The sequence below is a fragment of the Bacillus paramycoides genome, from assembly GCF_001884235.1.
Lineage (GTDB): Bacteria > Bacillota > Bacilli > Bacillales > Bacillaceae_G > Bacillus_A > Bacillus_A paramycoides.
In genome coordinates this window covers 57,672-173,014 of the sequence record NZ_MAOI01000101.1, presented here as the reverse complement: position 1 = coordinate 173,014, position 115,343 = coordinate 57,672, and the positions used below count along the sequence as shown (strand labels likewise).

The following is a 115,343-nucleotide window of genomic DNA, read 5'->3' as shown; positions in this document are numbered from 1 at the left end:
ATGGACCTATTGAAATGAATCATTATTCGGATGGTTACTATACGATCGATTTTTACGACCCGAATGGATTTATTGTAGAAGTTGCGTATACATCGAATGCAAGAATGTAATGAGAAACTTGACGTCTATTTTATAATAAAATAAGGGGGTGGACTATTGAAAGTCAGGCAAGGAAAATATGAAGAAATAAAATTACGTGATAGAATTCCAGGAATGGTTGAATATATAGAGGATACAATGTTTCCAACTGATTTTCACTATTATATTCCACCGCACTGGCATAGAAGTATTGAAATTAGCCTTGTAGTATTTGGAGAAATTATTTTGTGTGTGAATGGGCAAAAAAAGAAAGTATCCGCTGGCGAATTTATTTTTGTAAATAGTGGTGATGTTCACGAATTTGAAAAAGTTGAAAATACAAGTTGTGCAGTAATGATGTTAATTATTTCTTATGAATTTCTTAAAGAGGTAAATGAAGATTTTGATAAATATAGATTCAATATAAAAGAATCAGTCGTTCAGAAAACAAAACTCCAACAAATATTTTATGAATTAAAGGAGTTAGTCACAAAATCTGATGATTTAAGTTATATAAAAATTAACAGTTTGATGTATGAAATTGTTTATATTTTATTGCGTTACTGCAAAGATGTGGAGAATGTAGAAAATGATTTTCAACTTGGAAATAGACAAAAAGAGATGATTACATATATTTATGAACATTACGATGAAGAACTTAAACTGAAAGATGTAGCAAAACACTTTTTTGTAAGTGAAGAACATTTTTCCCGTATGTTCAAAAAAACCTTTGGATCAAATTTCACCTCTTTTTTAACAAGATACAGACTTTATAAAGCTTATAAGGATATTATTAGTAGTACAAATTCTATACAAGATATAGCAGTAAAACACGGATTTCCAAATGTAAAATCGTTTATTTCACAGTTTAAAGACAAATATGGATACACACCATTACAGTATAGGAAGAAAATTATATCAAAAAATGACAATAATCGAATCAAATATGAACAACAATAAAGAAGCGTTCCATGTTACATTTTGTACATGGAACGTTTTTAATTTTGTGATAGTAGATGAAGTGAGATTCAAAGGGATATATTTAACCCGAAAAATGAAAGCGCTTAAAACAAGAGAGGATGAATACTGGATGACTAGAAAATATGATTTAGACCTTTTAGAAAAAATTCAAGAAAAACAAGAAACTATCAACGTACAGGGGGCAAAAGTCCTAGTGAAAAATATACCAGATTGCGATGAAAAAGGGGCTATGGATCCACGTCTTTATAAGGACACAAAGGTTCAAATGAATGTAATGAGGTTTATGCCTAAAAATATGATGAAAATGGATGCTTCTGAAAAATCAGTAAAGAATATGCGAAAACAATTTAATGGTATTAAAAGTGTTCCCATTGTCACTAAAGACATTAATATTGTGCATAAAACTGTTAAAGCTGAAGATGGATTTGATATTCCGATAAGAATTTATAACAGTAGTTCTAAACGAGAGAATGCACCAATTTTATACTTCATTCATGGTGGCGGATTTATGGCAGGATCACCAGATGTGGTAGAAGAGCTTGTGAAATTGATAGTAGAGAAAACAGATATACTAGCCGTTTCTGTGGATTATCGATTAGCTCCGGAAAATCCTTTTCCAACGGGGCATACAGATTGTTACACTACTTTAAAGTGGATTTATGAGAATGCTGATACATTAGGCGGTGATAAGAATAATATCTTTGTTGCTGGTGATAGTGCAGGAGGTAACTTAACACAGTATTGTACTACTAGAGACATGGAAGATGGTAGAAATCTCGTTAAGGGGCAACTACTTCTATATCCTACAATTAATATGTGTGATTATGAAGATGAATTTTATTCTTGGAGTATAGACAAATATGAAATTGCTCCTAAGTATAAAAAAGGATTAGAAAAAATGCTTAATATTATGCATTCAATGGTTGGAGGTATGTCAGAAGTACTTGGTACGAAAGAAATTAATTCTAAGTATTTAAGTCCATATGTTGATGTATCCCCAGACTATCCAAGTACATTTATTACGGTAGGAGAGCATGATTTTTTAATGATTGAATGTTTAGCGTATGCAGCTAAATTAACTAAAAAAGGAGTAGATACTGAAACAGTTCTTTATCGAGGGTTGGGGCACGCTTATGGAGATAACGTAGGAGTCTATCCTCAGAGCGAAGATTTAGCAATTGAGATGGGGAATTTTATATTAAAGCATAGTAGAAAGTAGGGGAAATGGTGAAAAATAAAAAAGTGATATTAATTTCCAGCTTCGCTATTTTACTATGTATCTTTACATTTACAGACTTACAAATATCCAATAGTCTATATGAACCAACTAATAAGATTGCTCTTTTTTTACAGGCTATAGGAGAAATTCCAGCGATGCTTATTGCCTTATTTTCTAGTATGTATTTATTTAAAACTAGAAAGAATAAAGGTTCAAGAGGGTATTATCTATCTGGAGCTGGCTATGGAGTAATCATTCTTTTATTTGCTTTTATAGCGTCATTTATGCTAGTACACTATTTAACCATTTCAAAATTTTCAATTCCAATTTTTATGATTTGCTTTATTGTAGTTTGTTATATGATTTCTAAATCATGGAGCAAATACGATGATGAAAGATTGCGAGACATTGCATTAATTGGATTACTAAGTGTAGTTATTGTATTAATTACATTTAATCTAATAAAATTAGGATGGGGTAGAGAACGTTATCGTCATATGATTTCTATTGGATCGTTTGAAGGGTTTTCAAAATGGTTTGTACCTCAAGGAATCACCAAAAGTGATGAGTTTATGTCGTTCCCTTCAGGCCATAGTGCCAATGCAGCGTTAATCATTTGGTTTAGCTTGTTACCAGAATATTTCGCTTCATTAAAAAGAAAAAAAATAGGTGTTTGGATTCTCATTCTTTTGTGGATGATAATAGTGCCAATTAGTCGTATTATGGTAGGGGCTCATTTTGCTTCAGATGTTACAGTTGGAGTCGCTATTTCAGTAACTGTGTTTATGTGTTTGAAAAAATTTATTTGGAAGGATAAGAAAATTAAAAGCACAAATAATCGTGAGATTCTTCCACATTCAGTAAAGCGCTAATAAGAAAGCAATGTCACATGAAACGTTATTTTTATTATTTATTTAATCGAATAAGGAAATGAATAGTTCTAGATGGAATTTCTAATTGAGAAAAAATAGAGGGAAGCGAAAGCTTCTCTCTATTAAATTTACTATTCAATTTTAGTGAATGTAAGGGGCTGAGTACTTAAAGTTGCAGGAATATGTAATTGAAGTGTCGGAAAATCACCATTTACATTCATATCATAAGCGAATAAAAGACCCATCTTCATTTGGAACAAACTAATTGATGCAGAGAAGATGTCGTAATGATGGTGTTTTAGCTGAAATTCCATATCCATAAATTGTACATGTAAGGAATCATCTTGTTTGAATATTTTTAGACTTCCATAAGCAGGGTGTTCAAAAGTTCCAGTATAAGCATCTAATGAATGGGAAGGGCTAGTTCCTTTTGTTGCTTCAGGAAGTGATTCAGTTGCCTCTTTCATCATTTCTTTCATTTTTTCACTATCTTCTACAGAACGATTATGCCAGTCGATAAATTCTAGTCCGAGAAGTTCGTCGTAAATATGCTTTGTAATATAAGTAGGAAGTAAAGTTTGTCCGGAGTTTGTAAGTACGACTATACCGATGTTTTCATTTGGTATGAATGATGCAAGTGCAGAGAATCCATCAATATTACCGCCGTGATGAATCAGTTTATAACCGCGATAAGCGCTAATAAACCAACCGAGTCCGTAGCTATTTAATGGTGATTCACTTGTTGATAACATTGGCTGATCCGGGATTGGCGTATGCGGTGTATACATTTCTTGGAGTAGTTCAGTAGAAATCAAATCATGATTTTCTGTTTTTCCTTTGTTTAAGTGAAGCAGAACCCATTTTGCCATATCTTCAATGGAAGAGTTAATACATCCAGCTGCTCCAACTGTATCGATATTTCGGAATGGAATTTCTTTCATTTCACCATTATCTTCAGCGTAAGGTAATGCGTAATCATCTGTATTTTGTGAGTCTGTAACAGAGAAGTTTGTATGCCTCATATTTAAAGGTTCTAATATATGTTCTGTAACGTATTGCTCCCATGTTTGATTCGTAATGTTTCCCACAATATAACTAATTGTTGCATACATTAAGTTGTTATATAAAAATGCAGTGCGGAACGGAGCATCAAGTGATAAATGTTTTATTTTTTCTACTATATCTTTTCGAGTTAAAGAAGAGCTGTACCAAAGAGCATCATGACGACTTACCCCAGTGCGATGAGAAGCTAAGTCTCGTCCTGTAACTTGTGAGCTAGCAAGTAGTTCAGATAAAGAGAAGTTAGGTATATAAGTCTGGACAGGAGTATCCCAATTAAACTTTTTTTGCTGTGCTAATAAGCTTAATGAAAGTGTACCGAATGCTTTCGTTGCAGAACCAATTGCGAATCGTGTCTGCGGAGTAACAGCTTCTTTTTTCTCTATATTTCGATAGCCAAAGCCTTCGGAAATAATTACTTCACCACCTTTTATAACAGCTACAGCGGTACCTGGAACGTGTAAATCTTTCATCATTTTCTCAATCGTATGTTGCAACGTACTTAAAACAGGGGCTTTGATTTTAGACATGCTTCTAACCTCCAAATATAAATTTTATGTTCCGCACTATACTTTCTGTAATAGAAAAGTGAAAACCTTTTTAAATATTGAAAGTTAATAATTTTGTAAGAATTATTGAAAGTATTTTTATTAATTTAGATTATTAAATCTGATGTTTTTCATGTTATGATAAATCTCATATAAGATTGAAAGAAGGTTTTCCTACATATGAAACATGCTGAATATGAATACTTAAATTTATGCCGTCATGTAATGGAGCACGGCACTAAGAAAGAAGATCGTACGGGGACAGGTACTGTATCTGTATTTGGATATCAAATGCGTTTCGATCTAAGTGAAGGATTTACTTTATTAACGACAAAGAGAGTCCCATTTCGCCTTGTAGCAAGTGAACTGCTTTGGTTTATGAAAGGTGATACAAACATTCGTTATTTATTACAACATAATAATAATATTTGGAATGAATGGGCGTTTAAGAGCTGGGTAGAAAGTGATGAGTATAATGGTCCAGATATGACAGATTTCGGTCTTCGCTCTCAACAAGATGAGGAATTTAAGAAGCAATACGATGAACAAATGGAATTGTTTAAAAAGAACGTTCTAGAAGATGATGATTTTTCGAAGAAATATGGTTATTTAGGAGACGTATACGGAAAGCAGTGGCGTACTTGGAAAACGACAGCTGGTGAGACACTTGATCAACTAAAAGATGTAATTGAAATGATTAAGAAAACACCAGATTCACGTCGTTTGATTGTATCTGCTTGGAATCCCGAAGATGTACCAAGCATGGCATTGCCACCTTGTCATACGCTATTTCAATTTTATGTAGCAGACGGAAAGCTTTCTTGTCAGCTATATCAAAGAAGCGGTGATATTTTCCTTGGAATTCCATTTAACATTGCAAGTTACTCACTTCTAACGCATTTAATTGCACATGAATGTGGTCTTGAAGTAGGAGAGTTTGTTCATACTATTGGTGATGCACATATTTATACAAATCATTTTGAACAAGTAGAAAAGCAATTGGCACGTGAACCACGTCCGTTCCCTAAACTTACATTAAATCCAGATGTGAAATCTGTATTTGATTTTGAAATGGACGATTTAACATTAGAAGGATATGATCCACACCCAGCAATTAAAGCACCGGTTGCAGTGTAATTGTAGAGGAGATGAAAAGATGATTGTTTCATTTATGGTCGCAATGGACGAAAATAGAGTAATTGGTAAAGATAATAACTTACCTTGGCATTTACCGAGTGAATTACAGTACGTGAAGAAAACAACGATGGGTCACCCGCTTATTATGGGACGAAAGAACTATGAAGCAATCGGTAGACCGCTCCCAGGAAGACGTAATATTATCGTAACGCGTAACGGTGATTACCATGTAGAAGGTTGTGAAGTTGCTCATACTGTGGAAGAAGTGTTTGAGATATGTAAAAACGAAGAAGAGATTTTTATTTTTGGCGGGGCGCAAATTTATGATCTCTTTTTACCATATGTAGACAAGTTATATATAACAAAAATCCATCACGCATTTGAAGGAGATACATTCTTCCCAGAAATAGACATGACAAATTGGAAAGAGATTTTTGTAGAGAAAGGCTTAACGGATGAAAAAAATCCGTATACGTATTATTACCATGTATACGAGAAACAACAATAATAAAAAAGATTGATGTGAATATTCGCATCAATCTTTTTTATTTGTATTTATAAATGTAAGTTTATAGATGATATTCGATAGTGCTATAATGAAAGGTAGCACGTGAAAAATGCTAAAATTTTCAAAAGTATTAATATAGAAAGAGGAGGAGAATCGGTTGAGAAAAATATGGGGGACTCTTTTTCTTTGCTTAGCATTAATGCTAGTCGGATGCGGCAAAGAAGAAAAACCACAAGAAGCGTTTGATACATATGTAAAAGCATGGAATAAACAAAAATTTGCAGATATGTATGATCAATTATCAGAAAATGCAAAAAAAGATATTTCAAAGAAAGAGTTTACTGAGAAATATGAAAAGATTTATTCTGGTATCGAAGTAAAAGAATTAAAGGTAGAAACAGGGGAAGTAAAAGAAGATAAAAAAGATGAAGGCCCTGTTCCTTTTAAGGTAAGCATGGATACAGTTGGTGGTAAAATCACTTTTGGCCATGAAGCAAAAATGGTGAAAGAAAAAGATGGAGATAAAGAATCTTGGAAAATAGATTGGACTCCTGATTTTATATTCCCAGGCATGACAAAAGATAGTAAAGTGCGTATGCAGACAACACAGCCAAAACGTGGTGAAGTTTACGATCGTAATGGAAAAGGTCTTGCGACGAATGGTAAAGCTTCTGAAATCGGAATGATTCCAGAAAAATTAGGAGATGCTGCTCCACAAACGAAAGAAACAATAGCGAAGTTGTTAAATATGTCTGTAGAAGAAATTGATCAAAAACTAGCTGCTAAATGGGTAAAACCAAATTATCTTGTACCAATTGGGATATTGCCTGAAGGGGCAACGCAAAATACGTACATCGATTTACCAGGCGTTTCAACAAGACCGGTAAATGTTCGTACATATCCGTTAGGAGAAGCGGCAGCGCATTTAACTGGTTATATCGGAAAGGTAAATGCTGAAGATTTAAAAACGCTTCAAAAGAAAGGGTATCAAGCAGATGATCCAGTTGGTAAAGCTGGATTAGAACAAGTATTAGAAGAAAAGTTACGTGGTAAAAAAGGTGGCCGCGTCTTCATGGAAGATGCACAAGGTAAGGAAATTAAAAATTTAGCGAAAACAGATGCTGTTGATGGAGAAAATGTAACTTTAACTATTGATAGTGCTGTTCAAGAAAAAATTTATAATGAAATGAAAGGAGAGGCTGGTTCAAGTGCAGCAATTAATCCGAAAAGCGGAGAAACGATTGCACTTGTAAGTAGTCCAGCATATGATCCTAATTTAATTGCGCGAGGGACATCGAAAGCACAACGCGAAGCTTGGAATAATGATCCGAAAAAACCAATGACGAATCGATTTACACAATTATCGGTACCAGGTTCTGTATTTAAGCCAATTACAGGTGCAATTGGTCTTGAAACAAAAACGATTGATCCAAAAGAAGAATTGAAAATTGAAGGATTGCAATGGACAAAGGATTCTTCTTGGGGTAATTATTATGTAACACGTGTGAAAGATGCAAATCCGATTGATTTTGATAAGGCAATGAAATACTCGGATAATATTTACTTCGCACAAGAAGCTTTGAAAATCGGAAAAGATAAATTTATGAGTGAAGCGAAAAAATTTGGATTCGATGAGAAATTACCAATCGAATACGGATTCCCTGCTTCTAAAATCGCAAATGATGGCATTAAAAATGATATTCAAATGGCAGATACAGGATATGGACAAGGACAAGTCTTAATGACTCCTCTTCATTTAGCTTTAACGTATGCGCCAATTGTAAATGATGGAACGATTCCGTCACCGTATATTATTAAAACAGATAAACAACCAAAAGCTTGGAAAGAGAACGTGATTTCTAAAGGAAATCAAGATATATTAAAAACGGCTTTAACGAAAGTAATTAATGATCCAGATGGTACAGGGAAAATCGCGAAAATTGATGGTATGACTCTTGCTGGTAAAACAGGAACAGCAGAATTAAAGGTTTCAAAAGAGGCAGAAGGAAAAGAACTAGGTTGGTTCGCTGCGTTCGATTTAAATTCACCTGATATGGTCATTACAATGATGATTGAAGATGTAAAAGGTAGAGGTGGAAGTAATATTCCAGCTGAAAAAGTGAAACATGTTTTTCAAAAGTAAAATTTGATAAAAACTACCTCCATGAAATATGGAGGTAGTTTTTTTATTTGGTCAGAATCTTGATATTTATATACAAAAACAATATGAAGCAATATAACTTATTAACTTACGAAAAAAAAGTTGCTATTTTTAATTGACATTAGTTAAAACTTTTTGTATTATACTTACATAAGGTAAGTTATTTACTTTCGAATTATAAATCTCAAATTAAAGATAAAATAGAAAAAGGGAGAGAATACAATGACAAAAGTACTATTTATTACAGCAAATCCAAATTCAGCAGAAGGTTCTTTCGGTATGGCAGTAGGGGAAGCTTTCATCGAAGCATATAAAAACGAACATCCACAAGACGAAGTTGTAACAATTGATTTATTCAATACAACAGTACCAGCAATTGATGCAGACGTATTCGCTGCTTGGGGTAAATTTGCAGCAGGTGAAGGATTCGAAACTTTAAGCGAAGCTCAACAACAAAAGGTTGCAGCAATGAACAATAACTTAGAAACATTTATGCATGCAGATCGTTATGTATTCGTGACTCCAATGTGGAACTTCAGCTACCCACCAGTAGTGAAAGCATACTTAGATAACTTATCAATCGCAGGTAAAACATTTAAATATACTGAAAACGGTCCAATTGGCTTACTAGAAGGTAAAAAAGCACTTCACATTCAAGCTACAGGCGGCGTTTACTCTGAAGGAGCATACGCAGCAATGGACTTCGGTCGCAATCACTTAAATGCAGTATTAGGATTCATGGGTGTAGCTGACACTGAATATATTGCAGTTGAAGGAATGAATGCAAATCCTGAAAAAGCACAAGACATTAAAGAAGCAGCGATTGCAAATGCACGCGAATTAGCAAAACGTTTCTAATATAGAAAACTTCGATAATGTCCAAACACTTGCTGTTTGGACATTTTTTCTTCTTTTTCCTTCGTTTGTCTAGTATAATGAAGGTCGGAATGATAATAGGTGGGGGTTCTGTATGATTCAAACGTTTTTTAAAATCTTTTATTTAATTTTAATCGTAATTGCGATTACACCAAGATTGTGGCGTATTAAAAGAAAAGCAAATACGATGTCACCGCAAGAAAAAGATAGTGTTGTGTATAAAACAACAAACTGGTTTGGTAAGAAAATGGTACGTGTTGCTGGGGCGACTGTAGAAGTAAAGGGACTTGAAAATGTTCCGAAAGACAAGCCGGTACTTGTTGTAAGTAATCATCAAAGTAATATGGATATTCCTGTTTTACTAGGTTACTTAAATAAACCAATTGGATTCGTTTCTAAAGCGGAAATTAAAAAGTTTCCGGTTGTACCAACTTGGATGGAACTAATGAATTGTGTATTCATGGACCGTAGCGATCGTCGTCAATCTCTTAAAGCAATTAAAGATGGAATTGAGCTATTAAAGAACGGGCATTCTATCGTAATTTTTCCAGAGGGAACGAGAAGTAAGGGCGGCGAAATCGGTGAGTTTAAAGCAGGGAGTTTTCACCTTGCTGTAAAATCTGGCGTAGCTATCTTACCAGTAACTTTAGATGGTACATATAAGATGTTTGAGGCAAATGGAAACCGTATGAAACCAGCTCATGCGACATTAACAATTTCTAAGCCGATTACACCTGAAGAATATGCAAGTATGGATGTTAAAGAGTTAACAGAGCATACAAAAGATATAATTGCATCTCAATTACATAAGTAATAAAAAAAGTTTCAGCTTAAACAAGCTGAAACTTTTTTTTATGCTGCGGGTAAGACATAAAAGAGTACGCAGAAAAACATCATTGTACTACCACCTAATACGAAGAGATGCCAAATGGCATGATTGAACGGAAGCTTTTCCCAAAGGAAGAATATAGCTCCGACAGAATATAAAATACCGCCTATTAAAAGTAGTGAGAAGCCGTGACCAGTTAAATTTTCATAAAGGGGTTTAATGGCAACGATCATGAGCCAACCCATAATGATATAACATAATGTTGATGTTTTAATAAAGCGACGAACAAAGAAAATTTTGAAGATAATGCCACCAATCGCAAGGGTCCAAATAATTGCGAGTAACGTCCAACCGAGCGGGCCACGCAGTGTAATGAGTAGAAATGGTGTATACGTGCCGGCGATTAATAAATATATGGCGGAGTGATCTAAAATGGTAAATAACTTTTCTACTTTTGGATGATGAATACTATGTAACAGTGTAGAAAATAAGTACAGCAGGAACATGCTTACGCCATAAACGGTAAAGCCAACAACAGCAGATGCTGTACCATGTTTGGAAGCGTGAATAATTAATATGATTAAGGCAGGGATGCTTAAAATGGCACCGATACCATGGGTAACTGCATTAGCAATCTCTTCTTTTACAAATTGGGTCATTCTTGTGATTTTTTGTGTCATAATGTAAATCCCTTTCCTTGTAATGAGATAAGATATATTTTTCTTAACCATATCATATACAAAAGGATTAGAAAATGATATTTGTATAATTGATTATATTTTTGAATTTTTTTGACAAAAGATAGCGGATACATTGACGTTTACAAAATTTTTTGACAAAATGAACTTATGGAATAGTAGGACAAGGAATCTACTTATGAAGGGGATGGGGAAATGTTTTCAAATATTGGCTTTCCAGGGTTAATTTTAATTTTAGTAGCAGTGTTAATTTTATTCGGCCCTAAAAAGTTACCGGAAATTGGGAAAGCTTTAGGGGAAACGTTAAAAGAATTTAAAAAATCAACAAAAGAATTGACTGATGAGGCATTTCAAGAGAAGGAAAAGAAGTAAATAAAAGAATATGATGAAATTTTCTTGGAATGGACAAATAAAGTGTGGTGAACGAGATGGAAGATCGGGAAATGAGCGTAGTAGAACATATTGTTGAGCTTCGCAAACGAGTAATATATACAGTAATATCATTCGTATTATTTTTAATTATCGGATTTACTTTTACGAAGGATATTTATTTTTGGCTTGTAAAAGATTTACCAATGAAATTAACTGTTCTCGGTCCAAGTGATGTGTTATGGATTTTTTTCTCGATTGCTACAGTAGTTGCTATCGTTTGTACAATTCCTTTTGCAGCGATACAAATTTGGTTATTTGTAAAACCAGGTTTACATCCAAATGAACAAAAAATGACATTAATGTATATACCGGTATTGTCTATATTATTTATAGCAGGCCTATCTTTCGGTTATTTTATCGTCATGCCATTTCTATTTCATTTTTTAACGACAATTGGTAATGAAATGTTTAATACGATGTTTACTACAGAAAAGTATTTTCATTTTGTACTTAATTTAACAGTTCCGTTTGCTGTTATATTTGAATTACCTGTAGTTGTTATGTTTTTAACGAGCATAGGTCTTCTAACGGCAGAATTTCTTCAAAAAATAAGAAGATATGCTTATGTAGTGTTGATTATAATTGCATCGTGTATATCGCCGCCTGATTTTTTATCACATAGTTTAGTAGCGGTACCGCTTATTTGTATTTATGAAATTAGTATCGCTTTATCAAAGATTGTTAGTAAGCGAAAACAGAAAAAAGAAGAAGAAATACAGTCGAAAAGTGCCTCGTTATAAAGGCACTTTTTTATTTATTTCGATTGGTGTGGGCTGAAAATCAGTAGGGTATGGACAAAACCCCCATTGATTAAAGTTTCACTTTATTTGTTATACTCTAGCTATAATCGTATACAATATATAGAAGAAAAAAATTATAGAATCTCCAAAATTTAGACAAACTTTTCACTTTTATAAGTTTATACTGGAGTTATCTAGCTATTTACGGATAATAAGACTCCCGTCTCAAGGGATATATAGGACAGGGTCCGGATTAGGTGGAGATGAATGGAGCCTAAAGCTTCTAACCGTAGGGACTACGGGGTTCGCCTATAGATACTTTAGTATTCGTAGGAAACCTTCACTTTAAATAACGTGTCAAGGCGAAAAGTGGAGGAAGTTCAAAAATCCAACGAAAAAGAGGATTGATATTGTGATTACGAAAAGTTTTTATTTCACTCATTCAACAGGGAATTGTATTAAAATATTTGAAATCCCTGTCCTACAAGCACAACATCCATTAGCGTTTCTAATTCAGTCTCGTCTTCAGTTATTTATTGCGAAAATTCAAAAACATAAAAACCCAAGATTTTCGTACTCTTTCCGTGAATATTTACAAAGTTGTTTGAAGTGGAATGATTATTCAAATGTATATAAAACAAATACTCTTGAAAAGAATGCATAATACACAGCAGGGACAGAGTTAGGTAAGCTCTGTCTTTTTTTATTTTAGGTATAAAAATATAATTAATTTGGTGAAAATTGTTCGAAATTGTTGAAAGCAATGGGAATGCTAGTATAATAACAAGGAGAGCGTATTGGAAAGGGAAGAAGTATAATATGCAAAAAATTAAAATTGTAACAGATTCAACTGCAGATTTATCTCAAGAAGTGATTAAGAAGTATGATATTCATGTTTTACCATTATCTATTTCTGTAAATGGACAAACATACTTAGATCGCGTTGATTTACAACCAGATGAATTTATTGAGGAAATGGCGAAATCAGAAGAATTACCAAAAACATCACAACCAGCTATGGGTACATTTGTAGAAATGTATGAAAAGTTAGGAGAAGATGGAAGTGAAGTACTTTCCATCCATATGACAGGTGGAATGAGTGGTACTGTTTCAACAGCAAATAGTGCTGCATCAATGACAGATACTAAAGTAACAGTCGTTGATTCTCAGTTCATTAGCCATGCGTTAGCATATCAAGTAATTGAAGCTGCAAAAATGGCAAAAGAAGAGCGCTCGTTAGAAGATATTTTAAAACGTATTGATGAAGTGAGGAAGAATACTCGTTTATATGTAGTCGTAGATACATTAGAGAATTTAGTGAAAGGTGGACGTATCGGTAAAGGGAAAGCGTTTATCGGTTCTTTACTGAACATCAAACCGATTGCAAACCTTGAAGGTGGAGCATACAATCCAGTGACAAAAGTTCGTAGTCAAGGGCAAGTTGTTAAAACTTTAGCTAAATTATTTGAGCAAGATACTGCTGGGAAAGTTGTAAAAGCTGTTGCAATTCCACATGCAAAAGCACTTCCTTTAGCAGAAAGTGTAAAAGCAGTTGTTGAAAAAGTAAATGGATTCACTCAAACAGAGATTTTCTATACAACACCAGTCATTAGTACTCATACAGGACCAGGAGCAATTGGTTTTATGTATTTAGCAGAATAATAAAAAAAGCTACTTGAAATATATTTTCAAGTAGCTTTTTTATGTGTATATGAAATAAGAAATGAGAAGGGCAATACAGGCGCTTCCGCTAATGATATAGCGAGTCTGTAAATAATTTTTCATAGAAAACACCCTTTTCGATTTTCTATAGTATATGATAAATTATTCGAAAAAGTAGTTCTGTTATACATGAGAGGTTTCAGTAATTTTTTCTGGCTCTTTCTCTAGTATAGTAGGGCTATAAGTAAAAGTTTGGCCCAAAAAAAGAACATGTAGTTGTTCCCACGGTAGCATTCGTAAATTCCAGTTATTGCGAAGTCGTGTTACAGCCTCCCTTGGAGTTTCATCTGCTAGCGCAAAAGTACCGTAATGCATTGGAATAAAATGCGTAGCGTTTATATCTAAATAGGCTTGCACAGCTTCTTCCGGTGAAACATGGGATACTTTCATAAACCATTCTGGTTCATAGGCACCAATTGGCATGAGTGCAATATCAATTGAAAAACGTTTGCCGATTTCTTTAAAACCTTTGAAATAACCACTATCACCGCAAAAATAAATGGTTTCTGAAGTAATCTTATTATCGATAATCCATCCTCCCCAGTGAGAGGTATTTATATCAAATAATGATCTTCTGGTCCAGTGCTGGGCAGGTACGAAGTGAAAAGCGACTTCATCAATTGTTATACTGTCCCACCAGCTGTATTCTTTTACATTGGTGAATTTTTTACGAGTAAATAATTTTTTTAATCCAATTGGCACAAGGTATAAAACATCATTATTCAGTTGACGAAGAGATGAAAAGTCTAAATGGTCATAATGGCCGTGTGAAATAAGCACAATATCAATTTTAGGTAGTTCATCTAAAGCGAGACCTGGCTGTGTAAGTCTTGGAACTAGCTTTAATTTATTTGCCCATACTGGATCTGTTAAAATGTTTAAGCCGTTCGTTTGAATTAGAAAAGTAGAGTGACCGATCCATGTGACAGTCGTTTTTTTAAAGTTATTGTGCAGAAATTTACTTTGTTTAACAGGTGATTGTTCTACTAGAAAAGAAAAATCTTTTTTGTTTTGTTTTCTCTCTTTACGCCAGCGTAAGAAGGAGTGAATTGATTTTTTTGTACTCACATTATCCATATTTTCATAGCGCTTTGCCATGAACATCACCTCATTTAAAATCGTTGTAGTTGTATTGTACCGAAATGTTGTAAAGGAAAACAGTGTGTAAAATGGATTAATGTTTAAGGAATTGTAAAAAAATTGATAATTACCTTTACAAAATTTAACCCGATTGGTGAGGGCTAATAATCAGCGGAGGATGAAAAACCCCCACTGATTAAAGTTTCACTTTAAATTGGATTCTTGTTTGTAAATAAAGTATAGAGAAATAATAGTAGTTAAAAATAGAACTTTTGTCTAGTAATTCGCTTAATAATAAGAAGTAACATACGTAAAATCGTACGATTTCGTGAACAAATGAAGTAAACAATTTTCTCATAGTGTTTACTTAGGTTATGATATACATAACCTACATAAATTAAGGGAAGAGAAAAGAGGTTTAATAATGAAGCGTTATCAAAAGTTAATTGGTCTTATGGTTGTTTTTTGTCTTTTTGTACTAGCTGGATGCAGTGGCTCAGGATCGAAACTCCGTAAACCATTAAACTGGGATTTAGAAACTTTCCAATTCACAAACCAAGAAGGAAAGCAGTTTGGTACAAAAGATTTAAAAGGAAAAGTATGGGTTGCAGATTTCATGTTTACAAGCTGTCAAACAGTTTGCCCACCAATGACTGCTAATATGGCGAAATTACAGAAGATGGCGAAGGAAGAGAAGTTAGACGTTCAGTTTGTATCGTTTAGCGTAGATCCTGACCTAGATAAACCGGAAAATTTGAAAGCGTTCATTCAAAAGTTCACAGAAGATACAAGTAACTGGAACTTATTAACAGGATATTCTTTGGAGGATATTACAAAGTTTTCAAAAGATAATTTCCAATCGCTTGTAGATAAACCAGAGAATGGGCAAGTTATTCATGGAACATCATTTTTCTTAGTCGATCAAAATGGAAAAGTAATGAAAAAATATAGTGGTATTAGTAATACGCCATATGAAGATATTATACGTGATATGAAGCGATTAGTGGATTAAAAAGAAGGGTGCTTAGCACCCTTCTTTTTTGTCTTTTAGTCTATGGATAATATATCATGTTGTTGCGGAAGTTTCGGTGCACGAATTTCTAACACACCGTTTTGATAAGAAGCTTTCGCTGTTTTTTTATTAATTAAATATGGTAACTTAATAATTCTTGACGCTTCTGAACTGGAACGTTCTCGGCGATAATAGTTATGAGATGTTTGTTCTTCTGTCTCTTCAAGTATATCTTCTTTCACAGAGACTTTTAAGTATTCGCTTTGTATTTCAATTTGAATTTGTTCTTTTTGAATACCTGGTAGTTCGGCTGTAACGACGAGTTCGTCACCAACTTCGTATAAATCTACAGGGAATGTTAATAAACGGTTTCCTTTTTGGAAAAAATGATTTAAATCAGCAATTACATTACGAAGAGGTGTCTGTTCGAAAAAATCATCAATTTGCTTTAAATAATTACGAACCGGTGGGCGAGAAGAATCTTTTTTTTCTTCACTCATGGTATTACCTCCTAGAAATCAATTTGCAATATCATATGACAAAAGCGGAGAAAGGTGTGTGCCTAGTTTTCAAGTTTTCATAAAAAATTGTTAAAAATGTGAAATGGAGTGATTTTTTTATAGTTTTTGGTCGCCATATTCAGTTGATTATGCTAGTATAAATAAGGTTGATATAGTAGTATAGAGACAGAATGAAAACCGAAAGAGGGTAAGAAGTATGTGTGGTTTTGTAGGATGTTTATGTGAAAACCCTAGAGAGTTTTCAGAAACAGAAAAACATCAATTTGAAAATATGAACACGATGATTTTCCACCGTGGTCCAGATGACGAAGGATATTTTCGTGATGAACATGTACAATTTGGCTTCCGCCGTTTAAGTATCATTGACTTAGAGGCAGGACATCAGCCACTAACTTATGAAAATGATCGATATGTAATTATTTTTAATGGTGAAATTTATAACTATGTAGAATTACGTGAAATGTTACTTGAAAAAGGTGCAACTTTTGCAACACAATCTGATACAGAGGTTATCATTGCATTGTATGCACATATGAAAGAAAAATGTGTAGACTACCTTCGTGGTATGTTTGCATTTATGATTTGGGATCGTGAAGAAAAGAAACTTTTCGGTGCACGTGACCACTTTGGTATTAAACCTTTATACATCGCACAACAAGGTGATACTACATTCTTCGCATCTGAGAAGAAAAGTATTATGCATGTAATGGAAGATAAAGGGGTAAATCCAACTTCATTACAACATTACTTTACGTACCAATATGGTCCAGAGCCAGAAACATTAACAATTGATGTTAATAAAATTGAGCCTGGTCATTACTTCGTAAAAGAAATCGGAAAAGAGATGGAAATTCATCGCTACTGGAAACCTTATTTCAATGCTTCAAGTGCAACGAAAGAGGAGCATATCCAAGCGATTCGTGATGTATTATATGATTCTGTAAAAGTGCATATGCGTAGTGATGTACCAGTAGGTTCTTTCTTATCTGGTGGTATCGATTCATCGATTATTGCTTCTATCGCAAGAGAAATGAATCCAAATCTTTTAACGTTCTCTGTTGGCTTTGAGCAACGCGGTTTCAGTGAAGTTGATGTTGCGAAAGAAACTGCTGAGAAATTAGGAGTTAAAAACCATAACGTATTCATTTCAGCGCAAGAATTTATGGATGAGTTCCCAAAAATTATTTGGCATATGGATGATCCTTTAGCGGATCCAGCAGCTGTACCATTGTATTTCGTTGCTAAAGAAGCGCGTAAACATGTAACGGTTGTACTTTCGGGTGAAGGTGCGGACGAGCTGTTTGGCGGCTATAACATTTATCGCGAGCCAAACTCTTTAAAAATGTTCTCTTACATTCCTAGCCCAGGAAAGAGCGTTCTAAAGGCACTAAGTGGTGCCCTTAAAGAAGGATTTAAAGGGAAAAGCTTCTTAGAGCGTGGATGTACGTCAATTGAAGAGCGTTACTATGGAAATGCGAAAATCTTCCGTGAAGAAGAGAAAGCTGAATTAATGAAGTATTACGATGAAAGTGTTAACTATATGGATATCACGAAACCATTGTATAACGAAATTAAAGATTATGATGATGTAAGTAAAATGCAGTACATTGACATGTTCACATGGTTACGCGGCGATATTTTATTAAAAGCGGATAAAATGACGATGGCAAATTCATTAGAACTTCGTGTACCGTTCTTAGATAAAGAAGTATTTGATGTTGCATCTAAAATTCCGACAGAATTTAAAATTGCAAACGGAACAACGAAAGCTATTTTACGTGAAGCGGCACGTGGAATTGTTCCAGATCACGTATTAGATCGTAAAAAGCTTGGATTCCCAGTACCAATTCGTCACTGGTTAAAAGATGAAATGCACGATTGGGCTGTAAATATTATTAACGAAAGCAAAACTGAGCATTTAATCGACAAACAGTATGTATTAAACTTACTGGAAGCACATTGTACAGATAAAGGCGATTATAGCCGTAAAATTTGGACTGTACTTGCGTTTATGGTATGGCATCAAATTTATGTTGAGCATAAATACGATACGAATAAATTCCATGAAGAAACAAAACGTGCGTATAGCTTAGTTTAATTAGAAAAACCTTAAGATCGCATTTGGTCTTAAGGTTTTTTTCATAAATAGCACTTTTAATTGATACAATAATAGTAAAAGGATGTACAACATATGATTACGTTTGAGAAAGTAAATATAGAAAATGAAAGCGTTGTTAAAGAAATGTTTCGCTCGCACAGTTTAAGTGTGGAAAAGGTTCAGTACTGTGTAAAAGTTGATGATACATATATCGGTGTAATAGATTATAGTGTCCAAGAAGAGAGTGCTATTTTATCTCAGCTAATTATCCATTTTGATTATCAAGGTTATGGATATGGAACGAATACGTATTTTACATTTGAAGAAATGATGAAACATAGAAATGTGAAAGAGATAAAAGTATTACAAGAGAAATTAACAGAACGAGCTAAGTCTTTCATAGAGGGATCTGGTTTTATTGAGGAAAATGGAGTATATATAAAGCAAATGTATCGAATATTTATTACGTGATGAAATGAATAAAAGGCAGGTGAACGTATGACAATGACTTCTGGGCTTGTATTAGTTGGAGGGTGTTTTATAGTAGCGGAACTATGCCAGATGTTTATTCGAAAAAGAATGTATAAGAAGAGAAGACCGTATGAATTACAATTTATCCCCGTGTTTTTAATTTTGTTTTGTATGCTATTTGTATTACAAAACATAACTCATTTTCCACCTCTTTTGAACATCTTTTTGAAGTTTGGTTTGCTATATAGCGGCGTTGGGATAGTTCTTTTATTTATTTTATTTTGCATACGTTACATCCACTATCAATCGTACATATTCATTTTAAATTGGTTAAAGCAAAGCGATAAAAACCGCCTTACATAAGGCGGTTTTTATTTGTATTTGTAACGGAACTTGTACAAGTAACATAAAATAGGACGAGTAGAAATATAAGCTTATTACATTAAAGAAAGGAACGAAAAAGTTATATGAAGCTGGTTATAGATGCAGGGCACGGTGGATATGATTCGGGGGCTGTTGGTAATGGTTTAGTGGAAAAAGAGTTAACACTTCAAATTGCTAGACGTGTTCGAGATATTTTAACTGCAAATTACCCAATTACTATTAAAATGACACGTGATAGTGATGTGTTTATCTCTTTATCAGAACGTGCTAATATTGCTAATTCCTATGGCGCAGACTATTTTATCTCATTTCATATTAATAGTGGTGGTGGCACTGGTTTTGAAAGTTATATACACAATGCGTTATCTAATAGTAGTTCGGCATATGCCAAGCAACAAAAAATTCATGCGGCAGTTAATCCTGTATTAACAAAATACGGCCTTCGTGATCGAGGAGCCAAAAAAGTAAATTATGCAGTACTTAGAGAGACTGCAATGGATGCAGTATTAACAGAAACTGCTTTTATTGATACAACGTTTGATGCGAATTTATTGAAAAATCCACAATTTATTGAAGATTTAAGTCAAGCATATGCAAACGGAATAGCAGCTGCTTTGGGAGTAGCTCCAAATCCGAATCCTCCAAATCCGAATCCTCCAAATCCACAACCCCAAACCCACAGCCGACACCACAAACGAAGGGGATTGCTTATATCCTTGGGAAAAATGTAAATTTAAGAAGTGGTTCATCAACGTCTTCTTCAGTTATTCGTCAACTAAATTCGCCAGAATCTTATGTCGTATATTAGGAAAGTAACGGATGGTTAGATTTAGGGAATGGACAATGGGTGTATAATGACCCATCATATATTAAATATAATCAATATTGAAAGTGAAATTGAGTAATCATCCATCTTATTAGTGAGATGATAAGATGGAGGGTTTTGTATGTAGTATGGTCCGGAATAACAATTCCTTTTTTATTTAATTAAATACAGAAAATTCCTTCTTTTGATTGCGTATAAGTTGTACAATAAAACCAATCATGGAATAAAGGAGTGGGAATGAATGAAAGCTACTCATAAAGATTGGATTTTGTTTAACGGGAGAATTGTAAATACGAAGGAAGAACAGCCAATGGTTGCGTTAGAAGAGCGAGGGCTCCAATTTGGTGATGGGATATATGAGGTATTCAGGCTATACGATGGGAAGCCTCATTTATTAGACTTACATTTGGAACGCTTTTTTAAATCTATGAAGGAAATTAAAATTGTTCCACCTTTTACAAAGGAAGAGCTAGTCGAGGAACTTCATCAAATGATTGAAAAAAATCAATTTCAAGAGGATGGGAATGTGTACCTTCAAATATCACGAGGGGCTCAAGTGCGAAATCATGTGTATGAACAAGATCTACAACCGACATATTTTGCGAATATCGTTTCGTTTCCAAGACCAATTGCTACAATGGAAACAGGAATAAAAGTAACGGTGGAAGAGGATATACGGTGGAAGTTTTGTCATATAAAATCTTTAAACCTTCTTCCTAATATTATGATTAAAAATAAAATAAACGAGCAAGGGTATCAAGAAGCGATATTAGTACGTGATGGAATTGTAACAGAAGGGTGTCATTCGAATTTCTTTATGGTGAAAAATAATAAGTTAATTACACATCCGGCTGATAATTTCATTCTACATGGTATTACTCGTTACTATGTTATTACATTAGCGAAAGTTTTACATATTGAAGTAGAAGAGCGTGAATTCTCATTACAAGAAGTATACGAGGCTGACGAATGCTTCTTTACAGCGACACCTCTTGAGATATTCCCGGTTGTTCAAATTGGTGATGAGCAGTTTGGAAGTGGAGAGAGAGGTAATATTACAAAAAAATTACAAGCAGCTTATGAAGAAAGCATTGTCTCTTTTAAAGTAACAAATTAAGTATTAGGAAAAGAAGCTGGTATTCTTCCAGCTTTTTTTCATGATATAATTCAAGTGTAGGACAAGTTTTGAAAACGCTGTAAAAGGGGATTTAATATATGAATTATGAAGATTTTAAGGAAGTAATTCACGGAAGACGTAGTGTTAGAAAGTTTACAGAACAAGAAGTAGCTATTAGTGATATAAAAGAAATTATTGATTGTGCTAGATATGCACCAAGTGATACTAACTCGCAGACGTGGGAGTTCTTGGTCATCATGAATCGAGATAAAATTAAAGAGATTGAACAAATGACATGGGATTCGTTACATAAACTTGCGGCAAAAGCGACAGAAAATGGAGAAGAAAAAGCAGGTAAATTATTAACACGTTCATTTGGACCTTATGCAACTGCCTTTTCTGAAGCGCCAGTATTAATCGTATGCTTGGCAACACCATACGAGTCAAAGTTTCGTGAAAAGATATTTGATCCAATTGCTTTCGTTCCTGATTCAGTGTGGGAAGAGGAAGGGATTAAGAGTAGCTGTCTAGCAGCACAAAATTTAATGTTGGCTGCACATGCGAGGGGACTTGGTACTTGTCCAATGACAGGACCTGTATTATTAGCTCAAGATGGACTGCGACAATATTTACAAATTGAGCCTGAAAAACAAATTAATATGGTAATTTCACTTGGTTATCCGAAAGATAAGCCGAAGAAACTTTCGCGAAAAGAAGTAGATGCGATTACAACATTTATTTTTTAAATGCTACGTAGAAAAGACATTGAAAGAACAATGTCTTTTTATTTTGAACGGATATTTTTCTGGTGAATTGGGCTAAAATGATGGATAAGATGGAATTTCTATTTATTTCTTAAAAAAAAATAATGTTCTTAAAATGAAAGTATGGTACAGTAATCGTGAGCAAGCTAATATTTGTTCATGAAAGTGTTAAAAACTTTTTTTAAAATCAAGAAGTTATTTTTGTATAATAAATTATAACGAAATAACAGGGGGGATGAATTTTGAAGAAATTCATAATCGCTGGATTGTCTGTATTGTTATTAGTAGGCTGTGGTGCTCCAAAGGAAAAAGAGGATGCACAGTCAAATCAGGAAGAACAAGTTGTAAATGCAAGTGATGAGAATATGGTCGTATTTCCAGAAGGCGCAATTCCAGTTGGAGAAGGAAAAGTAAAAGTAATTACACCAGATGGTACTTCTGAAAATGGCAATATACCAACTGTATTCATAAAAAAGGATACTTTAATTCAGCAAGTTGAATTAGAACTTTCTAATTTTCAAAATGATAAAGAAACATTTGTATTTGTAGATCAAATGTTTGCAGATAAACATCAAGTTACTAGTACAACACAGACAACAGTACAATTAAAAGAAAAGATGCTTGAGACAGGTAGTCATACGATTACCGCAGTTCAGTTTGAAAACAATGACCCGAAAGGAAAAGTCATTAGCTTTAATCAAGCGACGTTTGAAACGAAGCCTGCGTCTTAATATGGATAAAAAGTACATTACTTAAAGTGGTAGTGTACTTTTTAGTTTATAACGATTCCCGGTAAATTATTGAAGTATACTCGTGTATTACGTCGTAGAGAATAATCGGCTTCTCTTCCCAGTACGAATGATAGTAAAATATTATTTGCTATAACTGCATGGGAAGAGGGAAGTAATGTGAAGATATTAATTTGAATCATTTTACTTTGTATCCCTGTATCAATAGCCTGGTTTATTATACAAGAACTTGTTCAGGTAATGTTGAAGACCTACTAATGGGAAATACATGTTTTATAATTGTTTTTATTTTTTATGAGAAATTAGGATTGAAATAAATTCCCATAAGAAAGATGTAGGATTTTAGTTAAAAATGTCGAATGAAATATATAATGTCGTAATAACATATTTTCTATTGTTTATTGTGAAACAAAAGAAGGGGAGATATCAGTAATGAAGCGAGCGCTTGTAAACATTGATTATACATATGATTTCGTAGCTGAAAAAGGTGCTTTAACTTGTGGAAAACCAGGTCAAGAAATTGAACGAGAACTTGTTAATATAACGAAGCAATTCATCGAAAATGGAGATTACGTAGTATTTGCAATCGATAAACATGAAGAAAATGATGTATATCATCCTGAAGCGAAATTGTTTCCACCACATAATATAAAGGATACAAATGGAAGAGGCTTATTTGGTGAATTACAAGATATATATGAAAAATATAAAACTGCAGAGAATGTATACTATATGGACAAAACACGTTACAGTGCTTTTGCAGGAACGGATTTAGAGATGAAGCTAAGAGAAAGAGGAATAGAGGAAGTACATCTTGTAGGTGTATGTACAGACATTTGTGTTCTTCATACAGCAGTAGATGCTTATAATAAAGGGTTCCAAATTGTTGTTTATGAAAAGGCAGTAGCATCATTTAATGAACAAGGACATGCATTTGCACTTGGACATTTTAAGTCTTGTTTAAATGCAGAAGTGAAGTAAAAAAGAGGCCTTTAAAAAGGTCTCTTTTTGACGTTTAAATAGAGACGACTTGTTGCTGAATTAGTTTCTTTATGAACGGACTAATGTTTTCTGGTAGTTGGTTTAAATCAAAAGTTTGATAAGTGGCGTTTTAAAATAAAGTCGTAATGTTTATAAAAAATTCCACTGTTATCTCCTTTAAGGGGATTAAAAAGGGTATATTTATAGTAAAAAGGAAAAGGACATCTGAAATTGAAAGATTGATTAAGGAACCGTGAATTAAAGTGGCATATTATTGAAGATAAACTGGGAATGAAAATCAAAATCAAAATACATAAGCTAAGAAAGTGATATTTAAAATCAGGATAACAGATGTTCCTAGAAAAAATTTGAGATGATTAAAAAGAATTAACAATAAATCAGCTCTGTATGAAATTTTCATTTTTAAGGAAGTGGACGGATGAGTTTATTAACTTTTACTGAGGAATTTTTTAATTATGTAAGGGAGTTTTTGCTTTTAAGATTTATATTATTTGCTTTGATTCTTATGATTTTTTCTTTTGTCATAAACCGTATTATTGATTGGTTTTTTAGGAAGTCAAGCTTTTTGGATGAAGAAGTAGAACAGACGATTCAAAGTGTAATTCGATCAATTGTTAGATATGGAATTGTAGTCAGCCTTATTATTTATCTAATTAGTCAATTTGTAGATATAAAAGGTATTCTTGCGGGTGCAGGGATTGCCGGAGTTGTCATCGGTTTTGCTGCACAACAGATGCTAAAAGATGTTATATTAGGGTTCGCAAGATTAACGGACAAAGAGTTTCGCGTCGGCGATTTTGTTACTTTTAACGGAACAAGTTCAGGAACTATTGAGGAAATCAGTATTCGCTTTATGCAAATTCGTGAATGGTCAGGAAAACTTCTTACCATCCCACATGGAGAGATTAGAACGATACAAAATTTTAATAAAGGCTGGATGCGGGTTATTGAACGGATTACGGTAAGTTATCAGGAAGATCCTACAAGAATAAAGGAATTGTTAGAAGAAGTATGTGTTAACTGCAATGAAAAATTGGGACAAAGCCTACATAGAGTAGGGAATGAGGCTGTTGAACCATTTAAATATATTGGTGTTACAGACTTAAATCCAAACCTTAAATATGTTGGGTACGAATTTTGTATTATAGGTTTGATTAAACCTGAAGATTACTTTGAAACTTCCAGGCAAGTAAGGTTTGAACTAATGTCTTTATTCCATAAGAATCAAGTGCAAATGCCAGCAGCGAACATGTACGTTCATACCGAAAAATTACAGGGAATCCATGGGAATCAGCTTCACCAGACTGGTAAAGAAAACTAGTTGGTTGGAGATCCTAGGTCAATTCATGAAGCGTGATTAGAAATTAAGGGTACAATTCGGGTTTTTAGGCCGATAGATTTCGATGAGCTTTAGGGGGCATAATACCTCCCGAAAAATTAACCTCAGCACTTGGGCACAATTCTGCAACAAGAATTGTGCTCTTTTGTTATTTGTAGAATTTAGAAATTTCTTAATGTTATAATGGTAGTTGGTGATGAGAATGAACTTTGACGAAAAAGATATGCAACGTTTAGAAGCATTAAAAAAAATTGCTGAATTACTAAATGAAGCAACAAATTTGCAGGAAATGTTAGAAAAAGTTTTACATACATTATTACAAGTTATGAATTTACAAACAGGGTGGATATTTTTTATTGATGAAAAAGGGACACATCGTATGCTTGTAGACCAAAACTTACCGCCAGCTCTTACGTGGCAAGAAAAAAAGCCGATGTGTGAAGGTGACTGTTGGTGCGTAGAACGTTTTGTGAATGGGAGATTGGAAAAAGCGACAAATATTATTGAATGTAAACGTATTGAAGATGCGATTGAATGTAATTGGGGTGAGACAGAAGACATTACACACCACGCGACAATTCCTTTACGTTCTGGATCAGAGAAATTCGGTCTATTAAATGTGGCCTCGCCTCATAAAACACATTTTTCAGAGGAAGAATTAGCGTTATTAGAATCGATCGCATTTCAAATTGGAACAACGATACAACGTATTCAGTTAGTTGAGAAAGAACGAAAATATGTAGTTGTAGCTGAAAGAAATCGGCTTGCACGTGACCTACATGACTCAGTTAAACAATTGCTATTTTCTATTATGCTAACAGCTAAAGGCACTCTTAATATGACGAAAGATGGAGAGCTTCAGGAGATGTTGAGTTATATTGGAGAATTATCGCAAGAAGCATTACAAGAGATGACGTTATTAATTTGGCAATTACGTCCTGAAGGGTTAGAAAAAGGTTTAGTAGAAGCGATTCAAAATTATGGAAAGCTATTAGGAATTCAAGTGGAAGTTCGAATTGATGGGATGGTTTCAATTGGAGATGAAATAGAAGAAGTTTTATGGCGTATTAGTCAAGAAGCGCTACATAATTGTAAAAAACATGCTTCATGTGAAAAAATATGTGTTCATTTAAAAGTAGAAAATAATAATTTATATTTTTACATAGAAGATGATGGAATAGGATTTGTGCAGGAACAAGTAAGAGAGTCAGCACTTGGCTTGAAAAATATGAGGGAACGCATTCAGTTAATGAGAGGATCATTTCGAATAAAAACAGAGCCGGAAAAGGGGACGAAAATAGAAATTCAATTACCGGTTTGAAAGGGAGAAGTCTGGTGAAGATTAAATTGCTACTAGTAGAAGATCATCATATCGTTCGAAGGGGACTCGTATTTTTTTTGAAATCGAGAGAGGAATTTGAAATAATTGGAGAAGCAGAAAATGGTGAAGAGGCACTAATATTTGTTCAAAAAGAAAAGCCAGATCTAGTATTAATGGATTTATCAATGCCTAAAATGGACGGTATTGAAGCGACAAAACGTATAAAACAATATGATAAGACAATAAAAATTCTTATGTTAAGTAGTTTTTCAGAACAAGATTATGTTTTACCAGCATTAGAAGCTGGGGCAGATGGTTATCAATTAAAAGAAGTGCAGCCAGAGCAACTTGTTGCGTCAATTATTGCGGTATATCAAGGGAATACGAATTTTCATCCGAAAGTAACACCTGCGCTATTAGGACGTCCGGCAGTCAAGAAAGAAAAAGAGAATCCTTTTTCGATGTTAACGAAAAGGGAGCAAGAAGTACTTCGTGAAATTGCGAAAGGAAGAAGTAACAAGGAGATTGCTGCAGAGCTTCATATTACAGAACAGACTGTGAAAACACATGTTTCTAACGTATTGGCTAAATTGGAAGTAGATGACCGCACACAAGCTGCTTTATATGCGGTGAAACATGGAGCTAATTAGGAGGGACATATGAAAGAAAAGGCTGTGCTACAGAGGTATATGTCAAGTTTAGCTGAGGCTAGTTATTTTAATGGTACAGTACTTATTGCAAAGAATGATGAAATATTATTAAGTGAAGCATTTGGAACAGCGAATTTCACATATAATATTCCTCATACTATTGATACAAAATTTCGAATTGGATCATTAACAAAAGCGTTTACTTGTACAGCAATATTACAACTAGAGGAACGAGGTTTACTTTCAGTAGTAGATTCAATTACAAAATATATAAATGGTTTCTCTTATGGAGAGGATGTTTCAATTCACCACCTTTTAACTCACACATTTGAAATCCTAAGAATAGCCTGATAAATCCAAGTGTGGATATGATAAAATTCTGAATAAAAATTTCAGTTTTTTTCTTTAAATACATCAAAAACGATTTATGTAATAATTCAAATATTGTTCAATATTTCAAAATGCATCTATAAAAGTACATGTTATGATGAACATGTAATGATGATTGAACACTTAAATTTGGTACAGTAATTAGCCAAAACAGTGAGGACAGGAGTTGTGAGATGAACTCATTAAAACTCTAAAACACTAAAGGGGAGATCACATATGAAAGCAGTAGTGGTTAATAAAAACAGCAAAGCAAACATTGAAGTTATTGAAAAAGAATTACGTCCGTTACGCTCAGGTGAAGCGTTAGTAGATGTAGAGTATTGTGGAGTTTGCCACACTGACTTACACGTTGCGAATCATGATTTTGGTAACACGGATGGCCGCATCCTTGGTCATGAGGGTGTAGGTATTGTTACTAAAATTGCTGATGATGTTACTTCACTTAAGGTTGGTGACCGTGTAAGTATTGCATGGATGTTCCAATCTTGTGGACGTTGTGAATATTGTGTAACTGGTAGAGAAACATTCTGTCGTGAAGTTAAGAATGCTGGTTATACAGTAGATGGTGGTATGGCTGAACAATGTATTGTTACAGCTGATTATGCGGTGAAAGTACCAGAGGGATTAGATCCTGCTCAAGCATCATCAATTACATGTGCAGGTGTAACTACATATAAAGCTATTAAAGTATCAGACATTAAACCGGGTCAACCTATTGTAATCTATGGTTGTGGTGGATTAGGTAACTTAGCTATCCAATATGCTAAGAACGTATTTGGTGCAAAGGTAATTGCAGTAGATATCAATGACGATAAATTAGCCTTAGCAAAAGAGGTTGGTGCTGATATGACTATCAATCCAATTTCTCAAGGTTCTGCTGATAAGATTGTCCAAGAGGAGTTTGGTGGTGCTTATGCTGCTGTAGTAACAGCTGTTTCTAAAGTAGCATTCAACTCAGCAGTTGATGCAGTACGTGCTTGTGGTAAAGTCGTTGCAGTAGGTTTACCAGTAGAAACTATGGATTTAAACATTCCGCGACTTGTACTAGATGGAATTGAAGTAGTTGGTTCTCTAGTTGGTACTCGTAAGGACTTAGAAGAGGCATTTATGTTCGGTGCAGAAGGAAAAGTAGTGCCGGTTGTTCAAACTTGTTCTCTTGATAAAGTACAAAATGTATTCGAAGAAATGGAACAAGGTAGAATTCAAGGACGTATGGTAATCGATTTTAAACAGCACAATTGTGATTGCAAATAATTCACTTTAAATATAAAAAGCATGAGTCTAGCAAAGGACATTTAAAAAAGTTAGACGGCATAAAGAAGATGATCCCTGTATTCAACAGGGATCATCTTCTTTATATTCCACTAATATCAGTGCTGAATAATGATTAAAGGTTCAATTTATTTGCAAACGAAAAAGAATCTTTATTTTTAACAAATTTTTTATGATCTGGAACGGATTGAATTGCTACCGCTTGCGAATCTCTTGCTTTCAGTGCATCTTGAATTCCGATTGTCATAAGCTTAATAAATAGAATCGTAATAAAGAATGAAACGAGAGTATAAAAAATAATCCACCATGACAGATTCATTTCATAACGATTTAATCCAATAAGGCCTGCCCAATCATTAGATAGAGAAACAGGTTTGAGCACTCCGTCATAGAGTTCCCGCATTTGTATCCCGCCAATTACAATGTCAAGCAACGCTAAATGGATAACGAGTATGAGTGTTTGAACGATATGTTCCATAAATAACACAAATAAGCGATCAAGTAATAAGACTCGTAAGTGTTTTTTGATAATATGAAAACGGCTAGCACCCAGTAATTGTGAACTTAAAATGTAATCTCGTTTCATAAATTCATCAACCTCTGAGGAGATATATAAAGAAAGTGTAGGCAGAGCGACGAAAATAAGTACGAGAACTTGATAAAACGTAAATGAAATATTTGGATCTAATCTATCAGCATTTGATGTAATTACAATATTAACGGGCGTGATGAGTATGAATGCGATAAATAGAGTTGGGATATAATAAAAAACTTCTGAGCATGCCTGGAAAAATCTCTTGAATTTTGGAGCGTATAAACTTAAGAGGATTCCTATACATGTTCCGCATAAAATTCGAAAGAAGCTAATTGCCACGGCTAATAAAATGGTGAATTTTGCTCCTTCTACAATTTGTAAGAAAACAGACTCTCCAAAACGATCAGATCCAAAAGGCGGCATTAACGATGGCGGAAAGGGGGCCTTTCCAAGTAATTCGTTATTGTCATTGTAAAGTAACTGAGGAGGTTTTGGGATGTTATCTTTAAAGAACCAACTATAAATAAAACTAGCTGAAACAAGTATGAATAGATAAGTAAAGCCGATTAAAAATCGTTTTGATTTCCAAATAGATTTCATAATGCTGCTCCTTTCAATTGCTTTTGCCATCTATTCATCATGAATGAGATTATTTGAAAAATGGCATAAAACGGTAAAATAATCATAACAAGTATGATAAATGCAGCTGGAGGTGAAATAAACGCCTTCTTAAATAAAAATTGAATAATGCCTTCCATATTAAAAACAAATTCTAAAATGAATAAGTTAGAAAGTAAGAAAACAAAAATCGTTTTTAAATGGTGAAAGAAGTGGATAGATATATTTTTGAATAAATGAATGCATAGTATATAACTTGATGAAAGTCCTTTTCCATATGCAACCTCTACGTAATGTTTTCCATGTTCTTCTTTTATGTATAACACCATCATCCGAAACATTTGTAATGTAGGTAAGACTGCTAAAGATAAAATAGGGAGTAAATAAGCTCGATTTTCATTAAAAGAAATAATGGTGACAGGAGATTCCCCGAATTTCTGAAGTACCCATATGAAAAATATTTGCAAACAAATCATCATCATCATATCTGGGATAGCTTCTAATATGAACACAATTCGGTTTATCCATTTTTTTATATAATCTTTTGCTAAAAAATAAAAAAATGCCATACTAGATGATAGAAAGAGCGCAAGAAAAAAGGCTATAAATAATACAGTAAATGAATATAGGTAAGGTTCTAAAACCGTTGGAAATAATGGTGTCTTTTTGAAATGACCAAATTTCGGGTCTGATCCTATAACCACTAATGATTCAGGTGAGAAAACCTGTTTTAACATAGTAACGATCTGATTAAAAAAATGAATTGGTTGAAAAGTGAATCCCTGTTGAGTGATAAATAAATAAGGTGAATTTAGTAATAGTAAGAGTGATAAAAGAATTGATGAAAGTTTTATTGTGAATTGAGATATTTTATTTAACATTAAATCCCTCCGACATCTTTTTACAACATTATACAATAAAGTTCATATTTTGTTTTGATTTTTCAGAAAAATATAAATACTATTAGATTTTATAGTATGGAACATATATTTACAAGGTGAAAAAAGTGATAGTAGGGATCCACGCCCTATGTCCATCAAGCTAAGAAAACGAAAATTATTATCTTTAGGTGGAGGGGTTACAAAAATACGCTATTCTTTCTGTTGAATCATAGGAAAGGATGGCGTTTTTGTATGTCTATTTCTGTATCCAATGAATTACAATTATTTGCCCACGAGATTCAAAGCTTTCTATCTCCAAATATCTTACGAGATCTTGCGAGAGATGTTGTATGGAATGATACAAGCAATTGCTGAAGGATTTGAAGTGTTAGATAAAAGTGATTTTGATTTTAATTATGAAGATGTTGCGAAAGTGTGGGCAAATGGATCAGTTATTCGTGGTTGGTTAATGGACTTAACTGAAAAAGTATTTGCAGATGACCTGAAACTTGATGGTATTAAAGGTGTAATGAACTCTTCAGGAGAAGGGAAATGGACTGTTGAAACTGCGCTTGAACTACAAGCAGCGGCACCAGTTATCGCAATGTCATTATTTATGCGCTACCGTTCTCAAGAAGATGATACATTCCATGGGAAAGTTGTTTCAGCTCTTCGTAATCAATACGGTGGACATGAGGTTGTTAAAAAATAGGGAATGGTTTTAATGAAGAAACTTGTGCTTATGTACAAGTTTCTTTTTTATTTTAGATTTTATAAAACATAGTCTAAGAAACTCCTAATTTAAAAATACCAATCAACACACATTTCCCATCATGAATGATTTCTTCAGCACTTGGATATATGTGTTGATAGTGTCTTTTTCTCACTGACTTTTCCCACTCTGAAGGCATTTGGACAAAAGGGTGAAGCAATATCGTTGCAGATTTAAAGTTGCTTGGTAGTTGTTCTAAAATTGTTGAGTTGTCATCTAGCCAAATGTAATCCAACAAAATAAAACCTCCTCTCAAACAATGAAATATAATGAGTTCCATGTTAAGTACTACATGTTCCATTTTATACTGATTGTATCAAATATAAAGTGAAGCATCAAAGATGTCCCAACATAAAAATAAGAATAAATAAAATGAAGTTTTCATAAATAGTAAAAGGCTGATTATGTCATGAGTATAGTTAAGCGACGGTGTTACATACGAAAAGAACGTGTTAATAAAATATGAGGTGGTCAAATGGTAAATGAGAAGGAGAACAATGAAAGAACAGACAAAAAATTATGCCTTTGTATGATTGTGAAAAATGAATCGAGGATAATGGAGAGGTGTTTAAATGCAACAAAATCCATTGTAGACTTTGTTTCTATTTGTGATACCGGATCGACAGATAATACACCTGAAATTATTGAGAATTGGTGTAAAGAAAGTAGGATACCAGGGACGGTCCATCATGAACCATTCAAAAACTTTGGCTATAATAGAAGTTTAGCAGTTTCGTTAGCTCAAAAAACATATTCAGAAGCAGATTATTTATTAATACTTGATGCGGACATGATTTTAGAAGTTGAATCAACTTTTGATAAAAGTAGTTTAACTGAAGATCATTATCTTACACTGCAATATGATATTCATATTAAATATTGGCTTACACGTCTTTTAAAGGCTTCTTTACCGTGGAAATCGGTAGGAGTTACTCATGAGTGCTGGGATATTGATCGTTCTAAAGTTGGAGCGGATTACAATATAAGAGTAGCTAGGTTAGATACTCTTATCGTTAATGATCCTGGAGATGGTGGAAGTAAAAGTGATAAATTTGAAAGAGATGAGAGATTGTTGTTACAAGGGATAAATGATCCAGAAACGACTCCAGATTTGCACATAAGATATTTATTTTATTTAGCTCAAACTTATTATCATTTAAATCAATTTGAAGATTCGATTAAGTGGTATAAAAAAAGAGTGGAAGCAGGAGGATGGACTGAAGAGGTATTCTATTCGCTATTACGAATAGGATTTTGTTATGAATATTTAGCGAATGGTTCATCATACAAACAACATGAATTAATAGATAGTGAGGAAAAAGAACATGCCAAGGAGCAAGAAGAACAATATTTAGCGTTAGCTATTTTTTATTTTCAAAAAGCATGGGAATACAGACCAACTCGAGCCGAACCTTTATACCAACTTGCAAAATTGTATCGACTACGATCACAAAATAATATCGCTTTGATGTATGCACTACAAGGGAAAGAAATTCCTTTTCCAACAGAGGATCTTTTATTTGTAGATTACCATGTATATGATTACTTATTTGACTATGAAATTTCTATAAGTGGTTACTATATACCTCATAAAAAACATTTAGGTGCACAATCACAAAAGTATCTTGAATCGAAAAAAGAAGAGTTACCAGTGCATATAGCGAGTATGGTAGAGAATAATGCGAAATTTTATTAAATAAATTTTGGATTAAAGGAGTAGTGGAGTAATCATGGAATTAATACGATGGGCGATTGAACTAGGGGAAGCGATGCATGGTAATACGTCAGAAGAATTAATCCCACTACTAGATTATTATTACGATCGTGATCATTTAAAAGCGTATTTTATCGCAAACCTTCTATTAGACATGGATATATCGAAAGAACATCGGGAAAGAGTTGAATTAAAAAGATGCATAGCTGCTTATTATGCTGGATTGCATAAAGTATCAAAAAAATATGCAAATCAGTTGTTAGTTGAACATCCTGAAGTAGAGTTATATAAAAATAATTTAAGATTAATGGAAGCTTATTTGAATAAAGAATATGATTATTGCTTATTTATATGTCCGAATACGTATGGTAGTTTCATAGATGTTGTACGAGCTTTGAAATGGCGATTGGAGCAGGAGGGAAATACCGTTATTCTATCAGAAACAATATTAGAAAATGCAAAGGAGACGATTGTTTTCGGAGCGCATACATATGCATTTAACCCGAATGCCCTTCCGAAAGACGCAATAATTTATAATTTAGAGCAGCTATATGAAGGAAGTCCTTATGCACATCCGCTTTATTTAATATTATTAAAAGATAGGGAGATTTGGGATTACAGTAAACAAAATATAGAATGGTTAATACAAAAAGGGGTAGGAAAAGAGATTAAGCATGTAGGAATGAACTACGCCCCAACTTTGGAAATAAAGAAAGATGCATTTGAAGATGGAATTTCTGAAGATATTGATATCCTGTTTATAGGTGCTCTTAATCTGAGACGGCAAGTTATTTTCGATCAATTACAAGTAGTTGCTCCACATTTAAATATTGTTTTTAAAAATAACGCATGGGGAATTGTTAGAAATGAGTTGATTGCAAGGTCTAAAATAATATTAAATATCCATTTTTATTTATCAGGAATTCTTGAAACACCCCGGGTTTCTTATGCTGTTGCAAATAAGAAGTTTATTATTTCGGAAAATAGTAATCCAGAGGACGAGATAGAGTGGCCTGGAATTGTATTCACACCATACGAAAAAATTGTAGAAAACGTAATGAAATATATAGAATTGCCAGAAGAGCGAACAAAATTAGCTGAAAAAGCGTTTAATCATTTTGAAGCTAAAGAAAGCATACTTACACTAAATCATAAAGGTGAAAAAAACTAATTTTGTGAGGCTCATACGAAAGTATGAGTTCTTTTTTATTTCTCATACTATTTTATGAAAGTTTTTCCCTCTTTTTACTGTGTTTTGTATAGAAATTTCTGATAATATATAAGTATAACTTGAAAACAAAGGGGAGAAATAATTATGAAACTAGTCGTAATTAACGGTACACCAAGAAAATTTGGAAGAACGCGTGTTATTGCAAAATATATCGCAGAGCAATTTGAAGGGGAGTTATATGATTTAGCAGTAGAGGAATTGCCTTTATATAACGGAGAAGAATCACAACGTGAATTAGAAGCAGTAAAAAAATTAAAAGCTTTAGTGAAAGCAGCAGACGGTGTAGTACTATGTACACCAGAATATCATAATGCGATGAGCGGAGCGCTGAAAAATTCGTTAGATTACTTAAGTAGCAGTGAATTCATCCATAAACCGGTGGCATTACTAGCGGTTGCAGGAGGCGGTAAAGGAGGAATTAACGCATTAAATAGTATGCGCACTGTTGCTAGAGGTGTTTACGCAAATGCAATCCCAAAACAAGTTGTGCTTGATGGATTACATGTACAAGACGGTGAACTTGGAGAAGATGCAAAACCATTAATTCATGATTTAGTTAAAGAATTAAAAGCATATATGGGCGTATATAAAGAGGTGAAAAAACAACTAGGAGTTGAGTGATATGTCATCTCTTTATAAAGATTCTCGTTTGTATTACATTCTAGGGGCCAATAGTTTATCTGCTATTGGTTCCGGGATTGTAATGATAACGATCCCATGGTTGTTAATTAAAGAGAGTGGAGGAGAGACAACATTCGGTTATGTTTCGATCATTTCAACTCTTATTATGTTTTTATTAACACCGTTTATCGGGCAAAGTATTGATCGTTTTTCAAGAAAATCTTTATTGTTATGTAACGAAGGTATCGGGATTGCCGTTATAGGAATGATGGCTATATGGGGATTTGCTGGGCAACCTTATCATTCTATTCACTATATTCTTATTTATATAGCAGGGTCATTCTACTATCTATTATTTTATCCTACAATATTTGCGTTCAACCAAGAGATATTTCAAGCAGAACATTATAAAAGTTTAAGTGGAACGATGGAAATACAAGGACAGTTAACACAAGTTATTTCAGGAGCGGCTGCTAGCTTTCTAATTGAGATCATTTCTTTGAAATGGATCTTGTTAGTAGATATGTTAACTTTTGCAGGAGCATTCTTCCTTTTCTTATGTATACCGTACGTAAAGAAAAAAGAAGTAAAAAGGAAAGTAACATTTAAGAAGCAATTGTTCGAAGGGATTCACTTTATGAAAAAACGTCCTAAGCTCTTTTGGTTTTTACTTGCGACTTATATGCCGTTTATCGGTGTCATGATGGCAAATTATTTAATCCCAGTATATATTTCAGATATACTAAAAGCCAGTGCCTCTGTATACGCAATAGAAGGTATGATGTACGGTGTCGGAGCGGTTCTTGCAGGAATAAGTATTCCAATTATGATGAAATATATAAAGACAGAAGTTTCAATCGTCATGACGATGCTCATATATGTAATTTCAATTACCGCAATGATTATTGAACCGTCCATTATGTTATTATATGGAATTGCCATTTTTCATGCAATTGGAAACGCTGGTACAAGAGTGGCGAGAAATGTATTGATGATGGAGGAAATCCCAAATAAAGTAATCGGCCGTGTAGATAGCTTATTTCGCTTAATTGGTACAGGAATACGAATTGTATTATTAATGCTGTTTACAGCCGGTGTATCTAAAGCTGGGGTAATGCTCCCGTTTTACGTATTAAGCTGTATATTGATTCTTTCATTAGGAATCGCTATTTATTATGTGCTATCACAACGTAAAGTAGGGACGAATGTTCCTAATAAATCAATCGTTTAAAAAGTACTTCTGCCTTCCTTTCTTTTTTTATATAATAAAAGGAAAGGGAGTGCAAACTTATTTATGAACAAATGGATCTTGCTTATAATCTTATTACTACCGCCGCTATACATCATTTATATGACGTTTCGAATGAATAAAGTTGCTCGTGAAAAATTGAGTAATCACTCTCCATACGTTCTTATATTAGGTGCAAAGTTATTTGGAGATAGACCGTCTTTATCACTCCAAAACCGTTTAGATGTAGCGTTGGAGTATTTATATTCTCACCCTGAGGTGAAAGTAATTGTTTCAGGTGGTCAAGGGGAAGATGAAGATATACCGGAAGCTCACAGTATGAGAAACTATTTAATGGTACACGGTATAGATGAGAGTCGTATTTTTATGGAAGAGCGCTCTACAAATACGTATGAAAATTTAAAGTTTAGTATGGATTTATTTGATGTAAAACATGCGGTAGTTGTAAGTAATACGTATCATTTATATCGAACGAAAATAATTGCAAAGCGTTTAGGCATGAAGATGGAGGCATTAGCTGCTGAAACACCGAGACGTTCTAAGAAAAAAATGTATGTGCGTGAATATGTTGCTATTATGAAAACAATATTATTCGACCGTTAGAGCTCAAATATGAGCTCTTTTTTTATAGAATAATGCGTATCATTTGAAAAGAGTTCCATATTCCATCAAAATAAAGGAAACAACAATAAAGGAGTTGTGTTTGTGATTCAGTTTAATCATGTGTCAAAATCGTATGAAGATGGCGCAAAAGCAGTGGATTCATTGCATATAGAAATTAAAAAGGGAGAATTTTTTGTTCTCATTGGTCCGAGTGGTTGCGGGAAAACAACGACAATGAAGATGATTAATCGTTTAATTGAAACGACGGAAGGGTCAATTTTAATCGATGGAAAAGATATTCAACAATATAATATAAACGAACTGCGTTGGAATATTGGGTATGTGTTGCAACAGATTGCTCTGTTTCCACATATGACAATTGCCGAAAATATTGCAGTTGTCCCTGAAATGAGAAAATGGAGCAAAAAGAAAATACAAGAGCGTGTCGATGAACTACTACATATGGTTGGATTAGATCCGGATGTATATCGCGACCGTATGCCCGATGAATTGTCAGGAGGGCAAAAGCAGCGTGTTGGTGTTGTTAGGGCATTAGCTGCTAATCCCAAAATCGTTCTTATGGATGAACCATTTAGTGCGTTAGATCCATTAAGCAGGGAACAACTCCAGAAGGATATTGTACAATTGCAAAAAAAGATTCAAAAAACGATAGTGTTTGTAACTCATGATATGCAAGAGGCATTATCACTGGGTGATCGCATTTGTATTATGAGAGAAGGAAAAGTTGTTCAATTAGATACACCAGAAGGTATTATACATAATCCGAAAAATGAGTTTGTAGAGGAGTTCATTGGAAATCGCGGACGCCCTTGGTATGAGGGGAAGCATGTAGAAGATATATTGCCGCTAGACAATAGCATACGAGTAGAAGGGAATGCTTTATCTTTAAATTCTCCTTTACAAGAAGCACTAGTTCGCTTACAAGTTGAAGAGTCAGTGTCAGTTGAAGAAAATGGTGAATATGTTGGTGCGTTAACAAGCCGCCATATAGTAAATTACATAGTTGAACAAATGAAGGAGAGAGGCTAAACAGTGACTGACTTTATTCAAACGTTCCAAGAACGAAAAGTAGAATTGCTAAGTGCGTTAAGTGAGCATTTACAAATATCGCTTATTTCATTATTTTTTGCAGTAATCATTGCGGTTCCGCTTGGTATTTTATTAACGAGAAAAGAACGAATGGCTGAATTTATAATAGGGACTTCTGCTGTTATGCAGACAGTGCCATCACTTGCTTTACTTGGACTATTAATTCCATTAGTAGGAATCGGAAAACTACCAGCTATTATCGCATTAGTTGTGTATGCACTATTACCTATTCTACGAAATACATATACAGGAATACGGGAATTAGATGAATCTCTTATAGAAGCGGCGAGAGCTATGGGGATGAATAGCTGGAGAAGATTATGGAAGGTAGAGCTTCCTCTTGCATTGCCAATTATTATGGCTGGAATTCGTACAGCGATGGTCTTAATTGTTGGAACGGCTACATTAGCAGCTTTAATAGGTGCTGGTGGACTCGGTAAGCTCATACTACTCGGTATCGACCGGAATGATCATGCACTTATCATTTTAGGGGCCTTACCAGCTGCGTTACTCGCTTTATTCTTTGATATAGTACTTCGTATGCTTGAAAGTCCAAAACGCTCTCCTAAGCGTGTTATATTGACGATATGTATCGTAATCGTAGTTGTCGTTTCACCATTTCTTTGGAATACACAAAAGAAAGATATTGTTATTGCTGGTAAACTAGGATCTGAACCAGAAATTTTAATTCAAATGTATAAGCAGCTAATTGAACAGGATACAGATTTACACGTAGAATTAAAACCAGGTCTTGGGAAAACAGCATTTGTATTTGAAGCGTTAAAGTCAGGAGAAGTAGATATATACCCTGAATTTTCGGGAACAGCTTTATCTACTTTTGTGAAAGAAGAACCGAAAAGTACAAATCGTGATAAAGTATATGAACAGGCTCGCATCGGAATGGAAAAGAAATATAATATGGTTATGTTGAAGCCGATGGAGTATAACAATACATACGCACTAGCAATGCCGAAAAAAATGGCAGATCAATATAATATAAATACAATCTCTGATTTAGGAAATATTGCACAGGATGCGAAAGCGGGATTTACATTAGAATTTGCTGATCGTGAAGATGGTTATAAAGGCATGCAAAAATTATATGATTATAAGTTTTCAAATGTTAAAACGATGGAACCGAAATTACGTTATAGTGCAATTCAATCGGGTGATGTGAACGTAATCGATGCATATTCAACTGATAGTGAATTGGAGCAATATGGACTTAAAGTACTAAAAGATGATAAAGGATTATTCCCGCCTTATCAAGGAGCACCATTATTAAGAAAAGAGACGTTACAGAAATATCCGGAACTTGAAAATGTATTGAATAAATTAGCTGGAAAGATTACAGATGAAGAAATGCGAAAAATGAATTATGAAGTAAATGTGAATGGAAAAAGTAGTGAAGAAGTAGCGAAACAATTTTTACAAAAAGAGAATTTAATCCGTTAATTTTACAAGAAATATACAATTTTATTTGTTTGAAATGACCGTTCATTACAAAATGAGCGGTTTTTTTGTGCATACTTATACATTTTTTCAAAAAAGTATTCCATTTTTCTTCATTTTCTTTTAGAATAAGTAATGTTTTCCTGAAAAAATATAAGAGAAACGTCTATTAGAGAAAAAGGTGACTTTAATAGTTGAACGAACATAACACCTAGAATGACAGATGGGGTGGTACAAATAGAAAAGAAGTTAGGATTTTTTCCGTTAATCGCATTAGTAGTTGGAACGATGGTTGGTGGTGGTGTTTTCAGTTTACCGCATGATTTAGCAGTAGGAGCAAATAGTGGTGCAACGATAATTGGTTGGTGTATTACAGCGATGGGAATGATTCCACTTGCGCTCGTATATCAAACGTTAGCAAGACAAAAACCGGAGCTTGAGGGCGGAATTTATAGTTATGCACGAGCTGGATTCGGTGAATATATTGGTTTTAACAGTGCGTGGGGCTACTGGCTGGCAGGAATTTTAGGAAATGTCGCAACAATTATGTTATTGTTTAGCACATTAGGTTATTTCTTCCCAATTTTTAAAGGAGGAAATAATATTGCTTCCATCGTTGGTGCCTCCCTTTTATTATGGACACTTCATTTTCTTATTTTATTTGGAATTCGTGAAGCTTCCATTATGAATGTAATCGCAACAATTGGGAAATTAGTTCCGATCTTATTATTTATTGTTGTGATGGTAACAGCATTTCGCTGGGATACATTTACACATGACTTTTGGGGAGAAGGAACAATCTCAGTTTCCTCTGTACTTGGTCAAGTGAAAAATACAATGCTTGTAACTCTTTGGGTATTCATTGGGGTTGAAGGAGCAGTTGTATTATCAGGAAGAGCTAAAAATAGCAGAGACGTTGGAAAAGCGACAGTACTTGGATTAATTTTAGTTATGTCTATTTATATTTTAATTTCTGTACTATCAATGGGAGCCATGACGAGAAATGAACTTTCTGTATTAGAAACTCCTTCAATGGGACATGTATTAGAACATGTTGTTGGACCATGGGGGGCAGTTGCGATTAACATCGGATTAGTTGCTTCACTTGTAGGCACATTAATTGGTTGGCTTTTACTTGTTTCTGAAATTTCTCACGTAGCAGGAAAAGACGGAGTGTTTCCGAAAGCCTTTACGAAAACAAATAAGAAGCAAACGCCGCATATGGCATTATGGATTTCAAATGTCGTTGCCCAAATTATATTTATAATCGTTCTGTTCTCAGAATCGACATATCAAATTATGTATTTTATTGCGTCAACATCAATTTTATTACCGTATTTATTATCAGCCCTATTTCAATTGAAATTAGTCATTACGAAAGAGCTGAAAGCTGCGAGAGTAAAAAATGGCTTGTTAGCTTTAATTGCTTCTGTATATTCTGTATGGCTAATATATGCAGCTGGTTTAAAGAATTTATTGCTTGTTTCAATCGTATATGGTATTGGGATTATTGTGTACATGTTTGCAAGAAAAGAACAAGGGAATCGTTGTTTTACAGGTAAAGAGAGATATGTTATGTGGGGAATTGTTATTGCAGCTATCACATCACTTTATATGCTAGTGACAGGAAATATAAAAATGTAAAAGTCCTTTTAATTTAAAGGGCTTTTTTCTTTGGTTAGAGAATATTTAATACATAAGATATTCAGGAGGGATGAAAATGGAAGAAAAAGAACAGTTGTCTAGAATTATGGATTTAGCTAGTGATTTAAGGAAAGTACTAGTGCAAGAGTCTTTTTTTAATCATCATCCTGAACTACGAGGAGTGATTGAAAATTTAGCGAGTTCTGTAGAGAATTTGGCGGAGTTGCAGCAAAATAAAGATGAAAATGCCGAAGATCGATTACGGTACGTGCTTGCTAAAATGAAAATTGCTCATAATGCCATTTTACAAGAAAAAAAAGCATTTCCTTCTCATTAATATACGTTTTATTTTTGAACCTGACGGATGACGTTAGGTTTTTTATTTCTAATTTTGGTAGTAGTTCATACACTAAGAATAGTATGAAAAAAGAAGGTGACTACGGTGAAATTACATAAAGCTCTTCATCCAAGTTTTATAAAGCGAATGTATTATATGAGGTTTATTGGGAAGTTTGCAAAAGCGGAGGGAGAGAAAAACGGGGAGAATTTCTATGTACAATGCCTTTCGCCAATACCATTAACGTTACAAGAGCTATTTACAACTGAAAACTATTTGTTTGAAGGATTATGCAGCAATAAAAAGAATAAAAAAATCTTTTCAGATTTAAAGAAGCGAAGATTAGAAAAGCAATTGGTAATGTTTCGTCTTTATTATGATAGAGGAAATTTATTTCTGGAGTTAATATGCACAGAAGAGCCGCGAGAAATAGCAACTGCATATAAACTGATTCCAACACCAAAAGTATCTAATTATAGAAAAGGTGAGTCTTTGGAACGAAAGCTTAGCAATGGTTATTTATCATTTCTTATGCCGAAATTACCAAAAGACTTTGAGTCTCCTGAATTATTATGGCATGAAGGAAGGCTATATGGAAATTTATCATTAAAATCATCAATAAGTTCAATTGCGTATTTTGAGCAAAGAAAAGAATGTAAATATATTGAAATAAATAATTGGGGGAAACATGTAGAAATAGCAGTAGAAGATCATTTATATTTTGTAAGTGAGAATGTGTATGAGCAATTAAAAAAACGAATTGCTGAAGAAGGTAAGCTAGTTGAAGTAGAAGATATAAAAGTACAAAAGGAGGATTGGGAATGGGATGAGCGTGAATCCTCTTTTTTACAGTATGTACAAAGCGTAGTTCGTAATAAAAGGTTATATTTGGATGAAACGGATATTTATAATTTTCATATTAGTGTTAAAACAAATTTGTTAACGATTCTTGGTGGTATACCAGGTGTTGGGAAATCGCGCTTTGTGCAAGCTTATGCAGAAGCACTTGGCTTACATTATGGTGAAGAATTAGTTTGGATTCCTATTTTGCCATCGTATCAAGAACCACATGATTTACTCGGATATCTTCATCCGAACGGTACTTTTATTGAAAGCGAAACGAAGTTAGTTCGGACGTTATTGAAAGCGAAAGAAAATCCAAATCAATTATATATAGTTGTGTTTGATGAAATGAACATGTCACATATTGAGCTTTGGTTTACTCCATTTTTATCTGTTCTTCAACTTGAGAAGAAAAATCGTATTTTGAATTTATATGAGAAAGTACCGGAAATAGAAAATGCAATTCCGCCTACAGTTGAAATTGGGGAGAACGTTATTTTTGTTGGTACTGTAAATTTTGACGAAACGACGAAAGAGCTCTCTGATCGATTATTAGATCGAACAAATTTGATTACACTACAAAAGATTCCATTTTGTGAGATGAGTTTAGAAAAGGAGAAAGTTGTACAGCAACCATCGCTGAAAGTAACGACGGGAGAATTTCGAATAAATTGGTTTAGGAATAAAGAAATGACCGAGGTGTTTTCTGAAGAGGAATTGGAGTTATTGGATAAGTTACATGATGTTTTATCATCACACGATGCATCAAAAGGGATTTCTTTTCGATGTGCAAGTGCAATTGCTTCGTATTTGCAAAATATACCGTTCCAAAATAATCAATCTTATATGATTAGCAGAGAAGAAGGCTTTGATTTGCAAATAAAGCAACGTGTATTAACAAAATTAAGGGGGACAGAAATGACGATTGGCCCTCTGCTTTCTGAAGAGGCGAAAAGAGGAGCAACATTGATACCGCTTTTACAGTCTTCGCTTGCAAATCGTGTATCAACATTCGAGCATTCTTTAGCGTATATAAGGCAAAAGCGTAGAGAACTGGAGTTGTATGGATATGCAAAATGAGGAGCGTTATGAAACAGCAATTGTCGATACGAAAGAAACGCTCCCGTTTGTATTAAAGCTAATCATTGGAACGGAGGGGAAAGGAGATTTTATCCTTTTAAATCGGCTTTGTACGTCTACTACAGCATTAGTTCAATGTATTTATAAAGTACAAGAATTAAAACCACTAAGATTACATTTCCATTATCAAAATCCGATGGATATTACATTCATATGGAATAAAGTATATGAGGGACAAAAGAATATAAAAGAGTCACAATATGATTTAAATGAAAAAAAACAAAGAGTATTATTGTATGAACATGGAAAAACTGAATTTTTTTATCCGTGGCGCTGTGGCTTATATCATTTTGAAGTGCGCATAGAAGACAAAACGTATTATGGTGCGTTTCAAGTCGTTCCTAAAAATTTTTTTGATGACCAATTTGGAATGATTCAAAATTATGTGAAATCAATTTTGAATGAGTTGATTTTAGATAGAAGTTATTATAAAAAAACTTTTTCAGCACTTAGTGATATTGAGGATTCTTCTTACTTAGTATTACTAAGGAAGTTGCCGCAAAAAATGAAAAAAATAAAACAAATTTTTACGAGAGTAGAATCGAATGCGAAGTTTGTTCACGAATATGAATGGGAAATGGAGGAACGGAGGACGACGAGAAAAAGTGCCATTATGGCAGAAAGAAAACTTTATACGAAATATTATAATCGCAAATTTATAGAACAAAAAAATAGTAAAGAAAATGCATTTCTTAAATTTAAAACGATGCTATTCTATAATTATTTACTTGAAGCAGAAATTTTTTTACGTAAAACTATTGAAATACTAGAAGGAGCAAAGAAAAAAAAATTAGACGAATTTCAATCTGTTAAAACAATTATGAAAACGATTGAACGAAATGGATCAGTGACAGATAGGGAAAAACAAAAATATAAAAATATACATTTGTTGAAAGAAGCAGATTTACGAAAAAGTTCTGTAAAAATACAAGAATATAAAATCTTAGCACATATCGTACATGAAAGCGTGCAATACTTTCAAAATTTGTTGTATTCTTCATTTTGGAGGGAAGTTTCTGAAACAGCCAATATTAATTCTCACTCTTTATCTATACCACATCAACAATTAATCCATCATTTAGAATTGGTACCACAACATACTGGGCAATCTCCATCTTTATTATTCGTATATAAGCCAACATTTCTAGTGTATGAGTATTACGCTTTTTTTATCGTTATTTCTATATTAGAACAAATCGGATTTGAATATAAGAATCCTATCCGTGAACAAATACAAGAACATTTTTATTTAGATGGATTACAAGATGGAACGACAGTTGTTTTACATCAAGATGAGATAAAGGTGCACGTCGCGTTTAATGATTTAATTGAAACACACCCACTTATTGCATTAAGTAAGGGGAGTAATTTTTATAATGGAGAGGACACAAAAAAGCCAGATATTCGTTTAGATTGTTATGTAAAGGAAGAAGAGAAGTATGTATACAAATCATCTATTATTGTCGAAGTGAAATATAGTCCTATGTACAATATTTTTCAGCCTGTCGGTAATACAAAAGCAGCGGAGCAAATGTATAAGTACTGGTCTATTAAATATGTAGAAGAACAGAATGGAAAACAAATTTTTCAGAGAAGTGCGATTTATGAAGTGATTTGTGTATATCCAGGTAGCCATATGCACAGTAAAAAAATTGAATCTGGTTGTGGAGTATTTTTACAACTATATCCATATAAAACGAAACAAGGAGAAGAGAAATTGGCTGGGAAGCATGGGATGATTCAAATTTTTGAGAAATGGTTAAAAAGTAATAAAATGTAAAAGAAATCCTTTTTTTAAAAAGGATTTCTTTAGGTTAAGAAGAATTATATGCAGTACGGAAAGACATGTGAGACGGTTCGAGCTTAAAAATTATCAGCATCTTTCAACAGAGGAATTGAATCTATTTATGTGTACGATAGTACGTGGAAGTAAGAAATGATGCATGTGGGATAAAAGGTTATTAGTAGGAATTTAATTGATTTTGCAGAATATAATAAGACGTAAATATTTTTAGTTGCATACGAAGATTTGTTCTTATATGATATATAGTGAAAGCGTTATCAAAAACAGAGCGGCGATGGGAAAGGCGGGTAAATATGTTCCAGCGTGTTCAAACAAAGGAAGAACATTTTTGGTTCGAGCAACTGTGGGGAGATTTTTGTGAAGAAAGAAACTTAATGTTTGTAGAACGTAATTTAAATCCATCACGATTTTTATTAATAGAAGATGAACATCATATTGGTACTGTAGAATGTATTAAGTATACGGTACCTGAACAATCAAATTCTGAGTTTTTCTATCCGTTTTCTAAAAATGATTTAGTGAAAGATTTGAAAAATGTATATGAAATAGGAAAGTTAAGCATTGCGAAAACGTCTCGGGGGAGAGGGCATTTCAAAAGGTTAACAGCTATTTTATTTATGCATGCGTTAGAGACGAAAGCTGAATGGTATATTGCAGCAGTTACAAAAAGAATGTATATGTATTTACTTACACTCGGTTTTCCAATTGAACCGATTGATAATCCATTCCAGTTTCATGATAATTTACAAGGTGTACCAGTACGAATTCATGCTCGAAAAGGGGCTACACATTTGTATTCTTTGAAAGAATTCCGTGATATTATTCAAGGGAATGCTCATGCACAGGCACTTATTGCAGAATACAGTAAAAATATTATGCTAACAAAATAAAACTATATGAATATGTATAGTTTTAAGAAGGATGTCTAATCACGGACATCTTTCTTTATACAAAAAAGTAGACCCTTATTCTTGTAATAAGGGTCTACAAGGTTATAGTCCAAATATACTAAAAATCATTTTACGACGCTTTGGTTTCTTTTCTCTTACATATGTTGGTTTTGCATCAGGAGTAATATATATTGGTTCTTCTTTCTTTAGGGCACCTTCTAGATTTTGAATTCGCTCTAACATTTCCTCCATTTCGCGGCGATGTTGTAATAGTTGGTATGTAACGACATCATTTGCTTTATCTTGCATTTGCTCTTCCATTCGATCTAGTCTTTTCGTAATTGTGTTTAGTTGAGCTGCTAATTGCTCAAAATCATTTGACGATGTTAATTGAGTAGGTGGAGTGTTGTGAGATTGATCCGCTTGAGAACGATGAAATTCTAACATTTGATCTAAATCACCTTGTGTGAAAATAAAATGACCATATTTATTTTTTCCTATCGTAAGATTTAATTGTTGTGCAATCCGGACGACAGCCTTTGGGCTAACACCTAATTTCTTTGCGATAAATGGTGTTTTATATTCCAAAATAATCCCTCCTATATATATCCTGTTGAATGATTTCGAGTTATATAGTAAGTTCCCTTCAGGAGTGACAAAAGAAGTGTGGAATCGGCAAAGAAAGTGTTTTTTCACGAAATTTAGCTGTTTAGCATATACGATTTACATAAATTTATTCTTTATTTATCAAAAAATTGAAATTATTATAGTTTGACGGTGATAAGCTAATTAGATTATCATAATTATAAATATCTTTTTTATGTATGCATATAATATATAAAAAGGTGGTTGCTAATGTAGAATTTTATTAGAGTATAAGAATGCTTACTTCACTTGAATAAATTTAAGTAGGAGGTGGCTTCCTTGCTTACATTGTAAGTAAGGAAAAGTATTTGGACATATATAGTATAAGTATAGTGATTGTTTTAATTGCCTTAACGGCATTTTTCGTTGCAGCAGAATTTGCAATTGTTAAAGTGAGGAGTTCTCGAATTGATTATTTAATTGCAGAGGGAAATAATCGCGCAATATCTGTCAAAACAGTCATTACAAACTTAGACGAATATTTATCAGCTTGTCAGTTAGGAATAACCGTAACAGCTCTTGGGATTGGGTGGTCGGGTAAACCTGCGCTTAAGCATATGTTTGATATGTTTTTTGCGAATTGGAACATTCCTACTCAACTCGCAGACATTTTTGCTGTAACTTTAGTATTTTTGTTTATCACTTTTTTTCATGTAGTAGTAGGAGAGTTGGCTCCAAAAACATTCGCGATTCAAAAAGCAGAACAAGTGAGTTTTTTTGTTGCTAAGCCGCTTATTTTGTTTTATCGTAGTGCATTTCCATTCATTTGGATTTTAAATGGATCAGCTCGGTTAATTACGAAGTTTTTTGGGTTGAAGCCATCAAAAGGACATGACGAAGTGCATTCAGAAGAGGAATTGCGATTATTAGTTTCAGAAAGTTACAAAAATGGCGAAATTAATCAATCTGAATATAAATATGTAAATAAAATTTTTGAATTTGATGATCGTATTGCGAAAGAAATAATGGTACCACGAACCGAGATGAATATTTTAAACAAAGAAATGCCTGCTGAAGAGGCTTTACAAAAAATGTCTCATGAAAAATATACGAGGTATCCGGTTGTTGATGGCGATAAGGACCATGTAATAGGTTTTGTGAATTTTAAAGATATTTTTACAGATTTTGTGAAGCATCGAGCTGTTAATGAAAAGACAGTAGAGCAATATGTTAGGCCAATTATTCTAGTTATTGAATCAATCCCAATACATGATTTGTTTTTAAAAATGCAAAGAGAAAGAACACATATCGCCATATTAATTGATGAATATGGTGGTACATCAGGCCTTGTTACCGTTGAAGATATTTTAGAAGAAATTGTAGGGGATATTCAAGATGAGTTCGATACTGATGAACAGCCAGAAATTCAACAAGTTAGTGAGACGAAAACAATTTTAGAGGGAAAAGTACTTGTTAATGAAGTTAATGCATTATTAGGTCTGACTATTGACGATGATGATGTCGATACGATCGGTGGTTGGATCCTAACAAAAAATATTGAGATTTCCGAAGGTGACACCATTGAAATTGAAAATTATAAGTTTTGTGTGAAAGAATTAGATGGACACTATATTAAGAGGTTAGAAGTAACGAAACAGTCAGAACCGATCGTTATTGTAGGAGATGAAAAAAAGATTTCACTACAAGAACAAATTAGTTCGTAAACTCTGCTTTGTAGCAGAGTTTTTTTTGAGCAAAATGTTTTTTGGTAAATTTGGGCTATGATACAATTATATAAGTCAGACCTTTCACTAGGTGAAATAAATGCAATATATTATTGTATACAAATATTCGGAAGGAGAACCATTATGAAAAAGAATTTATATATAAATGGAGAATGGAAATCAGTAGGGACGTATAAACCGTTGTATGCACCATATTCTGAAGAAACATTAGCGGAAATTGCGCAAGGAACAGAAGAGGATGTTAAGGAAGCAATTACTTCAGCTAAAAATGCAATGAAAGAAATGAAAAAATTATCAGCATACGATCGCGCAACTATTTTAGAAAAGGTTGCACAAAAAATGGATGAGAGAAGAGAAGAGTTTGCAGAGATTATTGCAAAAGAAGCTGCAAAACCGATTCGTGCTGCAAGGGGAGAGGTAGATCGCACTGTTCAAACATATAAGTTTGCAGCAGAAGAAGCAAAGCGTATATATGGTGAGACATTACCATTAGACGCTGCACCAGGTGCAGATGGGCGTATTGCATATACAATCCGAAAGTCAATAGGGGTTATCGGTGCTATTACACCATTTAATTTCCCGCTAAATTTAGTAGCGCATAAAGTAGGTCCTGCAATTGCTGCTGGAAATACAATTGTGTTAAAGCCAGCTGATCAAACGCCATTATCGTCTTACGCATTAGTTGAATTATTTGAAGAAGCAGGATTACCAAATGGTGCCTTCAACATTATATCTGGACCAGGCTCAATTGTAGGAGAAGCAATAGTAAAGAGCGATGATGTCGCTTCTATTACTTTTACAGGAAGCCCAAAAGTTGGAATTGGTATTAAGGAAAAGGCTGGATTAAAGCGAGTGACGTTAGAATTAGGGTCAAACGCTGCAGTTATTATTGATGAAGACGTGGAGTTAACGGATGAGATTATTGAACGTGTAAAATGGGGAGCTTTTGTTAACAATGGACAGGTTTGTATTTCGGTACAACGTGTATTTGTACATGAAAAGAAAATGGATGAATTTCTTACGAAGTTAAAAAAAGCGATGGAAACGGTAGTTGTAGGTGATCCGCTCAATGAAGATACAGATGTATCTGCTCTCATTTCGAAAAAAGATGTAGAGCGAATTGAATTATGGGTGCAAGAAGCTATAAAGGAAGGAGCAAATGTTTTATACGGTGGTAAAAAGCGTGATGCAAGGATATTTGAACCAACGGTATTAACAAATGTTCCAGAACATGTGTCTGTACAGTGTCAAGAAGTATTCGGCCCACTTATGACTGTAAATACATTTAAAGAATTTGATGAGGCTTTAGAGCAAGTAAATAATTCGCGCTACGGTCTACAAGCTGGTTTATTTACAAATAATTTATCTAAAGCAATGCATGCCATTGATGAATTAGAAGTCGGTGGTGTCATGATTAATGATATTCCAACGTTCAGAGTAGATCATATGCCTTATGGTGGTGTGAAAGAGAGTGGTACGGGACGTGAAGGAATTAAGTATGCAATAGAAGAAATGACAGAAATGAAATTAGTTTGTATTAAAAAATAAAGTAAAAGGTACACTTGATGAAACAAGTGTACCTTTTATATTACTTCATTTCTTGTTTGAAAATATCATCTTCAACATAAATTTGTTCTTTATCTACAGCAGTGCTATGAGATAGTACTAAACCGATTGGTGTTTCTGTGCCTTTATTTTGAACAATTGTAAAAGGAACATTTTTTTCATTTGCTAATTTAATGTATTTTGATAAATGTGGGTAAGCAATGCTACCATTTAGAAATAGTTGTAATGATTGAGAAGTACGCATAATGCTACCCGTTACTTCTGTATACACATTACTTTGCATTACTTGACCGATTGTTAAAGCGACTTCTACGCGCTCACGTAATGTAGTTAAGTACATATTACGTTCTTCTGGTTTGTTTTGCTTTTGGCCATAAATGCCCTCTTGAAGATAGTCTTCCACATTTTTATTTACCATATTTTTCACACCTTTCACTTCCTATTGTACGCAAGAATTAAAAAGGATGCAAAAAAGTCGTGTTGAATGCGAAAAAACTAAAAAAAGTGAGAAGGAAAAAGGGATATATGAATACAAAGTATAAAATAAGGAAGGGAAAATAAATTTTATCAACAGAAATTAACAAAATGTGACAATAATCTATTAACGAATTGTATTTTTTGTGTTAATATTCAAAATATAAAGGGTATTCGTCGTATGGAAATGGAGGGAATGGAGGTTTTTCCAATCGATAAGGATATTAAAGAAGTATTTTGTTCGCACTTGAAAAACAACAGGCACCAATTCGTAGAGAACTGGAAAAACAAAATGATAATTTCCGAAAAAGATCCATTTAAACACGAAGTAGTTCAAAATGGAGAGAATTTATTAGAGTTAATTATCGAACTTATTATGGAAGATAAAGACATTAATTATCTTCAGCCATTATGTGAGAAAATTGCCATTGAGCGTGCAGGGGCAGATGCGAATATTGGAGATTTTGTCTACAATGCAAATGTGGGAAGAAATGAACTTTTTGAAGCAATGTGCGAATTGGATGTAAGCGCTCGTGAACTGAAACCGATTATGGCCAAAATACATACTTGTTTTGACAAATTAATTTATTATACCGTTTTAAAATACTCAGAAATTATAACGAGAAATTTGGAAGAAAAACAGCAATATATAAATGAAACACATAAAGAAAGGCTTACGATTTTAGGGCAAATGTCGGCTAGTTTTGTGCATGAATTTCGTAATCCACTAACTTCAATTATGGGATTTGTAAAGTTATTGAAGACGGATTATCCTAATCTATCATATTTAGATATTATTTCGCATGAATTAGATCAATTAAATTTTAGGATTTCGCAATTTTTACTTGTATCGAAAAAAGAAATGTGGAATGAATCTGAACGATTTTGGCTTAATGACTTGTTTCAAGATATTATACAGTTCTTGTATCCGAGTTTAGTGAATGCAAATGTTTCAATTGAAAAGAATTTGCCGTACCCAATTCCGCTCGTTGGCTATCGGAGTGAAGTGAGACAAGTAGTTTTAAATATTTTAATGAACTCGATTGATGCTCTTGAATCAATGAAAGAAGAGCGGAAAATTATCATTGATGTATTTGAAGAGGATACAACTATTCGCATTGTTATAAAAAATAATGGGCCTATGATTCCAGCAGAAAATGTAGAAACCATTTTTGAGCCATTTGTAACTACTAAAAAGCTAGGAACTGGTATTGGACTTTTCGTATGTAAACAAATAGTAGAAAAACATAACGGATCCATATTGTGTCGTTCGAATAATGATTGGACAGAATTTCAAATTGCCTTTCAAAAATAAACAGTCTACACCATACGAATGGTGTAGACTGTTTTAATTTGTAAGCATAACGGCCTCTAACTTTGGATCCTCAGTTGAATAACCTACAATTGAAATTGTGTAAATTGTATTTGGTTCAACTTTGAATTTCGGTATGGTTAAAAGTACTTTTTTTGTATCAGCAAGTGAAACTTCAATATCCGCTGTACCGGGGCTAACTTGTAAAAAATCTGTTATTTGTTTAAAGAGTACATTTTCAAATAAATGATCACTATCTTTTAAATCTACATTTACAACTGGGGTATCTGGGGAAAGATGTGCAAATCGTATTTTTGCTTGACCAGATGGTAAATGAGTATTATCAAGAATAGGTTGTAATTGGAGATGATTATCGCTATTGATCGCTGCAAGAGTATAAGTGTGATTCCCCATTATTGGTACTAATGCTGAGAATATTGGAGTTTCGTTTCCGACAGGGACAATATCAATACGGTATTTTCCTTGCACTAAAGATAAATAAGGACTGAATTGTTTAAAAGAAATATTTTTAATCACCTTTTGTCCGTTTACTATAATATCAACGGCTGGTGTATGGGGAGCTGAGTGGAAAATTCTCATATGTGACGGTAAAGTCGCTTCTTGTGAATCTCTTTTTTCATATGCCTGTACAAGTTTTGTAATCGCATCATAGTATTTCATATATAGTTCTACATACTTTTTAGGATTGCGGTATTGATAGTAACGGGCGAGCTGTTCGTAACGTGTAGCCTCTTGTCCATATTTTTCAATTTCAGATTGAGCCATTAACATTCCTCCTTTATCATCATTACAATTATATGCGGAGCGGGAAATGGGTTATGCGAAAAACTTGCTTTTCTAAATGAGAAAAGTTAAGCTAGGGATTTTTTTATTTATAGGCAAACACACATACAAAGTGATAATTGTCCTACATAATTTATAATGGAAAGGTAGTTTGACTTTGATGGAAGGAGTGGCACCTTGGAGGTGGATATCCCGATAGTTATGTGGAATGTAGTTATGGAGGATTTCGTGCTTTAGGCTGTACTACGAATTATGGATTTGCACTATGAGTATTTCTATAAATGTTAGTAATTGTTGTTGGATAAGGTAATAACGGATAAAAGAGCGTCGTGCCGAACTGATTAATGTGGTTAATCGGTTCTTTTTTTATTGTACTAAACAGCTGATATTAAATGTTTAAGTAAGAGTGGGTGTTATCCATGCGTCTAAGTGTATTGTCGAATTTTATTTGAAAATATGCAATATAAAGTAATGGAATAGGAAGGAGAATAACAGGAGTTCCGTCGAAGTTTACACAATGTCAGCAAATGAGGGAAGCTGACATTATATTAAGAGAATAGTTGTTTAGTTGTTTATTTTATATAGGGGAGGGTAATGAAAGCGTATAGGCAAGGGTTGGTCTTTGATTTAAGTTCTGAATTTTCTGTTTTACACTAATATTTAGCACTCATTTGTATATTTTATAATAGTTTTTTGATATGTTCACTGCTTTTGCAGAGAATTCTTTTTTTATGAAAGAAACGTCAATTTTCTTCATATATATATACAAATTGGAGAAATGGGGGAGCGCTATGCGCGATTACTTAATTAAGCCACTTGTTGGTCAGCCGTATCCAATGATCTCACATGGAAAAGGTGTGTACTTATATGATCAAAATGGAAATAAATATTTTGATGGTTCGTCAGGAGCGATTACGGCAGGTATCGGACATGGCGTAGCAGAGATTGCGGAGGTAATTAAAAAGCAGGCAGAGGAAATTGCTTTCGTTTATAGATCACAGTTTACGAGTGAACCAGCTGAAAAGTTGGCGAAGAAGTTAAGTGACTTAAGTGTAGGCGATTTAAACTGGAGCTTTTTTGTGAATAGTGGTACGGAAGCAAATGAAACAGCTATGAAAATTGCAATTCAGCATTTTCAGGAGCGTGGTATTCAAGGGAAACATAAAATTTTGTCACGGTGGATGAGCTATCACGGTATTACAATGGGAGCTTTATCTATGTCTGGGCACCCGCTGCGCAGACAACGTTTCGTGTCTATTTTGGAAGATTACCCAACTGTTCCGGCTCCATATTGTTTTAGATGCCCTGTCCAAAAGGTGTATCCAACTTGTCAGCTTTCTTGTGCGACTGAACTAGAAAGAGCAATTGATCGAATTGGTGCAGAGCATATTGCAGCTTTTATCGCTGAACCGATTATCGGAGCAGCTGGGGGCGCGGTTGTCCCACCGAAAGAATATTATAAAGTAATTAAAGATATTTGTAGTCATTACGATATTTTATTTATTGCAGATGAAGTAATGACTGGGCTCGGTCGTACTGGTGCATGGTTTGCGATGGAGCACTGGGGTGTAGAGCCGGATATTATGACGCTTGGTAAGGGATTAGGAGCGGGTTATACACCGATGGCAGCGACAATTGTAAGTGACCGCGTTATGGAGCCGATTTTACGAGGATCACGTTCTGTTATGAGCGGGCATACGCTAAGTGCAAATCCATTGTCTGCGGCGACAGCTTTAGCTGTTATTGAATATATGGAGAAACATAATCTACCTGAAAAAACAGCGGAAAAGGGAGAATATTTAATAAAAGGGTTACAGAAAGTTCAGCAACAATCGACAATCATTGCCGATGTGCGCGGAAAAGGGTTGCTGATTGGAATAGAATTGCAACCGTTTACAAAGGCGTCGGAGCTCATTTCAGTTGCAGCTAAAAATGGACTTCTCTTATACCAAGCTGTTTCAGGGCAAGCAGGAAAAGAGGATAGTGCACTGCTTGTGGCACCACCAATGACAACTACATATTCCGAATTAGATGAATTACTTTCAATTTTTGCAAAGAGTGTGGAAGAGATGATGCAAAAAGGAGGGCATAGTATCGCATGACAACTATTACAAATACATTTGGTAAATTAAAAGAAATAGAGGAAGTAATTTCTTTGTTCCATGCTGATATGACATTAATGTTTGGGGGATTTGGAGGGATCGGATCCCCTCCATCTTTAATCCAGGCTATTTTAGAAAAAGGAGTTACGAATTTAAATTTAATAGGAAATGATACTGGATTTCCCGATGTAGGAATCGGTCGTCTTGTTACGAATGAAAGAGTTAAATCTTTAGTTACTTCTCATATTGGATCAAATCCAAATGCGGGAAGGCAGTTAAATGAAGGAAGATTACAAATTGAGTTTTCTCCACAAGGAACTTTAGCAGAGCGCATTCGTGCTGGCGGCGTAGGGCTTGGTGGTATATTAGTCGATGTTGGTGTTGATACGATTGTAGAAGAAGGCAAACGCACAGTTGAAATGAATGGAAAGACATATTTAGTTGAAACAGCATTAACAGCTGAAGTTGCAATTGTATATGCGAAAAAAGCGGACCCGTTTGGCAATCTTGTATTTGATAAAAGCGCTCGTAATATGAATCCTCATGTAGCCATGGCTGGGGATATAACGATTGTAGAAGCAGAAGAAATTGTTCCACTTGGAAGTTTAGATCCAGAGGAAATTGTCGTTCCAGGTGTATTCGTAAATTATATCGTGCCATCGGAAGGAGTGAATTGGAAATGGGTATGGGCGTAGAAGTGAGAGATAAGATTGCAAGACGTGCAGCGAAAGAAATTCAAAATGGCATGATTGTAAATTTAGGTATTGGGATTCCATCGCTTGTACCGAATCATTTACCAAAAGATATGAATGTTATGTTTCATGCAGAAAACGGCATTGTAGGTATGGGACCAACGCCTAGTAAAGGGAATGAAGATGAGAATTTATGTAACGCAGCGGGTTTACCAACGTCTCTTATTACAGGAGCGAGTTATTTCGATAGCTGCACAGCATTTGGTATGATTCGAAAAGGCTTACTTGATGTAACGATTCTTGGCTCATTACAAGTAAGTGAAAATGGTGATTTAGCGAACTGGATTGTACCAGGAAAACGTGTTCCGGGTATTGGGGGAGCAATGGATTTAGCACAAAAAGCGAAACGGGTCGTTGTTGTGATGAATCATGTCGATAAATATGGAAATGCAAAAATCGTTTCAGAGTGTACATTGCCATTAACTTCGAAAAAATGTGTAGATTTAATTATTACAGATATGGCTGTTATGGAAGTGACTACGAGTGGACTCGTTTTACAAGAATTAATGGGACCATACACAGTAGAAGATGTAAAACGACATACAGCGGCTGATTTTCATATAAGCTCAAATTTACTAGTAATTGAATGAGGGGAGTTGTAATCTATGGAGCAATTAAAAAAACAAGTTTGTGATTATATTGAGAGTCATGAAGAAGAAAGTGTAAAATTTTTAAAGCGATTAATTCAAGAAAAGAGCGTATCTGGTGATGAAAGTGGTGCGCAGGCAATTGTTATTGAAAAATTGCGTGAGTTAGGTCTAGATCTCGATATTTGGGAGCCTTCGTTTACAAAAATGAAAGATCATCCTTATTTTGTATCACCGCGCACAAGTTTTTCAGACAGCCCGAACATTGTAGCAACTTTAAAAGGTAGTGGTGATGGGAAATCTATGATTTTAAATGGACATATTGATGTTGTACCAGAAGGGGATGTAAATCAGTGGGACCATCATCCTTATAGTGGTGAGAAAATAGGAAATCGTATATATGGCCGTGGAACGACGGATATGAAGGGTGGCAATGTCGCACTTATGCTTGCGATGGAAGCAATTATTGAGTCTCGTATTGAATTAAAAGGCGATATCCATTTTCAAAGTGTTATAGAAGAAGAGAGTGGTGGTGCGGGTACTTTAGCAGCTATTTTACGTGGATATAAGGCAGATGGTGTTATTATTCCAGAGCCAACAAATATGAAGTTTTTCCCAAAACAACAAGGTTCAATGTGGTTTCGCCTACATGTAAAAGGAAAAGCAGCACACGGTGGTACACGTTATGAAGGAGTAAGTGCAATTGAAAAAAGTATGTTTGTTGTAGAGCATTTGAGAAAATTAGAAGAGAAGAGGAATGGTCGAATTACAGATCCGTTATTTAAAGGAATTCCGATTCCAATTCCAATTAATATTGGAAAAATTGAAGGTGGTAGTTGGCCAAGTTCTGTTCCTGATTCGTTAATTTTAGAAGGAAGATGTGGTATTGCGCCGAATGAGACTATAGAGGCAGCAAAAGAAGAATTTGAAAGCTGGATCGGTGAATTAAATGATGTGGACAGTTGGTTTGTGGAAAATCCAGTAGAAGTGGAATGGTTTGGAGCGAGATGGGTCCCTGGTGAGCTAGATGAAGAGCATGAGCTTATTAAGACGCTTCAACATAACTTTGTTGAAATTGAAGGGAACGAACCGATTATAGAAGCATCTCCATGGGGAACAGATGGAGGTTTGTTCACACAAATCGCTAATGTACCAACGATAGTATTTGGCCCAGGAGAGACGAAAGTAGCACACTATCCAAACGAATATATAGAAGTTGATAAAATGATTGCTGCCGCAAAAATTATTGCATGTACATTACTAGATTGGTGTGAGGTGAAAAAATGAAATACTATGAATCTTTTAGAGAACAGACGAAGCACTATACAGTAGAAGGAGTTCTAGACTATTTTAATAAACGTATTAGAGTAGATCACTATACAGGAAATGTTGAAAGTATTATACAAACAATTGACGAATTAGCAGAGAAGCATTCTTTCACTAAATGTATTATAAAAGGAAAGGGAGAGCATGTTTCAACATGGCTCTCTTTCGGTTTCTTATTAGAAGCAACAATACCTCACTATTTTCAAGGACACGATGCGTACTTCTTCGTGAAATATCATAATGAGGAAAGACGAAATAGTATTCATTGGACTGAAGAAGATACTATTTTAAGCGGTGTAAAAGCAAAAGAAGTAAAGGAAAAAGAAATCCCAGAGAAGTTTGTGTTAAGAAAAGCGACCGAAGAAGACGCAGTAGAATTAGCAACCGTCTTTGGAAAGGTATTTGAAGTTTATCCAACACCTTTAAATGAAGCGAGTTATGTAAAGCAGACGATGAAGGAAGACGATACAATTTATTACGTATATGAATTCGACGGACAAATTATTAGTACAGCGTCTGCTGAAATGAATGTGAAAGAAGGAAATGCAGAATTAACGAATTGTGCTACCTTACCTGAATATCGAAAACATGGGTTTATGAAAAGTTTACTAATTAAGTTAGAGGAAGAGCTCCAAGAAAAATCTATTTTTTGTTCCTATACAATTGCTCGTTCGCTTTCTTTTGGTATGAATGCAGCCTTTCATCAACTAGGCTATACGTACACAGGAAGACTTGCGAATAATTGTTACATTTTTGATAAGTTGGAAGATATGAATATATGGGTAAAAGATTTATCCCGCATTAACGGGCAGTAAGACTCCCACCTCAAAATTCGGAGAATGCGAGGAAGTTAGGTGGGAGATCAACTGCCCGTAAACGCCTGATTGGTGCAACTAATAATCAGTGGGGGATGAATAAAACCCCCACTGATTAAAGTTTCACTCTATCTAATTATAAATAGGTAAAAGAAATATATATAATCATAATAAAAATAATAGAACGGAATCGTCATGCTTATAATCGCACAGAGGGATGCCAAAAATTCGGCATTGAATTTGCTGAATTTTTGGCAAAAGGGGGGATGACATTGCTAGCAGTTTCGACACAGGAAGTCATTGAAGCGATTTTGGGCAGTATAGATGAGGCCATACATGCAGTAGATGAGAATGGGATTACAATCTTTTATAATACAGTTGCCGCAAAACATGATGGATCTAAAATTGAGAATGTGCTAGGAAAGCATTTATTAGAAGCATTCCCGTCATTATCAAGAGAAACAAGTACATTGATGAAAGTATTAAACACAAAAAAGCCAATCGTACATCAAGTTCAACATTACCAAAATTTAAATGGGGAAGACGTTTGTACGGTAAATACGACGTTACCTATTTTGATAGATGGAAATATTGCTGGTGCTGTAGAAATTGCGAAAGATTATTCTACAATTCAAAAGCTTACTGATACGATTGTAGATCTACAATCGAAAATAAAACGATCGACTAGCAAAAAAACGGTGAAAAAGCATGTTGCATTCGAGACAATTGTAACTGATGATTCCCGTTTTAAACAGACGAAAGAGTTAGCACAAAAAGTAGCGCCAACCGATGCGAATGTTTTAATATATGGTGAAACTGGAACGGGGAAAGAGCTATTTGTGCAAGCGATTCATGAAGCTTCTAAACGAAAAAATAAGCCGTTTATTGCACAAAACTGTGCAGCTTTGCCAGAGTCGTTATTAGAGAGTTTGCTGTTTGGCACGACAAAAGGCAGTTATACAGGGGCAATTGAACGGGCTGGATTATTTGAACTTGTGGATGGAGGGACATTATTTTTAGATGAACTTAATTCAATGCCGCTTGATTTACAAGCGAAAATGCTACGTGTATTAGAGGATGGGGTTATTCGCCGCATTGGTGATAATAAGACGAGAAAAGTAGATGTTCGTGTTATTACGGCGATGAATCAGCCACCAGAAGTATGTTTAAGAGAAAATAAAATTCGTACTGATCTATACTATCGATTAAATGTGTTTTCGTTATATATCCCACCGCTTCGCGAAAGAACTGAAGATGTATTGTTATTAGCGTCTTATTTTTTGAAAGAATATAATAAAAGTTATAAAAAAGGAGTACTTCAAATTGATAAGGAAGCAAAGGGAAGATTACAAGCTTATCAATGGCCCGGAAATGTTCGTGAATTAAAACATACGATAGAACATGCTGTCATTATTGCGGAAGGAAGTTCATTGACAGCTAATTGTTTACCGCGTACATTTCGGAAAGAGAAAACTCCGAAGAAGAAAAGTATATTACCGCTTAGGGAAGCTCTTCATCAAACAGAAAAGGAATTAATAGATCAAGCGTTAATTGAAACGGAAGGGAATATTTTGCAAGCAGCAAAAATGTTAGGAATTCCGCGTCAAACGCTTCAATATAAACTGAGCAAGTACGACAAAACCGCCGAATAATCGGCGGTTTTTGTGTGTTTGCACCAATAAAAGAGCGTTTACATATATAAAAAGTAATGAATATGATATTATATATCGTTTTAGTACAGCACTTAAAAATATTTTTTTCCTTATGTAATAGGGTACTTCTCACATTTACTTATCAAGAATATAAAGTTGGCATAATTATTGCTTATATAAAGGATGAGCGTATAAAAAGGGGGAATAGCAATGTTACATGATGTATACAAACCAAATCGTCACTGGAAGGATATCGAATTATGGAAAGATGTTACAGAAGAGCAATGGAATGATTGGGTTTGGCAATTAACGAATACGATCAAAACTTTAGATGACTTAAAGAAAGTGATTAATTTAACACCTGAAGAAGAAGAAGGTGTTAAAATTTCAACGAAAACGATCCCGTTAAACATTACACCGTACTATGCTTGGCTAATGAATCCTGATGACCCACGCTGTCCGATTCGGATGCAATCAGTACCGATTTCGGAAGAGTTATATAAAACAAAATATGATTTAGAAGATCCTCTTCATGAAGATGAAGATTCACCAGTTCCAGGATTAACGCATCGTTATCCAGACCGCGTTTTATTCTTAGTAACAAATCAATGTTCTATGTATTGTCGTTACTGTACACGCCGTCGCTTTAGTGGACAAATTGGAATGGGTGTACCGAAGAAACAATTAGATGATGCGATTGGTTATATTCGTGAAACACCACAAGTACGAGATGTATTAATCTCTGGTGGTGACGGTCTTCTAATTAACGATAAAATTTTAGAATATGTATTAAAAAATTTACGAGAGATTCCACATGTGGAAATTATTCGTATCGGAACGAGAGCACCGGTTGTATTCCCGCAGCGTATTACAGAGAACTTATGTAATATTATTAAAAAATACCATCCAGTATGGTTAAATACACACTTCAATACTTCAATTGAAATTACAGAAGAATCGAAAAAAGCATGTGAAATGCTTGCAAATGCAGGTGTTCCAATTGGAAACCAAGCGGTAATTTTAGCTGGAATTAATGACAGCGTTCCAATTATGAAAAAACTTATGCATGATTTAGTAAAAATTCGTGTTCGTCCATATTACATTTATCAATGTGATTTATCAGAAGGTATCGGTCATTTCCGTGCTCCAGTTTCTAAAGGTCTTGAAATTATTGAAGGCTTACGTGGACATACATCTGGTTATGCGGTACCAACATTCGTGGTTGATGCACCTGGCGGAGGCGGAAAAATTGCGTTACAGCCAAACTATTTAATTTCACAAAGTGCGGATAAAGTTGTTCTTCGTAACTTTGAAGGTGTTATTACGACGTATCCAGAGCCAGAAAATTATATTCCAGGAAGAGCAGAAGGCTACTTTAAAGAAATTTATCCGACTTATGAAGAGAAACGTTCTGACGTTGGTATTGCAGGTCTAATGAGCGATAAGAAATTTAACCTTGTTCCAGATGACTTACAGCGTATGAATCGTCGTAAAGATTATGAAGATAATGAAACTCATGCATCTTTAAAAGATAAACGTGATAAGCGTGACCAACTAAAAGATAAAAAGTATCAATCGCAAATGGCTAAATTAGAAGAAAACGACAAAAAAACCGAGGGTGATGCAGTATGAATTGTATGTGGTGTGACAGTACAGAAGCGAAAGAAAGCTTGAATACTGTATATTGGGAATTACCAGATGGTACGAAAGCCATTGAAATCCAAGAGACACCATGTATTTCTTGTTCCTCATGTGGTATGGACTATCAATCAGACCATACTGTAAAAGAAATTGAAGATCAGTTATTTTTAATTTATACGAAAGACTTGCCAAAACAACTAACATATGAAGAGTTGATGGGAAGGCCACGATTATTAAAAAGGAATTATTTCGACTTTTAACCAGCTTTTATGCTGGTTTTTTTCTTTTTTGCCTTGTATAATGTACCCAAGTTAGAAAGGTAGGGAATATTTTTGAAAAAGACATTTTACCATTATATGATGAAGCACCGTGCAGCTTTATTTAGAAATGAAATATCAGATTTAGCAGAGGCGATGTATGATGATTTAAGTTTTCCGAAGCAATCTGAAGACTATGATGAAATTAGTTCATACTTAGAGTTAAGTGGAATGCTAGAAAGTATGTCTATATTTGATGAAGCATGGGATTTATACATACAAGAGAGATAACGATATTGAAGTGTTATGTAAATGAAAACATAAGGAATACCTTACTTTTAGGAAGTGAAGTATTCTTTATGTTTTTTTATTTATAATACGTCTTTTTGTTAGGACATAAATGATTAATGAAAGCTAGTATAAATACTAGCTTTTTTGAGTTAAATACAAATTCTACTTGTTTATATTTTTTTATCGAAAAAATTTCCGAATATAAGCTTCTGTGATAAGCGTTTTTATGTAGGTTGCATATACTGTTATCAAAATCACGACGTCAAAAAAAGGAGAGATATAGATGGCAAGAAAAAAACAACCTAAATATAACGTAGGGGACATAGTCGTGATTACGCTATATGGGACCGTTGGGAAAATTACAAATATGAAGATTTTAGATGGTGTTTATGTATACGAAGTAAATAATCATGATGGATTTTATGTAGAGCAAACTCTGCAGCATGTGACGGAGCAAGAAATGAAAAAGGGCGACACAGAGTGGATTGAATTAAATTATAACTTTACGTTTGGTGATCTCGTGCAAGTAACTGGATATGATAAAGATGTTTTTCGTATTGTTGGTTTTCGTACAGAAGTCTGGAGATATAAAAATGATGCATGGGAAGATACAATATATGAATTGTCACGAATTACTGATGGTGAATGGTTAGAGGCTGATGAGTCAGATTTAACATTACTTGCCAATGCTCAAACGGCAAATGCAATTTTGAAGAAAATGAAACAAGATAAAGCTGGTATGAATAAATTAGATTTAGGAAAATTGAAATCAATTAACAATTCGAAAAAAGTGAGTGTTAAGACGAATCGCCAAGAAATTATTGATGGGTTATTAGATATTTATAATGATTATCAATTATTATTCGATACATTTAAAGATGAAGAATATAAAATTGTAATGGATGTTGTTCATAATTATTTAGTTAAATTGACAGAGAAAAAATAGTTAACTAGAAAGAGAGAATAAATTGAACAACAACATATGCAGTGTAAGGTATGCCTACAACTATTAAAAAAATAAAAAGCCATTTAATAAGAGAGTCTGCCCATTTATCTTCATGCATGAACTCTTCTTTTGTTTGCTCTACTTCATATTGGTATTCCATTATTATTTCCCCCTTTGAATAGCTTGTACTAACATCGTATGCACCTCGTCCACATGATATGACCTATAAAAAAGAAAAACTATTTTTCTAATCTCATATACATAATTTTGAGATTTTTTCATAAAACAGAAATAAAGGAGTGATGCTCATGAAGGAAATTGAAGTCGTAATTGATACGGAAGAGATTGCGGAGTTTTTTTATGAGCAACTAATTGAAAGAGGATACGTTCCAAAAAGAGAAGAAATCGAGGACCTGGCAGATATTACATTTGAGTATTTATTAGAGAAATGCATGATTGATGAAGTATTTGATGAAGAGGAAGATTGAAAGTAACGGCGGGCTCAACTCGTCGTTTTTTACTCTTTACAAACTTGTCACAAATATAGATAAGAATTATTGGTATAATTAAAAAAAATTTTATTCAAGAGGTGAAGGGATGTTCAAAAAAATTGTTGATTCTATATTAGGAAAGAAAAAATATCGTTCGTATTCGAGTAGTGATTATCGCCATGGAGGGCGCTCTTATTCAAGTAGCGACTATAAACGACGTTCGTCTGGTTATGGGCACCATCATTATAAAAGAAAACGCAAAAGCCGTAGCTTCTTTTCAAGTAGCTGATGAAATGGCGTCGTGTACTAGCTTTATTTGATAGACCACTGCGAAAAAATACAATTGTTGCAGAGCGTTATAACATTGAATCAGTAATTGGAATGGGTAGCTATGGGGTTACATACGTCGTTAATGATTTGCAAATAAATAGAAATAAAGTCTTAAAACAATTGAGACAAAGTAAACAAAGATATGAGTCTGGTAGAAAATCATTTGAACAAGAGAAATTGATTTTACAAACATTAAATCATGCGACAATTCCTAGTCTACATGATCATTTCATATGGGAGAAAAAGAACTTTCTTGTGATGGAGTATATGCCAGGTAAGAATTTTGAAGATTATATTTTCCTAGAGGGTCATGTATACAAAGAACGTGAAGTTTTTGAAATTTTATATGAAATATTAGGGATTGTTTCGTATTTTCATAGTAAAGGTATTATTCACCGAGATTTACGCATTCCGAATATATTAATGAAAGAAAATCAAATTAGTATTATTGATTTTGGATTGGCTAAATTTAAAGGTGAAGGTGATGAGCGAGCTACCATTTATGAAGGTGAACAAGCTTTGATGCGAGAAGTTCAGTTTCGTAGCGATTTTTATGCGCTCGGTCATTTCGCGTTATTTTTATTGTATGCTGATTATGAATCTACTGCAAAACATGAAAAACCATGGTTTGAAGAGTTAGTGTTGGAAGAATATAATCGTGAAATACTTATGCGAATGTTACAAATGAAAACGCCGTATTATGAGAATGTACAAGATTTGAAAAAAGATGTAGCTTACGCTTTAGAAAGGATGGAGACCCCATGTTTCAAAAGTTTTTAGCAAGCGTTGGTATTGGTAATGCAAAAGTAGATACTGTTCTTGAAAAAGATGAACATATAGTTGGAGAAGAGATTGTAGGGAAGGTTCATATAACTGGAGGATCAGTTAGCCAAAAAATTGAAAGCATTTACTTAACGTTATCGACATCGTATGTACGAGAAGTGGATGATAAAAAAGTGACGACAACATATGATTTAGAGCGAGTTCGTTTAACAGATCCATTTTCTGTAGAACCAAATGAAAAAATAGAAATTCCATTCTCGTTTCCAATGCCAATTGAAGCACCACTTACACTTGGTATGAAAACGGTTTGGGTTCATACGGGTCTTGATATTAAAAGAAGTATTGATCCTAGTGACCGTGATTACATTCAGGTGCTGCCAAATGTACTATTAAATAGTGTTTTAGATAGTGTAAATCAATTAGGTTTTAAAGCGCGTCATATAGAATGTGAAGAATTGCCGTATCGTTTACGTAATCAAGTTCCATTTGCGCAAGAGTATGAGTTTATTCCAGTCTCAGGTGAGCATTATGGAAAATTAGATGAATTAGAATTATTAATTTTGCCACGTGCTCACAACCGATTAGAAATTATTATGGAAGTAGATAGAAAATCACGTGGACTAGCTGGTTTATTCGCAGAAGCGCTAGATCTTGATGAGAAGGTTATTCGCTTTACAGTAACAAGCGAAGATATTCCGACGATGCAGCAAAAAATTAACAATTATATTTTTTAATAAACTATGCATAAAAAAGAAATGGTGAGGAAAACTAAAACAACCGCTCCATTTTTTTGCATAGTGAGGTTATGTATGTGAAACGATATCGACATTTATACTTGTTAAGTTGTACACTACTCATTTGTTTTGTCGCACTATCACTTTCGTATCATACCGCTTGTATTGAAAAATTTGATAATGTAGTCGCACACTTTATTCAAAGTTTTCGAAACGATTATTTGACAGCCTATTTTACTTGGGTGTCCTTTATCGGTTCAAAAAGAATATATTTCCCGTTACTCATTATACTCGTAATGTATTTTCTTGTTAGAAAAAAAATATTAAGTGCATTGCTTCTAACAATTAATTATTACGGATCTCGTTATTTGAACAGTATGCTCAAATTATGGTACGAACGAGCAAGACCGGATGTGTCACAGCTTGTTACAGCAACTGGATATAGCTTTCCGAGCGGTCATACGATGAATGCTACTGCCTTTTTAGGATTTATTGCATACGTCACAATTACAGAAGATCGTATTTCATTGCATAAAAAGTTGTTGATTATTTTTATAGCAAGCTTTGTTGTATTATCTATTTCAGTTAGCCGAATTTACCTTGGTGTTCACTATCCATCTGACATACTAGCAGGGTGGGCAGCGGGCGGTAGCTGGCTCGTTTTATGTGTTATATTTCATAAGGCGTTCATTAAAAAAGAACCTATGTCATAATAGGTTCTTTTTGCATGGGCTCCACATGAATGTGAGCATGGTAAATTTCGAATTTTTTTCGAAGCATATCTTCAATATTTTCAGTAATGCAATGGCTTTCGCTAACATCCATTTGAGCATCTACCTCAATTGTAATATCTACATACGTTTGATTCCCATACATACGAGCGCGAATATCTACAATATGTTCTACACCTGAAATATGCCCTACAGCATCAGCATATTCATCCATTTTATCAGGATCAATGCCATCCGTTAGCATATGGGAAGCTTCTACGAAAATTTCCCATGCAGTCTTACAAATAATAAGACCAACAATTAAAGCAGCAATGGGGTCTAAAATAGGCATTTTGAACTGTGATCCGACTATACCTACTACTGTACCAATACTTACGAGTGCATCGGATAAATTATCTTTTGCAGCGGCTTCTAACGACTTACTCTTTGTTTGAATTGCAATCTTTTTCGTATACTTATATACGCCGTACATAACGACAGCAGAAAATAAAGCAGCCCATGCAGCAAGTACATTAGGTGCTGCTTGTTTCGGATTGAAAAATGATTGAATGGCACTAATGACAACTTCTAATCCGACTGTTGCCATAATAAAAGAAGCAACAAGTGATGCGATTTGTTCTGCACGGGAATGCCCATATGGATGATCTGGATCACGAGGCTTACGAGAAATTTTTAGACCGATTAATATAGCTAAAGAAGCACCGATATCCGTTAAGTTATTCAAACCGTCAGCACGTAATGCGCTAGAGAGGGTAATATAACTGATGATGATTTTCATAGAGGATAAACATATGTATGCCATAATGCTGACAATAGCACCTTTATCAGCTTCTTTATGAGAAAGAGAATCCATTTTAATCACTCACCTTCCTACAAGGAATTTCTTTCTATAAATAGAGTATCAAATGAAAGTCGTGTGGGTCTATACAAACATTGTTAACGTTTTATAGCTTTTTAAGTAGGGGATAACAAAGTTTCGCTAAGGAAAAATATGTTGAAAAGTACAAAGTGGAAAGTTGTTAAACAATTAATGATGAATAGGGCATAAGGAAGGAGTGGTGCCAATAATGATTCGTATTAATACCATTCGTATATATTTTTCTCAAAATGATGGTTTGTAATTCCCCGGAGGAAGAGTATATAAGAAATGATAAAAAATGATTTCTTGAAGTAGAAGAGGAGAAAAGCATTAATATATGTTCATTTACATGAAAAATACGAAAGAACATTGTGAAAACAAATAAAAAACCTCTGAAAAATTATCCAGAGGTTTTTTCGTTTCTTAGTAAGCTTCTAAAAACTCAGTAACTTGCTCTTCAGTTTTTGCATTTGCACTATGTAAGTGACCTAGCTTTTCGCCATTTTGGTATACAAGTAAGCTTGGAATACCCATTACTTGATACTCTTCAGCAATACTTGGTAACTCATCTTTATTAATAGAATACCATTCAAATTTATTGAACTCTTCCATTATATCTCCGATAAAGTTGTCCATACGCACGCAATCTGGGCACCATGTAGTAAAGAACTTAACAACTACTGGCTCCTCGCTTGCGATGATGTCTTTGAATTCCTTTTCAGACTTGATTTCTCTCATGTTTTTGACTCCTTCCATTGTCATACGGATATGCTAGTATTTTTATGCAAAATCCGTATTTGCAAACATTAGTGTTTTTGAAATAGATTGTTTGCAAAATCTTCGACTGCTTTTTCTTGTAGGCCTGGTACAACATGTGAGTAGGTGTCTAATGTGATACCTACTCTTTTATGTCCTAATCGTTCACTAACAATCTTCGGATGAATACCTTGTTGCAACATTAATGTTGCATGGGTATGTCTAAGATCATGGAACCGAATATCAGGAACCCCACTTTTCTTTATAAGCTTTTTCCAGAGCTGTGTCAAACTTCTGAAATATAATTGCCATCCTTATTGGGAAATTGCTTATTTCGATGATGAGGGTAATGCGGTCCGGAGCTATCAAAAAGGAGAGTACGCGATGTAAAGAAAAAAGGACAAGCAGTCGTACCTGCTGTCCTTTAATAGGAGAAAAATTATTCTGGTTTAGAACTACGAATAAACAGAAAATCTGCTTATAACCAGTGTTGTCAAAGATGTAAAAATCTATGCAACAAAAAAGCTTAGTCGGAATTCAAAATACCAAAATGGCTTGCATTGGTAAACAGGCTCAAAAGTAGTATATGTAAAATGAAAATTCTCATACAAAAAGCAGACAATAATTTTTGTTGTCTGCCAGCGATTCGAATGAGCTAGTCAATTGTGATAAATTGCTGTCCCATTACAAGAAGAGTGAAGCTGCTAGTTCAAACAGCTTGTAGGTAGTGTTTTCGATACTTTAAAAAATATACAGAGAAAGCAGATAAGTGATAAACCTACCTGCTTCTGCTGTAATATAAGAAAGAAGTACCAGCCGTGGATTAAGCGGCTTGGAAATAGTATGTATTGATTTCAAAATATTATTCAAGGAGTGAAGTCAGGTGGAATGTATCGTAAACGGTGTATATGAAATCACTCAGTTATTTTGTGAAGCAAAAGAGAAAAATAATGAATAAAAGAGAAAATCCCTGCGGGGACAGGGATTTTATAGGAGAGATATTGTTGTCGTGCAATGTCGAAATTTGGCGTATTCGACGAATTAATATTATCACGAGTTTTCAAGTGATAGTGATGGTTGATGTGTCAAAAATGTGTACGACTTTCATATAAAAGCGTTATTTGAATAAAAGCTAGTGGACTATGTTTTAACACTCACTGAAATTAATACGCATAACATACTTTGTAATAACTTATTTGGAAGTGAGTTGAATAATAATGTTTTATTCATATTTTAGTCCCCGAGCTAGTATGCGTCCGGCGTATGGTACTACTGGTATAACATATAGTGGGGCACAAAGTACAATTCAAGCTGTTCAACAAGCGTTACAAGCACAGCAACAAATGCAACAAGGTATACAACCGTATTATTCATTTATGGAGTATTATCACCCAGTGCATCATATTACGCCATACGGAATTTCTTTTTCAACAATTCCATATGGAACTGTATACAATTTATAAAAATATGCGGCGTAATAAAGTTGAGTATTTAAATAAGGGCGCAAGTAAAGAGCGCCCTTATAAGAAATGATTCGTGTCTGATGAATTAGTATTCAATATATAATTCCTAATTTTTAATGTGTAACAAAGATTAATATAAAAATTTCATTTTGTATTAGTTTGGAACACAAAAAGAGCACTTAATAAAGTGCTCTCGTGACGAGACTATTTTCTCAAAGAAAGGAATACGCCATATCATAGGTACTAATTTCTTGGTCCATAACATCTATTATTTAGTTGTAGGTAAAGAATTTCATTTTAATATGTGGTCTCCCATTATTATATTTAGTATCGTATTTATTTCGGGCTTCGCGTATATGTTGAAGAAGGGTCCAGATATACTTATTAATGATTAATTCTATAGTCACTTCGTTAGGCGCTGCTGTGAACTAGGTGGCGTCTTGTTTGTTGTTAAGGCAAGATAAGAGAAAGAAGCAAATGGAATGGGAAGCTAGAGAAGAGCGACTAGAGTTTGTAACAAGGGAGTCCGATGAGCATCTTGATAGGAAAGGGAGGGGGAAGGAATGAATGAGTGGGTTTGGGTGATCTTTAGTGTTCTGTGTATTATGGGAGTCTAGATGGTTCTTGTTAGCATAGTATGTTTTTCATTATTTTGCACCTTAGAAATGAATCCGTTACAATTACAGACAGTCGTTTTAAAATTATTAAAATCAAGATTTTCATTAACAAATCCTTATTTTCCAAAAAAATTATTCTAAATAGAAGTGAAAAATAGGGGTTTGCCTTAAACATTTATTATAGTCAGGAATATGAGTATAGAAACAGATCTGATTTTTGTAATGACGGAGGGAATTGCTGTGGACATAACTCAAAGTGTGGCAAGAATAGTGGTTAATGGGAAAGACCTTCCGTTCACCTCAGTTAGAACTTCTGTATGGAATAATGGACCTGCAAATGATTTAATAATTTCGACGAATCAGAGAGTGAATGAGCTTTATCAATTTATGTGGTCACAAGTACCAGTTACGCTCACAATGTATTTTCTTCAAGGGGCGGACTTAATGAGATTTGCTAGGATTGCTGGGATTAATGAAAGCGTAACGGGAGAATATATATATCATTTCATTTGGGGATAAGACGAATTTAAAGTAGCCTAACAGCTGCTTTTTTATTTTATAGAAGAGATAGATTATCGTGAGGTGGGTGAATGGCAAGGGAATACGCAAAACACTTTTACAAATCAACAAGGTGGAAAAAGTGTCGGGAAAGTGTTAGATGAAAATATTGTAGAGAAAATAATAAAACTCAGATTCACTGGCATGAGTACAAATATGATAGCTAGAAAACTTGATATATCACGCGCAACGGTAAGATACCGTTGTACAAAACATGATCTTGGAGGGGGCATTGCACATAATCCTTTTGTAGATGAAGCATGCGATAGATTCATAACTGGATTTAACAAAAGACACGGTAACAGATTCATATATGTATCTGGATTTTAAAATAGTGAGTCTTCTGTATACATAAATAAGTGGAAATTGTAATGAAATAAGCCTTTAAAAGGAAATTATAAAGAGGCAGCTTTAATTATTTAGCTGCCTAGTTACAGGGAGATTGAAAAATATTGGAGGTCAGTCATGAGTGTAAGCTAAAATAGCTTACATATAGTATGCACATTATTTATAGTTTTATTCCGATATTTATAAACAGTAAGACAGCAACCTCAAAATTCGGCAGAAGTAAAAAAGCTATGTAGGAGCCCTACTGCCCGTAAAGGTCCGATTTGTGTGAGTTATAATTCGTGAGGGATAAAAGACCCTACTGATTATAGTTTTACGTTATTAGTAAAAGGCTTTTAGTTTAACTTCCAAGAAGTATGTAAGAAAGTTGAAGTTATCTTTTTAATATAAAGAAAAATATTCTAGATAGGTTGTATATTTTGAAAAAATGATGAGATTATATTTATTTATCTTATAGAGAGTTGGTATTAGGCATATGGGTCTAACAATAAAACAAGCTTTGAATTTAATAATAAAAAGGAGTTGATTAGTAATGGGTTATATTGTAGATATTTCGAAATGGAATGGAAATATTAATTGGGACATTGCAGCGTCTGAGCTAGATTTAGTTATTGCTAGAGTACAAGACGGCTCGAATACGGTGGACTTTATGTATCAAAGTTATGTAAATGAAATGAGGAAACGTAGTATACCATTTGGTAATTATGCATTTTGCCGTTTTATATCTATTTCAGATGCAAAGAAAGAAGCGCAAGATTTTTGGAATCGAGGCGATAAATCCGCTAAATTTTGGGTGGCAGATGTAGAAGTTCAAACAGTGGTAGATATGCAGAGCGGGACGCAGGCCTTTATTGATGAATTACGCCGATTAGGTGCGAAAAAGGTTGGTTTATATGTAGGGCATCATACGTATGTATCCTTTGGGGCGCGTAATATTGATGCTGATTTTATATGGATTCCTCGTTACGGAGGGAATAAACCAGCATATCCATGCGATATTTGGCAATATACTGATTCAGGAAATGTTCCTGGTATTGGGAAATGTGATTTGAATCAATTAATTGGAAATAAGGGTCTTTCTTGGTTTATAGGTACAAATCAAACAAATCAAACTAGTATAGAAAATATAAAGCTATCAAATGGAATTGGTATTGCTGTTTCAAAATATGCTGATGGATACGGTATTAATCTATATGAAGATCCTGCAAATCCACAGTTTACAGGCAGAATTACGAAAAAAACCCCATATTTAATCTTTAAAGGTTATTGGGGAGGCGGAGAAAAAGATATGATTTGTTTAGGCAGTGAACAACAATGGGCCAAGCTAGAGCATTTTAATATACAATGGTTTTATGCTTATTCAAAATACGCACCTGGATATGAAATTAGAACGTACGATGGACCAAATGGAAATGATACAGGAGCGGTTGATGGGAAGGTACCTTATCGCATTTGGAATCGTCAGGATGGATATGTAGATATAGGTGGGAATAAATGGATTAAAGAAGAGCATGTGCAGATTAAATGATGTTAAAAAAAGTCGGCTCGCAAGCTGCTGGCTTTTAGTATTTAATAAAGCTTTTTTCTGATATGAAAATATATACTTACGGAAAACACATTGATTTCACAATAACAATATATAGTTCTTCATATACAATTATTAAAGTGAGGTATTTGAATTGAAAAAGAAAAAGCTTTTAATAGGAACTATTATTACATGTATGGCGCTAGCGTTGTCAGCATGTGGTTCCTCAGATAACGTTGCAACATCAAAAGTAGGAAACGTGACAGAGAAAGAGTTAAGTAAAGAATTAAAACAAACATATGGAAAAAGTACTCTATATCAAATGATGTTAAATAAAGCATTGCTAGATAAATACAAAGTTTCAGATGAGGAAGCTAAAAAACAAGTAGAAGCAGCAAAGAATCAAATGGGTGATAATTTCAAAATGGCTTTAGAACAAGCTGGACTGAAAAATGAAGATGAACTAAAAGAGAGAATGAAGCCAGAAATTGCACTTGAGAAAGCGATTAAAGCGACTGTTACAGATAAAGATGTGAAAGATAACCATAAGCCAGAAATGAAAGTAAGTCACATTTTAGTGAAAGATGAAAAAACTGCGAAAGAAATAAAAGAGAAATTAAATAATGGAGAAGATTTTGCTGCTCTAGCTAAGCAATATTCGGAAGATCCTGGTTCAAAGGAACAGGGTGGAGAAATTGCTGGTTTTGCTCCTGGTCAAACTGTGAAAGAATTCGAGGAAGCTGCGTATAAATTAGATGCAGGACAAGTAAGTGATCCAGTAAAAACATCGTACGGCTACCATATAATAAAAGTGACGGATAAAAAAGAATTGAAACCGTTTGATGAAGTGAAAGATAAAATCCGAAAAGATTTAGAACAACAAAGAATACAAGATACAACAGGTAAATGGAAACAACAAGTAATCAATGATCTATTGAAAGAAGCGGATATTAAAGTAACAGATAATGAATTTAAGGATACATTTAAATTCCTAGAAAATAAATAAGGTTAAGAAGAAAAAAACAGAGGTTTAGCATAGTGCTAGATTTCTGTTTTTTAATTTTTAATAGAAAAGGGAACTCATATAGAGTTCCCTTTTCTAGTTAGTGTGTGAGTTATAAATAGATAGTAAGACAATACAATATTACATTTAAATATTAAGAATTACAATAGAAAATTATGGGTAGAAACGAAAAATAATAAAAGATGACTTCGCAAACGTTGATATTATAATGTTTTAGTTGGTTAATTTTATTAAATATAAATCTAATATATTTTTAATATATGTTACAAACAAAGAAAAAATGATTATATATTTGTCCTTATGAACTGGATTAAAGACATAATTTTAAGAATAATACATATCATATTATTGGAAAAGATATTGATGTTATAGGAAGTGAAAAGCTGAGCATTCTATTAAAAAGGATGTTCTTTTTTTGAAAGCAAATTATAAATAAAAATAGGATGAATGTTTTTAGACTTATTAGCTACTAGATTATAAAGTTAACTTGGGGGAGAGTATATGAAGGTTATCTTTAAGAGAGAAGGCGGAGGGAAAATATTTGAATCATCAGATGAAAATATAAGCGATCTATTAGCTGTATTAAAGGAAACAAAAGGGATTAAGATTGGGATGGTTGAGTATAAAGTATTAGAATATAAATTGGAGTATTATCGGCATCCGAAAAAAGGAGAAACAGAGAGGGAGTTACATATTATAATGCAGCCTATACATATTAATTAAATGGTAGTGACAATAGTCGATTATATACCTTGTAGAGTAATATATACAGATTGGATTTAATGATTTTTAATAAAATTATGTATGAAAAAAGAGCGCCAAAAGCGCTTCTTTTTCATAGTAAACTATGAGGAATAAAGTGTTTTACATCATAAGCTTTTTAAGATTTGTGAGTTTGTTCATAATAAAAGTATATGCTTAAGTTGTTGGGGTGGTGATGAAGATAAGGAAAAAAGTAGGGGGATTGAAATTAAAAATAAATCATTTTGATATAGATGAAATTTGTATTCCGGAAAGAACGTTAGTCAGGATAGAAAAGTAAAGTTAGAAATATATTTTATTAGAAAAAAGCGACTTCACTTCAGGTGAAGTCGTTTTTGTAGTTGCTACACGTATTTTGTCTTGCGATAGGAAGTGTAAAAAACTTAATTGGTCAGGGTGAATAATCAATGGGAATTGACAAACTATATTGATTTAAGTTTCATTTTGCTAAAAAAATATGCATGTTCCTCTTTCTTAAGAACGTTAGTTCGTGTATAATTAGAACAAATGTTCTTAAGTTGGGGAGTCATAATTAATACCTACAATTCATGAATAATTGTAAGTTTGAACACTACTTATAAATAAGAGATGGACAGAGTGTATTTAAAAGTGAAATTTCTTTTTATATAGAATCGATAGATATAAAAAATCGAGGGGATAAAGAAAATGAATCAAGTAAAGATGCAGACAAAAGGAAGAGAGTGGGTTCCGTTTACAGTAATGTCGGAACAATTGCCTAGTATGCGAGAGGGGATTAGAGAGAAATTAAGAGTGAAGAGACCGATATTAACGAATGAAGCGAAAGAGAGAATTTCTGATAAATTGTTAACTTCATTATTGTCTGAAGAAGAGATGTTAGTGACATATTTTGAAGAAGGGTACATACTTACAAGTTATATGACAGTGGTTCATATAAATCCAATTCAGCAGGATGTAGTTTGTACAGATGCTTTTTATAAAACGTATGTATTTTCTATTGTGGACATAATTGATGTAACATAAAAGAAGCTGGATTTTGAAATTTAGCTTCTTTTATTTTTCTTAGTAGAGATGAATAAGGAAATAGCCACATGAAAAAGCAGCTAGATACAAGCTAGCTGCTTAGCCCCAGGGAAAGGGAGAAAGAGATTGGTACTCAAAAAATCAACGATAGCTGTTTAACAGCCTGTGTATAGTATGGACAAATCTAAATATGTTATACAAAAAAGATTGAAGAATTGTTTAGGCCGTACCAACTTGGTTTTGATCTGCAAGGTCAGAATCGAATGTATTCGTTGCACTAACACCACTAAAAGTATTAACCACAAAACCAACGTTAGATGCGCCAGAGCCGTTATAAGCTTTCGTATTCTCTTTTGGAGAAACATTGTAGAAATCACCTAAGTTGAAAGATCCGTTACTATTTTGTACAACTAAATTGCCTACAACTGAGGGCATGATTTTCACCTACTTTTTAAGTAATTGTTAACACTACTATATGACGTTTTAGTCCAAAGGGTTCATTTAACAAATATTACGGAGTAGAAAAACGTTTGAGGCTTTGTTTAATCAACTTATCAAAAAGTATGTTAAAATTAATGAAGAGTTGAACATTAAAAAGAATAAATTTGTATAATTGATATATACGAAAAAACAAGGAGGCAAAATGTTATGAATAATGTTATGAAAAAAGTAGATTTAACAGATGCAAAATCAAGTAATCTTGTTGCACTTATTTATAGTAATGATGTTACATTGGTTGAAAAAGCATTTTGTCCTAATGAAATAAAATTAAAGTTAAATGAAATAGCAATTTTATCGGCAATTAAAACAGCACATATTACGAAAGTATCTATAAGGAAAGAACTCGAAGTGATTTTTCATGATACCGGTGTTTTGTTAGTAAAACACAACGCGGATAATAATAGTAGTCAGTCTATAACAATGCATTTTGAACAATTTAAAAAGTTGCAAAATGAAATTGAGAATTTACATAAAAGTATGCAATTAGACTAAGTGAAAATTCTTCGATAGGGTAGGTTATATTATGTTGAAAAAGTGGATTGGAAAATATTTAGATGAATCGAACTGTAAACATAAATATAGCTTCATTAGGATGCAGGATAATGAAGATTATAAAAATGGTAAATTGGGTGTGGCCTATATTTATCGGTGTGAGAAATGCGGGAAAGAGAAAATGAAATTTAAAAATAATAATGATATAAACATTGATTTTTTTGATTGATAAACAAAAAGAGAAACTAAAAAAGTCAAATAGTATTCACTGTTTTGAAGGACAAGCATATATTAAAGTATATAAGAAGCATTTGCTAATTACATCTTCATCGAAAAACTCCTTGCCAAAAAAGAGCGCCTGAAAGGTGCTCTTTTTGTATCATCCTGCTATTTGTGGGCAGTAAGACTTCTACCTCAAAATTTGGCGGAAGCAAAGAATTTAGGTAAGGGTAGGTCTGCCGGTAAAAGTCCGATTGGTGAGGGCTAATAATCAGCGGGGGATGGGCAAAAACTCCACTGATTAAAGTTTCACTATAGTAGCACATTATGTGATGCACAAAATTACATATGAAAAATAAAATAATGAATTAAAGGTGATATTTACTTATTTTAATTGCACAAGAAAATTTTATTATAGGTGATGGGAAATGAATCCACGCGGTTTAGAATTGACAGGGGCATGGTTTCAAGTAGGAGGAAATCTTACGGCAGCTATTGGAACAACAAGAGGATTTATAGGTGAAGAAAAGATTGAATCGGATCTGGTTATTGTAGGGAGTTCATTACAAGCCCTCGGCTATATATTACAAATTGTAGCATATATTAATACAAAAGATGAAGGTAAACGAGGGAATCAAGATGAACGTATGGATAATAAAAGTAAAGAGTTAGGGGAAACGGGGATTGAGCTATTAGCTTTAGGTAATATTTCAAATGTAATAGGAACGTATTTTAATGTAAATGAACAAACGCAAGAAAATGATTATCTTATAATTACAGGGAACAGTTTACAATCGATTGGAGCTTTTTTAGGAGTAGAAGCAGCCTTGCGTGAGGTGAATGCAATTCAGCGAGTCATTGTACTAGGGAATTCTATGCAAAGTTTAGGAGCGGGATTACAAGCGTATCAAGGTATTTACAATATATCAAAAGAAGAAAAGGATAATGAAGACATCGGTAAAGATAAAGAGAATCAACGCATAATAGGACTTATTGGTATTTGGATACAAGCAATAGGAACTGTTATTTCAGCAATTGGATTAACCGAAATAATAGAAGAAGAAAGATTAGAATCTAAGAAAAGACGTTGAGATACTCATTCCATTGTAATTTGGAGTATTTCAATTTTATAAGTGGGACAAGATTGATGTGATAATTCTTTTTGTAGGCTTTTTCAAATGGGTGTAGAATATGTAAATAGAAGAAAAGGTGAATATTGCTACTGTATGTTAGTGAATGGTTTCTCATCTATTTGTACTTATATATCTGATATTCGTAATAATGAATTCTAATTTGTACTTGTGGAAATAAAATGATTTTGTAGGTTTGAAAGTGTAGGAAATGAATGGGTGAAAATTGAAAAATAAACATTAAGGGGGTTTTTAAGGCATGATGTACTTATTGGCAATTCTTCTTCCGCCGGTAGCTGTTTTATTGTGCGGAAAGCCGTTTCAAGCGATTATTAATTTCATTTTAACCCTAATATTCTGGGTTCCAGGAGCTATACACGCAGTTCTTGTTGTACATGATAAAAAAGCCGATCGGCGCCTAAAAAGACAGATTCAGGCGTATGATGAAATTAATAAGAGAAATAGAAGGTAAATGGATATTGAAAATATTAAAAAAGAAAGGGGAGTTTTCCTCCTTTCTTTTTTGTATGTTACTCAAGTTTAAATTTTAGTGTAGCGGAAAGAATTTTTAATGTAAGTATTATGGTAATAACTTTTAGATTGTGCGTTTAATAAGCCGGTGTAAATGCTTTCTGGTACGTTAAAGAAATCATACATACCATTCTTTAGTTGGATTCTTAAAATCATAGAAAAAGGGTTATAGCCAACAGCAACTATATTTTTTGATATAACGGGAGATAATTTCATCATTACGCAACTCCTTACTTTTCATTTAAGGTGTTTTCTTGTAGATAAGGGGATTGTGGTATTGAAATCCTTATAATTAAAGAGGTATTATACTTATATGTAAGATATTAAATGTTCGTTATGCGTAATTATAAGGAAGTTCACACGAAGTACATATAGTTGTGCTATTTTTATTTCACCTTTGATTTATTAATAAGAAAATATTGACCATTTGAAAAAAAGGTATATTATTTATACGAGGTATTAAAATTCACTTCTTACATTCTATGCTTTAAGGAGCAGTATTATTAGAAAAAATAGAGGTGAATATAGTTTGTATAAGAAGTATTCCAAAATTTATAATCTGTGAATTGGGAAAATATTGAATGCTTCTGGTTAAGAAACTTTCTAAATATAAGTATATTTGTGAAGGTGATCTCAATATTTTATGTAAATCAATGGGAGAATTGAAAGGCAGGAGAAAGTAACATGTCAGAAAATTATCGTTCTCGAGAGGAGCGACGACAAGTTCAAAAGAAAAAACAGCCAGCTTCTAAAGAAACAAAACCAAAAGGTAAAACATCGTTTTTTCGTAAGTTTTTAATCAGTTGTTTACTACTTGGTATTGTAGGTTTAGTGGCAGGGGTTGCTACCTTTTTCGTTATGATAAAGGATGCACCAAAACTTGAGAAAGCAAAACTTGTTAATCCGTTATCCTCAAAAATTTATGATAAAGACGGGAATTTGGTATATGAATATGGGAAAGAAAAACGAACGAATGTTACGTATGATCAAATTCCTAAATTAGTAGAAAATGCATTTTTAGCGACAGAAGACGCACGTTTTTACGAGCATAGCGGGGTAGACTTTAAAGGTACTGCCCGTGCGGTTTTAGTCAGTCTTAAAGGAGATTATGGCTCTCAAGGTGGAAGTACGATAACGCAGCAAGTTATTAAAAATTACTTCTTATCGATGGAAAAAACGTCAAAGCGTAAGGTTCAGGAAATATATTTAGCGTATAAGCTAGAACAACAATATTCAAAACATGAAATATTAGAGATGTATTTAAATAAAATTAATTTAGGTAATCGTTCATATGGAATCGCAACAGCAGCACAAAACTACTATGGTAAAGAATTGAAAGATTTAACATTACCAGAAGTTGCAATGCTTGCCGGTTTACCGAAAGCACCGAATAACTATGATCCAACGAAAAAAGAAAATGTTGAAAAGGCAACAGAAAGAAGAAATGTTGTACTAGGATTAATGAATCGACATGGTTATATTACAAAGGCAGAAATGGAAGAAGCATCAAAAGTTCCAGTAACAGATGGGCTTAAGCCTGCAGCTGAACAACAAACAATGCCATATCCTGCATTTATGGATGCGGTTGTGAAAGAAGTAGAAAAAGAATTACCAGATGCTAATATTGGTTCTGACGGTTTAGAAATTTATACAACATTAGACACAAAAGCACAGAAATTGGCCGATAATATTTTAAATACAAATATTATTGATTATCCGAATGAGAATTTCCAAGGTGCTTTCACATTTATGGATACGAAAACAGGAGAAGTTCGTGCTATAGGTAGTGGTCGTGGTGAAAATAAAGCTGTATTTAAAGGACATAATATGGCAATTGAATTAGATCGTGCAGCTGGTTCAACGATGAAACCAATTTTTGACTATGCTCCTGCAATTGAATATTTAAAATGGGCTACGTACCATCAAATTGATGACTCTCCATTTAAGTATTCAACGGGGCAAGAAGTTCGAAATGCAGACAGAAGTTATTCAGGCCCAATTTCAATGCGTGAAGCATTAAAAATGTCGCGTAATATTCCGGCAATTAAAACTGCAAAAGAAGTGGGAATTAGTAAATCGAAAGACTTCTCTGAGAAATTAGGTATTACATTTAATACAGCACCGACAGAATCTACAGCGATTGGTACAAACGAAGTATCACCAACTGAAATAGCGGGTGCTTATGCGGCATTTGGTAATGATGGTAAGTATACGAAACCGCATTTTGTTAAGAAAGTAGTTTATCCAGATGGCAAGTCACAAAGTTTTGGACAAAAACCAAAACAAGTTATGGCGGATTCTACAGCATATATGATTACTGATATGCTTCGTTCTGTAGTAACATCAGGTACTGGTACATCGGCAAATGTGGCCTCTTTAGATGTAGCTGGTAAAACAGGTACAACTAACTATTCTTCAAAACAACTAGCACAATATGGAATTCCAGAAAGTGCAACTCGTGATAGTTGGTTTGCAGGATATACACCGCAATATACGATGGCAGTATGGACTGGATATATGAAAGATGGTAAAAATGAGTATATTAGTAGTAAAAATACGAAAATTGCACAATTGATTTTTAAAGAAATGATGGGTGAGTTAGCTACAGATACATCACGATTTAAAATGCCAAGTAGTGTTATTCAAGAAGGTAGTGAGTTACGTATAAAAGGTGAAAAACGTGATTCATCTCCAAATACGAGCGTACCGGATACAACGGAACAACCAAAACAGGACCAACAGAAAAAAACTGAAGAAGAGAAAAATCAAGAGGAACTAAAGAAACAGGAAGAACTTAAGAAACAAGAAGAGCAAAAGAAGCAAGATGAACTTAAGAAGCAGGAAGAGCAAAAGAAACAAGATGAACAGAATAAGCAAAATGAACAAAACAATGGAAATGGTCAAGGAACTCCAACCCCACCAACTAGTGGAGGTGGCCAAGGAACTCCAACCCCACCAACTACTGGAGGTGGTCAAGGAACTCCAACCCCACCAACTAGTGGAGGTGGTCAAGGAACTCCAACCCCACCAACTAGTGGAGGTGGCCAAGGAACTCCAAATCCACCAACCACTGGAGGTGGCCAAGGAACTCCAACCCCACCAACTAGTGGAGGTGGCCAAGGAACTCCAACCCCACCAACTACTGGCGGGAACACAGGAGAGGCTCCTTCCAATAATGGACAATAAATAATGTATTTAAAAAGCACCAAAGGTACCGGAAAAACGGTTTCTTTGGTGCTTTTTGTATTATAAAGAGTAATATTATTTTTAAATGTTAAAAGTACCATAGAAATTTTGAAAGTAAATTGACGGGAAATGATAAAAAATTTGAGTCGGAGGTATTGGATGGCTAGGGCTATAAAAAGTAGTACTACTAGGATGTGTACCATGATGCCAAAATGAAGGGGTGACTTGGTCAGTCGATTGATATTGTTGCCAAGCGGCAGGAAGTTCGATACCAACATCAGAACTAGCTGTATGAACGGCAGGAACATGTATTGAGGGAACTGATGGGACCGCAGCAGTTATTCTTGGTGATACCCACATGAAAACGATCACTCCTAAGTTTCAATGATAAAGTAGTATATTCTTTTAATACTTATAAAGGTACATATAGATAGGACTTTCGGTTAAAACATACGTACAAAGTCGTAAGACCAATGTGAATTGATGGTGGACTATTTATTACGAAAAGATACGTCTAATAGCGGAGGGAAAAGGAATATGAAAAATATACAATGGATGTGTTGATCGTAGTATTTTATGTGTTTATGGAGGGATTTTAATGGAACGATTATGGACGAAATCATTTATCCAAATGACTGTCGCGATGTTATTTTTATTTACAGGGTTTTATTTGCTTGTTCCAACGCTCCCGCTCTTTATTAAAGAAATAGGTGGGAATGAATCTCAAGTTGGACTGATGATGGGAATGTTTACGATAGCCGCAGTTGTAATTCGCCCGATTATTGGAGGTATGTTAGATAAATATGGTAGGAAATCTTTTATTATTTGGGGCCTTATCTTTTTTGGACTAACAATGCTTTCCTATAATTTAGCATCAACTATTTTATTCTTAGCGTTTTTACGTGTTATTCATGGGGTAACATGGGCCGTTTCTACAACGGCTGTTGGAACAGCGATAACTGATATTATTCCAGATTCACGCCGCGGAGAAGGAATGGGCTGGTATGGAATGGCGATGACAATTGCAATGGCGATCGGCCCGATGATTGGATTATGGGTTGTACAAAATTATTCATTTCATGGTCTATTTGTATTAGCAACTCTTTTATCTTTTATGGCGGTCGTATTATCATTAATAACGAAGATGCCATTTGCACCACAAAAAGAAAAAGGGAAAATTCAGCTGTTTGAAAAATCCGTTTTATCAATTACGATTGTTGTTTTCTTTTTATCATTTGCATATGGAGGAATTACAACGTTTTTACCGTTATTTGCATCATCAATTGATGTGAATCCTGGCACATTCTTTCTTGTATATGCAATTGCCTTAACAATTGTAAGGCCGATTTCAGGTAAATTATTAGATAAATATGGAGAAGTATTTATCATACTCCCAACATTATGTATTACCATTTTAGCTATAGTTGTACTAACGATTTCAAATAGTGTAATGGGTGTAATTATTGCAGCGGTATTATACGGTGTTGGATTCGGTTCAGCACAGCCTGCTTTGCAAGCAGCGATGCTTACAATTGTTGCTCCGAGTAAAAGAGGAGTTGCTAATGCTTCATTCTTTACTGCATTTGATCTAGGTATTGGACTAGGTGCGATTTTACTTGGATTTGTTTCACAAATATTTGGTTACCGTATTTTATTCGCAGGTAGTGCAATTTCAGGATTAATAGCTTTAATTATATTTGTCATTTTTGTAAAACGGCAATTAGGAAAAAAAGAATTTGCGTAAACAGGAGGAGCGAAGATGAAAATTTCAATTGATCATGAAGCTCTACAATGGTTTAAGGAAGAATTGCGTATAAAGCATGATGAATCTATTCGATTTATCCCGCATTAACGAGCAGTAAGACCTCCACCTCATAATTCAGCAAATACAAGGAAGTTAGGCAGGAGATCAACTGCTCGTAAAAGCCCGATTGGTTCAACTAATAATCAGTGGGGGAGGGACAAAACCCCCACTGATTAAAGTTTCACTTTATTGTAAGATACGGAGGGAATAGCTCAATTCAGCCCGGATATTCTTTAGGGATTGCTACTGAGAAACCAGATGGGGATGTAGTATCAATTGAAATAGATGGTATTCGATTTTTTGTAGATTTTGATGACCTTTGGTATTTTCAAAACTATGATTTAGTTGTAAGTTATCATATAGAAACGGAAGAAATTCAATTTAATTATGTAAAATAATAACTTTATTAAAAATAAATAAATTTTATATAAGAATTATATTTAGGGAATTGTGAAATAAATATCATATGGAAACGAGCTGTATATGTGTACAGCTCGTTTTTTATTTGAAAAAGAAAATAGGGAGTAAAGCTATATTTCGTGGGATTTTATGGAATATCGTTATATTTTGGTTCAGAAAAAATAGTGCAAAGTCGGTCCTTTCGTTATAAAATATAAAAATTATTTTTGGAAAATTGTATTATTACAGCAATAAAAGTATAGGAAACTTATCATTATAAAATAAATTGAAATCTTCTAAAAACTCTGATACATTGAAATAGAAATGTAGTTCCACAGTATTGTAAAGGCTTACAGTTATGTGCACGAAGATCTATTAGGATTGGAGGAAATAATGATGAAAGCTGAAGAAAAATTTTCCCCGGGATTAGATGGTGTAGTAGCAGCGGAGACGAAAATTTCGTTTCTTGACACAGTAAAAGGTGAAATTGTAATTCAAGGGTATGATTTAATCGAACTCTCAAAAACAAAAGAGTATTTAGACATTGTGCACCTATTATTAGAAGAACATCTACCAAATGAGGATGAGAAAGCAACACTTGAAAAGAAATTAAAAGAAGAATATGCAGTACCAGAAGGTGTATTCAACGTGCTAAAGGCATTGCCTAAAGAAACGCATCCCATGGATGGATTACGTACAGGTGTGTCTGCATTAGCTGGTTACGATAATGATATCGAAAACCGCGCGTTAGAAGTAAATAAAAGTAGAGGGTACAAGCTTTTAAGTAAGGTGCCTAACATTGTGGCGAATAGCTATCATATTTTAAATAATGAGGAGCCTATCGAACCTCTTCAGGAATTAACATATAGTGCGAATTTCTACTATATGTTAACTGGGAAAAAACCAACTGAACTTGAGGAGAAGATCTTTGATCGTTCCCTTGTTTTATATAGTGAACATGAAATGCCAAACTCTACATTTACCGCTCGCGTAATTGCATCAACACAATCAGATTTATATGGTGCTTTAACAGGTGCAGTTGCATCTTTAAAAGGAAGTTTACATGGTGGTGCGAATGAAGCCGTTATGTACATGCTATTAGAAGCTGGTAATGTTGAGGAATTTGAAGAGTTATTACAGAAGAAACTTTATAACAAAGAAAAAATCATGGGCTTTGGACATCGCGTGTATATGAAGAAGATAGATCCAAGAGCACTTATGATGAAGGAAGCTTTAAAGCAGTTATGTGATGTGAAAGGTGATTATACACTATATGAAATGTGTGAAGCTGGAGAGAAGATTATGGAGAAGGAAAAAGGAATTTATCCGAATCTTGATTATTATGCTGCTCCGGTATATTGGATGCTTGGTATTCCGATTCAACTTTACACACCAATTTTCTTTAGTTCTAGAACAGTAGGACTATGTGCGCACGTTATTGAGCAACATGCGAACAACCGCTTATTCCGTCCGCGTGTAAAATACATTGGCGAGCGACATGTGCTTAGTAAATAAGAACAACTGGGGAGTTGTTAGCGCCGCCCGCCAGATGGGTGTTTGACCGACACCCATCATTAATAATAACGAATTTTCGACAGAAAGGGAAGAATAGCATGATTAAAACAAATGAAATTAAACAAAAAGATGCATTATTAGAAGAAATTACGGATTATGTATTAAATAAAGAGGTTACAAGTGCAGAAGCATTCAGTACTGCTCGCTACGTATTACTTGATACGCTTGGATGCGGAATTTTGGCACTACAATATCCAGAGTGTACGAAATTACTAGGACCAGTTGTACCAGGAACTATCGTGCCAAACGGTACACGTGTACCAGGTACGTCTTATGTGCTAGATCCAGTAAAAGGTGCCTTTAATATCGGATGTATGATCCGTTGGTTAGATTATAACGATACATGGCTTGCAGCAGAATGGGGACATCCATCTGATAACTTAGGCGGAATTTTAGCAGTTGCAGATTATATTAGTCGCGTTCGTATTTCAGAAGGAAAAGAACCTTTAAAAGTACGTGAAGTATTAGAAATGATGATTAAAGCACATGAAATTCAAGGTGTACTTGCTTTAGAAAATAGTTTAAACCGTGTTGGTCTTGACCACGTATTATACGTAAAAGTAGCAACAACTGCTGTAGTTGCGAAAATGCTTGGTGGAACACGTGAAGAAATCTTTAATGCATTATCACATGCATGGATTGATAATTCTAGTCTTCGTACATATCGTCATGCTCCAAATACTGGCTCACGTAAATCATGGGCAGCAGGTGATGCGACGAGCCGCGGTGTTCATCTTGCAATGACTGCTCTAAAAGGTGAAATGGGTTACCCAACAGCATTATCTGCGCCAGGATGGGGATTCCAAGATGTATTATTTAACAAGCAAGAATTAAAATTAGCTAGACCACTAGAGTCATATGTAATGGAAAATGTATTATTTAAAGTGTCATATCCAGCAGAATTCCATGCACAAACAGCTGCAGAATGTGCAGTGAAGTTGCACCCGGAAATTAAAGAAAGATTAGATGAAATTGATCGTATTACAATTACAACTCATGAATCAGCAATTCGTATTATCGATAAAGAAGGTCCATTAAATAACCCAGCTGATCGAGATCATTGCTTACAATACATTACGGCAATCGGTTTATTAAAAGGTGATATCGTTGCGGACGATTATGAGGATGAAGTAGCAGCTGACGCGCGTGTAGATGAATTACGTAATAAGATGGTTGTTGTTGAAAACAAACAGTACAGTTTAGATTACCTTGATCCGAACAAGCGCTCAATCGCCAACGCTGTTCAAGTTCATTTTAAAGACGGTACTGTAACAGAAAATGTGGAATGTGAATACCCACTTGGTCACCGTTTCCGTAGAGACGAAGCGATTCCAAAAGTCGTTCAAAAATTCACTGCAAATATGGCTGGTCATTATTCTAGTAAGCAACAAGAACAAATTCATGAAGCTTGTTTAAATGAAGAGAAACTAGAAAATATGAATGTCAACGAATTTGTAGATCTATTCTTAATTTAATAATAGGGGGAATATAGAATGGCTTGGGTTGTGAATAAACAGTCAACACAAGAGGAGCTTGCGAATCGCTTCCGGGCTTTAGTAGAAGCAAATGAAATTTTGCAAATTCCAGGTGCTCATGATGCAATGGCTGCTCTTGTTGCGAAAAATACAGGTTTTTCAGCTCTTTATTTATCTGGAGCTGCTTATACTGCAAGTAAAGGGCTACCAGATTTAGGAATCGTGACGTCTACTGAGGTAGCAGAGAGAGCAAGGGATCTAGTAAGAGCTACAGATTTACCAGTTCTTGTTGACATAGATACAGGATTTGGTGGAGTACTAAACGTAGCGAGAACAGCTGTAGAAATGGTGGAAGCGAAAGTAGCGGCTGTTCAAATTGAAGATCAACAATTACCAAAGAAATGTGGACATTTAAATGGTAAGAAACTTGTTACTACAGAAGAATTAGTTCAAAAAATTAAAGCGATTAAAGAAGTTGCACCAAGCTTATATATTGTAGCGCGCACAGATGCTCGCGGAGTAGAAGGATTAGATGCAGCGATTGAAAGAGCGAACGCATATGTAAAAGCAGGAGCAGATGCAATTTTCCCAGAAGCGCTTCAATCGGAAGAAGAATTCCGATTATTTACTAGCAAAGTGAATGCACCTTTACTAGCAAATATGACTGAGTTCGGGAAAACACCATATTATAGTGCAGAGGAATTTGCAAATATGGGATTCCAAATGGTGATTTACCCTGTAACTTCACTTCGCGTTGCTGCAAAAGCATATGAGAATGTATTTACATTAATTAAAGAGACTGGCTCACAAAAAGATGCACTTTCTAATATGCAAACGAGAAGTGAGTTATATGAAACAATTTCATATCATGACTTTGAAGAATTAGATACTGGAATTGCAAAAACAGTATTATCTGAAGATCAATAGGTAGAAGGACTAAGGCGATGAGAATACATCTTTGGCAAAACGAAATGCTTGATGTGAAAATTCATCGCCTTCTGTTTTCAATAATAAGATATTCCACTCATCGTAGACGAGCATATGCAAAAAGCAATGAAGGCCGAAATGATAGGGGGATTCAGATGGAGAAAACGAAGTTACCATGGAATGAATTTTTTTCACTCAATAAAGATGTGAATAATAATTTCTTTACACCAGAAGATTTTTCAGGGGATGAAGATTTAATCGCAAAAACGACAGAACAATTCGTTAAGCAAGAAATTGTTCCGCAAGTTGAGAACATTGAACAACATAACTATAAAGTTTCTCGTCAATTATTTGAGAAAGCTGGAGAACTTGGATTGTTGAGTATCGAGGTCCCGGAAGAATACGGCGGGTTTGAGTTAGGAAAGGCAGTCTCAGGGCTTGTAGCAGAGAAAATGGGTTACGCTGGTGCATTTAGTGTTTCTTTTAATATACACGCAGGTGTAGGTACATTGCCTTACATATATTACGGAACGAAAGAACAGAAAGAAAAATATTTACCAAAAATTGCGTCAGGAGAATGGATTGGGGCTTATGCTTTAACTGAGCCAAATGCTGGCTCTGATGCATTAAGTGCAAAAACGAGTGCAGTATTGAATGAAGATGGTACAGCTTGGAAGTTAAATGGTGAGAAGCAGTGGATTACGAACGCTCATATGGCTGATGTATACGTTGTTTTTGCGAAGACAAATAAAGGAATGACAGCGTTTATTGTCGAAAGAACATGTGAAGGTGTATCAATTGGATTAGAAGAAAAGAAAATGGGGATTAAAGGTTCTTCAACGGCGACGCTTATATTAGAAGATGTTGCCATCCCTGCTGAAAATGTTTTAGGGGAAGTTGGGAAAGGGCATCACGTAGCTCTTAATATTCTTAACTTCGCTAGACTAAAACTTGCTTTTGGAAATATTGGAACAGCAAAACAAGCAATTGGCTTGTCAGTACAATATGGAAAAGAACGAAAACAGTTTCAAACTGAATTAGTGGACTTTACGATGATTCAAGAGAAAATTGCAAACATGATCATTGCTACATATGGAGCAGAAAGTGCAGCCTACCGTACAGCAGGTGTAATTGATGATGCAATTCATGAGAGTGATGAGGATCTTATGAAGAAAATGTCTCAATTTGCAATTGAATGTGCACTTAATAAAGTAAACGCTTCTGAAACACTTGGTCATATCGTAGATGAAGCTGTACAAATTCATGGTGGTTACGGTTATATGCAGGAATACGAAGTAGAACGATTGTATCGTGATGCTAGAATTAGTCGTATTTTTGAAGGAACGAACGAAATTAACAGATTAACAGTAGCTAAAATGTTAATGAAGCAAATCGAACAAATAGAAGATACTGAAATAGAAATTGATGTAGCAAATGTAGAAAGAAACCATCGTTACATTTTATTAGCGAAAAAATTGTTGAAACAATCTTTGAAAACGCTCTCTAAAACTCCAGGCTTAAAAATTGATCAAGAGCAAGAATATTCACGTGTATTATCAAATATGTTGACGGACGTGTACGTCATGGAATCAGCATTTTTACGTACGAGTAAAGCAATTAGTAAAAATGGTGAAGAAAAAGAGTGTACGAAACAGATGATAACTGATGTTATTTGTGAAGAAGGCTATCGTAAAGTAGAAGAAGCGGCGATTTCTATACTTTCAGCGGCTGTCACAGAAGAACAACATAGACACGTAATTTTAGCTGAAATCCGTCAATTATTAGTGCCTTTATACACGAACTTATTTACGAAAAAGAGAGATATTGCGAAAGTCATTATTAATCGCGGGAAATATATTGTGTAAATAGGAGGAAAGCGATATGAAAAAGATTGGTTTTATAGGTTTAGGTAACATGGGTCTTCCTATGTCTAAAAATTTAGTTAAATCAAGTTATACAGTATACGGAGTGGACTTGAATAAGGAGGCGGAAGCTTCTTTTGAAAAAGAAGGCGGAATTATCGGTTTATCAATCTCAAAACTAGCAGAGACATGTGATGTGATTTTTACAAGTTTACCATCACCTCGTGCGGTTGAAGCGGTATATTTCGGAGCAGAAGGATTATTTGAAAATAGCCACCCTAATGTAGTTTTAATTGATACTAGTACAGTATCTCCACAATTAAACAAACAGTTAGAAGAGGCTGCAAAGGAAAAGAAAGTAGACTTTTTAGCAGCGCCTGTTAGTGGAGGGGTAATTGGAGCAGAAAACCGTACATTAACGTTTATGGTTGGTGGATCAAAAGAGGTATATGAGAAAACTGAATCTGTCATGGAAGTGTTAGGAGCGAATATCTTCCACGTTAGTGAACAAATTGATAGTGGTACAACTGTTAAATTAATTAACAATCTATTAATTGGTTTTTATACAGCTGGTGTGAGTGAAGCTTTAACATTAGCGAAAAAGAGCAATATGGACTTAGATAAAATGTTTGATATTTTAAATGTAAGTTACGGTCAAAGTAGAATTTATGAGCGCAATTATAAAAGTTTCATTGCAACAGAAAACTACGAGCCAGGATTTACTGTAAATCTATTAAAAAAAGATTTAGGCTTTGCAGTTGATTTAGCTAAGGAAAGTGAACTCCACTTACCGGTAAGCGAAATGCTATTAAACGTATATGAAGAAGCGAGTGAGGCAGGATATGGTGAAAACGATATGGCTGCTTTATATAAGAAAGTTAGCGAACAATTAATTTCTAATCAAAAATAGTAGACTTATAAAAATCATAAAAAAGGAGAGAATATAATGATTACAACTGAAATTAAACGAGTAAAAAATCATATTAATGGCGAATGGGTAGAATCTACTGGCACTGAAGTAGAAGCAGTTCCGAATCCGGCAACTGGAAAAATCATCGCTTACGTTCCACTTTCTCCAAAAGAAGATGTAGAAAAAGCTGTTGAAGCGGCAAAAGCGGCATACGAAAAATGGTCTAAAGTACCAGTTCCGAATCGTTCAAGACAATTATATAAATATTTACAGCTTTTACAAGAAAACAAAGATGAACTTGCAAAAATCATTACGCTAGAAAACGGTAAAACGCTAACGGATGCAACGGGCGAAGTACAGCGTGGTATTGAAGCGGTAGAATTAGCAACATCGGCACCAAATTTAATGATGGGACAAGCTCTTCCGAATATTGCTAGCGGAATTGATGGATCGATTTGGCGCTACCCAATCGGTGTTGTTGCTGGGATTACACCGTTTAACTTCCCAATGATGATTCCATTATGGATGTTCCCACTTGCAATTGCTTGCGGTAATACGTTCGTATTAAAAACATCTGAAAGAACGCCACTCTTAGCAGAGCGACTTGTAGAGTTATTCTATGAAGCTGGTTTTCCAAAAGGTGTATTAAATTTAGTACAAGGCGGAAAAGATGTTGTAAATAGTATTTTAGAGAATAAAGATATTCAAGCAGTTTCGTTCGTTGGCTCTGAGCCAGTGGCACGCTATGTATATGAAACAGGAACGAAACATGGAAAACGTGTTCAAGCGTTAGCAGGTGCGAAAAATCATGCGGTTGTTATGCCAGATTGTAACCTTGAGAAAACGGTACAAGGTGTAATTGGATCTGCGTTTGCAAGTAGTGGAGAGCGCTGCATGGCATGCTCTGTCGTAGCAGTAGTAGACGAAATCGCTGATGAATTCATTGACGTACTAGTAGCAGAGACGAAAAAATTAAAAGTGGGTGATGGTTTCCACGAAGATAATTACGTTGGACCATTAATCCGTGAATCTCATAAAGAACGTGTTTTAGGCTATATTAATAGCGGGGTGGCAGATGGAGCAACTTTATTAGTAGATGGCCGCAAGATTAATGAAGAAGTAGGAGAAGGTTACTTTGTTGGTGCAACGATCTTTGATGGCGTAAATCAAGAAATGAAAATTTGGCAAGATGAAATCTTTGCTCCAGTATTAAGTATTGTGAGAGTAAAAGATTTAGAAGAAGGTATTAAACTTACAAATCAATCGAAATTTGCGAATGGTGCTGTTATTTATACGTCAAATGGTAAGCACGCACAAACATTCCGTGACAATATTGATGCTGGTATGATTGGTGTAAACGTAAATGTTCCGGCACCAATGGCATTCTTTGCATTTGCAGGAAACAAAGCTTCCTTCTTTGGAGATCTTGGTACAAATGGTACGGATGGCGTTCAATTTTATACACGCAAAAAAGTTGTAACTGAGCGCTGGTTTTAATAAAGTGAAACTTTAATCAGTTGGGGGGCATCCACCACTGATTATTAGCTCAAATCAGCCAGATATATTGTTAAATGAAAAACACCACTCTTTAAGATGTGGTGTTTTTTGCTTAACTAATTACTTTTTTCAAATGCTAGTTTAATACCAAATCCAATTAAAACGATTCCTGTTAGCCCTTGAATATAACTTTGCGTCTTTGGTTTCTTCATAAAAGCGCTAATTTTATCAATTAAAAATATATAAAAAGCGAACCAAATGACTGTTAAAACGAGATAAGTTAGGCCCATTACGAGAAGCTGAATAAGTGTATTATGACTTGGATTTAAAAATTGCGGTAAAAAAGTTAAAAAGAAGACTGCAATTTTAGGGTTTAATAAATTCGTAAGAAAACCTTGGCGAAAACAAGGAGTATGTTCGTTATCAGTATTCATAGATACATCATTTGTATTTACACCTTCTTGGTTTTTTACTGCTAAAAGTGCTTTAATACCGATATAGATTAAATATAGAGCCCCAACATACTTGAAAATAGAAAATAAAAGAGCTGATTTTACAATAAGTGCGGAAAGACCAATTACAGCAGCTAATGTATGAATCAAAAGTGCAACACATGTACCGAACACTGTTTTAACACCGCCGATTTTACCAGCAACCAATGTGTTCTTCGTAGCCATTGCTGTATCAGGTCCAGGTAAAATGATTAGACAAATAGACATAATGATGAAAAGAAAATAATTTTCTATCATAGTCGCTCCTCCTTTTTGTATTTTTAGAATATTTGATTAAAATCAGTGTAGCATAAATTTCGATTTAATAAAATTAAATTTTATTAAAGAATATTAAATAGAAAAGAGGCTATAGTAGCAGTTATGAATACACTACTACTATAGCCTCACTGTTATGCGTTAAGTAGGTTAAAGAAACGATTTACATCTTCTTCTGAAACATCACTTAATTGTTTATATTTATAATTTGGATTTTGATCTTTATCAACTACAACGGAGCGTACTCCTTCAAAGAAATCTTCATGTCTCATGAAGTTTTTAGCTAGTATAAGATCTGTTGCGAAACATTCTTCAACAGACTTATCTTGTCCATCAATAAATTGTTTTAATGTTACTTTTAGTGAAACGGGGGATTTTGATAATAGCGTTTCTTTCGTTTTTAGAGCAAATGAACTTTGATCTTTCTCTAATGATTGGATGATTTCTTCAATTGTATCGAATGCAAAATGTGAATTGATTACCTCTAATGAAGGAGCAAGTTCGCTTTCTAAGTTTGGAGCAGTTGCAAATGTACGAATGACTTCTTTTAAATTAGTATGTACATCTTCTTTATGCCAATTTACACTTTCAAGTTCAGTAAGGAAATTTGGTAATGTATCTGATGTCATAAAGTGGTCAGCAGCGTTTATAAATAATACGTCAGGACCTTTCAATAAAGATGCTGTTAAAGCAACATATCGGCCAGTATATCCAGGTGCTTTATTTAAGAAATAAGCAGCACCGACATCTGGGAAGAAGCCGATGTTCATCTCTGGCATTGCCCATTTTGTACGCTCTGTAACAATTCTATATGTAGCACCATTCGTCAGCCCGACACCACCGCCCATAACGATTCCGTCTAAACAAGCGATAATTGGTTTTTTGTATTGATAAATATATGTATCAATTTCATATTCCTCTTCAAAAAACTGCTCTGCATGTTGTAATGCAACTTCATTTGAACGTGCTTCATATAGCGTTTTAATATCACCACCTGCACAAAAACCTTTCGTTCCAGCTCCTTTTAAAACGATGAGTGCAATACGCTCATCTTGCTCCCATTCTTTAAGTTTTTGTCCAATTGGTTTTAACATGTCGTAGGATAAAGAATTGAGTGCTTTTGGACGGTTTAAAGTAATAGATGCAACGCCGTTTTCGCTAACAGAAAATAAAACGTGTTCAGTCATTATAAATCCTCCCTTATATATCTTCCTATTCTTATTTCTTGATACATACTGAAATGTCCTTTATAAAGTGAAACTTTAATCGGTAGAGGTTTTTCCATCACGCTTATTATTAGCCCTCACCAATAGGATTTTTACGGGCAATCTATCTCCCGCCTACTTATTTGCCTCCTTCGAATTTTTAGGTGGGAGTATAGTTGCCTGCAAATATCGGGACAAATTTTGTCTAAAGCTGGTACTAAGTGTTTATATGTATTTCGCATATTTTGACGAGTTATATTTGCAGGATTTCAGTAGTGGAAGAGGAATATTACAACATTACTGTAAGTGCAATTATTTGAAAACATGGTGTTAAAGGCGCTATTATATGTATAATTTATATGGAGTTATTGCACCTGGCATAACAAACAATTGAAGAGTAGATGTAGAAAAAGTGGAAATAGCTGAATTGTCTAACTTTTAAAGGGTGGGAAGTTTGTATATAATTAGAAATAGAGAAAGGGGAGATCGGAATGCCAGGACCTTTACTGTTGTCGGTTATTATTTTGTCTTCTCTTATGGTAGGAATTACACAGTATTTTCATCATACAGATACGACAGAAGAAGTGAAGGATAAGGTGCGTCTCGTATTTCCGATTTTTATAGTATCTATTTCCATATGCTTTTTACTGAATAAAGATGGGTATATTGTGGCCGTATTCGCGTTTTTTGTAGCGATTGTTTTAATAACTGTATTGTACTATGTAATGAAAGAGTACTTACAAAAATAAGGATGCTTGAAAGAGCATTTTTATTTTTGTAAGTATAAAAATTTCACATACCGTATTTAATATGAAAAAATTAAAATATTTATAATTAAAAAAGTATGTACATCGCATTGTATATACTTGTCAATCTTGCATAGCCAATATACTATTAAAATGTAGAGATTAGAAAAAAGGGGTTGTATCTAGAATGAAATTTGAGATGCACACGAAAATTATTTCGAATGAAAAAGAAATCAGATTACATATAGAAGAAAATCTATTTCAATTAATATTAGATGGTTATCATCTATTTACAGTTCAAGAAATATTACCTTTATATAAATCAAATCAGGAAAGAATAGGTAGTGCAATTGTTCAAAAGTTAGAGTGGGAGAACGGAAAAACTACACTAAACTATCAGCTTGTTTCACTACAATCAGTAAATTAAAAGGAGAAGGGAAATATGAAGTTTTTTCATACAGCGGATTGGCATTTAGGAAAGCTTGTTCATGGTGTGTATATGACTGAAGATCAAAAAATTGTTTTAGATCAGTTTGTACAAGCTGTTGAAGAAGAAAAACCGGATGCTGTAATTATTGCAGGAGATTTATATGACCGAGCAATTCCACCTACAGAAGCAGTAGACTTATTAAATGATGTATTACAGAAGATAGTTATTGATTTACAAACACCAGTAATCGCAGTGGCAGGTAACCATGATAGTCCGGACCGCATACATTTTGGTAGTAATTTAATGAAAAAACAAGGATTACATATTGTTGGACAATTTCAATTTCCATATAATCCAGTTGTTTTAAATGATAAATACGGCGAGGTTCATTTCCATCTCGTTCCGTATGCAGATCCAAGTATTGTTAGACATGTATTGAAAAATGAAGATGTTCGTTCTCATGATGATGCGATGCGTATTTTTATGAACGAACTTTCAGAAACGATGGATAAAGAAGCGAGACACATATTTGTAGGTCATGCATTTGTAACTTCTTCAGGAGAGGCAGAGGAAAATACGAGTGATGCGGAACGCCCACTTTCAATTGGTGGTGCTGAATATGTAAATAGCCATTATTTTGATAAGTTTCATTACACGGCGCTTGGCCATTTACATCAAGCGCATTTTGTACGTAATGAGACAATTCGTTATTCAGGTTCGCCACTTGCATATTCTATTTCTGAAGAAAAACATAAAAAAGGATATTATATTGTGGAACTGGATGAAAAAGGTGAAGCAACAATTGAAAAACGTTTACTTACACCGCGTCGTAAAATGCGTACAGTAGAAGCAAAAATAGACGATTTATTGCATCATCCAGTAAATGAAGATTATGTATTTGTGAAATTATTAGATGAAAATCCTGTCTTGCAGCCGATGGAAAAAATACGTTCTGTATACCCAAATGCAATGCATGTTGAAAGATCTATTCAAAGACGAGAGTTCACAGATGAAAATGAAGTAACTGTTTCAAGACATAAAACGGATGATTTATCTCTTTTAAAAGCTTTTTATAAAGAAATGAAAGGGCTAGAGTTATCAGAAGAGAAAGAACGTCTATTTTTAGATGTGTTGCAAACAGTGCAAGAACGGGAAGGTGAGCGAGGATGAGACCGATTCAGCTTATTATGACGGCATTTGGTCCATATAAACAGAAAGAAGTAATTGATTTTAACGACCTTGGAGAGCATCGTATTTTCGCTATTTCTGGTAATACTGGAGCCGGAAAAACAACGATTTTTGATGCGATTTGTTATGTGTTATATGGAGAAGCTAGTGGAGAAGAGCGTAGTGATACAAGCATGCTTCGTAGTCAATTCGCTGATGACAATGTTTATACAAGTGTGGAATTAACCTTTCAATTAAAAGGGAAAAGATATGAAATAAAACGACAACTGGGTCATAAAAAACAAGGAAATAAAACAATTACAGGACATGCAGTCGAATTATATGAAGTAATTAATGAAGAAAAGGTTCCTTGCGTCGATCGTTTCCATGTAACGGATGTAAATAAAAAAGTTGAAGATTTAATTGGATTAAGTAAACATCAATTTAGTCAAATAGTAATGTTACCGCAAGGAGAGTTCCGAAAACTATTAACATCTGAAACAGAAAACAAAGAAGAGATTTTACGTCGCATTTTTAAAACAGATCGTTATAAGTTAATGCGTGACTTACTTGATCAAAAACGCAAACAATGGAAAGACGTCTTACAAGAAAAACAAAAAGAACGAGAGCTATATTTCCGTAATGTCTTTAAATTACCAATACGTGATGGAGCATTATTAGAGACGTTAGCAGAGCAAGAGCATGTTAATACACATCAAGTAATAGAGGCATTAGAGCAAGAAACAACGGTGTATAAAGCGGAAGTTGAGCAATTACAAGTAGAACAAAATACTCAAACGAAGCAATTAAAAGAAGCAGAGACACGTTTTCATGCAGCAAAATCTGTTAATGAGAAATTTAACGATTTAGAACAAAAGAATGAGAAATATAACAATTTACAAGAAAACCGTACAGTAATCGAAATGAAAGAAAAGTCTTTTAAACGTGCGGAGCAGGCGAAGCGATTATTGCCATTTGAGCAATGGTATGAGGAAGCGATGCAAAATGAGCAAAAATCTGAAAGCATATTGAAACAAATACTAGCAAATAAAGAACAAATTATGAAAAACTTCAAACTCGCTCAGGAGAAATATGAGGCATTAAAGTATAAGGAATCTGAGCGAGAAGATGCGAAAAAGCAAGTTCAAAGATTAGAAGAGTTACAATCAATTATTGCATCATTATCTGAGAAAAAGTTGAATTTACAAAATGCTGAAATCCAAATAGGAAAATTAAAAGAAGGTATGCAGAAGCTAGATCAACAACTAGAAGAGCATACGAACAAAAAACAAATAATGTCTGGCGAATTACAGCAATTAGAAGCGGCGCTAGAGCAATATGTAGCTAAAGTAGAAGAACTAACGAATATGCGAGAAGATGCAAAAGTATTAAAGCAAGCATACGATGTTTGGCAAGAAAAACAAAAATACGGACAAGAAAAAGAAACTGCTTATAATAGCAGGCAAATGGCAGTTAGTTCATATGAAATTATGGAACGCCGGTGGTTAAATGAACAAGCTGGTATATTAGCTCATCACTTACATGATGGTGAGTCTTGTCCGGTATGTGGTAGTATAAATCACCCGAAAAAAGCTACAGAGCAAGGTGATACAATCGATGAAAAAGAATTAGACGTTTTAAGAGAAAAGAAAAATGTCGCAGAGAAATTGCATGTTCAATTAGAAGAGAAATGGAATTTCTATCGATCACAATATGAACAAGTGATAGAAGAGGTACTGAAGCGTGGATACCAATCAGAAAAATTAGTTGAAACATACAGTGCACTCGTGCAAAAGGGAAAGCAATTAGCAACGGAAGTAAATACGTTAAAATCAAGTGAAGAAGCGCGGAAGCAATTAGCAGCGAATATAAAAAGTGTAGAAGAAAAAATCGACAAATTGCAAGTTCAAAAACGTGAAGCAGAAACAATGATGCACCGCACAGAAATGGAATGTTTACAACTTCGTACGTCTTATGAACATGATAAGAAAAGTATTCCTGAAAACTTACAAACAGTAGAAGCTTGGAAAGTACAGTTTGATCATGCTACGCAAGAGCTTCGTTCTATGGAAGAAGAGTGGGCGAAAGTTCAAGAAGCATATCAGCATTGGCAAAATGAAAAAATACGTATACAAGCAGAACATGATAGTGCCTCTAAGCAATTTGATAGTGCAAAAGAGAAGAAGAAAGAGACTTTCACACGCTTTATGAAAGAGCTAGAACAAAGCGGATTTACAGATCAACAAACGTATACAGAAGCAAAATTAAAAGACGCTGAGATGGAAATATTACAACAAGAAATTCAAAGTTATTATTCGTCTCTTGAAGTACTTGTAAAACAAATTGAAGAATTAAGTATTGAATTAAAAGATAAAGAGTATATGGATATTACTTTCTTAGGTGAACAAATAAATGAATTGGAAATTAACCTAGATATTATAAAAGAAAAACGTCAACGCGCTCAAAATGCAGTAGCATATATTTCTGATTTACATGAAAACATTAGACGAATTGATGAACAAATTTATGACGAAGAAAAAGCGTTCCAAGAACTTGTTGATTTATATGAAGTAATGAAAGGGGATAATGAAAGTCGTATATCTTTTGAACGTTACATCTTAATTGAGTATTTAGAACAAATTGTTCAAATTGCAAACGAACGACTACGTAAATTATCAAATGGACAATTCTATTTAAAACGAAGTGAACGAGTTGAAAAGAGAAATCGTCAAAGTGGATTAGGCTTAGATGTATACGATGCATACACTGGCCAAACACGTGATGTAAAAACATTATCTGGTGGTGAGAAATTTAACGCATCACTTTGCTTAGCGCTTGGAATGGCAGACGTAATTCAAGCGTATGAAGGCGGTATTTCCATTGAAACGATGTTTATCGATGAAGGATTCGGCTCATTAGATGAAGAGTCTTTAACGAAAGCAGTGGATGCTTTAATCGATTTACAAAAATCAGGCCGATTTATCGGCGTAATTTCACACGTTCAAGAACTGAAAAACGCAATGCCAGCTGTATTAGAAGTAACGAAGCAGAAGGATGGGTGTAGTCAGACTAGGTTTGTGGTGAAGTAAGTTTGGAAAATAGAGTAGGAGCTCTATCGATACCCTTATTTTTATAGAAAGAACTAGCATCAAGCCGGTGTTATTTTGAAGTACGATTGCACTTCGAAGTAACACTGGCTTATTTATATAAAATTCTAATGTGAATCATCGACTCTTTCTAGTTTAAAAAACAATTTGGTATTTTAAATTTTTTTAATAAAAATCCGAACCTTTTCATGGTAGATTTTACAGAAGTTTGGAAGAACAGGAAAATGGAAATCGAATTCAAGTGTCTAATATAGCAAATAATTTTACTCTGTCTCTTAATGTTGATAGATTGGGTGGAAGAGAAGGAAAGACTCAAGGTAAATCGAATTTTGATTTACCTGTTCAAAGTATACCAGCAAAACAAAGTGAGAAAGAAGTTAATGTCAATAAAGATTTAAGCGCTATACGTGCAAATGCAAGATTGGAAAAAGTCGTTGTAACGCCTCTTAGAATATATTTACAAGGAACTGCGTCAGAAAAAGGTGGTCCATTTGATTATCTTGTGTTAGATGATAAAGGAGAAGAATCTGTAGAGGTCTTTAGAACGACATTCGGAGATAAAAAACTATATATCGTGAATCCAAATGCTGTGTATTATGATCAAGCGTTTACGGTTGAATTTAAATAAAGTTGTATAGATTAATGATTTTCATTGAAAATAAAACGCCGTTTCTTTATTGGAAACGGCGTTTAAATGCTTGTAAAGAACAAATGATACAACTATGAGTTATCTGAAGAAGGCGGCGTATGTGATAATCGATTATAAGTTTTAAAAGCAGAAATTGCTGATATAACACCACCCGCTAAAAATAATGCTGATCCACCAACTAATATGATACGACTGACATATGTTTCTCGTGCTTCTTCAACTTCTTCTTGTAACATTGTAGGCATATGAATTCCTCCTTAACAAAATCTGTTTTGTAAATAGTATATACAAACGCCTAACATGTGTTAAAAATGAAGAAGTTGTATGTATAAGCATCTAGGTGAATTTAATGTTTGGCCAGTGTTACTATTAAGTTCAACGTTTCTGCACAGCTTCTGCATAAGTTTTAGTAGTTTATATGTCATGATATATTCGTAAAGTGAAATATTTAATAATAATGATTAGAACATTCGTTCATTATTAAGTGTGCTTATTGTTATTCTTTTGCATCAAAGCCCTCATCACACTACGAAGTATAACAAGAAGGGGATATGAACATGAAAAATCGAATTTTAAAACACCTACAAAGCATGAAAATGAATAAGAAAAGTCTAGGAGCCGTTGCATTGACGGCTGGAATCATCGGTACGACTCTTATTCCCCAAAATGCATATGCGCACGGTTTCGTTGAAAAACCTGGAAGTCGTTCTGCTTTATGTAGCCAAACTTACGGTGCACTAAACGTGAACTGCGGAAGTGTTATGTATGAACCACAAAGTTTAGAAGCTCCAAAAGGATTTCCACAAGGTGGTCCAGTTGATGGGCAAATTGCTTCGGCAGGTGGTAAATTTGATGGTATTTTGGATCAACAAACAGCAAATCGTTGGTTTAAAAATACGATAACTGGTGGAGAGAATGCGTTTACATGGAAATATACAGCTCCCCACTTAACTAGCCAATGGCATTACTACATTACGAAAAAGAATTGGAATCCAAATAAACCGCTAACAAGAGCTGACTTTGAGCTAATTGGAACTGTGCAACATGATGGTTCTGCAGCTTCAAACAATTTAACTCACAAAATCAACGTGCCTACTGATCGCAGTGGATACCATGTGATTTTAGCGGTATGGGATGTAGCTGATACAGCAAATGCATTCTATAATGTAATCGATGTAAATCTAGTTAATAATTTAAAACCAGACACAGAAGCACCAAGTAATCCAAATGGGCTTCAGGCAACAAAAGTTACAGTAAATAGTGTAGAACTAACATGGAGCGCTTCTACGGATAATGTAGGGGTAAAAAGTTATCAAGTTCTACGTAATGGAGAGATTATTGATACAGTACCAGGCACTCATTTTATTGATAAACAATTACAACCAAGTACTGAATACTCTTATACTGTAAAAGCGATTGACGCAGCTGGAAATGTATCAAAAGAAAGCACAGCAGTTAAAGTGAAAACAGCAGTAGTGACTCCTGATACAGAAGCACCTACACAGCCAAAAGGGTTACACAGCATGGCAACGACCGCATCAAGTGTTGATCTAATGTGGAGTCCATCTGACGATAATGTCGGTGTAGACCATTATAATATTTACAGAGAAATTTCTGGTGTAATGAAGAAAGTTGGAACATCTAATTCTACTTCTCATATGGACAAAAATTTGCTTGCTAGTACTACATATAAATATGCGGTTAAAGCTGTTGATGTAGCTGGAAACGAATCAGCTCAGAGTGATATATTCACAGTTACTACGAAAGATGAAAGCGTTTCATATGAAACTTGGGATGCAAAGAAGGCATATAAAAAGGGCGATAGAGTTGTACACGAAGGCAAAATGTATGAAGCGGTTCAGAATTATCAGGGAAATGGGGATCCAAACTGGATTTATGCTTTATCATTATGGAAAACAGTGTAAGCTTTTACTGGATTTGAATTGAGATAATGATAGGGGCTTTGGTGCATAAGGTAATATGATAATTCACTTTAAAGTTTATACAAAAAAGACGACATTTGAAAATTGTCGTCTTTTTTGATATTAAGAACAAAGTGGAACTAATCCTAAACCAATTAAAAGACCTGCAACAGTAGCAGGGATGGGTACTGGAATTTGAATACCTTCGACAAATAAGAAATATTGGGCATTTACAATTTTAAAGCATACTAAATTTGGTATTTTCCATCCTCCTTTCTATAAAACTTAATATTGTTATGAATTAATTATAGAGAAATATAAAATGTCCCTTTAAACTATATTGGATTCTAAGTTATTTGAACAATCTTCACCATAAATTTATGCCAACTTCACATACACCACAAATTGAAATTGTAATATGTATATGTACCAAATAAATAAAATGAATATAGCATTTCTATTTTTAAAGAATTAAAATCCTATTATTCCTATATAAGGGTTTTGGTTGCATAATCAGGAGTGTATCTTTCTTTAGAGATGGATCTTAATAAAAAGGAATCAATATAAAAGGGGAATGTCTTATGACAACATATACGAGCGAGATAAAAAAAACTTTAGTTACTGAAGAAGATGTAGATATTTTGAAAATTATGGCGCATCCAATACGTTTACAAATTGTAAATGAATTAAGTACCCGTAAAACTTGTAATGTATCGCAATTAACGGAGATATTAAATATTCCGCAATCGACTGTTTCGCAGCATTTATCAAAAATGAAAGGTAAAGTGCTAAAAGCAGAGAGAAGAGGATTAGAAATTTATTATTACATTAATAATTTAAAAGCAAGTAAGATTGTTAGTGTATTAGGATACATAAACTAATGGAATTTTTTCTGTACAAAATAGTCCCTCTGCTGTATAACAGAGGGACTATTTTGTATTTCATTATTTGTTTGTATTTAAGATTTTATAGTTTTTATGATTCACAATAGTTCGATCAAATTCAAAAGTACCACCATTTACATCTGTAATTTCAACTAAGACCGATTCAGTGTACAGTTTTAATACAGATCCAGTAATTTTTAAGTTATTTCGTTGAAAAAGTATAGTATCCCCTACGTTTGCTTTCATAGTACCTCCTCATAAAAGACAGAAATATTTGTTTATTATATATATTAAACCACGTATAGTTATATTAGTGAATATTTAGTTTTGTTTATCAATAAAAAATTTGTTATTTAATAAAAAATAATAGAGTAACAGTATGATAATAAATTGTAAATTTTCTATTTATGTGTAGAAAATTGTAAAAATCCGCCGCGGTAATTCCGAATATTTTGCTAGAAAAATAAAAAAAGTGAAAGTGGAAATACGCTTTATTCTCTGTTAATAATTGTATTAATATGTAGAACAAAGAGAGGGGGATTTGAGTACAAGTATTGTAATGAAAAGCCAGATTATAAGACTATTAAATGACCGGTTTCAAGAAATACGGCTGCAACATGTAAGTAGAGCTGAAGAGTTAAAAAAAGAAATAGACAGTAAAATTAATAATATAGAAGAAGATCAAGAAGGCTGAATTTAATTATCGAGTGGCGTTATTTCATTATTGTTTATCTCAACCGATTTTAGCGATTTCTAATGCTTTGAAAGCGCAAGATTTTTTTGTGAGAGTTTAGGGTATGAAGTTAAAACTGCAGCGTGTAAAAATCCTTTAGGAATGTGTTGTATAGCATTAGGACAATATGAGCTTGCAGAAGAATATTTAGTATCGGCGATGAAGACATTTACAACCTTTAAAGAAGAACAACTAATAATAAAAGTTAAATGTAATTTAAGTTTATTATATGCAGAGAAAAAATTTTCAGAATTAGCTATCCAAAATTCGGAAAATCCTATAGTGGATATTGAGAAAGATTATAAAACAATATTTCAAATAGTACGTTCATTTACAAAGGCTGAGACTGATTTAATTTCTGCTCTGATGTTTTAGACGGTTTTTAAACAGATGCCTATATAGGCGGGAATTTTGAAAGTAATATTTTTGATGAACTGATTAAAGATGAAAATTTAGTTCGAGACTAAAGAGAACATTACAGGATTGTGACCATTACATTTTTAATGTAATGGTTTTTTGTGTTCGTTTAAACCCCCTGTAACTTCGAGAGTAAGTTATATATTAATTAGGGTGTTTTTTTGTTTGTACATAGTAATCAAAATTCTGAAGTCCAACCATGGGGTAACTCTACACATAACTTTTTATGAAAGGCGTTTTAAAAATACCTGTAAGTCGCCCTTATGCAAAACAATACAAAAAGTTGTTACGCATTTAACAAGCAGTTTTTTGTATTTCATCCTTCGTTTTCTGTAACTGATTCCATATATTTGACGCCCTATCTTGTAAGTGCTTACATACACTGGAACATCCTATACAATAAAGTTGTTAAATCGAAAGAGGTGGCGAAAATGAACACAAAAAAAGCATATTTAGCGAATAGCATTGAAATAAAAAAAGGAGGAGGGATGGTATGAAAAAATCATCTGTTAATCCATGGCTTGTTGTCCTCGGCACAGTTATAGTACAAATGGGACTTGGAACGATATATACATGGAGTTTATTCAATCAGCCTTTAGTGAGTAAATACGGTTGGAGTCTTAACGCTGTTGCTATAACCTTCTCAATTACTAGCCTTTCTTTAGCATTTTCAACTTTGTTTGCGAGTAAATTGCAAGAAAAATGGGGACTTCGTAAACTCATTATGATAGCTGGACTAGCATTAGGACTAGGATTAATACTTAGTTCACAAGCTTCCTCATTAATATTGCTTTATGTACTAGCGGGAGTTGTCGTAGGTTATGCAGATGGTACAGCATATATCACTTCACTATCGAATTTAATAAAGTGGTTTCCAGAGCGTAAAGGTTTAATCGCTGGTATTTCTGTCTCTGCATATGGGTCGGGTAGCCTAATCTTTAAATACATTAACGCACAGTTGATTGAATCAGTTGGTGTATCACAAGCGTTTATATACTGGGGCTTAATTGTTACAGCTATGATTGTGATTGGCGCTTGTTTAATCCATCAAGCTGCTGATCAACGGGCAGTTCATGAAACAAAAACGCAGGAATATACAACGAAAGAAATGCTAGGTACAAAAGAAGTATACTTATTATTTATTATGTTATTTACATCATGTATGAGTGGCTTATACTTAATTGGCATGGTAAAAGACATCGGTGTTCAACTTGTAGGGCTTAGTGCAACAACAGCAGCTAATGCGGTGGCTATGGTTGCAATCTTCAATACATTAGGTCGTATTATTCTGGGACCGTTATCAGATAAAATCGGCCGTTTAAAAATCGTTACTGGTACTTTTGTTGCTATGGCGACTTCAGTCTTGGTCCTAAGTTTCTTAGATTTAAATTATGGTATCTACTTCGTCTGTGTAGCAAGTGTAGCGTTTTGCTTTGGTGGAAATATCACTATTTTCCCAGCTATTGTTGGTGATTTCTTCGGCATGAAAAATCATAGTAAAAACTACGGAATTGTGTATCAAGGATTCGGCTTTGGAGCGCTTGCAGGTTCCTTTATCGGTGCAATTCTAGGTGGATTCAAACCAACTTTCATGGTGATTGGCGTATTATGTGTCGTGTCATTTATTATCGCAATTTTAATTCAAGCACCAAATGAGAAAAAAGAAAAAGAAGAATATCGCAGCGTAGCATAAGTATTTAAATCTTCTATTACACTACTATAACTAAAAAGTAACCTATTAAATTTAAAGATATATAAATACCAAGAGTAAAGATAGTAAGGATTGATTATCCTTACTATCTTTTTTTATCTTTAAATTTAAATTAAAGATACATAGCAATAATAGATAACTCGTAATAGTGTCTGAATATTATGCGTATTACTTTTAGTGGATTCTTCTTGTTTATTATAAATTAAGCGTTTATGATGTGGATTTGAAATAAAGTCGTACCGTTTATAAAAAAAGATGTGATACTTTATCCCTTCAAGCAAGGAAATTTAGGTGGATTTTGATCAAACTTTTTTATAAAAACTAACCTTAAATATGCCAGATAAGAATCCATTTTGATCAATCTTTTTTCAAAATGGATTCTTTTTATTTATCGTACAATACCGATTTGAGGGGTGTTTTTAATCAAACTTTGTTTCAAACCTACATTAAAATGTTTGGATCAATAATATCTGATGTTTGCTTTGTTATGTCGATATTTACTTCTTTCATAGCTTTAATAGCATTAGGATTTACGCCATGTGCTTCGATTCCTGTGGAATATACATTCTTCCATAAAGAGGGCAACGAGTAAAGCGAAGCCTCCAGCAAAACCACAACTACCACCAAAGCCCATAATGGTTCCTCCTTTAAACAGGAGGGGAAAACATTGGGATACACATGTTTTTTGCAGTTTCACATTACTTTATGTTTTTAAAAACTATATGGGCAGGTCCTTTTAAAAAAGAAAAGACACTCATAAGAGTGCCTATCTTTAGTAGGAACACTTTTTTTGATATATCATACAATAACCCAGAAAATAACTTGCTATTTCTTATAAAAAGGAGTATGACAATTATGACCATAACAGCTTTAATTACGATTTTGTTACTTTCATTATCCTCTAGTATAGATAATTTTGGAGTAGGGATATCTTATGGTATTCGTAATATTCGTATAGGTTTTTTAGCTAATTTTATAATTGCGATTATCGCTTTTGTTTTTAGTGAAATGGGTATTTTATTTGGACAATATATTTCAAAAGTTTTTCCTGGTACATTATCTGATGTTATTGGTACATTGTTTTTGTTTGTAATTGGTTTACGAATTATTTTAATGACAATTCCAAGAAAAAAGAAAGTTCATCAAGAAGTGCTTGATGAAGAGGAATCTGTTTCGAATGTTATCACGGGATATTTAAAATCTCCTGAAAAAGCCGATCTCGATAAATCAGGAAATATTAATTTTTTTGAGGCTATTGTTCTTGGTATTGCTATATCTATGAATGCTTTAACGAATGGATTAGGTGCAGGGTTATTAAAATTATCTCCATTCGCTATTTCATTATCAGCAGCCATATTCAGTTTTTTAACTGTTTGGTTAGGAGTTAAATTAGGAAAAAAGGTTGCAAATGTGAAAATTGGATCTTGGACATTAGGACAATTTAGCACAGCATTAAGTGGGTTTATATTATTATTAATCGCTGTACACAATTTGCTTTAAGTACAAATTGAGGTGAATACATTGGCGTTTTTTTTTCAGCTTTATTATCAATTGTCATCATTGATTTAGTAATTGCTGGTGATAATGCTATTGTAATGGGTTTAATTGCAAGAAATTCCCCAAAAAAACAACAGAAAAAAGCAATTTTTTTGGGAACAGTTGGAGCGATTATTATTCGTACACTTGCTACTTTAGTTGCTGTTTGGTTATTAAAAATTCCAGGTCTTTTGTTAATTGGAGGGATACTAGTACTTTGGATTGCTTTTAAATTTGTAGCATTAACAGAAAATCCAAAAGAAAATAATGTTAATCCCAAAAATGTTTATGGACAGCAATTCGAGCCATTATCATGGCAGATATTTTAATAAATCTTGATAATGTATTAGCAGTAGCAGCTGCTTCACATGGTAACTTTCTATTAGTGCTTTTAGGATTAGTAATTAGTATTTCTATTGTAATTTTAGGGAGCAGTTTATTTATTAAATTTGTTGATCGTTTCCCTGTTATTATTTACATTGGGGGCGGTGTAATAGCATGGACTTCCGCTAAAATGATAATGCATGAACCTTTTTTAAAAGTGTATTTTTTAAATAATTCTTTTTTATATTGGGGGACTGTAATTTTAATGGTGGGAAGTGTGTTATTAGCTGGAAAGATAAAAAATTTAGTAATAAAAAAAGAAAATGCCATTGAAGAGAGAGAAATGACAAGCTTTGTTACATAAGTAAGTGTAGCAAAGCTTTTATTTTTACACTGACAAATGAAACAAATTCATTATTTGTAAACAAAAGAGCCTGTATCGATAATTACTTGGTAATTGAAGATATAGGCTCTTAATTTCAGTGTTTAGTTGTTATATATGTTTAAATTTAATAGGGTACTTTTTTACGATACATAATAAAATTACGAAAGGGAAGTGGATGCCAAACCACTTTCCTTTTTTCTTTATGAACTATTTTATAAATTATTTTTCCCTACCCAGGCTTAATAATCCTCGGAATTTTCCTGATACAAAAAGCGAGTGAAATATTTAATTGGATTATATTGGAATATTATAAAGTGATGCATAATGTATGAACCTCTTACTAAATCTTAGATTATACACATGACATTCATCGAGAAATGCAAGATGTAAAATGAGATATTTTCAGAAAAATATTGAGAAAAGAAAACTTAAATTTCGATAATGTATTATAGATGAAGAGATATACAGTTTTTCTTTTTGAATTTCCAAAAAGATGAGAAGGAATTATGAATTGAATTTTTAATTAAAGTACATTTTAATGCTTATAAATGTAATCTTATATAAAAATGTAAAAACACTTTATCTGAAAAATAAAAAAAGATTGACAAGTTTATTGAGAAACATTATCATTTCAATGTAAGAACAGTAAATGAAAATTATTATCAATGAATTTGATTTTGATGAAAAGTACACTTGACCAATTAGTTTAGTAAGTGTATTATTTTTTACAACGTAATTGATAATGAAAATCGTTATCGATTATGTTTCTTAATTAGATCAATTTTTATATGAAAGGATAGAGGAAATGAACTTAGGGGAATTTGATGGGAAAACCGTTTTAGTAACTGGCGCAGCCCAAGGTATAGGTATGGCTGTAGCAAAAATGTTTTTAGAAAGAGGAGCTACAGTTATTGCGGTTGATCAAAATGCAGAAGGGCTTAAAAAGTACTTAAATCATTATGCATCAAATGAAACACGTATTAAGACGTGTTATTTAGATGTGAGTGATAGTGCCGCTGTTGAAGAGGGAGTAAACCGTATTGAAAATGATATAGCACCAATAGATATATTAGTAAATGTTGCAGGGGTTTTACGTATGGGAGCGATTCACTCTTTTAGTGACGAAGATTGGAATAAAACATTCTCTGTAAATACTACTGGAGTTTTCTATATGTCTCGAGCAGTAAGTAAACATATGATGTTAAGAAAGTCGGGGGTAATTGTTACAGTTGGTTCAAATGCGGCAAATACTCCGAGAATGGAGATGGCTGCGTATGCTGCATCAAAAGCTGCAACGACGATGTTTATGAAATGTTTAGGATTAGAACTTGCAGCATACAATATTCGCTGTAACTTAGTTTCTCCTGGTTCTACTGAAACTGAAATGCAACGATTACTATGGGCTGATGAGAATGGAGCTAAAAATATAATTGCTGGTTCTCAAAATACATATAGACTCGGAATTCCATTACAAAAAATTGCACAACCTTCAGAAATTGCTGAAGCAGTATTGTTTTTAGCTTCAAATAAAGCAAGTCATATTACAATGCACAATTTATGTGTCGATGGCGGAGCTACATTAGGAGTTTAATAAAAAATTCAGGAGGTTAATATATTATGAATGAACTTACAGCCGTAAAGGAACTTTCAGAAAAACTTTTAGAAGATTACAAGACTGAATCTTCATTCTTTTTCGCTTCACCAAATCGAACGATATTGACAGAAGGAGAGTTTACTACAGTAAAACATAGTGAAATCGAAAGCTTTCCAGAGCTTGTAAAGGCGGTATTAAGTAATGCAAAACAAGCTGGAAATCCAAATCCTATCGTTGTAGGTGCTTTACCATTTGATCGCAGGAAAGAAGTTCAACTTATTGTACCAGATCATAGTAGAATTACTGAGCGTTTACAGTTAGAGAAAACAAATGAGATAAAACGAAATGAGAAACTGGCATTTGAAATGACACCAGTCCCAGATTCTGAAGTTTATATGAATGGTGTGAAGCAAGGGATTGAAAAAATACAAGACGGAGATTTAAAGAAAATCGTTCTATCTAGATCGTTGGATGTTAAATCTACAGAGAAAATTGATAAACAAAAACTACTTCGTGAATTAGGAGAACATAATAAGCACGGATATACATTTGCTGTTAATTTGCCGAAAGATGAAAACGGGAACAGTAAGACGTTAATTGGAGCAAGTCCTGAATTGCTTGTTTCACGTAATGGTATGCAAGTAATTTCTAATCCGTTGGCTGGCTCAAGACCTCGAAGTGGAGACCCAGTGGAAGATAAAAGAAGAGCGGAAGAATTACTTTCTTCTCTAAAAGATTTACATGAACATGCGGTAGTAGTTGAAGCGGTTGCCGCTGCACTTCGTCCGTATTGTCATACATTACACGTTCCAGAAAAACCATCTGTCATTCATAGTGAAGCGATGTGGCACTTATCTACAGAAGTGAAAGGTGAACTTAAGGATCCAAATACGTCTTCTTTAGAATTAGCAATTGCCCTTCATCCAACGCCAGCAGTTTGCGGAACTCCAATGGAAAAAGCGAGAGAGGCTATCGGAAAAATTGAGCCATTTGATCGTGAATTCTTTACAGGAATGCTAGGATGGAGCGATCTAAATGGAGACGGCGAATGGATTGTTACAATTCGCTGTGCTGAAGTGCAAGAAAATACACTTCGATTATATGCAGGCGCTGGAGTTGTTGCTGAATCAAAGCCAGAAGATGAGCTAGCAGAAACGTCAGCTAAATTTCAAACAATGCTGAAAGCTTTAGGGTTAAGTGATAGTTCATTGAATGACAAGTAGGGGGAAGAATGAATGTTAGCAGGTTATACGGAATGGCCAAAAGAATTGGCAGGTCGTTATCGAGAAGAAGGATGTTGGCTTGGAGAGACGTTTGGTGCGATGTTAAGAGAACGCGCTGAAAAACATGGAGATCAAATTGCGATTGTAAGTGGTAATTCACATATAACGTATAGTGAACTTGATAAAAAGGTAGATCGTTTGGCTGCTGGTTTACTGAATTTAGGAATAAAGCAAGAGGACCGAGTTGTTCTTCAGTTACCTAATATTATAGAGTTTTTTGAAGTATGTTTCGCGCTATTTCGAATTGGAGCACTTCCCGTTTTTGCATTGCCTTCACATCGCAGTAGTGAAATTAGTTATTTTTGCGAGTTTGGTGAGGCGAGCGCTTATGTCATTTCAGATAAGGCACTTGGCTTTGATTACCGAAAACTAGCAAGAGAAGTGAAAGAGAAAATTCCTACTTTACAACATGTAATCGTAGTAGGGGAAGAAGAAGAATTTGTGAACATAAGTAATCTTTATATGGATCCGGTTCCATTATCAGAAGTTCAGCCAAGTGATGTTGCGTTTCTCCAATTATCAGGAGGGACAACAGGACTTTCTAAATTAATTCCTAGAACACATGATGACTATATTTATAGTTTACGTGTTAGCGCTGAAATTTGTAATTTGAATGCAGAAAGCGTCTATATGGCAGTTCTTCCAGTAGCACACAATTACCCGATGAGTTCTCCAGGAACATTTGGAACTTTCTATGCTGGTGGAAAAGTAGTGTTGGCAAATGGAGGTAGCCCAGATGAGGCGTTTGCGCTTATAGAAAAAGAAAAAGTTACGATTACAGCTCTCGTTCCACCATTAGCAATGATTTGGCTTGATGCAGTAGATTCGCGTACTAACGATTTATCGAGTCTACAAGTACTTCAAGTAGGTGGAGCGAAATTTAGCGCTGAAGTTGCAAAGCGTATACGCCCTACATTCGGATGTACGTTACAACAAGTATTTGGTATGGCGGAAGGATTAGTAAATTACACAAGATTAGATGATCCAGAAGAAGTCATTATTCATACACAAGGTAGACCGATGTCTACATTCGATGAAGTCCGAGTTGTTGATGAATATGATAACGATGTAAAACCTGGGAAAGTAGGTAGTTTATTAACACGAGGGCCATATACAATTCGTAGTTATTATAAAGCGGAGGAGCATAATGCACGATCATTTACAAAGGATGGCTTTTATCGCACAGGTGATCTTGTAAAAGTCAATGAACAAGGTTACATCATTGTAGAAGGAAGAGATAAAGATCAAATTAACCGTGGCGGTGAGAAGGTTGCTGCGGAAGAAGTTGAAAATCATCTATTAGCACATGATTCAGTCCATGATGTAGCAATTGTATCTATGCCTGATGATTATTTAGGTGAACGTACTTGCGCTTTTGTCATAGCTCGTGGACAAGCCCCAACTGTAAGTGAATTAAAAATATTTTTAAGAGAACGAGGTATAGCAGCTTATAAGATTCCAGATCGAATTGAATTTATTGAATCATTCCCGCAAACAGGTGTTGGAAAAGTAAGTAAAAAAGAATTACGTAAAGTCATTGCTGAAAAACTTAGAACAGTAAAACAATAATAAAAATCGGAAGGAAGTGATTAGATGGCTATCCCATCTATTTCAGTATACAAAATGCCCGTTGAATCAGAACTACCAAAAAATAAAGTGAATTGGACACCAGATCCGAAACGTGCCGTTCTTTTAATCCATGACATGCAAGAGTATTTTCTTGATGCGTATAGTGATAAAGAATCGCCAAAAGTAGAACTGATTTTAAATATTAAGGTGATAAGAGAAAGATGTAAGGAACTTGGTATACCAGTTGTTTATACAGCACAACCTGGTGGACAAACGTTAGAGCAGCGGGGGTTATTACAAGATTTTTGGGGTGACGGTATCCCTGCTGGACCAGATAAAAAGAAAATTGTTGATGAACTTACTCCTGATGAAAATGATATATTCCTAACAAAATGGAGATATAGTGCATTTAAAAAGACAAATCTATTAGAAATTTTAAATGAACAAGGACGAGATCAACTTATCATTTGCGGTATTTATGCGCATATTGGCTGCCTTTTAACAGCTTGTGAAGCGTTTATGGATGGTATTCAGCCATTCTTTGTAGCAGATGCGGTAGCTGATTTTTCACTTGAGCATCATAAACAAGCATTGCAGTATGCATCTGATAGATGTGCAGTAACGACTGCAACAAACTTACTGTTAAAAGATTTACAAAGTATAAAAGGTGATGAGAGTGAAGGAATCACTTTACAGGAAGTGCATGAACTAGTTGCACAATTACTCCGTGAGCCAGTAGAGAGTATTGAGGTTGATGAAGATTTATTAAATAGAGGACTTGATTCGGTCAGAATTATGAGTTTAGTAGAGAAGTGGCGTCGCGAAGGGAAGGAAATCACTTTTGCAGATTTAGCAGAACGTCCAACTGTTGCCGATTGGTACCGCTTATTATCTTTACAAACAGAACAGGTGCTGTAACAAACAGATTACATAATAAAGGGGTAGTAAAGAATGCCTAACAGTCAAAAGATTCGTCATTCGTTATCATCTGCGCAGTCTGGTATGTGGTTTGCGCAGCAATTAGATCCACTTAATCCGATTTATAATACTGGGGAATATGTAGAAATAAACGGAACGATTAATCAAGAAATTTTCGAATTAGCTGTACGTAAAGTTGTAACGGAAGCAGAAGCACTTCATGTTCGTTTCGAAGAGGATGAAATCGGCCCATGGCAAGTTATTGAGGGATCGTCAAAGTTTCATATGCATTTTATTGACGTTCGTAAAGAAAAAAATCCTGAAGAAGCTGCTAAGGTATGGATGAAAAATGATTTATCTATGCCCGTGGATTTAACAGAAGATAAATTATATACTGAAGCACTTATTCAAATTGAAAATCATCGTTTCTTTTGGTATCAGCGCATCCATCACATTGTGATGGATGGCTATGGCTTTTCACTTCTTAGCCAAAAGGTAGCCAAAGTATATACATCACTTATAGATGATAGACAAGAGAATGAAAAGCCATATGGTTCTCTAACGAAAATTGTAGAAGAAGATAATGAGTATCGAGGGTCTAAACAGTTTCAGGAAGATCGTACTTTTTGGCTAGAAAAGTTTGCAGATGAACCGGAAGTCGTAAGTTTGGCAGAACGAGCACCGAGAACTTCAAATGGATTTTTACGAGAAACGGCTTATTTATCTAGTTCCAGTACGAAAACTTTACTAGAAGATATAAATATTTCGTTAACGAGCTGGCCGGAATTTGTTGTCGCTGTAACAAGTATTTATATGCATAAATTAACAGGTTCCACTGATATTGTTTTAGGTTTACCGATGATGGGGCGTCTAGGTTCTGTATCCATTCACACTCCAAGTATGGTAATGAATTTAGTTCCACTTTGTCTCACTGTAACTCCAAATATAACTCTTGCGGAATTAATACAGCAAGTATCTAAAGAAATTCGAGACGTACGTCGTCATCATAAATATCGTCATGAGGAATTAAGAAGAGACTTAAAGTTACTAGGTGAAAATCAAAGGTTGTTTGGGCCGTTAGTGAATGTTATGCCTTTTGATTACGGGCTTAACTTTGCTGGAAATCGTGGTGTTACACATAACTTATCAGCAGGACCTGTCGATGATTTATCGATAAATGTATATAAACGCTTCGATGAAAATGAGTTAATGATTCATTTTGATGCGAATCCGGAAGTATATAGTGTCACGGAACTAGCATTGCATAAAGAAAGATTTATGAATTTATTAGAATTAGTGATAAATAATTATCAAAAAGACGAGTCGATTGGAAAAATAAACATTACTCTTTCTGAAGAAAGTCATAAAATTTTATTGGAATGGAATGAAACAAAGAAAACTGAAGAGCTACTCACTGTACCTATATTATTTGAAAAACAAGTACAAAAAAATCCAAATAAAATAGCGGCTACTTGTAACGGAATAAAACTTACGTATAAAGAGCTAAATGAAAGAGCGAATGAACTAGCACACTATTTAGTAGCAGAAGGAATACGACCAAATCAGTTTGTAGCTTTAGTATTTCCAAGATCAATAGAAATGGTAGTTAGTATGCTAGCTGTTCTAAAGGCTGGTGCAGCATATTTACCAATAGATCCAGAATACCCAGTCGAGCGAATTCATTATATAGTAAATGATGCAAAACCAGTTTGTATCATAACACATTCAGCTGTTTCATCCGCTTTCGTTATAGAAAATGATATTAAAAAAATAGTATTCGATAGCGAAGAAACAAAACTAGCGTTAAAAACATATTCTCATATGAATATACCATTTAAGAATGATGGATCACTTCTAAACCCAGCTTATACAATTTACACTTCAGGATCAACAGGAAATCCAAAAGGTGTAATTGTTCCTATGAAAGGTTTAAGTAACTTCTTATTAGCTATGCAAGATATGTTTTCATTAAATGAAAACGATCATTTATTAGCAGTTACAACGTTTGCGTTTGATATTTCTGCTCTAGAAATTTATTTACCTCTCATTAGTGGTGCAAGTATAACAATTGCTCAAAAAGAGGTAATCCAAGAACCTGCTGCGTTAACGACACTTTTACAAGAAGAAAGAGCGACAATTATGCAAGCTACACCGACGTTGTGGCAGGCGTTAGTAACTGAATATCCAGAGAGGCTACAAGGACTAAACGTGCTCGTTGGTGGTGAAGCTTTTCCAGCACATTTAGCAAATAAATTAAAAGAATTAGGTTGCTCTATAACTAACTTATATGGACCAACTGAGACGACTATTTGGTCTACTTTCATGAATATTGATGAAAGCGAAAATGGTA

111 protein-coding genes and 10 pseudogenes (2 of these 121 cut by a window edge) are annotated in these 115,343 nt (G+C 34.2%); 97 read left to right on the top strand and 24 right to left on the bottom strand.

Features of this window, described 5'->3' with window-relative positions; all coding sequences use genetic code 11:
• The 4 genes from BAU28_RS21870 to BAU28_RS21855 all read left to right on the top strand — a co-directional run.
• Window positions 1-110: the 3' portion of a VOC family protein gene (locus tag BAU28_RS21870; protein ID WP_338062017.1), read on the top strand. 208 nt of this gene lie to the left of the window's left edge; only the last 110 of its 318 coding nucleotides appear in the window; its start codon lies off the left edge, out of view; its stop codon occupies window positions 108-110.
• 46 nt (window positions 111-156) lie between these two features.
• Window positions 157-1,038, top strand: coding sequence for an AraC family transcriptional regulator (locus BAU28_RS21865; RefSeq protein ID WP_071719959.1), 882 nt, complete (start codon window positions 157-159; stop codon window positions 1,036-1,038).
• A gap of 130 nt (window positions 1,039-1,168) precedes the next feature.
• Window positions 1,169-2,278, top strand: a complete 1,110-nt coding sequence (locus BAU28_RS21860; protein WP_071720005.1) for an alpha/beta hydrolase — start codon at window positions 1,169-1,171, stop codon at window positions 2,276-2,278.
• A gap of 8 nt (window positions 2,279-2,286) precedes the next feature.
• The gene (locus BAU28_RS21855; protein ID WP_071720004.1) at window positions 2,287-3,150 is read left to right on the top strand and encodes a phosphatase PAP2 family protein; all 864 of its coding nucleotides are present in this window, start codon (window positions 2,287-2,289) and stop codon (window positions 3,148-3,150) included.
• Window positions 3,151-3,281: 131 nt separating this feature from the next.
• Here BAU28_RS21855 and BAU28_RS21850 read toward each other — a convergent pair whose 3' ends face one another.
• On the bottom strand, window positions 3,282-4,739 hold the full coding sequence (locus BAU28_RS21850; RefSeq protein WP_071719958.1) for a serine hydrolase: 1,458 nt from the start codon (window positions 4,737-4,739) through the stop codon (window positions 3,282-3,284).
• Window positions 4,740-4,937: 198 nt separating this feature from the next.
• Between BAU28_RS21850 and BAU28_RS21845 the strand changes: the two genes are divergently transcribed.
• The 5 genes from BAU28_RS21845 to BAU28_RS21825 all read left to right on the top strand — a co-directional run bounded on the left by BAU28_RS21845 (window position 4,938) and on the right by BAU28_RS21825 (window position 10,253).
• Entirely contained in the window at window positions 4,938-5,894 is a 957-nt protein-coding gene (locus tag BAU28_RS21845; RefSeq protein WP_071719957.1) for a thymidylate synthase, read from the top strand.
• Between the two features lie 19 nt (window positions 5,895-5,913).
• Window positions 5,914-6,402, top strand: coding sequence for a dihydrofolate reductase (locus BAU28_RS21840; RefSeq protein WP_071719956.1), 489 nt, complete (start codon window positions 5,914-5,916; stop codon window positions 6,400-6,402).
• 157 nt (window positions 6,403-6,559) lie between these two features.
• Window positions 6,560-8,545: a penicillin-binding protein 3 gene (pbpC, locus tag BAU28_RS21835; RefSeq protein ID WP_071719955.1), complete on the top strand. Its 1,986-nt coding sequence runs from the start codon at window positions 6,560-6,562 to the stop codon at window positions 8,543-8,545.
• Between the two features lie 240 nt (window positions 8,546-8,785).
• Entirely contained in the window at window positions 8,786-9,421 is a 636-nt protein-coding gene (locus BAU28_RS21830; RefSeq protein WP_071719954.1) for an FMN-dependent NADH-azoreductase, read from the top strand.
• A 112-nt stretch (window positions 9,422-9,533) separates the two neighbouring features.
• Window positions 9,534-10,253, top strand: a complete 720-nt coding sequence (locus BAU28_RS21825) for a lysophospholipid acyltransferase family protein (RefSeq protein ID WP_071719953.1) — start codon at window positions 9,534-9,536, stop codon at window positions 10,251-10,253.
• Window positions 10,254-10,291: 38 nt separating this feature from the next.
• Here the strand turns inward: BAU28_RS21825 and trhA are convergent, their stop codons facing one another.
• Window positions 10,292-10,948: a PAQR family membrane homeostasis protein TrhA gene (gene trhA, locus BAU28_RS21820; protein WP_002171767.1), complete on the bottom strand. Its 657-nt coding sequence runs from the start codon at window positions 10,946-10,948 to the stop codon at window positions 10,292-10,294.
• Between the two features lie 213 nt (window positions 10,949-11,161).
• On the opposite strand from trhA, the gene BAU28_RS21815 reads away from it, so the two are divergent.
• The 4 genes from BAU28_RS21815 to BAU28_RS21800 all read left to right on the top strand — a co-directional run bounded on the left by BAU28_RS21815 (window position 11,162) and on the right by BAU28_RS21800 (window position 13,800).
• Window positions 11,162-11,338, top strand: a complete 177-nt coding sequence (locus BAU28_RS21815; RefSeq protein ID WP_002141629.1) for a twin-arginine translocase TatA/TatE family subunit — start codon at window positions 11,162-11,164, stop codon at window positions 11,336-11,338.
• 56 nt (window positions 11,339-11,394) lie between these two features.
• The gene (gene tatC, locus BAU28_RS21810) at window positions 11,395-12,138 is read left to right on the top strand and encodes a twin-arginine translocase subunit TatC (protein ID WP_033718922.1); all 744 of its coding nucleotides are present in this window, start codon (window positions 11,395-11,397) and stop codon (window positions 12,136-12,138) included.
• A 412-nt stretch (window positions 12,139-12,550) separates the two neighbouring features.
• The gene (locus tag BAU28_RS21805; protein ID WP_002171769.1) at window positions 12,551-12,802 is read left to right on the top strand and encodes a DUF2535 family protein; all 252 of its coding nucleotides are present in this window, start codon (window positions 12,551-12,553) and stop codon (window positions 12,800-12,802) included.
• A gap of 155 nt (window positions 12,803-12,957) precedes the next feature.
• Window positions 12,958-13,800: a DegV family protein gene (locus BAU28_RS21800; RefSeq protein WP_071719952.1), complete on the top strand. Its 843-nt coding sequence runs from the start codon at window positions 12,958-12,960 to the stop codon at window positions 13,798-13,800.
• A gap of 183 nt (window positions 13,801-13,983) precedes the next feature.
• On the opposite strand, the gene BAU28_RS21795 is transcribed toward BAU28_RS21800, so the two are convergent.
• On the bottom strand, window positions 13,984-14,958 hold the full coding sequence (locus BAU28_RS21795; protein WP_071719951.1) for an MBL fold metallo-hydrolase: 975 nt from the start codon (window positions 14,956-14,958) through the stop codon (window positions 13,984-13,986).
• Between the two features lie 406 nt (window positions 14,959-15,364).
• Between BAU28_RS21795 and BAU28_RS21790 the strand changes: the two genes are divergently transcribed.
• Window positions 15,365-15,952, top strand: coding sequence for an SCO family protein (locus BAU28_RS21790; RefSeq protein WP_002171772.1), 588 nt, complete (start codon window positions 15,365-15,367; stop codon window positions 15,950-15,952).
• Window positions 15,953-15,987: 35 nt separating this feature from the next.
• On the opposite strand, the gene BAU28_RS21785 is transcribed toward BAU28_RS21790, so the two are convergent.
• Window positions 15,988-16,452 carry an Hsp20/alpha crystallin family protein gene (locus tag BAU28_RS21785; RefSeq protein ID WP_002171773.1) on the bottom strand — a complete coding sequence of 155 codons (465 nt, stop codon included), beginning with the start codon at window positions 16,450-16,452 and terminating at the stop codon, window positions 15,988-15,990.
• 217 nt (window positions 16,453-16,669) lie between these two features.
• On the opposite strand from BAU28_RS21785, the gene asnB reads away from it, so the two are divergent.
• From asnB to BAU28_RS21745, 8 genes and pseudogenes are all read left to right on the top strand, one after another.
• Complete coding sequence (gene asnB / locus BAU28_RS21780) at window positions 16,670-18,571, top strand: asparagine synthase (glutamine-hydrolyzing) (protein ID WP_071719950.1); 1,902 nt, start codon at window positions 16,670-16,672, stop codon at window positions 18,569-18,571.
• Between the two features lie 93 nt (window positions 18,572-18,664).
• Complete coding sequence (locus BAU28_RS21775; RefSeq protein WP_071719949.1) at window positions 18,665-19,042, top strand: GNAT family N-acetyltransferase; 378 nt, start codon at window positions 18,665-18,667, stop codon at window positions 19,040-19,042.
• 27 nt (window positions 19,043-19,069) lie between these two features.
• Window positions 19,070-19,405 carry a hypothetical protein gene (locus BAU28_RS21770; protein WP_082182996.1) on the top strand — a complete coding sequence of 112 codons (336 nt, stop codon included), beginning with the start codon at window positions 19,070-19,072 and terminating at the stop codon, window positions 19,403-19,405.
• Window positions 19,406-19,509: 104 nt separating this feature from the next.
• Window positions 19,510-20,303: pseudogene (locus tag BAU28_RS21765) on the top strand (N-acetylmuramoyl-L-alanine amidase); the annotation flags it as partial.
• 190 nt (window positions 20,304-20,493) lie between these two features.
• Window positions 20,494-21,369: a D-amino-acid transaminase gene (gene dat / locus BAU28_RS21760; protein ID WP_071719948.1), complete on the top strand. Its 876-nt coding sequence runs from the start codon at window positions 20,494-20,496 to the stop codon at window positions 21,367-21,369.
• A gap of 98 nt (window positions 21,370-21,467) precedes the next feature.
• A complete protein-coding gene (locus BAU28_RS21755) occupies window positions 21,468-22,115 on the top strand; it encodes a nitroreductase family protein (protein ID WP_071719947.1) in 648 nt (215 codons plus the stop codon).
• Between the two features lie 260 nt (window positions 22,116-22,375).
• A complete protein-coding gene (locus BAU28_RS21750) occupies window positions 22,376-22,864 on the top strand; it encodes a putative periplasmic lipoprotein (protein WP_002171780.1) in 489 nt (162 codons plus the stop codon).
• 450 nt (window positions 22,865-23,314) lie between these two features.
• Entirely contained in the window at window positions 23,315-23,863 is a 549-nt protein-coding gene (locus tag BAU28_RS21745) for a cysteine hydrolase family protein (protein ID WP_071719946.1), read from the top strand.
• A 34-nt stretch (window positions 23,864-23,897) separates the two neighbouring features.
• Here the strand turns inward: BAU28_RS21745 and BAU28_RS31465 are convergent.
• Window positions 23,898-23,981: pseudogene (locus BAU28_RS31465) on the bottom strand (NUDIX hydrolase); the annotation flags it as partial.
• A 321-nt stretch (window positions 23,982-24,302) separates the two neighbouring features.
• Here BAU28_RS31465 and BAU28_RS21740 point away from each other — a divergent pair.
• The 5 genes from BAU28_RS21740 to adhP all read left to right on the top strand — a co-directional run bounded on the left by BAU28_RS21740 (window position 24,303) and on the right by adhP (window position 28,838).
• On the top strand, window positions 24,303-25,205 hold the full coding sequence (locus tag BAU28_RS21740; protein WP_071719945.1) for a mechanosensitive ion channel family protein: 903 nt from the start codon (window positions 24,303-24,305) through the stop codon (window positions 25,203-25,205).
• A gap of 220 nt (window positions 25,206-25,425) precedes the next feature.
• Entirely contained in the window at window positions 25,426-26,544 is a 1,119-nt protein-coding gene (locus BAU28_RS21735; protein ID WP_071719944.1) for a GAF domain-containing sensor histidine kinase, read from the top strand.
• A gap of 14 nt (window positions 26,545-26,558) precedes the next feature.
• The gene (locus tag BAU28_RS21730; RefSeq protein ID WP_071719943.1) at window positions 26,559-27,194 is read left to right on the top strand and encodes a response regulator; all 636 of its coding nucleotides are present in this window, start codon (window positions 26,559-26,561) and stop codon (window positions 27,192-27,194) included.
• 9 nt (window positions 27,195-27,203) lie between these two features.
• Complete coding sequence (locus BAU28_RS21725; RefSeq protein WP_244158164.1) at window positions 27,204-27,545, top strand: serine hydrolase domain-containing protein; 342 nt, start codon at window positions 27,204-27,206, stop codon at window positions 27,543-27,545.
• Between the two features lie 255 nt (window positions 27,546-27,800).
• Window positions 27,801-28,838 carry an alcohol dehydrogenase AdhP gene (gene adhP / locus BAU28_RS21720; RefSeq protein WP_071719942.1) on the top strand — a complete coding sequence of 346 codons (1,038 nt, stop codon included), beginning with the start codon at window positions 27,801-27,803 and terminating at the stop codon, window positions 28,836-28,838.
• A 133-nt stretch (window positions 28,839-28,971) separates the two neighbouring features.
• Here adhP and BAU28_RS21715 read toward each other — a convergent pair whose 3' ends face one another.
• Both BAU28_RS21715 and BAU28_RS21710 read right to left on the bottom strand, forming a co-directional pair.
• Window positions 28,972-29,991: an ABC transporter permease gene (locus BAU28_RS21715; protein ID WP_071719941.1), complete on the bottom strand. Its 1,020-nt coding sequence runs from the start codon at window positions 29,989-29,991 to the stop codon at window positions 28,972-28,974.
• Window positions 29,988-30,890, bottom strand: coding sequence for an ABC transporter permease subunit (locus tag BAU28_RS21710; protein ID WP_071719940.1), 903 nt, complete (start codon window positions 30,888-30,890; stop codon window positions 29,988-29,990). Before BAU28_RS21710 ends, BAU28_RS21715 begins: the two co-directional genes overlap by 4 nt.
• A 349-nt stretch (window positions 30,891-31,239) precedes the next feature.
• Here BAU28_RS21710 and BAU28_RS21700 point away from each other — a divergent pair.
• Window positions 31,240-31,602: pseudogene (locus BAU28_RS21700) on the top strand (phosphogluconate dehydrogenase (NAD(+)-dependent, decarboxylating)); the annotation flags it as partial.
• A 106-nt stretch (window positions 31,603-31,708) separates the two neighbouring features.
• Here BAU28_RS21700 and BAU28_RS21695 read toward each other — a convergent pair.
• Window positions 31,709-31,998 (bottom strand): annotated as a pseudogene (locus tag BAU28_RS21695) (DUF2711 family protein); the annotation flags it as partial.
• Between the two features lie 139 nt (window positions 31,999-32,137).
• Here BAU28_RS21695 and BAU28_RS21690 point away from each other — a divergent pair.
• The 12 genes from BAU28_RS21690 to BAU28_RS21635 all read left to right on the top strand — a co-directional run bounded on the left by BAU28_RS21690 (window position 32,138) and on the right by BAU28_RS21635 (window position 46,300).
• Window positions 32,138-33,358, top strand: coding sequence for a tetratricopeptide repeat-containing glycosyltransferase (locus BAU28_RS21690; RefSeq protein ID WP_071719939.1), 1,221 nt, complete (start codon window positions 32,138-32,140; stop codon window positions 33,356-33,358).
• A gap of 34 nt (window positions 33,359-33,392) precedes the next feature.
• Window positions 33,393-34,547 (top strand): DNA-binding protein, encoded by a 1,155-nt coding sequence (locus BAU28_RS21685; protein WP_071719938.1) that lies wholly within the window; start codon window positions 33,393-33,395, stop codon window positions 34,545-34,547.
• Between the two features lie 144 nt (window positions 34,548-34,691).
• Window positions 34,692-35,228, top strand: a complete 537-nt coding sequence (locus BAU28_RS21680) for an NADPH-dependent FMN reductase (protein WP_071719937.1) — start codon at window positions 34,692-34,694, stop codon at window positions 35,226-35,228.
• A 1-nt stretch (window position 35,229) separates the two neighbouring features.
• Window positions 35,230-36,459 carry an MFS transporter gene (locus BAU28_RS21675; RefSeq protein ID WP_071719936.1) on the top strand — a complete coding sequence of 410 codons (1,230 nt, stop codon included), beginning with the start codon at window positions 35,230-35,232 and terminating at the stop codon, window positions 36,457-36,459.
• Window positions 36,460-36,522: 63 nt separating this feature from the next.
• A complete protein-coding gene (locus BAU28_RS21670) occupies window positions 36,523-37,080 on the top strand; it encodes a YdcF family protein (RefSeq protein ID WP_071719935.1) in 558 nt (185 codons plus the stop codon).
• Between the two features lie 102 nt (window positions 37,081-37,182).
• A complete protein-coding gene (locus BAU28_RS21665; RefSeq protein WP_002171796.1) occupies window positions 37,183-38,130 on the top strand; it encodes an ABC transporter ATP-binding protein in 948 nt (315 codons plus the stop codon).
• A gap of 3 nt (window positions 38,131-38,133) precedes the next feature.
• The gene (locus BAU28_RS21660; RefSeq protein ID WP_071719934.1) at window positions 38,134-39,645 is read left to right on the top strand and encodes an ABC transporter permease/substrate-binding protein; all 1,512 of its coding nucleotides are present in this window, start codon (window positions 38,134-38,136) and stop codon (window positions 39,643-39,645) included.
• Window positions 39,646-39,858: 213 nt separating this feature from the next.
• Window positions 39,859-41,286, top strand: coding sequence for a basic amino acid/polyamine antiporter (locus tag BAU28_RS21655; protein WP_071719933.1), 1,428 nt, complete (start codon window positions 39,859-39,861; stop codon window positions 41,284-41,286).
• Window positions 41,287-41,362: 76 nt separating this feature from the next.
• Entirely contained in the window at window positions 41,363-41,623 is a 261-nt protein-coding gene (locus tag BAU28_RS21650; RefSeq protein WP_002171799.1) for a hypothetical protein, read from the top strand.
• Between the two features lie 105 nt (window positions 41,624-41,728).
• A complete protein-coding gene (locus tag BAU28_RS21645; RefSeq protein ID WP_071719932.1) occupies window positions 41,729-43,546 on the top strand; it encodes an AAA family ATPase in 1,818 nt (605 codons plus the stop codon).
• Window positions 43,536-45,386: a hypothetical protein gene (locus BAU28_RS21640; protein WP_071719931.1), complete on the top strand. Its 1,851-nt coding sequence runs from the start codon at window positions 43,536-43,538 to the stop codon at window positions 45,384-45,386. The genes BAU28_RS21645 and BAU28_RS21640 overlap by 11 nt, the downstream gene beginning before the upstream one ends.
• Window positions 45,387-45,703: 317 nt before the next feature.
• Complete coding sequence (locus BAU28_RS21635) at window positions 45,704-46,300, top strand: hypothetical protein (RefSeq protein ID WP_071719930.1); 597 nt, start codon at window positions 45,704-45,706, stop codon at window positions 46,298-46,300.
• Between the two features lie 102 nt (window positions 46,301-46,402).
• Here BAU28_RS21635 and BAU28_RS21630 read toward each other — a convergent pair whose 3' ends face one another.
• Window positions 46,403-46,888 (bottom strand): chromosome segregation protein, encoded by a 486-nt coding sequence (locus tag BAU28_RS21630; protein WP_071719929.1) that lies wholly within the window; start codon window positions 46,886-46,888, stop codon window positions 46,403-46,405.
• Between the two features lie 365 nt (window positions 46,889-47,253).
• On the opposite strand from BAU28_RS21630, the gene BAU28_RS21625 reads away from it, so the two are divergent.
• Together BAU28_RS21625 and BAU28_RS21620 are read left to right on the top strand one after the other, a co-directional pair.
• Window positions 47,254-48,609, top strand: coding sequence for a hemolysin family protein (locus BAU28_RS21625; RefSeq protein WP_071719928.1), 1,356 nt, complete (start codon window positions 47,254-47,256; stop codon window positions 48,607-48,609).
• 144 nt (window positions 48,610-48,753) lie between these two features.
• On the top strand, window positions 48,754-50,178 hold the full coding sequence (locus tag BAU28_RS21620; RefSeq protein WP_071719927.1) for an aldehyde dehydrogenase family protein: 1,425 nt from the start codon (window positions 48,754-48,756) through the stop codon (window positions 50,176-50,178).
• A gap of 40 nt (window positions 50,179-50,218) precedes the next feature.
• Here BAU28_RS21620 and BAU28_RS21615 read toward each other — a convergent pair whose 3' ends face one another.
• Entirely contained in the window at window positions 50,219-50,614 is a 396-nt protein-coding gene (locus BAU28_RS21615; RefSeq protein ID WP_002171806.1) for a YueI family protein, read from the bottom strand.
• 237 nt (window positions 50,615-50,851) lie between these two features.
• Here BAU28_RS21615 and BAU28_RS21610 point away from each other — a divergent pair, with 237 nt between their 5' ends.
• The gene (locus BAU28_RS21610) at window positions 50,852-51,985 is read left to right on the top strand and encodes a BA2291 family sporulation histidine kinase (protein ID WP_083594865.1); all 1,134 of its coding nucleotides are present in this window, start codon (window positions 50,852-50,854) and stop codon (window positions 51,983-51,985) included.
• A gap of 33 nt (window positions 51,986-52,018) precedes the next feature.
• Here BAU28_RS21610 and BAU28_RS21605 read toward each other — a convergent pair whose 3' ends face one another.
• Window positions 52,019-52,768, bottom strand: coding sequence for a DUF4397 domain-containing protein (locus BAU28_RS21605; protein WP_071719926.1), 750 nt, complete (start codon window positions 52,766-52,768; stop codon window positions 52,019-52,021).
• 809 nt (window positions 52,769-53,577) lie between these two features.
• On the opposite strand from BAU28_RS21605, the gene BAU28_RS21600 reads away from it, so the two are divergent.
• The 10 genes from BAU28_RS21600 to BAU28_RS21555 all read left to right on the top strand — a co-directional run bounded on the left by BAU28_RS21600 (window position 53,578) and on the right by BAU28_RS21555 (window position 63,155).
• Window positions 53,578-54,888, top strand: coding sequence for an aspartate aminotransferase family protein (locus BAU28_RS21600; protein WP_002171809.1), 1,311 nt, complete (start codon window positions 53,578-53,580; stop codon window positions 54,886-54,888).
• Entirely contained in the window at window positions 54,885-55,583 is a 699-nt protein-coding gene (gene atoD, locus BAU28_RS21595) for an acetate CoA-transferase subunit alpha (RefSeq protein WP_071719925.1), read from the top strand. Before BAU28_RS21600 ends, atoD begins: the two co-directional genes overlap by 4 nt.
• The gene (locus BAU28_RS21590; RefSeq protein WP_002171811.1) at window positions 55,568-56,230 is read left to right on the top strand and encodes a CoA transferase subunit B; all 663 of its coding nucleotides are present in this window, start codon (window positions 55,568-55,570) and stop codon (window positions 56,228-56,230) included. The genes atoD and BAU28_RS21590 overlap by 16 nt, the downstream gene beginning before the upstream one ends.
• Before the next feature lie 15 nt (window positions 56,231-56,245).
• Window positions 56,246-57,514: a peptidase gene (locus BAU28_RS21585; protein ID WP_002171812.1), complete on the top strand. Its 1,269-nt coding sequence runs from the start codon at window positions 56,246-56,248 to the stop codon at window positions 57,512-57,514.
• Window positions 57,511-58,368, top strand: coding sequence for a putative beta-lysine N-acetyltransferase (gene ablB, locus BAU28_RS21580; protein WP_071719924.1), 858 nt, complete (start codon window positions 57,511-57,513; stop codon window positions 58,366-58,368). Before BAU28_RS21585 ends, ablB begins: the two co-directional genes overlap by 4 nt.
• A gap of 266 nt (window positions 58,369-58,634) precedes the next feature.
• Window positions 58,635-60,020 (top strand): arginine utilization transcriptional regulator RocR, encoded by a 1,386-nt coding sequence (gene rocR / locus BAU28_RS21575; RefSeq protein WP_083594863.1) that lies wholly within the window; start codon window positions 58,635-58,637, stop codon window positions 60,018-60,020.
• A gap of 210 nt (window positions 60,021-60,230) precedes the next feature.
• Entirely contained in the window at window positions 60,231-61,652 is a 1,422-nt protein-coding gene (gene kamA / locus BAU28_RS21570; protein ID WP_071719922.1) for a lysine 2,3-aminomutase, read from the top strand.
• Window positions 61,649-61,921, top strand: a complete 273-nt coding sequence (locus BAU28_RS21565) for a YokU family protein (RefSeq protein ID WP_000995763.1) — start codon at window positions 61,649-61,651, stop codon at window positions 61,919-61,921. Before kamA ends, BAU28_RS21565 begins: the two co-directional genes overlap by 4 nt.
• 72 nt (window positions 61,922-61,993) lie before the next feature.
• Window positions 61,994-62,209 carry a YozE family protein gene (locus BAU28_RS21560; RefSeq protein ID WP_002171816.1) on the top strand — a complete coding sequence of 72 codons (216 nt, stop codon included), beginning with the start codon at window positions 61,994-61,996 and terminating at the stop codon, window positions 62,207-62,209.
• Between the two features lie 283 nt (window positions 62,210-62,492).
• Window positions 62,493-63,155: a hypothetical protein gene (locus BAU28_RS21555; protein WP_002171817.1), complete on the top strand. Its 663-nt coding sequence runs from the start codon at window positions 62,493-62,495 to the stop codon at window positions 63,153-63,155.
• 4 nt (window positions 63,156-63,159) lie between these two features.
• Here the strand turns inward: BAU28_RS21555 and BAU28_RS21550 are convergent, their stop codons facing one another.
• A complete protein-coding gene (locus tag BAU28_RS21550; protein WP_002171818.1) occupies window positions 63,160-63,315 on the bottom strand; it encodes a DUF3930 family protein in 156 nt (51 codons plus the stop codon).
• 148 nt (window positions 63,316-63,463) lie between these two features.
• Here BAU28_RS21550 and BAU28_RS21545 point away from each other — a divergent pair, with 148 nt between their 5' ends.
• The 5 genes from BAU28_RS21545 to BAU28_RS21525 all read left to right on the top strand — a co-directional run bounded on the left by BAU28_RS21545 (window position 63,464) and on the right by BAU28_RS21525 (window position 66,206).
• The gene (locus BAU28_RS21545) at window positions 63,464-63,643 is read left to right on the top strand and encodes a YozD family protein (protein ID WP_000658452.1); all 180 of its coding nucleotides are present in this window, start codon (window positions 63,464-63,466) and stop codon (window positions 63,641-63,643) included.
• Between the two features lie 109 nt (window positions 63,644-63,752).
• Entirely contained in the window at window positions 63,753-63,935 is a 183-nt protein-coding gene (locus BAU28_RS21540; RefSeq protein WP_071719921.1) for a hypothetical protein, read from the top strand.
• Window positions 63,935-64,756, top strand: a complete 822-nt coding sequence (locus BAU28_RS21535) for a serine/threonine protein kinase (protein WP_071719920.1) — start codon at window positions 63,935-63,937, stop codon at window positions 64,754-64,756. The genes BAU28_RS21540 and BAU28_RS21535 overlap by 1 nt, the downstream gene beginning before the upstream one ends.
• On the top strand, window positions 64,738-65,493 hold the full coding sequence (locus BAU28_RS21530; protein WP_071719919.1) for a sporulation protein: 756 nt from the start codon (window positions 64,738-64,740) through the stop codon (window positions 65,491-65,493). The genes BAU28_RS21535 and BAU28_RS21530 overlap by 19 nt, the downstream gene beginning before the upstream one ends.
• A gap of 77 nt (window positions 65,494-65,570) precedes the next feature.
• Entirely contained in the window at window positions 65,571-66,206 is a 636-nt protein-coding gene (locus tag BAU28_RS21525) for a phosphatase PAP2 family protein (protein ID WP_071719918.1), read from the top strand.
• On the opposite strand, the gene BAU28_RS21520 is transcribed toward BAU28_RS21525, so the two are convergent.
• The 3 genes and pseudogenes from BAU28_RS21520 to BAU28_RS21510 all read right to left on the bottom strand — a co-directional run.
• On the bottom strand, window positions 66,196-67,077 hold the full coding sequence (locus BAU28_RS21520; protein ID WP_071719917.1) for a cation diffusion facilitator family transporter: 882 nt from the start codon (window positions 67,075-67,077) through the stop codon (window positions 66,196-66,198). The two genes, BAU28_RS21525 and BAU28_RS21520, sit on opposite strands and share 11 nt — an antisense overlap.
• Window positions 67,078-67,506: 429 nt before the next feature.
• Window positions 67,507-67,821, bottom strand: a complete 315-nt coding sequence (locus BAU28_RS21515) for a thioredoxin family protein (protein ID WP_071719916.1) — start codon at window positions 67,819-67,821, stop codon at window positions 67,507-67,509.
• Between the two features lie 68 nt (window positions 67,822-67,889).
• Window positions 67,890-68,138: pseudogene (locus BAU28_RS21510) on the bottom strand (site-specific integrase); the annotation flags it as partial.
• A gap of 918 nt (window positions 68,139-69,056) precedes the next feature.
• Between BAU28_RS21510 and BAU28_RS21505 the strand changes: the two are divergent.
• The 9 genes from BAU28_RS21505 (at window position 69,057) to BAU28_RS21470 (ending at window position 75,138) form a co-directional block, all read left to right on the top strand.
• Window positions 69,057-69,302 (top strand): DUF3947 family protein, encoded by a 246-nt coding sequence (locus tag BAU28_RS21505; protein WP_033718933.1) that lies wholly within the window; start codon window positions 69,057-69,059, stop codon window positions 69,300-69,302.
• A gap of 182 nt (window positions 69,303-69,484) precedes the next feature.
• The gene (locus tag BAU28_RS21500; protein WP_071719914.1) at window positions 69,485-69,697 is read left to right on the top strand and encodes a hypothetical protein; all 213 of its coding nucleotides are present in this window, start codon (window positions 69,485-69,487) and stop codon (window positions 69,695-69,697) included.
• 49 nt (window positions 69,698-69,746) lie between these two features.
• Window positions 69,747-69,869 carry a hypothetical protein gene (locus tag BAU28_RS31340; protein ID WP_255300234.1) on the top strand — a complete coding sequence of 41 codons (123 nt, stop codon included), beginning with the start codon at window positions 69,747-69,749 and terminating at the stop codon, window positions 69,867-69,869.
• 272 nt (window positions 69,870-70,141) lie between these two features.
• Window positions 70,142-70,438 carry a hypothetical protein gene (locus tag BAU28_RS21495; protein ID WP_244158169.1) on the top strand — a complete coding sequence of 99 codons (297 nt, stop codon included), beginning with the start codon at window positions 70,142-70,144 and terminating at the stop codon, window positions 70,436-70,438.
• A 63-nt stretch (window positions 70,439-70,501) separates the two neighbouring features.
• Entirely contained in the window at window positions 70,502-70,807 is a 306-nt protein-coding gene (locus tag BAU28_RS30020) for a hypothetical protein (RefSeq protein ID WP_071719912.1), read from the top strand.
• A 550-nt stretch (window positions 70,808-71,357) separates the two neighbouring features.
• On the top strand, window positions 71,358-72,353 hold the full coding sequence (locus BAU28_RS21485) for a glycoside hydrolase family 25 protein (protein ID WP_071719911.1): 996 nt from the start codon (window positions 71,358-71,360) through the stop codon (window positions 72,351-72,353).
• A gap of 151 nt (window positions 72,354-72,504) precedes the next feature.
• Window positions 72,505-73,356, top strand: coding sequence for a peptidylprolyl isomerase PrsA (locus BAU28_RS21480; protein ID WP_071719910.1), 852 nt, complete (start codon window positions 72,505-72,507; stop codon window positions 73,354-73,356).
• Between the two features lie 519 nt (window positions 73,357-73,875).
• A complete protein-coding gene (locus tag BAU28_RS21475) occupies window positions 73,876-74,097 on the top strand; it encodes a hypothetical protein (RefSeq protein WP_025151297.1) in 222 nt (73 codons plus the stop codon).
• Window positions 74,098-74,802: 705 nt separating this feature from the next.
• Window positions 74,803-75,138, top strand: coding sequence for a YolD-like family protein (locus BAU28_RS21470; protein ID WP_071719909.1), 336 nt, complete (start codon window positions 74,803-74,805; stop codon window positions 75,136-75,138).
• A 219-nt stretch (window positions 75,139-75,357) separates the two neighbouring features.
• Here the strand turns inward: BAU28_RS21470 and gerPF are convergent, their stop codons facing one another.
• The gene (gene gerPF, locus BAU28_RS21465; protein WP_001141569.1) at window positions 75,358-75,573 is read right to left on the bottom strand and encodes a spore germination protein GerPF; all 216 of its coding nucleotides are present in this window, start codon (window positions 75,571-75,573) and stop codon (window positions 75,358-75,360) included.
• A 213-nt stretch (window positions 75,574-75,786) separates the two neighbouring features.
• On the opposite strand from gerPF, the gene BAU28_RS21460 reads away from it, so the two are divergent.
• From BAU28_RS21460 to BAU28_RS21445, 4 genes are all read left to right on the top strand, one after another.
• Window positions 75,787-76,131 (top strand): hypothetical protein, encoded by a 345-nt coding sequence (locus BAU28_RS21460; protein WP_002171833.1) that lies wholly within the window; start codon window positions 75,787-75,789, stop codon window positions 76,129-76,131.
• Between the two features lie 31 nt (window positions 76,132-76,162).
• Window positions 76,163-76,360, top strand: a complete 198-nt coding sequence (locus BAU28_RS31085; protein WP_071719908.1) for a hypothetical protein — start codon at window positions 76,163-76,165, stop codon at window positions 76,358-76,360.
• A gap of 418 nt (window positions 76,361-76,778) precedes the next feature.
• Entirely contained in the window at window positions 76,779-77,441 is a 663-nt protein-coding gene (locus BAU28_RS21450) for a DUF6944 family repetitive protein (protein WP_071719907.1), read from the top strand.
• Between the two features lie 298 nt (window positions 77,442-77,739).
• Complete coding sequence (locus BAU28_RS21445) at window positions 77,740-77,952, top strand: YqaE/Pmp3 family membrane protein (protein WP_002171836.1); 213 nt, start codon at window positions 77,740-77,742, stop codon at window positions 77,950-77,952.
• Between the two features lie 68 nt (window positions 77,953-78,020).
• Here BAU28_RS21445 and BAU28_RS21440 read toward each other — a convergent pair whose 3' ends face one another.
• The gene (locus BAU28_RS21440) at window positions 78,021-78,230 is read right to left on the bottom strand and encodes a KTSC domain-containing protein (RefSeq protein ID WP_002171837.1); all 210 of its coding nucleotides are present in this window, start codon (window positions 78,228-78,230) and stop codon (window positions 78,021-78,023) included.
• 465 nt (window positions 78,231-78,695) lie between these two features.
• Here BAU28_RS21440 and BAU28_RS21435 point away from each other — a divergent pair.
• Both BAU28_RS21435 and BAU28_RS31615 read left to right on the top strand, forming a co-directional pair.
• A pseudogene (locus BAU28_RS21435) lies at window positions 78,696-80,600 on the top strand (transglycosylase domain-containing protein); the annotation flags it as partial.
• A gap of 235 nt (window positions 80,601-80,835) precedes the next feature.
• Window positions 80,836-81,201 carry a magnesium transporter MgtE N-terminal domain-containing protein gene (locus BAU28_RS31615; protein WP_420866072.1) on the top strand — a complete coding sequence of 122 codons (366 nt, stop codon included), beginning with the start codon at window positions 80,836-80,838 and terminating at the stop codon, window positions 81,199-81,201.
• A gap of 77 nt (window positions 81,202-81,278) precedes the next feature.
• Here BAU28_RS31615 and BAU28_RS21430 read toward each other — a convergent pair whose 3' ends face one another.
• On the bottom strand, window positions 81,279-81,557 hold the full coding sequence (locus BAU28_RS21430; protein WP_002171840.1) for a hypothetical protein: 279 nt from the start codon (window positions 81,555-81,557) through the stop codon (window positions 81,279-81,281).
• A 238-nt stretch (window positions 81,558-81,795) separates the two neighbouring features.
• On the opposite strand from BAU28_RS21430, the gene BAU28_RS21425 reads away from it, so the two are divergent.
• From BAU28_RS21425 to BAU28_RS21385, 8 genes and pseudogenes are all read left to right on the top strand, one after another.
• Window positions 81,796-82,941, top strand: a complete 1,146-nt coding sequence (locus BAU28_RS21425) for an MFS transporter (RefSeq protein ID WP_071719905.1) — start codon at window positions 81,796-81,798, stop codon at window positions 82,939-82,941.
• A gap of 245 nt (window positions 82,942-83,186) precedes the next feature.
• Window positions 83,187-83,399, top strand: a pseudogene (locus tag BAU28_RS21415) (HesB/YadR/YfhF family protein); the annotation flags it as partial.
• Window positions 83,400-83,793: 394 nt separating this feature from the next.
• Entirely contained in the window at window positions 83,794-84,915 is a 1,122-nt protein-coding gene (gene mmgD / locus BAU28_RS21410) for a citrate synthase (protein ID WP_071719904.1), read from the top strand.
• Window positions 84,916-85,013: 98 nt separating this feature from the next.
• Window positions 85,014-86,450: a 2-methylcitrate dehydratase gene (gene prpD, locus BAU28_RS21405; RefSeq protein ID WP_071719903.1), complete on the top strand. Its 1,437-nt coding sequence runs from the start codon at window positions 85,014-85,016 to the stop codon at window positions 86,448-86,450.
• Between the two features lie 18 nt (window positions 86,451-86,468).
• Complete coding sequence (prpB, locus tag BAU28_RS21400; protein ID WP_002031847.1) at window positions 86,469-87,377, top strand: methylisocitrate lyase; 909 nt, start codon at window positions 86,469-86,471, stop codon at window positions 87,375-87,377.
• Between the two features lie 155 nt (window positions 87,378-87,532).
• Window positions 87,533-89,242 (top strand): acyl-CoA dehydrogenase family protein, encoded by a 1,710-nt coding sequence (locus tag BAU28_RS21395; protein ID WP_071719902.1) that lies wholly within the window; start codon window positions 87,533-87,535, stop codon window positions 89,240-89,242.
• Between the two features lie 16 nt (window positions 89,243-89,258).
• Window positions 89,259-90,149: an NAD(P)-dependent oxidoreductase gene (locus BAU28_RS21390; protein ID WP_071719901.1), complete on the top strand. Its 891-nt coding sequence runs from the start codon at window positions 89,259-89,261 to the stop codon at window positions 90,147-90,149.
• Window positions 90,150-90,185: 36 nt separating this feature from the next.
• The gene (locus tag BAU28_RS21385) at window positions 90,186-91,646 is read left to right on the top strand and encodes a CoA-acylating methylmalonate-semialdehyde dehydrogenase (protein WP_071719900.1); all 1,461 of its coding nucleotides are present in this window, start codon (window positions 90,186-90,188) and stop codon (window positions 91,644-91,646) included.
• A gap of 116 nt (window positions 91,647-91,762) precedes the next feature.
• Here BAU28_RS21385 and BAU28_RS21380 read toward each other — a convergent pair whose 3' ends face one another.
• The gene (locus BAU28_RS21380) at window positions 91,763-92,395 is read right to left on the bottom strand and encodes a LysE family translocator (RefSeq protein WP_071719899.1); all 633 of its coding nucleotides are present in this window, start codon (window positions 92,393-92,395) and stop codon (window positions 91,763-91,765) included.
• A gap of 152 nt (window positions 92,396-92,547) precedes the next feature.
• On the bottom strand, window positions 92,548-93,600 hold the full coding sequence (locus BAU28_RS21375) for an enoyl-CoA hydratase/isomerase family protein (protein WP_071719898.1): 1,053 nt from the start codon (window positions 93,598-93,600) through the stop codon (window positions 92,548-92,550).
• Window positions 93,601-94,109: 509 nt separating this feature from the next.
• Between BAU28_RS21375 and BAU28_RS21370 the strand changes: the two genes are divergently transcribed.
• The 5 genes from BAU28_RS21370 (at window position 94,110) to BAU28_RS21350 (ending at window position 99,696) form a co-directional block, all read left to right on the top strand.
• A complete protein-coding gene (locus BAU28_RS21370; protein ID WP_071719897.1) occupies window positions 94,110-94,367 on the top strand; it encodes a hypothetical protein in 258 nt (85 codons plus the stop codon).
• Window positions 94,368-94,551: 184 nt separating this feature from the next.
• Entirely contained in the window at window positions 94,552-94,791 is a 240-nt protein-coding gene (locus BAU28_RS21365) for a DUF2584 family protein (RefSeq protein ID WP_002171871.1), read from the top strand.
• Window positions 94,792-94,806: 15 nt separating this feature from the next.
• On the top strand, window positions 94,807-95,964 hold the full coding sequence (locus tag BAU28_RS21360) for an exonuclease SbcCD subunit D (protein WP_071719896.1): 1,158 nt from the start codon (window positions 94,807-94,809) through the stop codon (window positions 95,962-95,964).
• A complete protein-coding gene (locus BAU28_RS21355) occupies window positions 95,961-99,050 on the top strand; it encodes an AAA family ATPase (protein WP_071719895.1) in 3,090 nt (1,029 codons plus the stop codon). The genes BAU28_RS21360 and BAU28_RS21355 overlap by 4 nt, the downstream gene beginning before the upstream one ends.
• A gap of 226 nt (window positions 99,051-99,276) precedes the next feature.
• On the top strand, window positions 99,277-99,696 hold the full coding sequence (locus tag BAU28_RS21350) for a hypothetical protein (protein WP_071719894.1): 420 nt from the start codon (window positions 99,277-99,279) through the stop codon (window positions 99,694-99,696).
• A 92-nt stretch (window positions 99,697-99,788) separates the two neighbouring features.
• Here BAU28_RS21350 and BAU28_RS30540 read toward each other — a convergent pair whose 3' ends face one another.
• Window positions 99,789-99,962, bottom strand: coding sequence for a hypothetical protein (locus BAU28_RS30540; protein WP_002171875.1), 174 nt, complete (start codon window positions 99,960-99,962; stop codon window positions 99,789-99,791).
• 312 nt (window positions 99,963-100,274) lie between these two features.
• On the opposite strand from BAU28_RS30540, the gene BAU28_RS21340 reads away from it, so the two are divergent.
• Both BAU28_RS21340 and BAU28_RS21335 read left to right on the top strand, forming a co-directional pair.
• Entirely contained in the window at window positions 100,275-101,642 is a 1,368-nt protein-coding gene (locus BAU28_RS21340; RefSeq protein ID WP_071719893.1) for a lytic polysaccharide monooxygenase, read from the top strand.
• Between the two features lie 578 nt (window positions 101,643-102,220).
• Complete coding sequence (locus tag BAU28_RS21335; protein ID WP_071719892.1) at window positions 102,221-102,520, top strand: ArsR/SmtB family transcription factor; 300 nt, start codon at window positions 102,221-102,223, stop codon at window positions 102,518-102,520.
• Between the two features lie 63 nt (window positions 102,521-102,583).
• On the opposite strand, the gene BAU28_RS21330 is transcribed toward BAU28_RS21335, so the two are convergent.
• Window positions 102,584-102,769, bottom strand: coding sequence for a YkvS family protein (locus BAU28_RS21330; RefSeq protein ID WP_002148107.1), 186 nt, complete (start codon window positions 102,767-102,769; stop codon window positions 102,584-102,586).
• A 313-nt stretch (window positions 102,770-103,082) separates the two neighbouring features.
• Here BAU28_RS21330 and BAU28_RS30535 point away from each other — a divergent pair, with 313 nt between their 5' ends.
• Together BAU28_RS30535 and BAU28_RS21315 are read left to right on the top strand one after the other, a co-directional pair.
• The gene (locus BAU28_RS30535; RefSeq protein ID WP_244158168.1) at window positions 103,083-103,217 is read left to right on the top strand and encodes a response regulator aspartate phosphatase; all 135 of its coding nucleotides are present in this window, start codon (window positions 103,083-103,085) and stop codon (window positions 103,215-103,217) included.
• Between the two features lie 949 nt (window positions 103,218-104,166).
• A complete protein-coding gene (locus tag BAU28_RS21315; RefSeq protein ID WP_071719889.1) occupies window positions 104,167-105,366 on the top strand; it encodes an L-lactate MFS transporter in 1,200 nt (399 codons plus the stop codon).
• A 465-nt stretch (window positions 105,367-105,831) separates the two neighbouring features.
• On the opposite strand, the pseudogene BAU28_RS30530 reads toward BAU28_RS21315, so the two are convergent.
• Window positions 105,832-105,948 (bottom strand): annotated as a pseudogene (locus BAU28_RS30530) (arsenate reductase); the annotation flags it as partial.
• A 7-nt stretch (window positions 105,949-105,955) separates the two neighbouring features.
• Window positions 105,956-106,018, bottom strand: a pseudogene (locus tag BAU28_RS31080) (YjcZ family sporulation protein); the annotation flags it as partial.
• A 221-nt stretch (window positions 106,019-106,239) separates the two neighbouring features.
• Here BAU28_RS31080 and ytaF point away from each other — a divergent pair.
• The 7 genes and pseudogenes from ytaF to BAU28_RS21275 form a co-directional block, all read left to right on the top strand.
• The gene (gene ytaF / locus BAU28_RS21305; RefSeq protein WP_002171883.1) at window positions 106,240-106,884 is read left to right on the top strand and encodes a sporulation membrane protein YtaF; all 645 of its coding nucleotides are present in this window, start codon (window positions 106,240-106,242) and stop codon (window positions 106,882-106,884) included.
• Window positions 106,885-106,904: 20 nt separating this feature from the next.
• Window positions 106,905-107,608, top strand: a pseudogene (locus BAU28_RS21300) (YjbE family putative metal transport protein).
• An 826-nt stretch (window positions 107,609-108,434) separates the two neighbouring features.
• Window positions 108,435-109,220 carry a 2,3-dihydro-2,3-dihydroxybenzoate dehydrogenase gene (locus tag BAU28_RS21295; RefSeq protein ID WP_071719888.1) on the top strand — a complete coding sequence of 262 codons (786 nt, stop codon included), beginning with the start codon at window positions 108,435-108,437 and terminating at the stop codon, window positions 109,218-109,220.
• A gap of 26 nt (window positions 109,221-109,246) precedes the next feature.
• On the top strand, window positions 109,247-110,446 hold the full coding sequence (gene dhbC, locus BAU28_RS21290) for an isochorismate synthase DhbC (protein WP_071719887.1): 1,200 nt from the start codon (window positions 109,247-109,249) through the stop codon (window positions 110,444-110,446).
• A 12-nt stretch (window positions 110,447-110,458) separates the two neighbouring features.
• Window positions 110,459-112,075 (top strand): (2,3-dihydroxybenzoyl)adenylate synthase, encoded by a 1,617-nt coding sequence (locus tag BAU28_RS21285; RefSeq protein ID WP_071719886.1) that lies wholly within the window; start codon window positions 110,459-110,461, stop codon window positions 112,073-112,075.
• Between the two features lie 24 nt (window positions 112,076-112,099).
• On the top strand, window positions 112,100-112,993 hold the full coding sequence (locus BAU28_RS21280) for an isochorismatase family protein (protein WP_071719885.1): 894 nt from the start codon (window positions 112,100-112,102) through the stop codon (window positions 112,991-112,993).
• Window positions 112,994-113,026: 33 nt separating this feature from the next.
• Window positions 113,027-115,343 carry the 5' portion of an amino acid adenylation domain-containing protein gene (locus BAU28_RS21275; protein ID WP_071719884.1) on the top strand. 4,844 nt of this gene lie beyond the right edge of the window, so only the first 2,317 of its 7,161 coding nucleotides appear in the window; the start codon lies at window positions 113,027-113,029; the stop codon falls past the right edge of the window.

What these genes read in the sequence shown, in the direction of transcription:
- BAU28_RS21380 (WP_071719899.1), bottom strand. Translation starts at nt 92,395, where the DNA reads ATGATAGAAAATTATTTTCTTTTCATCATTATGTCTATTTGTCTAATC.
- BAU28_RS21830 (WP_071719954.1), top strand. Translation starts at nt 8,786, where the DNA reads ATGACAAAAGTACTATTTATTACAGCAAATCCAAATTCAGCAGAAGGT.
- BAU28_RS21505 (WP_033718933.1), top strand. Translation starts at nt 69,057, where the DNA reads ATGTTTTATTCATATTTTAGTCCCCGAGCTAGTATGCGTCCGGCGTAT.
- gerPF (WP_001141569.1), bottom strand. Translation starts at nt 75,573, where the DNA reads ATGCCCTCAGTTGTAGGCAATTTAGTTGTACAAAATAGTAACGGATCT.
- BAU28_RS21530 (WP_071719919.1), top strand. Translation starts at nt 64,738, where the DNA reads ATGTTTCAAAAGTTTTTAGCAAGCGTTGGTATTGGTAATGCAAAAGTA.
- BAU28_RS21615 (WP_002171806.1), bottom strand. Translation starts at nt 50,614, where the DNA reads ATGGTAAATAAAAATGTGGAAGACTATCTTCAAGAGGGCATTTATGGC.
- BAU28_RS31615 (WP_420866072.1), top strand. Translation starts at nt 80,836, where the DNA reads ATGAACTTAAGAAGCAGGAAGAGCAAAAGAAACAAGATGAACAGAATA.
- BAU28_RS21425 (WP_071719905.1), top strand. Translation starts at nt 81,796, where the DNA reads ATGGAACGATTATGGACGAAATCATTTATCCAAATGACTGTCGCGATG.
- BAU28_RS21390 (WP_071719901.1), top strand. Translation starts at nt 89,259, where the DNA reads ATGAAAAAGATTGGTTTTATAGGTTTAGGTAACATGGGTCTTCCTATG.
- BAU28_RS21815 (WP_002141629.1), top strand. Translation starts at nt 11,162, where the DNA reads ATGTTTTCAAATATTGGCTTTCCAGGGTTAATTTTAATTTTAGTAGCA.
- BAU28_RS31085 (WP_071719908.1), top strand. Translation starts at nt 76,163, where the DNA reads ATGTTGAAAAAGTGGATTGGAAAATATTTAGATGAATCGAACTGTAAA.
- BAU28_RS21540 (WP_071719921.1), top strand. Translation starts at nt 63,753, where the DNA reads ATGTTCAAAAAAATTGTTGATTCTATATTAGGAAAGAAAAAATATCGT.
- BAU28_RS21375 (WP_071719898.1), bottom strand. Translation starts at nt 93,600, where the DNA reads ATGACTGAACACGTTTTATTTTCTGTTAGCGAAAACGGCGTTGCATCT.
- ytaF (WP_002171883.1), top strand. Translation starts at nt 106,240, where the DNA reads ATGACCATAACAGCTTTAATTACGATTTTGTTACTTTCATTATCCTCT.
- prpD (WP_071719903.1), top strand. Translation starts at nt 85,014, where the DNA reads ATGATTAAAACAAATGAAATTAAACAAAAAGATGCATTATTAGAAGAA.
- BAU28_RS21785 (WP_002171773.1), bottom strand. Translation starts at nt 16,452, where the DNA reads ATGAGTGAAGAAAAAAAAGATTCTTCTCGCCCACCGGTTCGTAATTAT.
- BAU28_RS21295 (WP_071719888.1), top strand. Translation starts at nt 108,435, where the DNA reads ATGAACTTAGGGGAATTTGATGGGAAAACCGTTTTAGTAACTGGCGCA.
- dhbC (WP_071719887.1), top strand. Translation starts at nt 109,247, where the DNA reads ATGAATGAACTTACAGCCGTAAAGGAACTTTCAGAAAAACTTTTAGAA.
- BAU28_RS21770 (WP_082182996.1), top strand. Translation starts at nt 19,070, where the DNA reads ATGACAATGACTTCTGGGCTTGTATTAGTTGGAGGGTGTTTTATAGTA.
- BAU28_RS21365 (WP_002171871.1), top strand. Translation starts at nt 94,552, where the DNA reads ATGAAATTTGAGATGCACACGAAAATTATTTCGAATGAAAAAGAAATC.
- BAU28_RS21755 (WP_071719947.1), top strand. Translation starts at nt 21,468, where the DNA reads ATGAATTATGAAGATTTTAAGGAAGTAATTCACGGAAGACGTAGTGTT.
- BAU28_RS21280 (WP_071719885.1), top strand. Translation starts at nt 112,100, where the DNA reads ATGGCTATCCCATCTATTTCAGTATACAAAATGCCCGTTGAATCAGAA.
- BAU28_RS21395 (WP_071719902.1), top strand. Translation starts at nt 87,533, where the DNA reads ATGGAGAAAACGAAGTTACCATGGAATGAATTTTTTTCACTCAATAAA.
- BAU28_RS21795 (WP_071719951.1), bottom strand. Translation starts at nt 14,958, where the DNA reads ATGGCAAAGCGCTATGAAAATATGGATAATGTGAGTACAAAAAAATCA.
- BAU28_RS21555 (WP_002171817.1), top strand. Translation starts at nt 62,493, where the DNA reads ATGGCAAGAAAAAAACAACCTAAATATAACGTAGGGGACATAGTCGTG.
- BAU28_RS21655 (WP_071719933.1), top strand. Translation starts at nt 39,859, where the DNA reads ATGACAGATGGGGTGGTACAAATAGAAAAGAAGTTAGGATTTTTTCCG.
- BAU28_RS21385 (WP_071719900.1), top strand. Translation starts at nt 90,186, where the DNA reads ATGATTACAACTGAAATTAAACGAGTAAAAAATCATATTAATGGCGAA.
- BAU28_RS21845 (WP_071719957.1), top strand. Translation starts at nt 4,938, where the DNA reads ATGAAACATGCTGAATATGAATACTTAAATTTATGCCGTCATGTAATG.
- BAU28_RS21445 (WP_002171836.1), top strand. Translation starts at nt 77,740, where the DNA reads ATGATGTACTTATTGGCAATTCTTCTTCCGCCGGTAGCTGTTTTATTG.
- atoD (WP_071719925.1), top strand. Translation starts at nt 54,885, where the DNA reads ATGACAACTATTACAAATACATTTGGTAAATTAAAAGAAATAGAGGAA.
- prpB (WP_002031847.1), top strand. Translation starts at nt 86,469, where the DNA reads ATGGCTTGGGTTGTGAATAAACAGTCAACACAAGAGGAGCTTGCGAAT.
- BAU28_RS21635 (WP_071719930.1), top strand. Translation starts at nt 45,704, where the DNA reads ATGTTCCAGCGTGTTCAAACAAAGGAAGAACATTTTTGGTTCGAGCAA.
- BAU28_RS21520 (WP_071719917.1), bottom strand. Translation starts at nt 67,077, where the DNA reads ATGGATTCTCTTTCTCATAAAGAAGCTGATAAAGGTGCTATTGTCAGC.
- BAU28_RS21840 (WP_071719956.1), top strand. Translation starts at nt 5,914, where the DNA reads ATGATTGTTTCATTTATGGTCGCAATGGACGAAAATAGAGTAATTGGT.
- trhA (WP_002171767.1), bottom strand. Translation starts at nt 10,948, where the DNA reads ATGACACAAAAAATCACAAGAATGACCCAATTTGTAAAAGAAGAGATT.
- BAU28_RS21675 (WP_071719936.1), top strand. Translation starts at nt 35,230, where the DNA reads ATGTCATCTCTTTATAAAGATTCTCGTTTGTATTACATTCTAGGGGCC.
- ablB (WP_071719924.1), top strand. Translation starts at nt 57,511, where the DNA reads ATGAAATACTATGAATCTTTTAGAGAACAGACGAAGCACTATACAGTA.
- BAU28_RS21370 (WP_071719897.1), top strand. Translation starts at nt 94,110, where the DNA reads ATGCCAGGACCTTTACTGTTGTCGGTTATTATTTTGTCTTCTCTTATG.
- BAU28_RS21690 (WP_071719939.1), top strand. Translation starts at nt 32,138, where the DNA reads ATGGTAAATGAGAAGGAGAACAATGAAAGAACAGACAAAAAATTATGC.
- BAU28_RS21565 (WP_000995763.1), top strand. Translation starts at nt 61,649, where the DNA reads ATGAATTGTATGTGGTGTGACAGTACAGAAGCGAAAGAAAGCTTGAAT.
- BAU28_RS21485 (WP_071719911.1), top strand. Translation starts at nt 71,358, where the DNA reads ATGGGTTATATTGTAGATATTTCGAAATGGAATGGAAATATTAATTGG.
- BAU28_RS21545 (WP_000658452.1), top strand. Translation starts at nt 63,464, where the DNA reads ATGAAGGAAATTGAAGTCGTAATTGATACGGAAGAGATTGCGGAGTTT.
- BAU28_RS21680 (WP_071719937.1), top strand. Translation starts at nt 34,692, where the DNA reads ATGAAACTAGTCGTAATTAACGGTACACCAAGAAAATTTGGAAGAACG.
- tatC (WP_033718922.1), top strand. Translation starts at nt 11,395, where the DNA reads ATGGAAGATCGGGAAATGAGCGTAGTAGAACATATTGTTGAGCTTCGC.
- BAU28_RS21460 (WP_002171833.1), top strand. Translation starts at nt 75,787, where the DNA reads ATGAATAATGTTATGAAAAAAGTAGATTTAACAGATGCAAAATCAAGT.
- BAU28_RS21315 (WP_071719889.1), top strand. Translation starts at nt 104,167, where the DNA reads ATGAAAAAATCATCTGTTAATCCATGGCTTGTTGTCCTCGGCACAGTT.
- BAU28_RS21285 (WP_071719886.1), top strand. Translation starts at nt 110,459, where the DNA reads ATGTTAGCAGGTTATACGGAATGGCCAAAAGAATTGGCAGGTCGTTAT.
- BAU28_RS21740 (WP_071719945.1), top strand. Translation starts at nt 24,303, where the DNA reads ATGAGTTTATTAACTTTTACTGAGGAATTTTTTAATTATGTAAGGGAG.
- BAU28_RS21735 (WP_071719944.1), top strand. Translation starts at nt 25,426, where the DNA reads ATGAACTTTGACGAAAAAGATATGCAACGTTTAGAAGCATTAAAAAAA.
- BAU28_RS30540 (WP_002171875.1), bottom strand. Translation starts at nt 99,962, where the DNA reads ATGCCTACAATGTTACAAGAAGAAGTTGAAGAAGCACGAGAAACATAT.
- BAU28_RS21775 (WP_071719949.1), top strand. Translation starts at nt 18,665, where the DNA reads ATGATTACGTTTGAGAAAGTAAATATAGAAAATGAAAGCGTTGTTAAA.
- rocR (WP_083594863.1), top strand. Translation starts at nt 58,635, where the DNA reads ATGACATTGCTAGCAGTTTCGACACAGGAAGTCATTGAAGCGATTTTG.
- BAU28_RS21640 (WP_071719931.1), top strand. Translation starts at nt 43,536, where the DNA reads ATGCAAAATGAGGAGCGTTATGAAACAGCAATTGTCGATACGAAAGAA.
- BAU28_RS21495 (WP_244158169.1), top strand. Translation starts at nt 70,142, where the DNA reads ATGACGGAGGGAATTGCTGTGGACATAACTCAAAGTGTGGCAAGAATA.
- BAU28_RS21475 (WP_025151297.1), top strand. Translation starts at nt 73,876, where the DNA reads ATGAAGGTTATCTTTAAGAGAGAAGGCGGAGGGAAAATATTTGAATCA.
- BAU28_RS21335 (WP_071719892.1), top strand. Translation starts at nt 102,221, where the DNA reads ATGACAACATATACGAGCGAGATAAAAAAAACTTTAGTTACTGAAGAA.
- BAU28_RS21515 (WP_071719916.1), bottom strand. Translation starts at nt 67,821, where the DNA reads ATGAGAGAAATCAAGTCTGAAAAGGAATTCAAAGACATCATCGCAAGC.
- BAU28_RS21825 (WP_071719953.1), top strand. Translation starts at nt 9,534, where the DNA reads ATGATTCAAACGTTTTTTAAAATCTTTTATTTAATTTTAATCGTAATT.
- BAU28_RS21620 (WP_071719927.1), top strand. Translation starts at nt 48,754, where the DNA reads ATGAAAAAGAATTTATATATAAATGGAGAATGGAAATCAGTAGGGACG.
- BAU28_RS21610 (WP_083594865.1), top strand. Translation starts at nt 50,852, where the DNA reads ATGGAAATGGAGGGAATGGAGGTTTTTCCAATCGATAAGGATATTAAA.
- dat (WP_071719948.1), top strand. Translation starts at nt 20,494, where the DNA reads ATGAAAGCTACTCATAAAGATTGGATTTTGTTTAACGGGAGAATTGTA.
- BAU28_RS21430 (WP_002171840.1), bottom strand. Translation starts at nt 81,557, where the DNA reads ATGTGGGTATCACCAAGAATAACTGCTGCGGTCCCATCAGTTCCCTCA.
- BAU28_RS21860 (WP_071720005.1), top strand. Translation starts at nt 1,169, where the DNA reads ATGACTAGAAAATATGATTTAGACCTTTTAGAAAAAATTCAAGAAAAA.
- BAU28_RS21670 (WP_071719935.1), top strand. Translation starts at nt 36,523, where the DNA reads ATGAACAAATGGATCTTGCTTATAATCTTATTACTACCGCCGCTATAC.
- BAU28_RS21340 (WP_071719893.1), top strand. Translation starts at nt 100,275, where the DNA reads ATGAAAAATCGAATTTTAAAACACCTACAAAGCATGAAAATGAATAAG.
- BAU28_RS21650 (WP_002171799.1), top strand. Translation starts at nt 41,363, where the DNA reads ATGGAAGAAAAAGAACAGTTGTCTAGAATTATGGATTTAGCTAGTGAT.
- BAU28_RS21535 (WP_071719920.1), top strand. Translation starts at nt 63,935, where the DNA reads ATGAAATGGCGTCGTGTACTAGCTTTATTTGATAGACCACTGCGAAAA.
- BAU28_RS21715 (WP_071719941.1), bottom strand. Translation starts at nt 29,991, where the DNA reads ATGAAATCTATTTGGAAATCAAAACGATTTTTAATCGGCTTTACTTAT.
- BAU28_RS21550 (WP_002171818.1), bottom strand. Translation starts at nt 63,315, where the DNA reads ATGGAATACCAATATGAAGTAGAGCAAACAAAAGAAGAGTTCATGCAT.
- BAU28_RS21470 (WP_071719909.1), top strand. Translation starts at nt 74,803, where the DNA reads ATGAATCAAGTAAAGATGCAGACAAAAGGAAGAGAGTGGGTTCCGTTT.
- BAU28_RS30535 (WP_244158168.1), top strand. Translation starts at nt 103,083, where the DNA reads ATGAAAAGCCAGATTATAAGACTATTAAATGACCGGTTTCAAGAAATA.
- BAU28_RS21590 (WP_002171811.1), top strand. Translation starts at nt 55,568, where the DNA reads ATGGGTATGGGCGTAGAAGTGAGAGATAAGATTGCAAGACGTGCAGCG.
- BAU28_RS21600 (WP_002171809.1), top strand. Translation starts at nt 53,578, where the DNA reads ATGCGCGATTACTTAATTAAGCCACTTGTTGGTCAGCCGTATCCAATG.
- BAU28_RS21360 (WP_071719896.1), top strand. Translation starts at nt 94,807, where the DNA reads ATGAAGTTTTTTCATACAGCGGATTGGCATTTAGGAAAGCTTGTTCAT.
- kamA (WP_071719922.1), top strand. Translation starts at nt 60,231, where the DNA reads ATGTTACATGATGTATACAAACCAAATCGTCACTGGAAGGATATCGAA.
- adhP (WP_071719942.1), top strand. Translation starts at nt 27,801, where the DNA reads ATGAAAGCAGTAGTGGTTAATAAAAACAGCAAAGCAAACATTGAAGTT.
- BAU28_RS21585 (WP_002171812.1), top strand. Translation starts at nt 56,246, where the DNA reads ATGGAGCAATTAAAAAAACAAGTTTGTGATTATATTGAGAGTCATGAA.
- BAU28_RS21850 (WP_071719958.1), bottom strand. Translation starts at nt 4,739, where the DNA reads ATGTCTAAAATCAAAGCCCCTGTTTTAAGTACGTTGCAACATACGATT.
- BAU28_RS21800 (WP_071719952.1), top strand. Translation starts at nt 12,958, where the DNA reads ATGCAAAAAATTAAAATTGTAACAGATTCAACTGCAGATTTATCTCAA.
- BAU28_RS21685 (WP_071719938.1), top strand. Translation starts at nt 33,393, where the DNA reads ATGGAATTAATACGATGGGCGATTGAACTAGGGGAAGCGATGCATGGT.
- BAU28_RS21330 (WP_002148107.1), bottom strand. Translation starts at nt 102,769, where the DNA reads ATGAAAGCAAACGTAGGGGATACTATACTTTTTCAACGAAATAACTTA.
- asnB (WP_071719950.1), top strand. Translation starts at nt 16,670, where the DNA reads ATGTGTGGTTTTGTAGGATGTTTATGTGAAAACCCTAGAGAGTTTTCA.
- BAU28_RS21450 (WP_071719907.1), top strand. Translation starts at nt 76,779, where the DNA reads ATGAATCCACGCGGTTTAGAATTGACAGGGGCATGGTTTCAAGTAGGA.
- BAU28_RS21710 (WP_071719940.1), bottom strand. Translation starts at nt 30,890, where the DNA reads ATGTTAAATAAAATATCTCAATTCACAATAAAACTTTCATCAATTCTT.
- BAU28_RS21790 (WP_002171772.1), top strand. Translation starts at nt 15,365, where the DNA reads ATGAAGCGTTATCAAAAGTTAATTGGTCTTATGGTTGTTTTTTGTCTT.
- mmgD (WP_071719904.1), top strand. Translation starts at nt 83,794, where the DNA reads ATGATGAAAGCTGAAGAAAAATTTTCCCCGGGATTAGATGGTGTAGTA.
- BAU28_RS21745 (WP_071719946.1), top strand. Translation starts at nt 23,315, where the DNA reads ATGAAGCGAGCGCTTGTAAACATTGATTATACATATGATTTCGTAGCT.
- BAU28_RS21725 (WP_244158164.1), top strand. Translation starts at nt 27,204, where the DNA reads ATGAAAGAAAAGGCTGTGCTACAGAGGTATATGTCAAGTTTAGCTGAG.
- BAU28_RS21440 (WP_002171837.1), bottom strand. Translation starts at nt 78,230, where the DNA reads ATGATGAAATTATCTCCCGTTATATCAAAAAATATAGTTGCTGTTGGC.
- BAU28_RS21605 (WP_071719926.1), bottom strand. Translation starts at nt 52,768, where the DNA reads ATGGCTCAATCTGAAATTGAAAAATATGGACAAGAGGCTACACGTTAC.
- BAU28_RS21355 (WP_071719895.1), top strand. Translation starts at nt 95,961, where the DNA reads ATGAGACCGATTCAGCTTATTATGACGGCATTTGGTCCATATAAACAG.